The following is an 88647-nucleotide window of genomic DNA, read 5'->3' as shown; positions in this document are numbered from 1 at the left end:
AAGTCGAACGTGGCAGCAGCCATCCGCTATGCGCTTGGCCGTATACCAAAGGCACGGGCATATCTCGACGACGGCAAGCTGGAGCTGGACAACAATATATGTGAGCGCTCAATCAGACCGGTGACCCTCGGGCGCAAGAATTATCTGTTCATGGGGTCAAAGGGCGGTGGTGACGCTGCCGCCATTGCATATACGCTTATCGAAACCTGTCGCATGAATAAGGTCGATCCTGAAGCGTGGCTTCGTTGGGTTCTGGCCCGCATCGCTGATCACAAAATGAACCGCCTTGATGACCTCATGCCATGGAACTGGCCGGCTCAATAAGTCAACGCCAGTCACACCGGACGGATACGGAATTAGCAATGCTCAGAACAATCACCATAGGAAGCTGCGTTTCGGTGCAGGGCTTGCACGTCGGGCAAACACCGGACGGGATGTTGATCGTCCACGTCGATGAAAAAAACTATGTCGGTCGGCCCGTCATCGCCACCCGCAAGTCTTAATCACACACGTAGCCTTCCAATGAAAAGGGCCGGGCAATTTGCCCGGCCCTTATTCAATTCTCGCCCCGCACCATCACAAACCGTGCGGGGCAAATCCCTTTATGCCAAACGGCGCTCGATCTCTTCACGCTCAAAGATTTCGATGACATCGCCTTGGCGAATATCCTCATACCGTTCAAACGCCATGCCACATTCTTGGCCAGACTGAACTTCTTTGACCTCGTCCTTATACCGCTTCAGCGTTTTCAGCGTGCCTTCATGGATCACCACGTTGTCACGCAGCAAACGCACACCCGCCGAACGGCGCGCAATGCCTTCGGTGACAATACAACCCGCCACTTGGCCAATGCCCGTAACTTTGAACACCTCTTTGATCTGCGCATAACCGATAAAGGTTTCGCGCACTTCGGCCTTCAACAGCCCCGATGCCGCCGCTTTGATGTCATCCACCAGATCATAAATGATCGAATAATAGCGGATTTCGACACCTTTTTGGTTCGCAGACTGGCGCGCAGACGCATTGGCCCGCACGTTAAACCCTATGATCGGCACGTTCGACGCTTCCGCCAAACCAACATCCGAATCGGTGATCGCGCCAACGCCGTAATGCAGCACGCGCACGCGCACCTCGTCGTTGCCGATTTTTTCCATCGCTTGCACGATGGCTTCGGCAGACCCCTGAACATCCGCTTTCACGATGATCGGCAGTTCCGACACGTTCTTGTCAGCCTTGGCCTTGGCCATCAACTGTTCCAACGTCGTCGCGGCACCCACCGCCGCGCGCTTGTCCTTGGCGGCTTTTTCGCGGTAATCCGCAATTTCGCGCGCCTGCGCTTCGGTTTCGACCACGTTCAAAACGTCACCCGCTTGCGGCGTGCCAGACAGACCCAATACCTCCACAGGGCTGGATGGCCCCGCCTCATCGACACGGTCGCCCTTGTCGTTGATCAGCGCGCGCACTTTGCCCCACTGCTCGCCCACGACGAAAATATCGCCCCGGCGCAGCGTGCCATTTTGCACCAAAACCGTCGCAACAGGCCCACGGCCCACGTCCAGCTTTGCTTCAATCACAGCCGCGGCCGCATTGCGGTTCGGGTTGGCCTTCAGTTCCAAAATTTCTGCCTGCAGCGCAATCGCTTCCAGCAAATTGTCCAGCCCAAGCCCGGTTTTCGCCGAAACCTCAACGTCCTGCACATCACCCGACATGGCTTCCACCACAATCTCGTGCTGCAACAAGTCCGTGCGCACCTTGGTCGGGTTTGCGCCATGCTTGTCCATCTTGTTGATCGCGACAATCATCGGCACGCCCGCCGCTTTGGCGTGCTTAATCGCCTCCACGGTTTGCGGCATCACGGCGTCATCGGCGGCAACCACCAACACAACAATATCCGTCACATTCGCGCCGCGCGCCCGCATCGATGTAAACGCCGCGTGGCCGGGGGTATCGAGGAACGTCAGCAACGCACCCTTATCTGTCGTCACCTGATACGCACCGATATGCTGCGTAATCCCACCCGCTTCGCCACTGGCAACGCTGCCTTTGCGAATCGCATCGAGCAGACTGGTTTTACCGTGGTCAACGTGGCCCATGATCGTGACAATCGGGGGGCGCGATACCAAATTCTCAGCCGCATCATCGACCGAGAAAATCACCTGCTCCACGTCCGAATCAGACACGCGCACAATGCGGTGGCCAAATTCTTCGATCACCAACTCGGCGGTATCAACGTCAATCGCCTCGTTCATCGTGACCATCATGCCCATTTTCATCAGGCTTTTCACAACGTCCGCGGCACGTTCGGCCATGCGGTTTGCCAGTTCCGACACCACAATGGTTTCCGGCACTTTGACATCGCGCACTTGCTTTTCAGGGCGGGCTTGCTGGCCCAGCGCCTTTTGGCGTGCCTTTTCCTGCTTACGCTTCATCGCGGCCATCGACCGCGTGCGCCCACCTTCACCCGCCAACGCATCGTTCAGCGTCAGCTTGCCCGTGCGGCGGCTGTCATCGGTTTTCGCCTTGCCACGGCCACCATCATCGGCGCGGCTGTCGCGGTCACGGTCGGTTTTGCTGCGCGCAGGGGCCAACGCTGGCTTGGCACCCATCGGGCCACGCTCATCGACGGCAGGGGCCGCCGCAGCAGCGGGTTTCACCGCTTTGGGCGCATTTTTCGCCGCTTCCGCGCGCTTTGCATCGGCTTCCGCCTCGGCTTTCACGCGGGCTTCTTCATCGGCGCGGGCCTTCAACGCGCTTTCGCGCTCGCGGTCCTCACGCTCTTTGGCGTCAATCTCTTCACGCTTGCGCGCACGATCTTCCTCGCGCGAGATTTCTTCGGCAGCGCGGCGGGCGTTGTCCTCAACCTCACGTGCTTTTGCAGCACGCAACGCGGTCAAACGGCGCTCCATCTCCACATCGGAAATGCCAGCCGGGCGCTTGGACGGATCGCCCAAATGCGATTTATTGCCCGCAACGGGGGCCACACCGGGCGCACCCGGTTTTGCTGGCACGACAACGCGCTTGCGTTTCGTTTCCACAACTACACTTTTCGTCCGGCCATGGCTAAAGCTTTGCTTCACCTGCCCAGATCGAGGGGTGCCACCAAGGCCGAGGGGTTTTTTACCGTCTGTATCGCTCATGCGTCTTGTCTATCCTCATCGGCGGGGGTCCCGCCTGCTTGCTCACGGAAACCCGCAAGCCTTACCGCTTCATCTACAACACGTTTGCCCAATCCACCAGCCGCAAGCGCGCCGTGTATTGCATGTTCCCGGCCAAATGCCAAACCCATTTCCTGGGATGTCAAACAGCCAATAAATCCGTTCTTTCGGTCCGGTGGGCGCAATTTCGATTTGCCGCGCTCCGACCCGTCGCTGGCTTGGATCAAGGCAATCGCTTGCCCCTTCACCAACCATTCCTTCACCTTCTCATATCCCGTCACCGCTTGCCCCGCTTTGCGCGCAAGGCTTAACGATTCCAAAACCCGGCGCATCAACAAAACCTCAACCAGCTCTGCCAACCCATCGGGCGCCTTTACGGGCGTCCGGGCTGCGCGGGTAAACAACCCTTTTTGCGCCGCCTTTGCAATCATCGCCGGATCAGAGGACACGTAAATCCCCCGCCCCGGCAAACGCCCCATCACATCGGGCACCACCACCGCGTCCGGCCCCACCACAAAACGGATCAACCCCGCCTTTGGTTGGCTGTCGCCCGAAACGATGCACCGTCGCTCTGGTCCATCATCAAGGTCTTTGTCCCGGCCCCCGCGTGTCATGGTCTGCGCAGGCCCTCTCAGGCCTCCTCCTCGTCAAGGTCTTCTTCTTCTTCAACGGCGTCCATCTCGGTCGGGTCCACCCAGCCCAGCATCACACGCGCGGTCATAACCAAAGTTTGCGCCTCTTCCAGCGATACGTCAAATTTCTCCAACACGCCTTCATCCTTGTGGCGAACCCCTTTCACAGTGGTCCAACCGCCCGCAAGTTCCCAATCCGCACAGGTTGCGAAATCTTCCAACGTCTTGATGCCGTCATTGGCCAGCGCTTCCAACATCTGCGGGGTCAGCCCCTCAAAGTTGACCAAGCTGTCCTCAACGCCCAGCGCGCGGGCCGCTTCCATCGCCTTGGTGTTGGCCGCTTCCAGATGTTCGCGCGCCCGTGTCTGCAATTCGCCCGCCGTGCCCTCATCAAACCCATCGATCGACAGCAATTCGTCGGTATCAACATACGCCACTTCTTCCAGCGTGACAAAGCCTTCGGCAACCAGCAACTGCGCCATCATCTCGTCAATATCAAGCGCTGCCATAAACAGGCCCGTACGCTCCGCAAACTCGGCTTGGCGGCGCGCGGATTCGTCGGTTTCTGTCACAATATCAATATCAAGGCCCGTCAACTGGCTGGCCAACCGCACGTTCTGGCCCCGGCGACCAATCGCCAGCGACAGCTGCTCATCGGGCACCACAACTTCGATCTTGCCAATCTCTTCGTCGATCACAACCTTGGACACTTCGGCAGGCTGCAACGCGTTCACCAAGAATGTCGCTTGGTCCTCATTCCACGGAATGATGTCAATCTTTTCGCCCTGCAATTCGTTCACAACGGCCTGCACACGGCTGCCGCGCATACCCACGCACGCGCCCACCGGGTCGATGGAGTTGTCATAGGAAATCACAGCAATCTTGGCACGGCTGCCGGGGTCACGCGCCACGGCCTTAATCTCGATAATGCCATCATAAATCTCTGGCACTTCCATCTTGAACAACTCGGCCATGAACTGCGGGTCGGTCCGGGACAGGAACACCTGCGGCCCGCGCGCCTCACGCCGCACATCCTTGATGTAGCAACGGATACGGTCGTTCGGGCGATACGATTCGCGGCCAATCTTTTCGTTGCGGCGCAAAATCGCTTCGCCCCGGCCAATATCCACGATGATATTGCCGTATTCTTCGCGCTTGACCTGCCCATTGATGATCGTGCCCTTGCGGTCCTTGAACTCTTCAAACTGGCGGTCACGTTCGGCTTCGCGCACCTTTTGCAAGATAACCTGCTTGGCCGATTGCGCCGCGATGCGCCCCAAATCAACGGGCGGCACTTCTTCAACAATCAAATCGCCCACTTTGGGGTCCGCCAAATGCACTTTCGCATCTTTAACGTTCATCTGGCTTTGGTAATTGTCCACCTCATCATCGCCCACAACCGTGCGCACGCGGGTAAATGTCGCGCGCCCGGTGCGCCGATCAATCGCCACCCGAATGTCCAGCTCTGCGCCGTACCGCGACTTCGCCGCCCGGGCGAGGGATTCTTCCATCGCCTGAATGACCAATTCGGGGTCAATCATCTTCTCCCGCGCGACGGCTTCGGCCGTTTGCAACAATTCAAGCTGGTTCGCTGAGGTAATGGCCATTCGTATCTACTCCCAAAGGGCGGCGCGCGCGCCGTTAGTGCTTGGTTACTGGGGTATCAGCCGCTTCAGGCTCTTCCCCTTCGGACTCTTCAATCTCGTCAAACGCACTGGCATCAAACGCCGGGTCTGCCTTTTTCTGCCGCAACATTTCGGCAATCAAATCATCAGTCAAAATCAACTTGGCATCCGACAACCAGTCAAACTGCAACCCAATGGTCACAGGCTCTTTGCCATCCTCCAATTCAATCAACACCTCATCGCCCTCAGTGCCGCGCAAAAATCCCTTAAAGCGGCGGCGCCCGTCGATCAACTCGGTCGTCTCAATGCGCGCCTCATAATCGGCCCACATATCAAAATCCTTCAACCGCGTCAGGGGGCGGTCAATGCCGGGGCTCGATACCTCCAGCGTGTAATTGTCCTCAATCGGGTCCTCAACATCCAACACCGCCGAAACAGCCGTGGAAATCTTGGCGCAATCATCCACGATTATTCCCCCCTCCGGGCGGTCCGCCATGATCTGCAAAATCTTGTACTTGCCACTCATCAGGCGGACGCGCACCAATTCATACCCCAACGCTTCAATCGTTGGCGTGATAATCTCCGCAAGGCGGCGGTCAATGGCGGTTTTGGCGATCAGATCAGACATGGCATCCCTGCGGGCAAAAGGTATCCCAAAACAAAAAACGGGCCAACAGGCCCGCATCAGGTTCCGGTAGCTTCGGGTGTGGACCCCAAAACATCTGTTAGCGATCATATAGGCCCCCCCGCACGCAATGGCAAGCAGAGTCTCTTGCCTTTCCCCCCACGACCCCCTCAAATCCTCCACATGGACCTTACCCTTATCCGCACCTTCATCGCTGTCGCCAACACCGGCTCGTTTGCCGCCGCGTCCGACCGGCTGTTCGTCACCCAATCCGCCGTCTCCCTGCGCGTGGCACGACTAGAAGATCAGCTGGGCCGCCCCCTTTTCACCCGCTCCAAGGCCGGCGCCGAAATGACCCCCGCAGGCCGCGAATTCGAACCCTTCGCCCAGCTTTTAATCCGCAATTGGGAACAGGCCCGCCAACACGTCGCCATTCCCGAAGGGTTCACCCGCTCCCTCACCATCGGCGCGCAAACCGCCCTGTGGCCCCGGCTTGGGTTTCGCTGGATCGACGCACTGCGCATGGCCTTCCCCGATCTCAGCATCCGTGGCGAACTCGGCATGCCCGCCAACCTCACCCATTCCATGACCGAAGGGGTGATGCAGATCGCACTGTCCTACCAACCCACCCTGCGCCAAGGGCTGCGCGTCGAAAAGGTCACCGACGAAGAGCTGGTTCTCGTCGCCTCTTGGCCCGATGCCACCCTCGCCGACCTGCCCGGCCACTACGCCTATGTCGATTGGTCGCCCGAATTCCAAACCTTCCACCACCTGCACCTGCCGCATCTCACCAATCCCGGCCTCACACTGGACATGGGCGTGCTGTCCGCGCTTTATATCGTCAACCGCCGCTGCGCCGCCTACTTGCCCGCCCGCTACGCAAAGCGGTTCTTGGATGATGGCACGCTACATTTGGTGCATGACGCCCCGGTTTACGGCTATCCCATCTGGTCCGTCTGGCGCGATGATCTGGATGATGACATCGCCGATGTTGCCCACAAGACACTCAAAATCCTGATAGATCAGTTCGATACAGACGTGGCCGGGGTCATCCACAAAATCTAACCCACCACACCACCACCCCATTAATTCTTTAAAATCAATGCCCAATCCCAGCCCTGCGCCGGGAATGGGCCTGCACGCGCCCATTGCAAGGCCGCGATACACCAGTAATTATCATGATAAAGTCAATTATTGCGATAATTTCATATACATCCCCCACCCGCTAAACCCTTTTCAGACGAAACACCCCGGCTCATCCGATCCGGGTCATCACCACCGAAAGGGTAATGACATGAAAAACGAATTCAAATTCGGCACGGTCGCAGCACTGGCCTTGGCATTGACCACATCCGGTGCTTTCGCACAGGATCTGAACGGCACCAGCGGGTTGAACGACACGCTGGACGATATCGACCGCGCTGTTGCCAAAGATATGGCACGCGCCGAAGATGCCTCGCGCTTTGGCAACCCAGATTTCCGCCCCGGCCTGTCCGGCTCGGCGTCGCTGTCTTATTCCGGCAAAACCGGCAACAGCTCCTCCCAGGACCTGACCATCGGCACCCGCCTGCGCTACGCCGTGGGCCAAACCGTGCAAACCATCGGTATTGCCATCGACTTCCAAGAGGCGGCGAACACATCGACCAAAGAAGACATCTTCATGGTCTATGATGCGAACTACTACTTTAACGACAAATTCTATGCCTTCGCCTTGGCCCGCGTCGAAACAGACGGCTTGGCATCCGCCGCGACCGACGTGAAAAAAGACGCCTTCCTTGGCTTTGGTCCGGGTTACCGCATCTTGAACTCGGAAAACGTCACATGGCGCGTGCAGGCCGGTGTGGGTCAAAGCTACTTGAACTACGGCAATGATACCTCCGTGACCGAGGCGGCAGGCATCGTCTCCTCGCGCTTTTTCTACGGCTTCAGCGACAACCTGTTCATGACAATGGACACCGATGTGTTGAAATCCAAAGGCGCGCTGCGCATCAACAACGACTTCGGCGTAAACGTCAAAATGACTGACGCATTTTCCACCCGCGTCAGCTATTTGACCGAATACAACGACAGCCGCGCCATCCGCTCGGACAACAAGGTCGGCGTCTCGCTCGTCTACGGCTTCTAATCACGGCTTCTAATCAAAACCCGCCCCTGCCCCGCCGTCTTTAGGGAAATATAAAGGCGATTATCGGGGCCGGGGCGGGACCTAGATTGAACCAACCATCTCGTGTGAAAAAAACGGCGCAGGGGCAACCTTGCGCCGTTTTTGCATGTCACCAACCGCCCCCCGCACCCGTAGGTCGGGGTTCCACCCCGACTCCACACAGCCCGATCACAAACACGCATCAAAAAACCTTCAATACCCCCAAGGTTTTGAACGGGGGTTTTGGCGGTGGAAAACAGGGAATTTTCCGGCTCCTCCAAAAGGAGGGTTTGTTGAAAACGGCTGGGCTGAAATTTCTCCGGCCACTTCCATCTACATCATTCGCTTGAAACTTTATCTTAGCGACCTTGGCCGGGCATCATCCGTTTCAACACGTTGTTTTTAAAATGGAAATGGTTCACAAGCGCGCCACCTACATGAAGTGCGAGAAGTACAAGCAACAAATCCGAGGCTTGTGCATGCATATCACCAAGCCATTCATTGCTGGTGAGCCAAGTTATTAAGCCCGCGATTGGCATTGAAATTACGACCGCATAGATACCAAAATGCGTAACTTTTGCGAGGATCGTGGCCCAGTTTGGATCGGTAGCTGCGTGCTCAGGTCGACCGTGCGCATACCGATCCCAAAGGCGCAGCAAAACTGCCGCGAGAACCGTTAAGCCGAGCGCCATATGTAAGTAGCCCAGACCAACTGTCGTCATCGGCACAACCGTATTTTCAATTCCGCTATCAAAAAATTCGATCATCCAACCACCATCGACATATTGAGCAACAAGGAGTGCTACCACGAGCCAATGAAGGTTAATGTTAAGTTTTGTCCAACTGTTGGCTGGCGATGCAGAAGTCGTCGACATTTTGATTCCCTAAGGTTGAGCAGCGTTGAGCCTCAAAACTACCTTACGCTGATAACGTAGTATAGCAGGATAAGCACCAGTCCATGTCAGGGCGCATTCGCCGACATTTTGGGCTTACTACCCTCCCAAAAACGGTCCAGACTGTGTGGAAACGCGCTTTCTGATGGCTCTTATTATGACCTTAGAGGTGCCTGTCGGACTTTAACGCAGTTTCACCGACTGGGCGTCCTAGGAACCTGTAAAATGACGTTTGTGCGGGTTTGTGGGTCCGTTTTAGCCGGAATTGGCGGGCGAGATCCCCCCTCAGGCGCTGATGGCGCTCATCAGGCCCGCCACGCCCACAAGCGTCAAGGCGCGGCGGATGTTGTAGGCGAGTGCTGTCAGACTGAACTCGCCCCTGACATTCTCGATACGGCGCGTGAGGAAGTTCCGCTGCCCCATCCACTGCTTGCCAATCCTTTGTTTAATTTGGCCAAACGGGTGTTCGACGCTCTCGCGGCGCAGGTCCATGACCTCAGGCCGTGCGGCAAGCCGTGCCGCCATCCGGTCCAGAATGGCCTCATTCGCGTATCGCATGACCGCTCAACAGGCGGCATTTGTGCATCGCGCCCGCAGGTCGCAGGCCTTGCACGCTTTGGTATTTACAAAAATGACCGCGTCATTGTCGCGGATCTTGCTCTTGTGTTTTGGCGCAAGCTGTCGCCCGCCCGGACAGATCAGGACGTCCACATCAGGGTCATAATGAAACTGCTCTTTTGTGAAGAACCCGTTTTTTACGGCAGAGCCGCGTAGCGGCTTTGGGACATAGGGCGTCACACCCACCGCCTCACAATCCTCAATGTCTTCGATCTTGTAGTAGCCCCGGTCCGCAACAACAGCGATCCGATCCACGCCCAGATTTTCCCGCGCGGCACTGGCTGTCTCGGCAAGCAATCCCAGGTCGCTGACATTGTTATGAACCTGTTGCTCGGCGATCAGTTTGTGCTTGGTATCAACGGCAATCTGGATGTCGTAACCTACTCCAATGCGGCTTGAGGAATGCATCGCACGCGCATCCGGGTCCGTCAGGGATATCTGATCCTCGCCGCTGGCGTCCAGTTCAGCGCGGCGCTGCACAAGCTGGGCACGGCGTTCCTTGATCGCGGCGATCTTCTCTTCCAGATTATCCACCCGCCCCAAAGGCGTCGTGTCGTCTTTGTCCGCGTCATCCAGCTGCTTGAGATATCGGCCAAGGCGCTCGTCACTCTCGGCCATGGCGCGGGCCAGCTTAGCCTTGGTGAAATTGCGCTGGCCGCTCTTGACGGCTTTCAGTCGCGTGCCATCCACCGCAATCAGCTCGCGGCCAAACAAATCAAGGCTGCGGCACAGGACCACAAACTCACGAAAGACTTGCCAAAAGGATTTTTTGTTCTCGCGCCGGAAATCAGCGATGGTTTTGAAGTCAGGCCGCAACTGACGCATCAGCCAGATCACGCGCCACGATTGCGGTGTGTCTCTGCTTCCAGACGCCGACTGGAGCGCACCCGGTTCAGATAGCCGTAAATGTAAAGCTTCAGCAGATCACTTGGATCATACCCCGGCCTGCCGGTCGCTTTGGGGAGGGTTCGGTCAAAACCCGCAGCCGCCAGATCAAGGCTTTCGACAAAGGCCTCAATAAACCGAACGACGTTGTCAGGCCCAACATAATCATCCACGCAGGCAGGCAACAAAAGCGTCTGGGCGCGGGAACTTCCTTGGATGTGTTTCCATGCACGAGGATACCATTTCTGCGCCCCGCAAGGAATCCCTGATGAGGTGGAAAAGGCAGTGATCAGGGCCATTTCCAGGGGCGATGGGTTTTCACACAGTCTGCACCGTTTTTGGCATGTCCAACCCCACCCCAAACGTAGGTCGGGGTTTCACCCCGACTCTTCATCCCTAACCGCGATCCAAATCTTAAAATTTAATGAACAAAAAACACGAATCATAGCAATAACAATAACTTAACTGCCGCATCGCGCGAGAACCTGGGCCCGCATCGCATCCATAATCGCAACCAATTCCGCCGAAATCGCAGGCTCCGACAGGGCATGCCCCGCCATCGGTACCATTTTCAGCCGCGCTTTTTCCCACCCATTCGCCAGCCGAAACGCAGAAATCGGGGGGCAAACCATATCGAACCGGCCCTGCACAATATCGGCTTCAATCCCCTCAATTTTATGCCGGTTTTTCAAAATCCAATCATCTTCCGAAAGGAACCCCTTGTTGAAAAAATAGTGGTTTTCCAGCCGCGAAAAAGCCCGCGCATAATCGGATGGCCCGTCACCACCCACAAAATTCGAATCAATCGTGGCCAGCGCATTTTCCCAATTCGCCCACAGCCGCGCGAATTTCATTTCCTCGATCATGGCCCCAGAAAACAGCCGCCGATGATAGGCCGCGATCAAATCGCCGCGCTCCTCCTCAGGAATGGCCCCTTCAAACTGCGCCCAAAGCTCGGGGAAAAACCGCCCCGCCCCGCCACCATAAAACCAGTCCAGCTCTGCCTGCGTCATCGAAAAAACACCACGCAAAACCAGATGGGCCACGTTTTGCGGGTAAGAAATCGCATAGATCAAGGCAAGCGTCGCCCCCCAACTTCCCCCAAATAAAACGACCGGCCCAAGGTCCAGTTGGCCCCGGATCGCCTCCATATCCGCGACCAAATCCCAGGTCGTATTTTCCTCCACACTCGCATGGGGCCGCGACCGCCCGCAGCCGCGCTGATCGAACAAAATAATCCGGTACACCGCCGGATCAAAATACCGCCGCATCGCCGGGCTGCACCCACCACCCGGCCCGCCATGCACGACCAGAACCGGCACCCCATCGGGGTGGCCACATTGTTCAAAATAAACCCGGTGCCCGCCCCCAACCTCCAGCATTTGCTGATCAAACGGGTCAAGGGGCGGGTATAAATACTGGGCTGCGCTCTTTTGGCCTGATCTATGGTCCATGATTGTCCTATATACTTCCCCAAGCCTGCCCGTCCCGGCGCGAAACCGCAAGGAGAGAGAGATGAATTTGAACACGATTGACCCCAAAGAGATCGCGAAATTTGAAGCGATGGCAGCGGAATGGTGGGACCCGCAGGGGAAATTCAAGCCACTTCACATGCTGAACCCGTGCCGGCTGGATTATATCACGACCCAGATTGCCGCCGAATTTGGCCGGGATTTGACTGGCCCCGCGCCGTTCAAAGGGCTGCGCCTGCTGGATATCGGCTGCGGCGGTGGCTTGCTGTCGGAACCAATGGCCCGGCTGGGCGCGACTGTGATCGGGGCGGACGCGGCGGCGCGGAATATTCCGGTGGCCCGGCTGCATGCCGAACAAATGGGTTTGGAAATTGATTACCGGCACTGCGCGGCGGAAGATTTGGCCCGGGAAGGTGAGGTTTTTGACGTGGTTTTGAATATGGAAGTGGTCGAGCATGTGGCCGACCCGCAGGAGTATTTGACCGCTTGCCAGACCCTTTTGAAATCGGGGGGATTGATGATTTGTTCGACCCTGAACCGGAACCCGAAAAGTTTTGTGATGGGAATTATCGGGGCGGAATGGGTGATGCGGTGGCTGCCGAAAGGGACGCATGACTGGTCGAAATTTATCACGCCAGATGAGCTGTTTTTGATGCTGGAAAAAGCGGGTTTGAAACCGGTGGACCGCAAGGGGATGGTTTTCAATCCGATCAAATGGAGCTGGTCGCTGTCGGACCGCGATTTATCGGTGAATTATGTGACGGCGAGTGTGAAACCCGCATAAAATCGCGCGCGATACTTTGATTAAGATACTGATATAAAACGATTTCATGTTTTTTGTTTACGAAATCTTAAGGTTTGGATCGCGCGAAATCGCAGGGGTATCGCGGCGGTATTACAGCAGTATTTCAGGCAGGGGTGCGCAGTTTTGCGCACCCTTTTTTGGTTCAGTTCGGGCGATGGGTGGCGGTGTGGTTGATGCCGTTGGCAACATCGACCAGCACCACCTGCCGCGGCGTGATTTTTAGGCGTAGGGTGGTTTGGCCCATATTTTCGCCCTCGGCGGATTGGAGTTGGGGATGGGGGTGGAGTCTGGGTGGAAACCCGACCTACGGCTGTGGGATGGATTTTTCTCAGTTCACTTTGCGCGGGGGCAGGAACGGCAGGGGCATGACGGGGATACCATCTTCGACCAGTTTTTTGGCATCTTCCAGCCGCGCCTCGCCGTGGATGGCGCGGTGGGGGCTGGTGCCTTCGTGCATTTCACGCGCTTGGGTGGCGAAATCTTTGCCGACATAGGCGCTGTTTGCCGTGACTTCGGCGCGCAGGGCGGCCAAGGCCGCCTCAGCCTTGGTGGCGGGGGTGGAAAGGGGATTGGCGGGCACTGGCGCGGGCGCGCCGGATTTGCGGGCGGGCGATACGGCGGGGGCCATGAGGGTTTTGACAATATCGGCGCTGCCACAGGCAGGACAGGTGACGTGGCCGGATTTTGCGAGCGCATCAAAGGCATTGGCCGATTGAAACCAACTGTCGAAGCTGTGATCGGCCTGGCATTTCAGCGAATAGCGGATCATTGGGCGGCCCTGAGTGCAAAGGAAAATCTGCGGGAGGAGGACCCACCCCGCAGATTTTACCTAAGCTATTTGCGCAAGGATTCAAGCCCGCGCGTCATCGCCTTTGGGGGCGGCGTGTGGGGGTTTGAAGGCGGCGAGCAGGGATTTTAACCCAGCCTCTGCCACTTTGCGGGCGGCGTGTTCGGGGGCGAACCATTTGCGGCGGCGCTGGCGCTGTTCGGGAAATTCACCTGCAAATTTGGTGACTTGCAGCGGGAACACGTCGACGACGCAAGGGTGTGCCGATTCGAATTTCGTGTCGCGTTTGCGGATTTTATCATAGGTGAATGCGCCGAGTTTGGCGGGGGCGATGGTGCCCTTTACGCCTGCCTCCTCCCACGCTTCAATCGCGGCAGCCTCGGGCCCCGACCGCCCTTGCATGGCCCAGCCTTTGGGGATGACCCAGCGCCCGGTGTCGCGGCTGGAGATGAGGAGGATTTCGGCGCCGTTTTTGCCCAAGCGCCAGCAGAGTGCGCCGATTTGGGTTTTGAAGGTGGGATCGGTCATGGGTATTTTGCCTGTGTCGAGGGTGCCGGGCCTGCCGGTGTGGCGGCCAATTTGCGGCTTATGGGTTAACATATGGCAAAAATGCACTAATTTTTCAAGGGAGGGGTCGGTTGCGCATTGGGGCATCGGCGGAAATATGGGGTATTATGGGGCCGCTGTTCATTGGGTCAGAGATTTATCGCGGGTCCAGTTATGGCGCGGGGCATCCGTTGCGGGTGCCGCGTGTATCGACGGTGATGGACCTGTGCCGGGCGATGGGGTGGCTGGAGGGGCGGTATATGACCAGCCCGCGCGCCAAGCCTGCCGCGCTGCAATTGTGGCATGACCCGGCGTATATCGCGGCGCTGGTGGCGGCCGAAGCGCGCGGAGAGGCGACCGCGCAGGACCGTGCGCAGTTTGATTTGGGCACGCATGCGAACCCGGTGTACCCGGAGGTGTACAGGCGGCCCGCAACGGGCGCCGGAGGCGTGATATTGGCGGCGGAATTGTTGGCGGGCGGGGGCGTGGTGTATGTGCCCGGCGGCGGCACGCACCACGGGTTGCAGGCGCGTGCCAACGGGTTTTGTTACCTGAACGACATTGTTTTGGGGATGAAGGTGTTGCGGCGCAATGGTGTGCGGCGCATCGCCTATGTCGATATTGACGCGCATCATTGTGACGGGGTGGAGGCGGGGTTTGCCGGAGATGCGGATGTGTTAATGATTTCGGTGCATGAGGAGCGGCGGTGGCCGTTTACGGGTTTGTTGGGCGATGATGGGGGCGGGAATTGTTTTAACCTGCCGGTGCCGCGTGGGTTTAACGACAGTGAGATGCGGTTGGTGTTGGAGCGGTTGATTGTGCCGCGTGTGGCGGCGTTCGCGCCCGATGTGGTGATCTTGCAATGCGGCGCGGATGCGTTGGAGGAGGACCCGTTGGCGCGGTTATCGCTGTCGAACAACGCGCATATCGGCGTGGTGCGGGCGTTGCGGGGGTTGGCGGATCGATTTTTGGTGTTGGGGGGCGGTGGGTATAATCCATGGTCCGTGGGGCGCTGTTGGACCCGCGTTTGGGCGGAGCTGGCGGGGGTAGAGGTGCCTGAGGTGTTGCCCGTGGCGGCGGAGGCGGTGTTGCGCGGGTTGTCGTGGCGGGGGGCGGGGCGGGTGCCCGCCGAGGCGATGTTTACGACATTGATAGACGAGGCGCGGGAGGGGGCGGTGCGCGACGAGGTTGTGGCGCGGCTGGACGCGTTGGTGGCGCGTTAGGTATTTGAGCCAAGGCGAAGGGATTTAAGCCAGTCCAAGGTTTCATCGGTCGGTTTGGTGGGTTTGTATTCCGCGCCGATGGGGGCGGTGTAGCCCAAGGATTTTAGGGTTTGAAAGAGGTGGGCGTGGTCGAGTTCGCCGTGATCCGGCGTGCCGCGATCGGGGACGGAGGCGATTTGGATATGGCCGATGATGGGGAGGAGTTCGCGGAGGCGGTGGGTCACGTCGCCTTCGGTGCGGGCGGTGTGATAGCAGTCGAACATCAGTTTTAGGTTGGGGATGGCGAGGGTTTGGATGATCTGGGCCGCTTGGGTGGTGGTGGTGAGGAAATAGCCGGGGGCATCGTGGCGGTTGAGGGGCTCAACGAGGATGGTGATGCCGTGGGAGGATGCGTTGGTACAAGCGTAGTGGAGGTTATTGAGGTATGTGGCGTGGGCCTGCGGGCCAGTGGCGAAGCCTGCCATGACGTGGATGTTTGGGGTGTTTATGGCGCGGGCGTAAGCGATGGCTTGGTCAATCGCGGCGCGGGCATCGGGTTCACGGTTTGGCAGGGCGGCGAGGCCGTTTTCGCCGGGGTTGCCGCGTGAGGTGTTGAGGCCGAGCATTTTGAGGCCGGTTTGGTGCAGGGCGGCGGCGGTGTCGGCGGCGGGGGTGGCGTAGGGCCAGTGACATTCCACCGCGTCAAACCCTGCGGCGTGGGCGGCGTGGATGGCCTGTGGCAACGGGAGGTCGGACCAGAGGAAGCCGAGGTTGGCGGAAAATTTCATGTATCCCATTCCACGTTGAATTTGGTGACGATGTTTTGGACTTGCTCCGGCGTCAGCATGTTGGCGTCATAGCCGCGCATGAGGATGGCGAGGCGGGCGGTGTCCTCCAGCTCCTCAATCGCGTTGCAGGCTGAGTCGACGTCTTTGCCAGCGACCACGGGGCCGTGGTTGGCGAGCATGACGGCGGCGCGTTTGCCCAAGAGGCCGCGCAGGGCGGTGCCGATGGCGGGGTCGCCGGGCAGAAAGAAGGGGAGGAGTTTGACCTTACCCAGCTTCATAATGGCGTAGGGGGTGAGGGGGGGGAGGAAATTGTCGGGGTCCACGCCCGGCATAAGGGACCATGCGACCGAGTGGCAGGCGTGGAGGTGGACGACAGCGCCGGTATTTGCGCGGGTGTCGTAGAAGGCGGCGTGCAGGGGCATTTCCTTGGTGGGGGGGGCACCGCCGATCAAGCGGCCTGTGGCGTCGAAATGCGACAGGCGCGCGGGGTCGAGGCGGCCAAAGCTGCTGCCGGTGGGGGAGACGAGGAGGCCACCGTTTTCCGTGCGCGCAGATATGTTGCCGGTGGAGCCGCCGGTGAGGCCACGGTCGAACATGGATTTAGCAAGGATACAGATTTCCTCGCGCAAGCGGGAGTCGGGGGTCATTTTAGCGCCTGTATTGCGTCAGAGAAGAAGGTTTCTGCGCCGAAATTGCCAGATTTCAGGGTGATCGCGATGGGGTGGCCTGCGGATGTGGCAAAGCACCACGGGACGCCGGGGGCGATTTCATGCCCGATGGTGAGGCGGGTGATGCCGAGGGATTGGGTCACAGCGCCCGAAGTTTCGCCACCTGCGACGATGAAGCGGCGTGCGCCGAAGTCGCGGGCGGTGGTGGCGATTTTTGACAGAGCGTGTTCGACGATTTCACCTGCTTGCGCGGTGCCAAGCTGGGATTGGGCGGCGCGGACGGCATCGGGTTCGGCGGTGGCGTAGAATAGGGGTTTTTGCGTGAGGTCGATGGATTTGAGCCAATCGAGGGCGGCTGTGGGGCCGTTTTGGGCCAGATCGAGGGGGTCGAGGCGGTGTTTGGGGCCGGGATAGGCGGTGACTTGGGCGCGGGTCATGGCGGAGCAACTGCCGGACAGCAGCACGGTTTGCGGGGCCAGATCGGGGGTGGTGGCGCGCGGCGCGTCAGCAGACAGCGTACCATCGGCGAGGTAGAGGGCGGGCAGCGGCATGACGACAGCACTGCCGCCTGTCATTAAGGGCATGTCGCGGCAAGCATCGGCGATGATGTAAAGGTCATCATTAGCCACGGCGTCGATGACGACATGGGCGATGCCTTGGGTCGCCAATTCCGCCAGACGGGCGCGCAGGGCATCGGCACCCCGCGCCACGGTCAGGCGGTTGGCGAGGCCCACGGGTTTGGTGACTTGCGGGGCCAAAAGACGCATCAGGTTGCTGTCGCGCATGGGGGTTAGGGGGTGGTCGCGCATCGGGGATTCGGACAGTGGGGTTTCGCCCACGAACAGATTGCCCATGAAAATGCTGCGGCCGTTTTCGGGGAAAGCGGGGCAGTAGATGGTTTGGGCGGTGCCCAGATCGTGCATCAACGCCTCGGCCACCGGGCCGATATTGCCTGTGGGCGTGCTGTCGAAGGTGGAGCAGTATTTCCAGAAAAACCGCGTGGCCCCGGCGGATTGAAGCCATTTTAGGGCGGACCGGGTTTGGGCGACCGCATCATCCACCGGGGCGGTGCGGGATTTTAGCGCAATCACCTCAAACGCTGCCGTATCGGTGGGGGGCGTGTCGGGGATGCCGATGCGCAGGTTCACCTTGACGCCGGAGCGTGCGAGCAGCCCCGCGAGGTCGGTGGCCCCCGTGAAATCATCAGCGATGCAGCCTAAAATTGTGGTCATTTTTCCCCCGGCAAGGTGAGGTTGGAACGCGCGGCGTAGACTTTGGCCACGGCGGCGTCATCCTCTGCCCCCAGCCCTTGGTCGGCGGCAAGGCGGAATTGGTGCACGGCGGCGGTGGTGAGGGGGGCGTCGAAATTGGCGGTATTCGCGATATCGAGGACGATGCCGAGGTCTTTGGGCCAGATGTTGACCGACGAATGGGGGGTATAGTCGCCCGCGACGATATGGGGCGCGCGATTTTCCAGCATCCATGAGGTGCCTGCGCATTTTGGGATGACGCGAAGGAAGTTTTCGGGCGTGACACCTTGGGAGATGCCAAAGGTCATCGCCTCGGCCATGGCGGCGATATGGACGCCGGCGAGTAGCTGGTTGACCGCCTTCATCGCGGAGCCTGCGCCTGCGTGATCGCCCAGTTCAAACACGGTTTCGGCGGTGGCCTGCAACACCGGAGCGGCGGCGGCAAAGGCGGCGGGCGTGCCGGAGGCCATGACGGAAAGTTTGCCGGATGCCGCCTTGGCGGAGCCGCCCGAGATGGGCGCATCGAGGTAGTGGACGCCGTGGGTTTCACATCGGGCGGCCATTTGGCGGGCAAAGTCGGGGGGCACGGTGGCGCAGGCGATGACGACCGCGCCCGGCTGCATGTGGGGCACGATGCCGTTGGGGCCGAACAGCACGGTTTCGGTTTGTGCGGCGTTCAGCACCACGATCACGGCGGCGGTAAGGGCGGGGGTGATTTCGGCCAGCGTGCCGGGTTGGCCGCCCTGCGCTGCGAACCGTGCGGTTTGGTCGGGGTTTACGTCAAACCCGTGGGCGTGGTGGCCTGCGCGCAGGATGGACGCGGCGATGCCATAGCCCATAGAGCCGAGGCCGATGATGGCGGTTCTGGGGATCATGGGGTGCCTTTGATAAAGGTGAATTGGGTGGATTGGCGGTAGGTTTGGCCGGGGCGCAGGATGGGTTGCGCCCAATCTGGGTGGTTGATCGCATCGGGCCAGAATTGGGGTTCCATCGCGAGGCCCGCATAGGGACCGTAGGGGTGGCCTGCAAGACCCGGCGCGGTGGTGTGCATGCGGGCGGCATCATAGATTTGCAGGCCCGGCTGATCGGTGTGCAGGTCCATTTGCAGGCCGTTGTATCGCAGGGTCGCGTTTGGTGCGTGGCCGGGTGTGAGGCAGAAATTATGGTCGATCGCGGGGTTGGCATCCCGCAGGCGGCGGGGGGTTTGGAAGTCGAAATCGCGCGGCATTGTGAGGGTGCCTGTGGGGATTTGATTTTGCGTGGGCAGGTGGTGGGGGGCATTGATGGTGAGCGTGTGGTCGCGGATATCGGGTGCGCCAAGGTTGAAATAGCTGTGGTGCGCGATGTTGCACAGGGTGGGTTGGTCGGTGGTGGCGGTGATGGTGATGTCTAGGGTGGCGTTGGTGAGGCGGAAGGTTTGGGTGATGTTTAGGGTGCCCGGATAGGGGTTTGGGGCATCGGTGAGGGTGAGGGTGAGGGTGTTTTCCGTGTGGTCCGCGATGGTCCAGATTTGGGTGGAAATGCCGTTTGCGCCGCCGTGCAGGTGGTTGGGGGCGTTGTTGATGTCGAGTTGGTGTGGCTGGCCGTCGAGCATAAAGCGGCCTTGGGCGATGCGGTTGGCGCAGCGGCCCACGGTGGCCCCGAAGTAACCGGGTTGGGTGAGGTAGGGGTCTAGGATTTCAAAACCGAGGACCAAGGGCGGGGCGTGGCCGTGCAGGCGCAGGTCGCGCAGGGTGGCGCCGAGCGTGAGGATATGCGCGGTGAGGTGATCGTTTTGCAGGGTTATTTGGTGGACGGGGCCGTGGGGGGCGTGCCCGAAAGGGGTGATTTGTGTCAAGATGCGCGCCCCTGTTGCAGTTTGGGGTATCTTTGCGCGGTCGGGCTGGAATGACAAGTGGTTTGGTATACCAAATGGCGGTGCTTTTTCTATCGGCTTTGTGGTGGGGGTTCGGTATGGGTTGGGAAACGGAGGGTCGTTATGCAGCGGATTGTTTGGTTGGATGTGGCGCGGGCGGTGGCGGTGCTGGGGATGGTGGTTTACCATTTCACATTCGATCTGGCGATGTTTGGCTATATCGATCCGCAGACCCCAGTGACCGGGTTTTGGGCGCTGTTTGCGCGGGCAGTGGCGGGCAGTTTCATTGCGCTGGCGGGGTTTGGGTTGGTGCTGTCGCATGGGCAAGGCATTGGCTGGGCGCGGTTTTGGCGGCGGTTTGGGATAGTGGCGGGGGCGGCGGGGTTGGTGACGCTGGCCACGTATTTTGTGATGCCGGGGCAATTTATTTACTATGGCGTGCTGCATTCCATCGCGGTGTCGTCGCTGTTGGGGTTGGCATTTTTGCGGCTGCCTGCGGGGGTGTTGATCGTGGCGGCGGCGGGGGTGATTGCGCTGCCGATGGTTTGGCGCAGTGAGGCGTTTGATGCGCCGATGCTGTGGTGGGTTGGGTTGTCGCCCTATGTGCGCCCGTCGATGGATTTTGAGCCGCTGTTCCCGTGGTTTGGGCCGTTTCTGATTGGGATGGCTGTGGCGAAGCTCGTTTTGGCGCGGGGGAATTTGGCGCGCGGGGATGCGGGGGGGATTGGGTTTATTGGGCGGCACAGCTTGATGATTTATCTGGTGCATCAGCCGATTTTGATTGGGCTGTTTAGCGGCTGGGTTTGGTTAAACGGGTAGGTCGCGGGCGTCTGCAATCGCCTCCATCGTTATATACGACGTGACGGTTTCCAGTTCGACGCGGGCGGTAAGGCGTTGATAGATTTGATCAAAGGCGTTCATATCCTCGGCCACGATTTTCAGCATGTAATCGTAATCGCCCGCTATGCGGTAAAAGTCGATGACATGGGGGATGTTCAGCACCTCTCGTCGGAAAATGGCCAGCCAATCGGCGCTGTGGTGGCGGGTGCGGACCATGACAAACACCGTGAGGCCAAGACCCACGCGGGGGGCATTCAGGCGCAGGGTGTGGTTGCGGATGAGGCCGGAATCTTGGAGGGTTTTGAGGCGTCGCCAGCAGGCGTTTTGCGACAGGCCAACGGTTTCCGCCAGATCGCGCTGCGATTGCGAGGCGTCGCGTTGCAAGGCGCGCAGCAGCGCACGGTCAATCTGATCTAGCTTTATGGTTTTCATGTGGTCAATTGACCCAATATTAGCGCGCTTGGCAAGGTAAAAAGGGGAAGTTTACCCATTGGCGTGCAGGGTATGATCGCATGACCCCAGCACAGGAGAGCCCCATGACTGCCCTGACCGATTTTGCCGAGAGCCTTGCCACGGATGATGTGATCGCGCGGCTGCAAGCGGGGGTGATTGGCGAAGGGGCGGCGTTTGAAACGCCGTTTGGCACGCAAAAGTTGACCTATGCCGATTATGTGGCGTCGGGGCGGGCGTTGCGCCAAGTGGAGGGGTTTGTGATGGAACGCGTGCTGCCGTTTTACGCCAACAGCCATACCGAAGCATCCCATTGCGGGGGGGAAATGACGCGGATGCGGCGCGAGGCGCGGGCGATTATCGCGGCTGCGTGCGGGGCGGATGATCGGTTTGCGACCGTGTTTGCGGGGGCGGGGGCCACGGCGGGGTTGAACCGTTTGGTGCATTTGCTGGGCGTGGCAGAGGCGGTGGCGGCGGGCGCGCGGCCCTTGGTGATTATTGGGCCGTATGAACATCATTCCAACATCCTGCCATGGCGCGAAAGTGGAGCGGAGGTGGTGGAGGTGCCGGAGGCGGCGATGGGCGGGCCAGATTTGGGCGCGCTGGAGGCGTTATTGATGGCGGCCAAGGGGCGGCCCATTGTGGGGGCGTTTTCGGCGGCATCGAATGTGACGGGGATTGTGACGGACGCAGATGCGGTGACGCGATTATTGAAGGCCCACGGGGCGCGGGCGGTTTGGGATTATGCGGGGGCTGCGCCGTACCTGCCGATTGATATGCGGGCGGGCACGGACGCGGAAAAAGATGCGGTGGTGGTATCGGCGCATAAGTTTCCGGGCGGGCCGGGCGCATCGGGCGTGATGATTGTGCGCAAGGCGGCTGTTTGCAGCGCGCGCATGTTCCAGCCCGGCGGCGGCACGGTGCGGTTTGTGTCGCCCACAGCGCATGATTACAGCAGCGATATTACGGTGCGCGAGGAGGCGGGGACGCCGAATGTGGTGGGCGATATTCGCGCAGCGCTGTGTTTCATGGTGAAGGCGGCGATGGGCCAAGCGTTTATGGACGCGCGCCATGGCGCATTGCGGGCGCGGGCGCTGGCGGTTTGGGGGCAAAACCCGAATTTGCAGATTATGGGGAATGTTCAGGCCCCTGCCCTGCCGATTTTCTCATTTCGGGTGCGCGACAGCGCGCGGGGCGGGGTGTTGCACCACCAATTGTTCACGCGGCTGTTGTCGGATGTGCATGGGATACAGGCGCGGGGTGGCTGTGCCTGTGCGGGGCCATATGCGCACCGTTTGCTGGGGATTGAGGTGGGGCAATCAGACGCCATTCGCGCGGCGATACTCAGCGGGGAGGAGATGGAAAAACCCGGCTGGACGCGGTTGAACCTGTCGGCGTTGATGGATGATGCAAAGGCCGACCGGGTGATCGCGGCGGTGGACAGCTTGGCGCGCAACCCTTATCCCATGGCGGATGTGTATTGCTGTGACGCAGCGACAGCGCGGTTTCGGCCCGCCGCCTGAGGGGGAATTTATGGCGAATTTGGGCGATTTGCCCGCGTTCAAAGCGCTGATCTTTGATTGCGACGGCACGCTGGTGATCAGCGCCGATTTGCATTTCGCGGCGTTTAATGTGGCGCTGGCGCGGCAGGGGTTTGTGATGGATCCGGCATGGTACGGCGCACGCACGGGGCTGGCGCGGCGCGATTTGCTGGGCGCGTTGGCCGAGGCGCAGCCGGGGTTGGACGTGGCGCGCGCGGTGCAAGGCAGCATTGAGGCGACATTGGGGGCGGCGGCGGTCTGTGCGCCCAACGCGCCCGTGGTGGATTTGGCGCGGGCATGGTTTGGCCGGGTGCCCATGGCCGTGGCATCCAACGCCGAAGGGGCGGTTTTGCGCGCGATGCTGGGAGCGTGCGATTTGGGCGCGCTGTTTGACCCCATTGTCAGTCTGGATGATGCGGGCGTGGCGAAACCCGACCCGGCGATGTTTTTGCTGGCCGCAGCGCGGATGGGTGTGGCCCCTGCCGATTGTTTGGTGCTGGAGGACAGCGACCAAGGGATGCAGGCTGCGCGCGCGGCGGGGATGCTGGCCGTGGATGTGCGGTGACACGATTTTCGGCAATCTTTGCCTTTGTCATGCGGGCGGGGTGGTCATTTTCCGGTTGAAGGTTACAATTACACCACATGCGTGTGATCTGACCGAAGGGAATTGCTGTGACCGCCGCGCCACCGATTATTGAATTGTGCCATGTGGACAAGTACTTTGGCCCATTCCAAGCGCTGACCGACATCAACTTTGCCGTCCGGCAGGGAGAGCGAGTTGTGGTGTGCGGGCCGTCGGGGTCGGGCAAATCCACGATGATTAGGTGTATCAATAGGCTGGAGGAGCATGACGCGGGCACGATCACTGTGGATGGGATTTTGCTGGGCGATGATACCAAGGATATTCGGGCGGTGCGCCAAGATGTTGGGATGGTGTTTCAGCAGTTCAACCTGTTTCCGCATTTGACGGTTTTGGAGAACTTGACCATTGGCCCCATTCGCGTGCGCAAGATGGACAAGGCCGCGGCAGAGGCGTTGGGGCGCAAGTATTTGGACCGGGTGCATATCCCTGAACAAGCGGACAAGTTCCCCAGCCAGTTGTCGGGCGGCCAGCAGCAGCGCGTGGCGATTGCGCGCAGCCTGTGTATGGAACCCAAGATTATGCTGTTTGACGAGCCGACGAGTGCCTTGGACCCCGAGATGATCAGCGAGGTTTTGGAGGCGATGGTGGAGCTGGCCAATTCCGGCATGACCATGGTTTGTGTGACGCATGAAATGGGGTTTGCGCGGCGGGTGGCCGATAAGATGGTGTTTATGGAGGCCGGGCGCATTGTGGAAACCGCACCACCCGGTGAGTTTTTCACCGCGCCGAAAAGTGACCGTGCGCGCATGTTCCTTGACCAAATCTTGGAGCATTAGGGTGGCGCGGGCGGGCAAGCGGGGGTTGCGGCGGGTTATGGCGTCAACGCCCGTGTCGGTTGTGATCTATTTGATTGTGATGTTTTTGATCGTTGAAACGGCACTGAAGGGTGCCGAGGCGATGGGGTATAATTGGCAATGGTATCGCATCCCGCAGTATTTCTTTGAGGACGGCGACGCAGGCATTGTGCTTGGCGAAATCCCGTGGGGGTTGGTGGGGACGATCACGCTGTCGACCATGGCGTTTGCGCTGGCGGTTGGGATTGGGCTGTTGGTGGCGCTGTTGCGACTGTCAGATTTGATTGTGGGCCGGGCCGTGGCGCGGGTGTTTTTGGAAATTGTGCGCAACATTCCGTTGTTGGTGCTGCTGTATGTTTTCTACTACGTTTTTGGACCGATTTTCGGGATGGACCGCTATGTGGCAAGCGTTTTGTGCCTTGCGGTGTTCCATGGTGCCCTGATGTCCGAGATTTTTCGGGGGGGCATTGCGGCGGTCGCACTGGGGCAGTGGGAGGCGGCGAAATCGGTTGGGATGAGCACGGCACAGATTTACCGATACATCATTCTGCCGCAGTCGGTGCGGTTTATGCTGCCGCCGATGACCAGCGAAGTTGTGAATATGATTAAATCTTCGGCAATTGTGAGTGTGATTGCGGTGGTGGAGCTGACAACCGTGGGGCGCAACATCATTTCCGACACATATCTGAGCTTTGAGATTTGGTTTACCATTGCGGCGGTCTATATGGCCCTTACGCTTATCATTTCCAGTTTTGCAAGCTACCTTGAGCGGCGCTATGCCGTGACGGATTAAGACGTTTTTCAACCAACGGGAGTACCCCAGATGACACTGACACGACGCATGATGACCGCCACCCTTGGGATGGCATTGGCCACCGGGTTGGCCCTGCCCGCCGTGGCACAAGATGCCCGCGCGGACCTGTCGAAAACCAGCGTGATTGAGCAGATCAAAGAAGCTGGCGTGATCAAGATTGGCCTGTCGGTGTTTGTGCCGTGGTCGATGCGCGACAAAACCGGCGAGCTGATTGGGTTTGAATTGGACGTGGGCCGCAAGCTGGCCGCCGATATGGGCGTTGAGGTGGAGTTTATCCCAACCGCATGGGACGGCATTATTCCGGCGCTGGTGTCGGGCACGTTTGACGTGATCATTTCGGGCATGTCGGTGACGCCTGTGCGCAACTTGACGGTCAACTTCTCGGACCCTTATGCCTATTCGGGTGTGACCATTTTGGCCAATACCGCAATGACCACGGGCATGGCGCTGGAAGATTACAATAAGCCCGAGATCACCTTTGCCGCTCGCCGTGGAGCGACCCCTGCGACCGTGATCGGGCAGTTGTTCCCTGAGGCGACGTTGCTGCTGTTTGATGAAGATGGGGCCGCGACCCAAGAAGTGTTGAACGGCAACGCGCACGCGACCATGATGTCGGAGCCAAGCCCGTCGATGGAAGCACGCAACAACCCCGAAACCGTGTCTGTGCCGTTTGACCAGACATTTTTGGCCACGGGTGAGGCTTTTGCGTATCGCAAGGGCGACCCGGATGCGACCAACTTTTTCAACAACTGGATTGGTGTGAACTGGGCCAATGGCTGGTTGAAAGAGCGTAATGATTATTGGTTCAAAGGCACCGAATGGGCTGACCAAGTCGATCAGTAAAACCACTGGCCCGGTGTTGTGCCGGGCCATTTTAACCGCCTAGGTTTCGGGGGCCCATGCGCCGCACAAAACGCCGTTCCTTGCATTGGCTGGATTATTTGATTGCAGCCGTGGTTGTCGCGTTCATCGCGGTGATCTGGCTGCGCATATCCGGCACGCTGAACTATAAATGGCAGTGGGAACGCATCCCCAATTATATTTTGCGCTGGGATGAGGCGGACGGGCGCTGGGTGGCCAACCTGCTCTTGCAAGGGTTGATCACCACCATTCGCATCGCGATTTATTCCGGCATTCTGGCGCTGATCTTGGGGACGCTGCTGGGGATTGCGCGCACGTCCACAAACCTTGTCATTCGGATGCTGGCGCGGACCTACCTAGAGGTGCTGCGCAACATTCCACCCGTTGTGGTGGTGTTCATCTTTTTCTTTTTCCTGTCGCAACAATTGATTGCGGTGTTGAATATGGAAACCTGGGCGCGCGGCATTGCGCGGCAAGATGACATTGCGGTTTGGGAATTTTTCTTTGGCGATATGCGGCGGTTTCCATCGCTGATTTCGGGCGTGATTGTGCTGGCACTGTTTGAGTCTGCGTTTGTGGGGGAAATTGTGCGGGCGGGGATACAATCCATCCCGCGCGGACAACGTGAGGCGGCACGGTCCATCGGGATGAGTTGGACCGATGAGATGCGGTTTATCGTGATGCCGCAAGCGTTGCGCAAAGTGCTGCCGCCGCTGTCGAACCAGTTTATTTCCTTGGTCAAGGACAGCTCTATCATCTCGCTGATTTCGGTGCAGGAATTGACGTATAAGACGGTGGAATTGGTCGCATCGACGCGGATGATATTTGAGGCGTGGATCGCCACGGCCTGCCTGTATTTTATCCTGTGTTTTGGGTTGTCACTGCTGTTTCGACGGTTGGAAACAGGCGGCAAACATAAGCCCCGCTAATGGGTGACATTATGTATTTGGAATTGCGTGAATTTTTGCAGCGGCTAGGGTGAAATGATGCGGGGTCAAGACCCTGCCCCCTTTTATTTCTGGTTCCCATATGTCCGCCCCCACAGACCTGTCGTTTGACCTTGCTGTGACGAACCTTTTGACCCATTGCGCCGCGTTGCGCGCGGGGGACAGGCTGCTGATTGTGGCCGAAAGCGCTGAATTTGGCTATTATGACGGGATTACCGCGCAAAGGGTGGCGGATGCGGCGCGGGCCCGCGGGATCGAGGTGGCATCAGTGATGGTGCCGTTCCAAGAGATGGTCCGGGGCATCAATGACGCCGAGGTGGCGATGATGGAAGCCGCCACCTGCACCATATTCTTTGCGCGCTTGGGCGATCAAATGCGGTTTCGTGCCCTGCCCCGCGGGGTGCGGGCCGTGGTGTGTTATGCGCTTGATATGGCGGCGTTTTGTTCCACCTATGGCACCGCGCATTACGCGGCATTTGTGGCGTTAAAGCGGGCGGTGGATGCGATGGTGTCGGGCGCGCGAGAGGTGCGGGTGACCTGCCCGCTTGGGACCGATTTTCGGGGCAACGGTTCGGCGGTGGCCCATTCTTCTGCACCGTGTGATGTAACCGTGGCGCGGTTCCCGATGTCGGTGTTTGCGCCCGTACCTGCAGTGGGGTTTTCGGGGCGCGCGGCGTTGGCGGGGTTTTTGATGGGCACGGGGTCGCGGTACTACGCGCCTTATGGCTGCGCGTTGCAAGCGCCCCTGCTTGCGGTGTTTGAGGGTGGGCGGTTGCAGCGGTTTGAAGGGCGGCCCGACGATGTGGCACGCGCCACAGCGCATGTGTTGGACGTGGCCGCCCGGTTTGATCTCGATGCAGGCGCAGTTCATTCGTGGCACGCGGGCATCCATCCGGGCTGTGCGCATCCGCAGCCCGTGGAGGAGGATTATTTGCGGTGGGGCGGTGCGGCCTTTGGCAACCCGCGCATTTTGCATTTCCACACCTGCGGGGTAGAGGCACCGGGCGAAATTTCGTGGAACATTATCGATCCGACCATTTGGATTGATGGCGTGGCCGTGTGGGAAAACGGGCAACTGCAGCCCGACCGCGTGCCCGGCGGCGCAGCAATTTTGGCACGCTATCCTTGTGCGGCGGCGTGTTTTGCTGCGCCTGCGCGGGACATTGGGGTTGATATGGCGCGGTTTTTGCCTGCCTATGCGTGAGTGATTTAAGCAGCGAGGCACAGCGATGTTTTCAGGCGAGTATCCGTTGAATTGTTGGTATGTGGCCGGGCGGGCGGAGGATTTTGACCATTCCTTGCGCGCGCTGCGGCTGTTTGGGCGGGCGATTGTGTTTTACCGCAGCGCGGCCGGCCCGGTTGTTGCGTTGGAGGATGCCTGCCCGCACCGCAAACTGCCGTTGTCTATGGGGACGCTGGTGGATGACCGTGTGGTTTGCGGATATCACGGGTTGACGTTTGATGGGTCGGGCACGTGTGTGGCCGCCCCCACGCAACCAGATGCGATACCCAAACGCGCGCGGGTGCACAGCTTTCCGATTGTGGAACGGTACGGGTTTGTGTGGATTTGGCCGGGGGATGCGGCGCGGGCGGATGTGGACCTGATGCTGGACATTCCGAATTTCGATAACCCGAACTGGGGAAAAACCGCGCGGGGTTCGCTGTCGATTGGCTGCAATTACCTGTGGGTGGTGGATAATTTGCTGGACCCCAGCCATGTGGCATGGGTGCATTTGACATCTTTTGCCGGGGCGGGGACCGACAACGCGCCGTTGGATATGTTTGAAGGCGCGGACCGGGTGATTGTGTCGCGCTGGATTTATGATGCGCCCGCGTCGCCTTATTACCAGCCATTTTTGGCTTTTGCGGGGAATTGCGACCGCAAGCAGCATTATGAATGTCGCCTGCCTGCCGTGGCGATTAACGGGTCGATTTATACGCCAGTGGGGACGGGTGGGCGCGATGACGGGCTGCCGGATGCGGCGTTGCGGAATTTTTCGTATAATTTCATGACGCCTGTGGACGCGGAGAATACGCTCTATTTCTGGTTTCAGCATTGCAACGCCATTCCGGGGCGGCCGGATATGGCGGAGCGGATGTTTGCCGGGGCCACCATGGCGTTTAATGAGGATAAGGCGATTTTGGAGGCGGTGCAGCGGGGCATGGCCATTGAGGGCGTGCCGCTGAACTTGGGGTTGGATGCAGGCGCGATGCGGTTTCGCAAGCTGGTGGAGCGGATGATCGCGGCGGAGCGGGCGTGAGCGATTGGGACGTGGAAGTGGACGCGCTGGGGCTGTTGTGCCCCCTGCCCGTTTTGCGCGCGCGCAAAGCGTTGATGGGGATGAAACCCGGCGCAGTGCTGCGGGTTTTGGCGAGTGACCCGATGGCGGTGGTGGATTTGCCGCATTTTTGCACACAGGGCGGGCATGGGTTTTTGGGCATGGCTGAGGTTGCGGGCGGGCAGGCGTATTTGATTTGTCGCGGCTGAGGATTTCTAGGTATTTTTGCCAAGATGAATTGGGCAGGGCAGGCCCAGAATCCAGCCTTCGGTTTTTTGCGCGATGGCGGGGGGGGCGGCGAGGTGGGTTGCCAGCGTGCCGCCTGATTGCGCGGCGGCGATGATTTGGGCGGTGATGCGGGTTTGGGCGGCGTCTTTGATTTCATCGAGGTGTTGGGCGGCGCGGATTTCTGGGGCGTAAAGGGAGGGCCACACCTCGACCAGCGTGATCGGTTTGGTGAGGGGGGCGAACGGCCAGACCGCGATTTGGGTGGGGAAAGCTGCGCGCAGGCGGGAGAGGCTGGCCATGCCCGTTATGGCTTGGGAGCCGACGGCCCCTGCCCCGCCGAGTTGCCAGCAGGTGAAAGCACCTTTTGCCATGGTTTCAGATAAGCGCTTTTCGGGCAGGCCATGGTTGGTGCGGGCGGTGCCTTTGTGCGGCAGGTGCGGCAGGGTTTGTTTTGTTGCGTTGAACCAGAATGGACCAATGCCGGGGAAAAGTTGGTTGAGTTGGTTGGCGAGGGCGAAGCGGTTGTTTTGAGTTGGTGTGTCGGTGAGGTGGGCGGCGTAATGGTCCCACAAGGCCAAGGGATTTTCGCTGCCTGTGATTTGTGCGGCGAACGTGCCGGGGTAGCCGAAGGGGAAATCGAAGCCTGCGAGGAGGGTTTGGTTTTTTGCGAGGATTTCTGTGCAGAGGGCGTGGAGGTAGGCTTCCACCACTTGGCGGTTGCGGTGGTAGATGGGTTTGACGGGGGTGCTGCCATCGATGAGGGTGGACCAGATTGCGTCTTTTTTCGGGGATTTGCCACGGTCATTGCCGCCGGACCAATCGACGATCAGGATGTTGTCAAACTGCATGGTTTTGCGCGGTGATAAGGTCGTTGGGCGTGTTAATGTTGAAGAACGGGTCAAACGCGGCGTCGAACGTGGCGGTGGTGGCGCTGTGACGGGTGGTGAAATCGCGGACTTTGCGCTGGCCATGGGTGAGGGCGCTGCGCAGATCGTCGCGCAAATGCGTGGGCCAGAGAGCGAACGTGGGGTGCAGGCCGTCGGCCGTGGCGGCGATGCACAGACCGCTGGGGCCTGCGTTGGCGTGCAGCATTTCAGCGAGGTTTTGCGGGAAAAACGGCGTGTCGGCGGCGGCGGTGATGAGGGCGGGGTGGCCGAAGCTGGCCGCCCAATCCATGCCTGCGAGGATGCCTGCCAGCGGGCCTGCGTGATCTGGGATGGTGTCGGGCAGGATGGGCAGGTTGAACTGTGCGAAGCGCGCGGCATCGCCATTGGCGTTGATCGCAAGGGGCGCGCATTGGGGGTGCAGCCGCGCGATAACATGGGCGAGCAGGGTTTGGCCGTTGAGCATCAAGAGCCCTTTGTCACCACCGCCCATGCGGGTTGCGCGGCCACCTGCGAGGATGATTGCGGGGAAGATTTGGGGGGTCATGTACCGCGCCAAGCGGTGAGTTGGGCGAAGGTGGCATCGGGGTTTTCCAGCGCGCGCAGAGGCAGGGGGTAAACCGCGCCACTGACGTTGAGAAAGATCGCTGTTTTACCTTTGATGATGCCTTGGGTCGCGGGCCATTCAAGATGACGTGTCTCGGCAGGTGCGCGGAGTGCAACACCGCTTTCGGAGGCTGTCAACTCGGTCTCAACAGGGGCGCTTGTTGCATTGGCGGCCATCCAAGCCACCAAAACCCGGTAATATTGCATATTGGCAAAGGTAGCTGTGACACCGATCGCAATAAGCCAAGGGGCGAGGGTGGTTTGACCCGTGGCGATGATGCTGATTGCCCAGAATAGCAGCAACGGGGCCATACCTGACAGAAAGTCGCGCCAGATCGACCAGCCTTTTATGATGCCGCGCTGGGTGGGGGTCAAAAGCAAGTGTCTGGAAACGCCAAGCCCTTCGGCCAGTTCATCTTTGGTCACTGTGAAACGTGCGGTGATCATAGGGGGGATGGGTGCTTTCATCAGGTTTGGGTATCTTGTATGCCAGTGGTTGAGTTTGCAAGAGGGCCGCGATGCTGGGCTATATCACCGGGTTTGCCGAGGGGCAGGCGAATGATTTATTGGGTTGCGTGGCGGCGGCGTTGCAGGCTGAGGGCGTGCGCGTGGCGGGTGTGGTGCAGGTGAATACAGGCGCGCGCGGGGCGATGGATTTGCAGGTTTTGGGCGGGGATTTGGTGCGGATTAGCCAGTCGCTGGGGACGTTGTCGCGCGGGTGCCGGTTGGATGCGGCGGGGTTGGAGCGCGCGGTGGGATTGGTTGAAGCGCAGCTGACCGCAGGGGCAGATGTGGTGATTGTGAACAAGTTTGGCAAGCAAGAGGCGGCGGGGCGCGGGTTTCGACCTTTGATTGGGGCGGCGTTGGGCGCGGGGGTGCCCGTGCTGTTGTCCGTGGGGGACGGGTATTTGGCGGCGTTTGAGGAATTTGCGGATGGGATGGGCCGAGCGTTGGCCCCGGTTGACGCGGACGTTTTGGGATTTTGTCGGGAGGAGATGGGGCGATGATGCGGCCAAAGATGCAGCGGATGGTGGCGATTGGTGAAGCGATGGTGGAGATGGCACCATTGGCGGGCGGCGCGTACCAGATGGGGTTTGCGGGGGATACGCTGAACACCGCGTGGTATGCGCGCCGGGTTTTGCCCGAGGGCTGGTCGGTGGAGTATTTCACGGCGCTGGGGCAGGATGGGGTGTCGGATCGGATGGTCGGGTTTTTGGGTGCGGCGGGGATTGGCGTGGGCCATATCGCGCGGCTGCCGGGGCGGACCGTGGGGCTTTATATGATCGAATTGCGGGACGGTGAGCGCAGCTTTGCCTATTGGCGCGGGCAGTCGGCGGCGCGGTTGCTGGCAGATGCGGGGCGGTTGGCGCGGGGGTTGGACGGCGCGGGGGTGGTGTATTTGTCGGGGATCACCTTGGCGATCTTGGAAGGGGATGGGCGGGACGTGCTGTTTGCGGCGTTGCGCGTGGCGCGTGCGGCAGGGGCCGTAGTGGTGTTTGACCCGAACTTGCGGCCCCGGCTGTGGGATGACACGGCGACGATGTGTGATGTGGTGATGCAGGCGGCGGCGCTGTCGGACATCGTGTTGCCATCGCATGAGGATGAGGCAGCGTTTTTTGGTGATGTGGATGTGGCGGCGACGGCGGCACGCTATGCCAAGGCTGGAGCCGGGTTGGTTGTGGTGAAGAATGGCGGCGGGGAGATGATGACGCTGGAGGATGGGGTCGTTGGGTTGCACGCGCCGGAGGTTGGGGTTGCCGTGGTGGACAGCACGGCGGCGGGCGACAGTTTTAACGCGGGTTTTTTGAGCGCGTGGTTGGTGGGCGGCGATGCGGCGGCGTCAGTGCGGGCGGGCGCGCAGTTGGCGGCGCGGGTGATTGGGCAGCGCGGGGCGCTGTGTGAGGTTTTTGAGTAAGGGGGCATTCTGCCCCCTTAACCCCCTGAGGATATTTAGAAAGAGATGATTTAGCCGCGCCCGATGAAGGGCATGGCGCTGGCCATCACGGTCATAAACTGCACGTTGGTATCGAGTGGCAGGCCGGCCATGTGCAGGATGGACGTGGCGATGTGTTTCACGTCCATCACGGGTTCCACCGCGTTGGTGCCGTTCGCTTGGGGGACCCCTTTGGTCATCGCCACGGCCATATCGGTTAGCGCGTTGCCGATGTCAATTTGACCGCAGGCGATGTTAAAGGGGCGACCATCCAGCGACAGGGTGCGGGTGAGGCCCGTGACCGCGTGTTTTGACATGGTGTAAGGCGCAGAGCCGGGGCGCGGGACATGGGCGGAAATGGACCCGTTGTTGATGATGCGCCCGCCCATCGGGGTTTGGGTGCGCATGTGGCGAAAGGCGGCGCGGGCGCACAGGAACATGCCCGTGATGTTGACGTTGGAGAGGTGGAGCCAATCGTCGACATTAATCTCATCAATCAGGGTGGAGGGGAGCGATGCGCCGGCGTTGTTAAAGAGCGCGTCGATGTGGCCCCATTGGGTGGCGGCTGTGGCAAAGGCGGCGTCGACTTGGGTTGGGTTGGTCACATCGGCGGGCAGGATGAGAGCGTTAGGGTTGGCGTTCGCGGTTTCCTGCAAGGGTGCCTCGCGGCGACCCAGCAGGCCCACGCGCCAGCCTGCGTCAAGGAAAGCCGTGGCCGTGGCGCGGCCGATGCCGGAGCCTGCGCCCGTGATGATGATGGATTGCATAGATCGGCCCCTAGTGGTTGTCGCGCGGCAAATCCTTGACCACGCGGTGATAGGTTGTGGCGAGTTCCAGACAGCCGCCGTCGGAAAGCTGGCCGACATGTTGGCGGTAAATCTCTTGCCACGGTGTTTGGTGATGCAGTTCTGGCGGGACCCAAGCGGCGCGGCGTTGGGTCCATTCGGCGTCATCGACCAAAGCGTTCAGAGTGCTGGCGTTCAGATCGAGCCGCACGCGGTCGCCCGTTTTCAACAGGGCAAGGCCGCCGCCCACCACGGCCTCGGGGGAGGCGTTGAGGATGGAGGGGCTTTCGGAGGTGCCCGATTGGCGACCATCGCCCACGGTGGGCATGTGGTTGATGCCCGCTTTGATCATCGCATCTGGCGGCTGCATGTTGACTACCTCGGCGGAGCCGGGATAGCCGACGCAGCCAACATTGCGGATGAACAGGATGCAGTGTTCATCGATTCCCAAAGCGGGGTCGTTGATGCGGTCGTGGTAATCCTCGGGGCCTTCAAACACGATGGCGCGGGCTTCATGGATGTTTTCCGCGCCGGGTTGCGACAGGAAACGGCTGCGGAAATCGGCACTGATCACGCTGGTTTTCATCAAGGCACTGTCAAACAGGTTGCCGGACAGCACCAGAAAGCCAGCGTTTTTGCGCATGGGGGCATCGTAGGGCAGGATGACTTCCGTATCGCGGCTGCGCCAATGGCCGATGGTTTCCGACACGGGTTTGCCAGCGGCAGTCATCGCATCGCCGTGCAAACGGCCTGCTGCGTAAAGTTCGCCCATGATGGCGGGAACGCCGCCTGCGCGGTAAAAACTCTCGCTTAGGTATTTGCCAGCGGGTTGGATGTTGGCGAGAAGCGGCACGTCAAACCCGATTTTCTGCCAATCAGTCACGTGCAATTCCACGCCTGCGTGCCGAGCAATCGCTTGCAAATGCGGCGGTGCGTTGGTGGAGCCGCCGATCGCAGAGTTGACCACGATTGCGTTTTCAAACGCTTTGCGGGTCAGGATGTCAGAGGGTTTCAAATCCTCCTCCACCATTTCAACGATCCGTTTTCCGGTGGCATAGGCCATGGCCATACGTTCGCGGAACGGGGCCGGAATCGCAGAGTTGCCGGGCAGCGACATGCCCAGCGCCTCGGCCATCGCGTTCATCGTGCTGGCGGTGCCCATGGTGTTGCAATGGCCAAGGGAGGGGGCGGAAGAGCAGACCCGCGACATGAATTCTTCCAAATCAATCTTGCCATCGGCCAGCAAACGGCGGCTTTCCCAAACGATGGTGCCGGACCCCGTACGTTCGCCGTTCCACCAACCGTCCAGCATCGGGCCGCCGTTCAGCGCAATCGCGGGCAGGTCCACGGTGGCTGCCCCCATCAGCATCGCGGGCGTGGTTTTGTCGCAGCCCGTGGTCAGCACAACCCCGTCCAGCGGATAGCCGTGCAGCACCTCCACCAGCGACAAATACGCCAAATTGCGGTCCAATGCAGCCGTGGGGCGTTTGCCGGTTTCCTGGATGGGATGCACAGGAAATTCCATCGGCACGCCGCCCGCATCGCGGATGCCTGCCTTGATGCGGTCCATCAAAAACACATGGATTTTGTTGCACGGCGTCAGGTCCGACCCGGTTTGCGCGATGCCAATCACGGGGCGGTTGCCCTGCAATTCCTCGCGCGTGTATTCTTGGTTCAAATAGCGTTCCAGATACAGCGCGGTCATGCCCGGATTATTGGGATTGTCGAACCATTCCTGAGAGCGGTATTTCTTGCGCGCGCGGGTATCGGACATGGTATGTGCTTTCTGCTACGGGTGCATTTGCGGCTATACTGCATTTTGGTATACCATATCGCAACCGCTATTGATGAAAGTTGCAGGCAAAATGGCAAGTGTCGAAACCAAAGCGGCCTTTTGGCGGGGGTTGAAGGATTGCAGCCCGTTTATTGTGGTAGTGATCCCGTTTTCTACGCTGTTTGGCGTGGTGGCGCGCGATGCGGGGTTGGATATTTTGCAAGTCGTAGCGATGTCGGCGATTGTGATTGCGGGGTCGGCGCAGTTCACGGCACTGTCGCTGTTGCAAGAAGGCGCACCGGTGTTCGTGGTGTTACTGGCGTCCCTCGCGGTGAACATGCGCATGGCGATGTATTCGGCGGCACTGGTGCCGCATATCGGTGCGGCGCCTTTGCGGCTGCGGGCGTTGATGGCCTATGTGATGGTCGATCAAACATTCGCCGTATCCGTGCAGACGTTTGAGGCGGAGCCAGAGATGCCGCTGGACCAAAAGATCGCCTATTATTTTGGTTGCATCGTGGTGGTGTGCATCCCTTGGTACATTTGCACCTTTTTGGGTGCGCTGTTGGGCCAAGCGATTCCCACGTCTCTGTCGCCCGATTTTGCGGTGCCGATTTGCTTTATCGCGCTGGTCGCCCCCATGCTGCGCACTCTGCCCCATGTCGTGACGGCGGGGGTATCGGTGCTGGCGGCGGTGGCGTTTGCCTGGGTGCCATGGAATTTTGGCCTGATCATCGCGGCCGTGCTGGCGATGATCGCAGGCGCGCAGGTAGAGTTTTGGCAGCGGCGCAAAGCAAGGGGGGCAGAGCTATGATCCCCGACAGCACCTTTTGGTTTGTAACGGCGGTGCTGGGCGTTGGCACCTATCTGATCCGCTTTTCCTTCCTTGGCCTGCTAGGCGGGCGGCAATTGCCCGATTGGCTGCTGGTGCATCTGCGCTATGTCGGCGTGGCGGTGCTGCCCGCGCTTGTTACCCCGATGATCCTTTGGCCCGCTGCCAACGGCGGCCAGCTGGACCCTTTGCGCATGATCGCCGCTGCCGCCGCCATGTGGGCTGGCTGGCGGCTGGGCGTGGTCTGGGCGATTGTGGTGGGCATGGGCACGCTGTGGGGCCTGCAATACCTGACCTCGCAATTTCATCTTGGCTAAAATACCTGCGCCGCAGGCATGCTGGCCACACGGCAAACCCTAGCCCTTTTTCACCGCCGCAGCCAAGTCCAACCCATTCAACGCGGCGACGTGATCAGACAGCGACGGTACATAATCGCCACCCTTGCCCGCCGCCTCTGCCTGCGCAAATGCGTTGCGTATGGCGGCCCCCATCGGGTTCGCCATACCCGCAGCCATTGCCATGCCGGCGATATAACGGGTGTCTTTGGCCGCGTTTTGGATGGTGAATTTATGCGCATTCACATCGCGACCCACGGCATATTTCATAAAGCTGTCGAACATCCCATTGGTCAGTCGCGAGGAGCCTATCACCCGCTGCACATCTTGTGGCGACAGGCCAGATTTCACCGCCATCACCAACGCCTCGGAATACAGCGCTGCATAGCCCATGCCGATAAAGTTCATCACCAGTTTCATGCGGTGCGCAGACCCCACTGGCCCCATGTGGTTGATATTGCCCGCCCATGTGGAAATGACGGGGTGGATTTGCGCTAACACCGCATCATCGCAGCCAACCATGGCGTCCAGCGTGCCTGCCTCAGCCTCGGCTGGCGTGCGGCCAAGGGGGGCATCGACCAGCACCATACCCAACGCCCCCATTTCCGCCGCCAATGCCACGGTGGAATTTGGGTCGGCGGTGGTGGCGTCGATCACGATCAAGCCCGCCTTGCCACTGGCCATGATGCCGTCAGGGCCGCGCAGAACAGCCTCCACCGCCGGGCTGTCGGGCAGGCACAAATGGATGATGTCGCACGCCTCGGCCATGGCGCGGGGGGATGAAGCCTCCACCGCGCCCAGGGCCAGCAGGCGGTCAATGGGGGCGCGGTTGCGGTTGCCGCGCACCATCAGGGGGTATCCTTTGGCCACAAGGTTCGCGGCCATGCCGACCCCCATAAAGCCAAGGCCGATAAAGCCGATCTTTGGTTTGGTCATGGTGTCCCTCTTTCAGGTCAGTGCGGCGGCTTCGACCCGCCGCCGTTGCAGCATCAGCGCGCGTTCGCGCCGCCAGATATAGACGCCCGATGCGATGATGATCGTGGTGCCGAACGCGGTGACCCATGTCGGCAGATTGCCAAAGATGAAAAAGCCGGACGCGGTGGCATAGATCACTTGGATATAGGTCATGGGGGCCAAGCTGGACGCATCGGCAAAGCGGTGGGCGGCTACCGCGATGCCGTGGCCCGCAGCCCCAAACACCCCGATCATGCACAGCACGGCCCATTCGGTGCCGGTTTGTGGCCAGACCCAGACCATCACGCCGAACGGGGCCAGCACCAGTGTGGCAAGGCCAGAGGCCCAAAGTTGGCTGGTGGAATTGCTTTCCACCCCTGCCAAACGCCGCGTGATGACAAAATAGGTCGCGGCGCATAAAAGACCGCAGAGCGATAGGGCCATGGCCGGGTGAAAGGCAGCGCCCCACGGTTGGACCACCACCATGACCCCGGCGAAACCGACCAGAATGGCCGCGACCCGGCGCGCACCGATGCGTTCGCCCAAGAACAGCACGGACAGGATGGTAATGATGATGGGGGACGCGAAATAGATCGCGGTGGTGATGGTGATGGGCAGATATTTTAGCGCCGCAAAATTGAACACGGTGCTGGCAAGCAGCACAACCGCGCGCAGCAGTTGCAGGCGGGGCGCGTTGGACTGAAACGCCTCTATCCCTTCGCGTGGGATGAAGGCAAGGCTGGAGGCGATGAAATGCCCGGCGTAGCGCACGAAAACCACCTGCAAGATGGGCAGGCCCGACAGAATAAGCCATTTGGCGGACGTATCGATGGAGGTGAACATCGCCAGCGCCGCACACATTAGGCCTAGGCCCAGCATCGGGTTATCTTCGCGGGCTTTGGGCTGCATCAGGGGGCCTTTGCGATGTCATCGGCCAGAAACCAGCGCACGGTATCGGCGAATGACGCGTCTTGGGCGAACCCCAGTGCCAGCGCCTTGGTGGGGGTGCAATGGCCGCGCCAGCCTTTAACGATTGTTTGCACCGCTGCATCGGGGTGCCATGTGATGCGGTTTTCGGCATCGGGGCCTGTCACATCAGTCATGGCGGCGATCATTTGCGCCACAGTGTCACTGCGGCCCGGCAGGTTGATGCAGCGGTTGGTGCCGAAATCCGCGCAATTTAGGTTGGCGGCGTGGATAAGGTTGGCGACCACGGTGCGGGGGGCGGTGTGATAGATCGGGTAATCGGGGGCGACCGGGCAGTTGGAGGTTTCGCCTTGCAGCGTGTCGCGGAAAATGGACGACATAAAGCTGGATGCGGCGGCGTTGGCGCGACCGGGGCGGATGGTGACGGTGGGCAGGCGCAACCCGCGCCCATCGACCATGCCACGCCGGGTCATGTCGTTCAGCAGCAATTCCCCCATCACCTTTTGCGTGCCGTAGGAGGTTTGTGGGTTCAACTCCACCCCGTCGACGATATGCGCAGGCTCCTCTCCGCCATGGGCGGCGATAGAGGAGGCGTAGACGACCACGGGGGCGTTTGCGTGGGTGCGGGCGGCTTGCAGCAGGTTCAAGGTGCCGAAAAGGTTGACGTTGAGGCCTAGGTCAAAATCAGCCTCGGCTTGGCCGGACACGATGGCGGCGAGGTGGAAGATGACGTCGAAGGGCTGCGCCATAAGGGTTTGCACATCGGCGGGGTCGGTGATGTTGCAAGCGGTGTTTGTGGCGGGGAACGGCAGGGTTAGCGGCGCGGGGGCGGCAAGGTCGGCCAGCGTAAGCTGCGTGATGGGTTGGCCGCGCAACTGGCCTGTGGTGCCCAGCGCGCGGGCCAGTTTTTGGCCCAAAAATCCGCCGCCGCCTGTGATCAATACCCGCATTATTTGTCCTTTTTCACATCACCGCACCAATTTGCCACGGCACAAATTCGTAATCGCCCAGCCCTTCGGCCTCGGATTTCGTTTGTTGGCCCGATGCCACGGCCAGCAGCATGTCATAGATCTCGCGGCCGACCTGTTCCACCGTTTTGCCGTGCGACAGGATGGTGCCTGCGTTGATGTCCATGTCCGCCTCCATCCGGGTGAACATTTCGGTGTTGGTGGCAACCTTCAGCGAGGGCGACGGTTTTGCCCCGAAGGCCGAGCCACGCCCGGTGGTAAACACCACAAGGTTGCAGCCAGAGGCGATTTGCCCGGTGACGGATGCGGGGTCGTAGCCGGGGCTGTCCATGAAAGTGAACCCGCGCGCGGTGACGGGTTCGGCGTATTTATAGACGCCGTTCAGGGGCGTGGTGCCGCCTTTGGACGCCGCCCCCAGCGATTTTTCGAGGATGGTGGTAAGGCCGCCGGTTTTATTGCCGGGGCTGGGGTTGTTGTCCATGCTGCCTTTGTTGCGCAGCGTATAATCCTCCCACCACTTTATCAGGCCCAATAGTTTTTCGCCGATGGCGGGGGTGGCGGCGCGTTGGGTCAGCAGATGTTCGGCGCCGTAAATCTCGGGCGTTTCGGCCAGCACACCTGTGCCGCCTTGGGCCACCAAGAGATCGCAGGCATAGCCCAGCGCGGGGTTGGCAGTGATGCCCGACATGGCATCAGACCCGCCGCATTGCAGGGCGACCATCAGCTCGGACGCGGGGCAATCCTCCCGCTCAAAGGCGTTGACCACGGGCAGCATGGCGGCGACTTTTTCAATGCCCAGATCAATGGTGCGGCGCAGGCCCGCGACATCTTGGATGTTCATGGATTGGAACAAGGGGCCGGGTTTGAGGCCATAGCTTTCGATCAGCCAGTCGATTTGCATCATTTCGCAGCCAAGGCCCACCAGCACCACGCCGCCGATATTGGGGTTGCGGGCATAGCCCCACAGGACGCGTTGCAGCGCCTCAAACCCTTCGCCATTGCCGCCCATCGCACAGCCTGTACCGTGGGCGAACGCCACCACCCCATCCACATTGGGATAGGCGGCAAGACGTTCGGGGGTGAAGTGATCGGCGATGCGATGCGCGGCGGTGGCAGAACAGTTCACGGAAGTGAGGACAGCGATATAATTGCGGGTGCCCACGCGGCCCGTGGCGCGGCGGTAGCCCCGGAAATGATCGGGTTTGGCGGGGGCAACGGGGCGCAGGTTGGTGCCAAACGCATAATCTTGATCAACGGCACGAAAGTCGAGGTTGTGGGTGTGGATGTGGTCGCCCGCCGCGATATCCGCTGCCGCATAGCCGATGATTTGCGCGTATTTGCGCACGGCATCCCCCTTGGCAATCGCCACGCGCGCCAGTTTGTGGCCGCGGGGGATGGGCTGGGTTGCGCCATCTTCGCCAGGTTTCAGGCTGCGGGTGGCGGTGGCAACGTTGTCAGTGGCATCAAGGATTATCGGGGTCATGGGGTATTCCAGTTAGGCGCAGGCGGGGCTGTTGGCGTGCCAGCGGTGGATGGGGGTTTGGGGGGCGGTGGCAAGGCGGGTGCGGGCAGCGTGCCACATCTGCGCCCATGCTTGCCAGTCATGAAGTTCGGCGCTTGGGCTCGTGCGGCTGCGGGCGATAAAGTCGGGGAAATGGCTGCGCCCGGTGTTTTGGCCCGTCACGTTATAGCGCAGATCGAACGACCAGCGAAATCCGTCGGTTTGGTTGGCAAGCGAGGCGTGGGGCGTGAGGGGATGAAAGATCACCGCACCCCCGGCCTTGACCGGCAGCGGTTGCGCACGGGCGGGGTCGATGAAACCGTCCGCGATGGCGGTTTGAGTTTTGGGGCAATGGGGCAGCATGCCCACCTTGCCCGGCAGCACCTGCAAACAGCCGTTTTCCAGCGTGGCATCGGTGATCGCCAACCAGACAGTGACCATTTGGGTTTGATCCGCCACCTCCAGTGCCACGGCGCGGTCTTGGTGCCAGTCGGTGGTGGTGATGTGGGCGCGGATTTCGGTGTCGCGCAGGGTGGTGCTGGGCGGTTTGATGCGGACGTGCTGGATGGGGTTGGAGGTGATTTCGGGGCCGATAAGCTGTTCCACCATGTCCAAAAGGCGCGGGTTGGTGACCATATCGAACACGGCGGGGCCAAAATGGAACGGCGTATCGAGTTGGATTTGTTCGCCGGGCAGCGAGATATCCATTGGTTGGAACCAATCGCAGCCCGCGCTGTAGGCGGCCAGCAGTTTGCCCCAAAAATCAAGGTTTGCGCCATCCGGCACGCGGCCCACCCCGTGCCAATTGGCATAAAGGTGGTCCATCAAAACGCTGTATTCGGCCTTGATCGCCGCCAGCCTGTCCGCATCCAGCACGTTATCGACGACCAGATATCCGGTGGTTTCAAACTGCTGGATTTGGGTAGGGGAAAGCATGGGTGACCCTTTTGGTTAAAGGAAGACAGAGACGATGGGTGGCCAGATCAGTAGGACCGAGAGCGCCAAAAGCTGGATGCCGATGAAGGGCAAGAAGCCTTTGAAAATATCCGTGAGCGAGATATGCGCCGGGGCCACGGATTTCAGGTAAAATGCGGCGGGGCCGAAGGGCGGCGACAAGAACGACACCTGCATGTTCATGCAAAACACCACCCCAAACCAGATTGCGACATGGCGGGGGTTGAGTTCGCCAAAGAGGCCAATTTCTTCAATCGGGAGTTTTAGGACGATGGGTAGGAACACCGGCATGACCAGCAAAACAATGCCCACCCAATCCATCAATGCGCCAAGGATAAGGAAGATCAGCATCATCACAAGGATGATCCCCATGGCGGGCACGTCGAGCCCGATGATCGCGCTGGCGATGTAATCGGGGCCGCCCGCGATGGTATAAGCACCCGCAAGGGCGGTGGCCCCGATGGTGACCCAAATGATGGTGCCCGTGGATTTCAGCGTGCGTTTCAGGCTGTCCCACAGCAAGCTGCCGGTCATTTCACGGCGCAGCACGGCGATGACGAACACGGCGATAACGCCCATGCCAGCCGCCTCAGTAATCCCGGTAATCCCGCCATAGATGGAGCCGAGAACGACACCGATCACCAGCGTGGGCGCGACAAGACCTTTGCCCATGCCCCAAGCAACCTTCATGCGGTTAATGCCAAAAACAAAGACGATCAGCGCCACGTTGGCCAGTACGAACGCGCCCAGTTTCCAGACATATTCGGGCGTACCAAGGGCGATGGGATCCACCCCTTGGATAAAGCGGTTTTGGCCTGTGACGGTGAAAAACGCCACGCGCACCCACAGCGCCGCCCCGATACCCGCCGCAAGTGTGGCAAGGAAGGTGAGGAACAGCATGGTTTTTTCGCGGCCTTTGGGGTCGTTCGGATCATCGGGCGGCAAAGGCGCATCTTCGGGGTGCAGCTGCGTGCGGATGATGATGTAGATGATGAAAAACGAGGCCAGCATGAAGCCGGGCAAAAAGGACGCGGTGAACAGCGCCTTGATCGAGGTTTCGGTGATCAGGCCATACATGATCAGCACGATGGACGGCGGGATCATGGTGCCAAGCGAGCCGGAGGCGCAGATAACCCCGATGGCGAGGTTTTGGTTGTAGCCGAGTTTCAGCATCTGGGGCAGCGCGATAAGGCCCAGCAGCACAACTTCGCCGCCGATGATGCCTGACATGGCGGCCATGATCACGGCCATGATCGAGGTGACAATCGCAATGCCACCACGGGTGCGAGACAGCCAGATGTTGAGGCTGTCATACATTTGGCCCGCGATGCCAGAACGCTCTAGCAAGTTGGCCATAAAGATGAACAGCGGAATTGATATGAGCACATAATCCGTCATCAACCCGTAGATGCGTTGCGACAAGATGCCGAGGGGGCCGGTGCCAAAGCTGCTGAACAAAAAGTCCGGCCCGAACTTCATGAACATCACCAGCCCCGCAAGGGCTGCGGAGGCAAAGCCAAGCGGCATGCCGATGGCGAGAAGGAACAGCATGGCGAGGAGGAGGACCAGCGAAATGGTGGAAATATCAAACATCTGATCAGCCCTTTTTCTTGAGCTTTTCGCCCATTTCCTGCACGTATTCTTCAATCTCGGCTTCATCCACCACCGAATGAACCTCTTTGTCTTTGTTCCAATCGCAGATCAGGTTCACGACCGCCTGCAGCGCCACAAGGCAGATGAACACGATCAACAAAGGTTTGATGGTGGCGGGGATGGGCGGGTCAAACGCGGTGCCAAAGGTTTCCCAGCGCAGGAATTTATCGCGCGCCTCATTATAGCTGCCCCATAGCATGATGAAGGCAAAGCCAACAATCAATGAGACCGAAAACGTATCGCAGAGGCGCTGCACATTGCGGGGCATCATGTCATACAAAAGGTAAATGCGGATGTGCGATCGTTGCTGCATGGCGTAAAGGCCCGAAAACAGAAAGATCGCGCCGGCCATCCACAAAGAAAGTTCATTCGCCCAAAGGGTTGGCGCCTCAAACACATAGCGCGCGATCACTTCATAGAACATGACCAGCACGAGGGACACGATCAACAACATCGTCACGCGGCCCATGAACAGGGACAGGCGGTCAAAGACGGTTTGATTTGTCCCCTCTTGCACCGTGGGGCGGATGGTTAGGGGGCCCATAATCAGGGACAAAACGAACGCGGCAAGGGCCAGAAATTCGGGCGCGCCTGCGACAGGAAAACGGTTGATCATCGCGTCAGACGCGTTGCCCCACCAAATGATCAGGCGCGGCGTGTACCAAGCCAGATACCCGGCAGAGGCCATAAAGACCAAAGGCCAAAGCAATTCGCGTGTGGCACTGGATGCGCGCATGGTGTTTCCCCGTTCTGATGGTAATTCGCGGCTGGTGGTGCCTCGCCCCGCTTGGGGCGCAAAAAGCGGCAGGCCGGTTGCCCCGCCTGCCGCCATATATCAGGGCGAACCCCTTATTTTTTGACCAGACCAAGCTGGGTCAAGAAGGCCATATGGCTGTCGACCAGCGCGCGGGCTTCTGGTGTTTTTTCCGCCCAACCCTGCCATGCGGCCTGTGCTGCGGCACGGAATGCGGCGCGGTCCTCTTCGGACCAGTCGGAAATGGTAACGCCTTGGGCCTCCAGCGTTGCTTTGGCTTCGAGGTTTTTCACCTCAAATGTCAAAGCGATTTGGAAGGACAGCTTTTGCATCGCCGCTTCCAGGATGCGCTTGTGCTGTTCGGACAGGCTGTCGTATTTCGCTTTGTTGCACGCAAGGTGGTCCGACGGCATGGAGTGGAAGCCGGGGAAGTTCGCGTTTTTGGCGATATCATACAGGCCCATGCCCATGTTGTTGGCAAGGCCCGACGCATCGGCGCCGTCAATGATACCGGTTTCCAGCGCGGTAAAGATTTCGGTGAAATCCATCACGACAGGCTTTGCACCCAAGGACGCAAAGATTTCGGTTTCAAGACCGGGGGGGGAACGGAATTTCCAACCCTTCAGATCGGCCATGCCTGCAATCGGCTTGGTCGAGGCAAAAGATTCAAGGCCATAGATCGACCAGCCAATCAGTTTCATCCCGTATTGGCCGTACAGGTTGTCGGCCGCTTCAAACCCGCCGTTGTACAGCCACGCATATTGCTGCCATGGGGTATCATAGCCGCCCATGATGTCGCCCACGAACTGGAACGCAGGGTTTTTGCCGGTCTGGTACGCGCCGCCGGTCATGTCGCAATCGAGGATGCCTGTGGCGGCCGCATCAAAGGTTTCCACCGTTTTGACAACGGAGGAGGAGTAGAACATTTCAATATCCAGCGTGCCGCCAGACATCACTTCGACATCGTCAACGAACTGCTGGATCATTTTGCCAGAGACTGTTTCTGGCGCGTAATGGTTTTGAATGCGCAGGATTTCAGCGTTTGCGGGCACAGCAAAGCTGGCTGCAACGACTGCTGGCACAAGGTAGGTGCTAAATTTCATGGTTCCTCCCAGAACGGTTGTGAATGGCCGTGGCGCATTTCGGCGACCGGGCGGGGTTTTCCCCGCACCTGACCCAACGCTAAAGCAGTCGTACCAAAATGCAACCGTTTTGGTATACCAAATTTTTTGTTTTTCATTTTAATCTGGTTTGGCGATATGTGTTGGGAAGTGTGCAGGGCCCATGGGACCGCGACAGGGCCTAGAATGGGCTGCAAGAAATTGGACGGTATATGTCAGAACGACCCTTGGCCGAGGAAATTGCAGACAGCCTGCGCCGCGATATTTTGTTGGGTGTGTTGCCCCCCGGCGCGCTGATCAAGGAGCGGGATAATTCGGTGGGGCGCGGGGTCAGCCGCACACCGCTGCGCGAGGCCATTCGGATTTTGGCCAGCGAGGGGTTGGTGACGCTGCGCCCGTCGCGCAGCCCGGTGGTGGCGGACCCCACGTTGAAAGAGATCACTGATGATCTGATCGTGATGAACACGCTGGAATCACTGGGCGCGCGGTTGGCCTGCGCTTGCGTGACTGAAGGCGAGCTGGCGGACATTCGGGCGTTGCACCAAAAAATGCTGGATATTTCGGACACCGCCGACGCTGTGGATTATTTTGAGGTCGATATGCGGTTTCACCGACTGATCACCGCCGCGTCGCACAACAATGCGCTGATTGATACGCATGCCGCCTATATGGCGCGGCTGTGGCGGCCCCGGTTTTTGGCCGCCAGCCTGCGCAGCGACCGTGCCCGTGTGTTGCAACAGCACGCGGCGATTGTGAAAGGGTTGATGACGCGCGATGTGACCTTGGTCAGTGCCGAGGTGGAGAGCCACATGCGCCATCTGGTGTTGAACATCACCGATATTTTCGCCCAAAAGGAACAGGCGGTCAGTTGACAGGTGTTAGCAACGGCTGACCCGACAAATGCGCGCGGATGTTTGCGCGTTGCAATGCGCCCATGCCCTTGCGCGTCTCAATCGTCGCGGACCCTTGGTGCGGTTGCAAATACACGTTGGACAGCGCCAAAAAGCGCGGATCCAGCGCAGGTTCTACGCGGAACACATCCAATGCGGCCCCCCGGATGCGGCGATTTTCCAGCGCGTCCAGCAAAGCGGTTTCATCAATCGTGGAGCCGCGAGAGATGTTGGCGATCACGGCATCCGCGCCCATTGCCGCGATGACCGAGGCGGAAACATACCCTTCGGTCGCTTTGCCGCCAACCAGCGCCACGACCATATAATCGCAACTGGCCGCCAGTGATTCCGGCGTGGCGTGCCAGACCCAGCCTGCGGGCGTATCCTTGGCCGTGCGACTGTGATAGTGGATTTCCATCTTGAACGCGGCCAGACGGTCGGCAATTTCGCGGCCAATGCGGCCCAGCCCCATGATGCCCACGCGCGTGCCGCTAAGTTTACGCGCCAGCGGTGGATCGCCCTTTTCCGCCCAATCGCCGCGCGCCAGCCATGCCGAATTGGCCGCCATGTTGCGGGTAAAGGACAACAGCATCCCGACCGCCAAATCCGCCACATCATCATTCAAAACATCCGGCGTATTGGTGACGCGCACCTTGCGGGCGGTTGCCGCCACCACATCAATCGCGTCATAGCCGACACCGTAATTGGCAATGATTTCCAGCGCTGGCAGCAGGTCCATCTGCGCACCGTCAAAGGGTTTATGACCTTTGTAGGCCACGGCTCGCACTTGCCCGCGCAAACCCGCATCCAACCCCGCCAGATCGGTGATGGACGCAATTGTGACCAAATCGAACCCGTTGCGCATATCTGGCACATCCCAGTCGTTGAACGTTCCGACGGCAAGCAGGGTGGGAAGGGTCATTGCAGCGTCCTTTCGGCAGAAATGATGGGGCTCCGCCACAGGTTGTGGCGGGGTGCGAAACTCCAGTACATCAAATGCGTAACCAATTCCGCCTGCCCCCGCCAGCACCGTTTGTGTTACCGCTCACATTCTTTCGCTCCCCCCAAAAAAGACAACTAAAGCGTAGAAACTCAGAGCCGGGAGCCAGCACATCTTGGCCGTGCAATAAATGCTAGTAAACACAACCTCATATGATTGCATAACAACCTTAGGTTTATTAATCTTTCATTAACTGTTTTTGAATAGTTGTTCTCCTCACCAGAACGGGGAAAACAATGCAGCTTATCCAGCTCCCACTTTTTAAATTTGTTGATAAATTGTCTCGCTGGCAAAAAAAAGTGGTTTTGGCGTCAATCGACGTTGTTTTGGCCCCACTCGCCTTCATTCTATCCTTGGTTGTGCTGTATGAACGGCTTCCGACCGGCCCATTCATCACCCACAATCTGGGCGTGTTGGTTACGTTGGCAGCGCTGGCGGGGGTTGCGTCCATCGCGCTGAAGATGCCGAACATCAAATTGAACGCCTACGAATCACGTGAAATTTTACGTACGGGATTGATGGCCGCTTTGGTAACGGCGGCGCTGTCGGTGGTGGCGCATTGGTCCAGCCTGGCCCCTTCGCGCATGGCGGTTATCCTGTTTGGGCTGCTGTTTTTCCTGCTGGCGGTTGGCACGCGATTTGCGATGCTGCATGTGTTGCTATGGGTGCTGCGGGCGGGGCAAACCCGGCAGCGCGTGCTGATTTATGGCGCGGGGACCACGGGGATGCAGCTGTTGGCAGCGCTGCGCGCGCATGACCGGATTTTGCCTGTGGCCTATGTCGATGATAACCCAGCGCTTCACTCGATGTCCGCGGGCGGGTTGCGGATTTTCGGGTCTGACAAGATCGCCGATCTGGCCGCACAGCGCAACGTGAACCGGGTGTTGTTGGCGATGCCATCGGTGCCCGGCCCAAAGCTGGCACAGATTGCGCGGCGGTTGCAAATGCTGGGGCTGACGGTAATGACCGTGCCATCCTTTGCGCAATTGGTGGGCATTGAAAGTTTAGTGGACACGCTGACCCCGGTGGAGCCGAACATGTTTCTGGGCCGCGATCCCGTTGAAAAAACCATGCCGCAAGGGGCGGACCCGTATCACGGCCGCGTGGTTTTGGTGTCGGGTGCGGGGGGGTCGGTTGGGTCGGCGCTGTGTCGCCAATTGTTGAAAAGCAAACCCGCCTGCATCGTGTTGTTTGAGGTGAGCGAGATCGCGCTTTATACCATTGACCGGAATTTGTCCGCGCTGGTTACAGATGGGCAGACGCAGATCGTGGCGGTGCTGGGATCCGTGACAGACAGCCGGATGGCCCGCATGGTGATGGCCGAACACAAGGTCGACATCGTGTTTCACACGGCGGCCTATAAACATGTGCCCTTGGTGGAGGCGAACCCGATTGCGGGGCTGGCCAACAACGTTTTGGGCACCCGCACGCTGGCCGATGCCGCGAATGAGGCGGGGGTGAAAAAGTTTGTGCTGATTTCGACCGACAAGGCCGTGCGCCCCACCAACATCATGGGCGGGTCAAAGCGGTTGGCGGAATTGGTGGTGCAAGACCTTGCCAAACGATCGCAAGGCACCGTGTTTTCGATGGTGCGCTTTGGCAATGTATTGGGGTCATCGGGTTCGGTCATTCCGTTGTTCAAGGAACAGATCGCGCAGGGCGGCCCTGTGACGCTGACGCATGAAGATGTGACGCGGTATTTCATGACACTCGCCGAGGCGGCGCGGTTGGTTTTGCTGGCCGGATCCTATTCCGACGCGACCACCGTGGGGCATGGCGGCGGTGATGTGTTCGTGCTGGACATGGGCGACCCGGTGAAAATCCGTGACCTGGCACAGCAAATGATAGAGGCGGCGGGCCTAACCGTGCGCGATGCGCGTGCGCCGGACGGGGATATCGAAATTGTGGTGACCGGGCTGCGCCCCGGCGAAAAAGTTCATGAGGAGTTGTTGATTGGCGAGGGTTTGTTAACCACGCCGCACCCTAAAATTCTGCGTGCCCAAGAGCAAAGCCTGACGGAATTGCAAATGGCCACCGCCTTGCGCGCCCTGCGGGCCGCTGTGGCGACCGGGGCCGCAGATGAGGCGCGCGGTGTCGTTTTGACCTATGTGGAGGGTTACCAACCCCCAGATCCACAGATCGTTCACCGATTTGATGCCTTGGATGCGCCCATCGCGGTGGCAATGGCGCAATAGATGCGCAGAAAATAAGTCCATTTGCCTTGTATCGGTGTTGTGTTGCGCCAAACCGATTATGGTTCCCCCAAACAAGAATGAGGCAGTGATGCAGGTTAGTTTGCGCAAATCCCCCCGTTTGACGGTGATGGTCCTTTTGACCAGCACCCTTGGCTTTGCGCCCTTTGCCCATGCCGAAATGCGGCCATCGTTGAACATGTATGGGGCGACCGGGTTGATCGACATGCCCTCGGGTGAGGCGCAGCCGGATGGGCAACTGTCGATCAGCGCCAGCCAATTCGGGCCAATCCGTCGCAACACCCTGTCGTTTCAGATCACGCCACGCCTGTCTGCCAGCTTTCGCTTTTTGGGCATCCGCGACTGGAACCAAGTGGCGCGGGCAAAAGGCCGCCCCCTGACCGGGGTGGAGCAGTTTGACACTTATTATGACCGCAGTTTTGACTTGCGATTCAAGGCATTGGACGAAACACGCTTTTTGCCCAGCGTAACAATTGGCCTGCAAGATTTTGCGGGAACGGGTGTTTTGTCGGGCGAATATGTGGCGGCGACCAAAACGCTGACCCCCAACCTGAAGGTCACGGCGGGTCTGGGCTGGGGGCGTTTGGGCAGCGAAGGCAACATCGGCTCCCCCCTGGGGATACGGCCGCCGATCGTTGTGGGGTTTGGTGGCAATTTCAATGCAAAGCAGTGGTTTCGCGGCCCGGCGGCCCCGTTTGGCGGCGTGGAATGGCAAATCAACGATCAATGGACGGTAAAGGCAGAATATTCATCCGACAAATATGTTGAAGAGGCGGGCACCCGCGGCACCTTTGCGCAGAAAGGCCCGGTGAACCTTGGGGTTGAATACCAGCCGAATGATTATTTCCGGCTGGGTGCCTATTATATGTACGGCAATACGGTGGGGATTGGCGGGCACCTGTTCATCAACCCCAAAAAGCGGCCGATGGGCGGGGTGACCGACAGCGCGCCTGCCTTGGTCAATATCCGCCCCAATCGGGCCGGGAATGAGACGGCTTATTCGCCCGTTTGGGTGGCGCAGACCGATGCAGCGCCCATTTTGCGCAACAATTTGGCGTTACGGTTGCAACCCGACGGGATTGTGGTGGACTCCATCGGCTACACCACCGGCGACAGCGTGCAGGTGCGCATCCGCAACACCCGCTATTTGAACAATGCCCAAGCGATTGGCCGCACCGCCCGCGCGTTAAGCCATGTGATGCCAGCATCCGTCGAACAGTTTGAAATTGTGCCAATGGCCAATGGCATTGCGGCGTCCAAAATCACCCTGCGCCGCGCGGATCTGGAGAATTTGGAATTTGACGCCGATGCCAGCACAAAAATGGCGCAGCGCATCACGGTTAGCGGCGATACCGGATCTGCGCAGGGATTCAACCAAGACCCTGATTTATACCCCAGATTCACTTGGTCGCTGGCCCCCACCACGCGCTTGCGGTTTTTTGACCAAACAGCCCCCTTCAAAGGCGATGTGGGCGTGCGCGCGACCGGGCGGTTTGAACTGCGCCCCGGTTTGGTGATCGCGAGCGAGGTGACGCAACGCCTTGCCGGAAACTTGTCCGATCGCCCGCCTTTGCCGGATCGGGGCAAATTGCAGGCCGTGCGATCCGCCGTTTATTTCTATGACCGCGATGGTGGCACCGCGATTGAAAAGCTGGCGTTGGATTGGAACGTAAAGCTGGCGCAAGACGTGTATGCGCGCGCGTCTGCCGGGTATTTGGAGCGGATGTTTGGCGGCATTTCCACCGAAGTGTTGTGGAAACCAGCCGGCAGCCGTTGGGCGCTGGGGGCGGAACTGAATTATGTAAAACAGCGCGCGCCAGACCAAAAATTTGGGTTTGCGCTGCCCGCCGAGATTTATGCGACCGACAGCGGGCCAAAGGCTGGCCCTGCCAGCTACACCACGCTGGGCGGGCATGTGTCGGCCTATTACGAAATTGGGCAGGGGTTCCACGCGCAGCTTGATGTGGGGAAATATCTGGCGGGGGATATTGGCGCGACATTTTCATTAGACCGCGAATTTGCCAATGGGTGGCGTGTTGGGGCCTTTGCGACCAAAACCAATGTATCGGCGGCAGATTTTGGCAGCGGGTCGTTTGACAAGGGCATCCGGGTTGTAATTCCGCTGAACTGGGGTTTGGGGACGCCGACGCGCAGCACAACGCCGTTCGTTCTGCGCCCGTTCCGCCGCGATGGCGGGGCAAAGCTGGAAATCGACAATCGGTTGTATGAAACTGTGCGCGGCTATCATGCCCGCGAGCTGGACAATCAATTTGGAAGGTTCTGGAAATGATGCGCCACCCCTTTCCGCTTTTGGCAGGTGTCATGGCCCTGTTCGCGGTCACGGCCTGCGGGACGGATCGCGATGCAACCGCGACGATAAGGTCGATGCAAACCTCGGCCTCCGCCCTTGTGGGTGGTTTGAAAACCCCCACGTCACCTGCGCCCCCCGCGCGCGTCACACGCGATGTGCTGAACACCATCACCAGCCCGGTTGATCTGGTGCTGGTGGAAAAAGCGGGGGTGCAAGGCGTGATCGGAAAGCTGGGGACCAGTGGGGACGTGGAAACCTGGGCATCAATCGACAACCTGACCTTGTCGATGCGCGATGGGATGATTTTGGCAACACGCGGTTTTGCGGGGGATTTGATGTCGGCGCAGGTGCCACGCCTGTCGCAAGTTATGAAGCCGGGGCAGCCCTATACCCGCCGTTACGGCGTGTTAAGCGGGGATGACCAGATTATGATGCAGCAGTTTGACTGCCAGACAGCCCGTGTTGGTGCCGAAACCATCACGATTGTCGATTTGCGCTTTGCCACGCAGCGCATCACGGAAACCTGTGTTGGCCCAACGGGTGCCCATAAAAACGACTTTTGGGTAGAGACCGGCGGAAAATTGCGCCGATCGCGCCAATGGATTGGTGAAAGCATTGGATTTGTTGTAGTTGAGCATCTACGAAAAAATGTATTAAAAACTTTCTTGGCAAGAACCGCTGTGTTAGCCGAAATACTATATTGACCCCATCTGGAGATTATTGAGATGAAAACCGTCGCCGCCCTTGCCGTTTCCGCAGTTATTGCGTCGTCCTCCTTTGCTATGGCGCAGGCCGTTGCGCCCGCACCAGCACCTGCAGCAGCAGGCAGCGCTGTGACAACAACAGCAGCAACCGGCACAATTGCAGGTATCGGCGTTACGACAGCCGTCACCGTTGCAGTTGCAGTTGTCGCTGCTGTTGCAAGCGTCGCCGCAGCGGAATCCGATTCCGGCAGCCACTGATCTGCAGCTTGGTCAGAGTGTCAAAAAGCCCGTCTTTGACGGGCTTTTTGCATTTCGGGCAAGGCGCTGTTAAAATTATATTTTAACAACATTAGGCTTTGCATGACCCTCACCTTAAAGACGATCCACGGCGTCTGGCAGCGTGTCACACATTCAGAAATTGGGTTGATCGCGGCGGGCATTGGCTTTTTCGGCTTTCTGGCGATTTTCCCAGCCTTGGCGGCAGTGATTACGATTTGGGGGTTTGCCGCAGATCCGGCAGTGGTGGAAACCCAATTGGCACTGGCGCAAAACTATTTGCCAAAGGATGCGTTTGATTTGCTGAACGGGCAAGTGCAGCGCATTTTAGCGACCAATACCAGCAGCTTGGGGGTAACCACCTTGCTGTCCACGCTGTTTGCGCTGTGGTCGGCGCGCGCGGGAGTAAGTGCGCTGATTTCAGGGTTGAATGCAATCCACGGGTTGCCGCATCGCAGCGGGTTGCGCCATGTGCTGCGCGCCTTTGTGCTGACGTTGGTTTTGATTGGCTTGGTGCTGTCGGGGATGGTGTTGGCGGTTATCGTGCCCTTGGTGCTGGGGTTTTTGCCTTTGGGCAAGTCGGCTGTGATCGCCTTGGGGGCAGCCAATTTTTTGCTGGGAATGATGTTGGTGATGGCCAGTATTACGCTGGCATACCGCCTTGGGCCCAACCGCACGAAACAAGATCACGACCAGCGCAAGGTGATACCGGGTCTGTTGTTGTCGGTGGTTTTATGGGTCGCGGTGTCGCGGGGGTTGGTGTTTTATCTGTCGAATTTCGCCAATTACAATCAGGTTTACGGCTCCATCGGGGCGGTGGTGGCGCTGTTGATGTGGTTTTACCTATCGGCGTTTGTGGTGCTGTTGGGGGCCGCGTTGAACGCAGAATTGGAGGCGCAGCGCGCCGCCCCTAACCGCGCGCTTTAATAATCTTTTTCAATAAACACGCCGATGCCCGCTTGCCCATCAGCCCCCACCGACCCGCGCACCGTCACATCCTTTTTCAGATCAAGGTTCAGGTTGATCTGGCTGCGGCCCTTTTGGTCCACCTCCACCTCTGTATAAACCCGTTTGGAAATGTATTTCCCGGCCCTGACCGACACATTCCCATCGGCATCGGTGGTCACGTCGAAATCATCCAACCCAAAGTTTTTGCGCAGCTTTGACACAATCCCTTCGCCGCCCCGACCCGCAAGGGTGGCCACGGCGTTTGCCAATTGCGCCGCTTGCAAGGCTGAAATGGTCTGGATGCCTTTGCCAAACAGCAGGCGGGCCAATACCTCCTCTTGCGGCAATTCGGGGGTGGAACCGAAGGTGATTTCGGGGTCATCTGCCGGGCCTTTGATCATCACGCGGGTGGTCACGCCATCCGCATCATTGCTGGCGGTGATGTCGATGGTGGGGATCAGATCGCCTTGCAGCAGCAATTGCCCTTGGTCCAGTACCATCCGCTTGCCCAAAATGTCCAAGCGCCCCCGGATCAGATCGAAGCTGCCGCTGGGAACAACCGCATTGGTATCGCCACGCAGCGCGACACGCCCGCCCATTTCGGCATCAATGCCCCGCCCGCGAATGAACAGGCGCGATGGGGCGTCGATTGTTACGTTCAGCCCAAAAGGCCGGGATTGGGGGCTGGCGCCGCCCGCGCCAAGGTCGATCAATCCGGCTTTATAACGGGTCTGGCGCGTGGCGGCAGTTTCATTTTTATGCTTCAGCCCCGGCAGGGAGCCGATGGCCGAAAACCCGCTGGTAGGCACGCGAAACTCGGCCTCGCGCACCGAAATTTGGCCGCCAATCATAGCGCCCCCAGTCTGTCGGCCCCCTGCCAGCGGGCCTGTCACGGTCAGATCACCGCTAAGTTGGATTTGATAAAGATCGGGGTCTTTCAAAATCATATCGCGCAGCGCCACTTGCAGATTGGCGGTGTTGGGTGCCGACAGACCAACCCCGCCTGTGACGGACAAATTGCCGCCCATGTTGGGGTTTGCGGCCACATTCACTTGCACGGCATTGCCGCCCAACGTGGCGGTTGCGGTTAGGTTTTCAAGGTTGAAGGGCAGGTTTGGCGCGGAAAAACGCCCCCCCGACAGCCGCGCCGTGCCAGACAGCGACGACAGCGCCAAGGGGCCATTTAGCGCCAGATCAAACTGGGTTTGCCCCGACACCGACCGCGCCCCAAGGAAAGCGTTGGCAAGGGCGGCCTGCGCGCTGCCCGTGATCGTCAAATCCGCGTTGCGAAATCCTGGGGCAAGCCGCCCCGCAACCCGCGCATCAATGCCGCCCGGCCCGGTGCTTTGCAAATCCAGCGTCACGCCGTTGCCGTTTTCACTGGCGCGGCCCGACACCGTGACAGCGCCCGCAAAATCGGGAACCAGCAGTGCAAGATTGGCTAGCCGCGCCTCTAATTTCACCTCGCGCAGGGCGTCGGTGACACTGCCTGTGGCACTGGCTTGCAGTTGCAGGTTGGACAGGGTGGCGCGTTCAATCTGGATGCGGCGGTTTTGAAAAGTGGCACCAGCGGTCAGCGTGGTTTGGCCGCGCAGCAGGCTGTCGGCCTGCGCATTGCCAATCGCAAGGCTGCTGCCCGTGCCCGTCACATCGACCCGGCCCGCGTCCAGCGTGCCTTTGGCGGTGGCAACGGCTTTCAACCCGCCGCGGTAGCCGGGGCCAAGCGGCGCAAGGTTGGGCAAGCTGATCTGCGCTGTGATATCGCTGCCTGCCGCGTCATAAAACCCTTTGGCATCGGCGCTGATTTGCGGGTTGGACAAGGTAGCGGTTTCCAAATCCAACCGTCCATCGCGCAATCCGACAACCAGCGCCAAGCGGCTGTCGCCTGTGGTCAGCGCATCGGCCTGTGCTTGGCCAATTTTCAGATTGGTGCCGATCCCGTCCAGCGTGAGCCGCCCCAGCGCAGGCGTGCCCGAAAAGCTGGCATCCGCCGACAGCGCGCCACGGTACGGGCCACCCAAAACCGCCAGATCATCGAACCGCAGCTTGGCCGTAATGTCGCTGCCATCCGATGCCAATTTGCCCGATGCGCTGGCGGTCAATGCCTGCGCGGTCACATCCAATTGGCGCAAAAACGTGCCTTGTTTGGACCGGGCGGCGGCAAAGCTGATGGTTGAACCACCGCGCAGCAAATTGTCCACCTCGGCCACGTCCAAGGTGATATTTGTGCCCGCCACGCTGCCCGTCACATCAAATTGGCCGCCCAGCGGGATCACTTGCCCGCTAAGGCGAAAGGCGGCTTCACCACTTAGGGGGCGGCCAGCCAGCGCGGTCAACCGACCCAAATCGCGGTATTGCGCATCAACGCTGCCGCGCGTGCGAAACCTACTTTCAAAATCATCAAACCGGGCAGAGGCGGCGATGGTATAGCCATCCTCAACCAGCTCCAGCCGCCCAATGCGCAGGCCCAACCCGCCTTGCTGCCAGTCAAACACCAATCGCCCGGTCAGATCGCGCCCCAATGCTTGCGCCAATGCGGCATCGGTCAAATCCACATCCGTGGCGGCGAAATTCAGCGTGCCGCCCACAACCGTGCCGCCCGCACCCGCCCGGCGGTTGATGCGCCCGGACCCTTTTAGGGTGGCGCGGTCCAGCGTGACATCGGCGCGCGACAGACCGCGCAGGGACAGGGCGGTTTTCCAACCATCCCCTGTCGTGGCATCGAACCCCAACGAAATATCGGCCCCCACCACGCGGGTTTCCATATCACCGCCCAAAGGCAGCAACACCGGGCTGCCATCGGGCAGGCCCAGCGTTCCGGTCAAGGCCAAGCGCTGCGGCAGACCATCGGTGGCGATGATGGCCGACCCTTGCAGTTGCAGTGCGCGGGCTTGGATGGACAGCGCGGTCAGGTCCAACTGACCCGAAGGTTGGCGCAGCGCCGCTGCCGTTACCGCGATTTCGGGGCCGAAAAAGGCGGCATAATCGGGCAGGAACAAGGGGGCGACATCGCCCGAAATATCCACCGACAGGCGTTGCGCCCCATCGGTTTCGCCTTGCAGGGTCAACATCCCTTGCAAACGGTCCGCGCCGTCGGTGCGCAAATCAAGCGTGGCGGCAAAATCATCCAAGGGGCCGCTGCCTGCCACCGTCAGATCGACCGAGGGGCGGCCCGGCAGGTCCAAAAGGTTGGCGGCGATGCCATCCGCACCTTCCGCAGCGCTTAAATCCAGCGTCAGTTCGCGGTTGGCGTTGGCATAGGTGGCCTTGAGGGTGACGCGACCATCCGGCCCGGCATCATCGCGCAAAATATCCAGATCGACGCTGCCTTCGCCGCCATTCAGATTGGCAGACGCGGTCAGCGACCCTTGGATCGGCTGGCCAATGACGGTTTCGCCAAGGACAATCCGCTTGGCCTCCAGCTGTTTGATGCTGATGGACACGGGCAGTTCGGGCAGGGAAAAACCCTGCGCTTCGGGCGTTGGCACAGCGTTGGCGGGGGCAATGGGTTTGCGCGCCACGATAATTTCATCCGCGACCAGTTCGGTCACATCAACCACGCCGACCAGCAGGCTGGCCCTGCTCCAATCCAAGACAACTTTGTTCAGGGTCAGCCAAACGCCGGTTTCATCCGCGATGGTCAAGGTTTCGATTTCCGCGCGCGATGAAAACGCCCCGCTGAAGCCTGTGACAGTGACCTTTCGGCCCGCGCCGGACAGATTATCCTCGATAAACGCGGTCAGCACATCGCGGTCATCCGATTGCGCCAAAACGGTGAAAGGCAGCACCAAAAGGCACAACAGCGATATCCAAAACGCGCGCATCAAAACGACTGTCCAATGCCGATGTAGATTTGCACGCCGCCCTTACCGCCCGACACCGGGGCAGCAACATCCAGCCGAATTGGCCCCAATCCGGTCGCATAGCGCACGCCAAGCCCCGCCCCCGCATGGTCCAGCGTTTGACCGCCAAACAACCCTGATGAGGCGATGCGCCCATAATCGGCAAAACCGACGATGCCGATGGTGTCGGTCACTTTCGTGCGCACCTCTACCGATGCGCCGACAAACCCGGTGCCGCCCGTCAATCGCCCCGTGCGCGCGGACGCAAAACCAAGCGATCGGTATTCCTGCCCGCGCACGGTGCCGCCACCGCCCGAATAGGACAAATATTCCGGCGGCAGGGTGGTGATGTCGCCGCCTTCGACCCCGCGCAATTGCACGCGCCCGGCCAAGGTGATGCGGTCATTCACGCCAAAACCGCGATAGGCGCGCGCATCCAGTTCCAGCCGCAGCCCCGATGCAGTGCCGCCAAAGCCCAAAAACGGTGCCGCCTCGGCATCAATATAGAACCCTTTTGTCGCGTCAGTTTTGGAATTGCGTTTGTCCCAATTCACGCCAACGGGCAGGCCAAGGGTGCGAAAATCAACACTGCCTGTGGCAAATTTCACCTGATATTGCGAATATTCAAGCCCCACCCGCGCGGTCATTTCGCGCGAAACATACTGTGTGAAGCCAAGGCCGGTTTCTACAAAATCTTGGGTGTAATCCTCCTCCGCCTCATGGCCGATGCGGAAAAACGCGGTGCCTGTGGTATCGGCGCTAAGGGTGGCGGGGCGGTCCAAGGTGACGCCAAGACTGTAATCGACGCCGCTGTTTTGCGCACCGATCTGGGCGATTTCGCCGTCAACGCGCAGGCGTTCGCCCCCGCCCAGCAAGTTGCGGTGCAGCCAGAACCCGTTGACTTTGGCGCCTTCGCTGCTGGCCACTTCGACCCCGAAACCGAACCGGCGGGGCCGTTCCTCGACCAGCTTTGCGGTGATGCCCAAAGTGTCGGGGGCGGTGATGTCTGCATCTTCCTCCAGCGCCACGGAACGGAAAATACCGGTGCGGCGCAGACGTTCCGCCGCATCCTCCAACGCCTCGGGGCTGAATTGTTCGCCCGTGGGCAGGCCCGCGATTTTGACGATGCGGCGCAGTTCCATGCGGTCTTGCCCCTGCACCGCCAAGGGGCCAAAGCGCAGGCGAGGGCCAGCGGTGACGGTAAGTTTGGCGTCCAGCGTGGCCGCTGCGTGATCGGCGGTGATGTCTTGGTCCGTGACCGTGGCCTTGGCATGGCCCGCCGTACGCCACCCATCCACCGCCGCCCCTGCCGCAACCGAAATCACATCGCTTTGCGCAACTTGGCCTTTGGCAAAACCTTTGGGCAGGGCCGTGTCCGCCGCCAGCGGGCCAACGCGCGCCACATCAAAGGTAAAGGCAGGGCCGGGATTGACGGTGAGCGCGATGCGGCGGATGTTTTTGGGGGTGTCCAAGGGGGCGATATCCGCCGCCTCGCGCCCATCAATGCGAATTTCGATGACGCCAGAATAGCGGCCCATCGCATAAAGCGCACCCAAAAGGCGGCCATATTCGGCGCGGGCGGTGGCGAACAAATCTTGGTCATTGCTGCTGCCTTCGGCCTGTGCGGCCAGCAAAAAGGAGGCACCGCGCAAGCTGGTTTCAACCGCCGCGTCCCCGCCCAGCACCGTGAAATCCACCTGATCCAAGGCGTGGGCAGGCGTGACAAACAACCCTGCGCCAAGCACAAGTGCCGCGGCCCCCCATCCTTGGTCCTTGACCTTTACCATCCGCCGCATGCCTTTTGGTTTTTTATTTTTCCCAACATCGCATTTTATCCGTGAACATACAACGAAACGAATCGGTGATCGTGTACTCAAGTGAAACAATCCATGGCGTTTTTGGTTCCGCAGAATCAAAAATATCGCTTATGTTGCGGGCAGGAGGACCCATGACACATCACCTGCCCCTTGCTTTACTCTGCGCCAGCTTTGCCTTGCCCGCCGTTGCCCAGACCCGTCCCGCCCCTTTGACCGATGCCGATTTTCGCGCCCACAGCGCGGCAGAGGTGACTTTGGGCCAGCAGTTGTTTTGGGATGCCGAACTGTCGGGCAACCGCAATATTTCCTGCGGCACCTGCCATCATCCAAAGTTCGGCACAGGCGATGGGGTGTCTTTGTCGCTGGGCGAAGGCGGGCGTGGCCTTGGGCCTGCACGCGTGGGCGATGCGGATAATTTGCCCGAACAGCGCATCCCGCGCAACGCGCCCGCGTTGTTCAACCTTGGCATAATCGACCTGCGCACCATTTTCCACGATGGCCGGATTGAGGCGGACGCCACCCGCGCATCTGGTTTTCGCACCCCGCTGGAGGATGAAATGGTCAGCGGTTTCGCCTCGCTCTTGTCAGCGCAAAGCATGTTTCCGGTGCTGTCGCCGGATGAAATGGCCGGGCATTACGGCGAAAACGAAGTGTCCAAGGCGGTGCGCACCGGGCAATTGACCGGGCCAAATGGCGCGTGGGAGAAAATTGCGGCGCGGGTGGCGGCCATTCCCGCCTATGACGCGCAGTTCAAGGCGGTGTACCCGGCGATTGCGGGCGGCGAACCTGTGCATTTCACCGATATTTCCAACGCGATTGCGGCGTTTATCAGCGTGGAATGGCGGGCCACCGACGCGCCGTTTGATGGGTGGTTGGCGGGGGGCGAATTGCCACCACTGGCCGCCAAAGGGGCCGCGCTGTTTTACGGCGATGCGGGCTGTGCTGCGTGTCATTCGGGGCCGCTGTTGACCGATCAGGGTTTCCACGCGATGGGCGCGCCGCAGCTGGGCCCCGGCAAGGCGGAACGGTTTGAGTTGAGCCAGCAAGACAAAGGCCGGATGCGCGTAACCAACCGGGCGGAGGATGCCTATGCCTTTCGCACGCCGTCCTTGCGCAACGTAACCGCGACCGGGCCGTGGGGTCATGCGGGCGGCCATTCCGATTTGCGCGAGTTCGTGACCTATCACGCAGCCCCCAACGCGGGCTATGCGGGATATGTCGCGGCGGCAACCTTGCCTGTGTTTGAAGCGAAAAAGCCTGATTGGGCCGTGTTGGGCGATGTGGCGGAGGGCGCTGCGATTGTGGCCGCCGTAGCCACCCCGGACGTGGTGCTGACGGCGGATGACGCCGATGCGATCATGGCGTTTTTGAACAGTTTGACCGATCCCACAGCAATTGCCGGGCGGTTGGGGATACCCGACGCTGTGCCAAGTGGTTTGCCGATTGATCGCTAGTTCGGCGCGGTAAGGGTGATGGGTGTGTTGGCTTGCACCGCTTGCCAATCGCCCACCGTCCCATCGGGCCAGATCACCCTAATGTCGCCCGCATCCGCCGTGCCAAGGCCGAAATGCAGCGGCCCCGCTTGGCCCGACACATGGCCACCACCCACCGTCACCTCACGCGCTTGGACCCTTTCGCCCACGCGCAGTTCGACCCATGCGCCCACCGCCTGCGTGTTGCGCCCAGCCCCTTGCAAAAGGACGGACAGCCAGTTGCCCGCGTCACCCTGATTTTCCCAAATCTCCATGGGCGCGCGGCGGTTCACCACCACGATGTCAAGCCGCCCATCGGCGTTCAAATCAACCAGCCCGGCGCCGCGTGATCGGTCCAGCGTGGCGATGCCCGCCTGTGCGCCCGTCTCCACAAACACCCCATCCGCGCCTTGCATCAATAGGTTATTGGGGTCGCGCATCGCGTTGGATGGCATTTGATCAACGTTGCCCTTGGCGATAAACAGATCATCGCGCCCGTCATTGTCCATATCGCCAAATTCGGCGTGCCAGCCCGTGCTGGGCCGCCCATCATCGCCCAAATACGGCTGGTGCGCATAGGTGCCGATGCCAAAGGGCGCATTTTCCATCCGCCCGCCCCGGTTGATTTGCAGCAATTGGTCGCCCATCGAGGTCATCATCACCTCGGGCAACCCATCGCCCGTAATATCGCGGCTGGCGATGCCCATGCCCCACAGCGATATCCGCGGCCATTCGGCGGGATCATAGGGGGCAAGAGGGTTCAGGTGCCACATCTCCTCATACCCGCCGCGAACGTAGTAATGGCGGTCGTTGGAAATGCGCAGGTCGGGGGTACCGCTGCGGGTCCAATCGGAAATCAGCATCGACAAGGCGCAATAGCCGGGGGAGATGGTGGTTTCCTCGCCATATCCCTGCGGCGTAGGGCGGTACAGGCTGTTGTCATCGCACGCCTCAAACGGGCCATCGGGGCGGTTGCGGTCGACGTAATGGCCGATCACCAACGTGGGCCAATCTTGGCCCGCCTCCCACGTCGCGGTAAAGGCGGTGGACCAACGATCACCATTGGTCAGGCCCCAATCGGCGGTCGCATCGCGGAATTTGCAATCGCCCAAGCCTTGCCAAAATTGGTCGGGGCCGACACGCAAAACAGCAAGGTCAAGGATGCCATCGCCGTTGATGTCGATGGGGTAAGCACCTGTAACGCCCAGCGTTTCCGCAATATCCACCGGGCCATAGGCCACTTCGCCACCGGGCGCACTGGTGTTGCGCAACAGGTGTGCGGGGTTGGTGCCGCCTGCGACAAACAGATCGGGGCGGGCATCCGCATCGCAGTCAAAGATCGCCACGCCGCCGCCAACGAAATGCTCCCACTCCCCCCCATAAATCGGCGGGTTGGCAAGGGTTGCGGCGCGGTTGGTAAAACGCGGGTCGGCCTGGGCGGGGGCGGCAAGCAGGGCCAGCAGGGCAAAACACAGGCGCATCATTCGGCGGCCACCTCTCGGGTCGCGACATCGCGCGCGCCCGACAACAGGCTATCGGTCACGGCAGATAAGGCCAATGCGGCGGCCCCTTGCGCCCACAGCATATCCCCCCACGCATGGATTTGGATAGGCGGGCGGGGACGGCCCGTCACAATCGCCAAATTGTCCATATCGGCCAGCGTTTCGGCGGCATAAAGATAATCGTATCGCATTCTCTCGCCGCTCAGGATAATCAGCGACGGGTCAAAGATGTTGACAACATTCGACAGCCCCACAGCCAAATACCGCCCCGCCCGGTGAAAAATGGACCGCGCGGCGGCATTGCCCGCCTTGGCGTGGTCATGCAGGCTTTCCAGCAAAACGTTTATGGATTGACCGTCTTTGGCGGTCCAGTTCAGTGCGGTGGTCGCCTCGCGTGCAAGGGCGTAATCGGCGACATAGGCCTCTAGGCAGCCGCGCTGGCCGCAGCGGCACAGGGCACCATCCAACTGCACCTTGGTGTGGCCCAATTCCATCCCCAACCCTTGCGCGCCGCGGTAAATGCGGTGGTTGATAACGATGCCCATGCCCACGCCATGTTCGATGGTCACCACGGCAAAATCCGAAAGGCCCCGCCCCGCGCCGAACCACAATTCTGCCAGCGTCACCACATTGGCGTCGTTATCGATATGCACGGGCAGGCCCAAATAACGCGTGGCGATCGCTGCCAGATCAACGCCCCGGTCCGCCATCACCGACGACCACATCACCTGCCCCTTTTGCGCATCCACAAACCCCGGCAGGCCAAGGCCCAGCGCGGACAGATCACCGCGCGACAGGCCCGCATTGGCGCAAACGCGGTCCAACAGATCGGTCATTGCGGCCAAAAGCTGGGATTGGGGCATCGGGCCGGGGGTGCGGGGGGCAGATTCCGTTGCGATTAAGTTTCCGGCAAAATCAAGGATAACGGCAGTGTGTTCGCGGTCCGACAGCTTCATCCCCGCGACCCGGTGCGCATCTGCCCGCACGCCCAGCGCCACCGCAGGCCGACCGCGCCCTGCGTCCCCCTCTCGCGGGGAAACACCTTCCTCTACCAAGCCCGCGTCGATCAGTTCCGACACGCCCAAAGTGACCGAGGCGGGGCTGACAGACAGCTCTTTGGCGACCTGCACCCGCGCGATTGTGCCTGCCGCGCGCACCCGTTCAAAGATTTGCTGACGCAAGGGACGCAAAGAATCAGACAGCGCCGGAATAAGCGGGCCACAGCCCGGCACGGCGTTTATCGCGAGGTCATTTCGCACTTGCGGCATGTTATTTTCACTTCTCGAATTAAAAACACCATATTTTCAACATTTTCCCAAAATGTCCCGCCGCGCTGCAGCAAAATTTGGGCTGATCGATGTTTTCGCCATTGTGGCAAATATTTTTATTTTGACAACTGAATTTATTATCGCCTATTTTGTTGCTTGTACCGACGAATCCGTCGGACCGGCCCGCAAAGGGTCGTTTCCACAGGGAGGAAAAACATGCGTAACGCAATTTTGCTGGCCGTTATGGCCACAGTTGGATTTTCATCGGCAGCACTGGCCGAAGGTAAAAAGATCGGCGTATCTTGGGCCAGCTTTCAAGAAGAGCGCTGGAAGATTGACGAAGCCGCGATGAAAACCGCGATTGAAGCGGCGGGCGACACTTATATTTCGTCCGATGCGCAATCATCATCCGCCAAGCAGTTGACCGACATCGAGGCGCTGCTGGCGCAAGGCGTTGACGCGCTGATCATCAACGCCTGGGACAAAGACGCCATTGGGCCAGCGATTGACAAAGCCGCATCCGAAGGCGTGCCGATGGTCGGCTATGACCGCCTGATCGAAGATGATCGCACGTTTTATCTGACCTTTGACAACAAAGGTGTCGGTTCGATCATCGCGCAAGAGGTGCAAAAGCTGGTGCCAGAAGGCAATTACGCGATCATCAAGGGCGACCCCGGTGATCCGAACGCAGCTTTCCTGTTGTCGGGCATGATGGAAGTGATTGGCGCGGATGTGGCATCCGGCAAGATCAAAATCGTGGGCGAGGCGTTTTCTGACGGCTGGAAGCCTGAAAATGCGCAAAAGAACATGGAGCAAATCCTGACCGCCAACAACAACGGCGTGGATGCGGTTCTGTCGCAAAACGACGGCATGGCGGGTGGTGCGATTGCAGCGCTGGCAGCACAGGGCTTGGTTATTCCCGTGGGCGGCCAGGACGGCGATTTGGCCGCGATCAACCGTGTGGCGCGTGGCAGCCAGACCGTTTCGGTGTGGAAAGACAGCCGTCAGTTGGGCAAAGCAGCGGGTGAAATTGCATCCGCACTGGCCAATGGCACGGCGCTGGACGCGATTGCAGGTGCTGGCAAGTTCAATGGCGGCGAAAAAGGGATTGAGATGAACGCCATTCTGTTGTCGCCAACCCCGATCACCAAAGACACGCTGGGTGAGGCGATTGACGCAGGTCACATCACCAAGGAAATGGCCTGTGAAGGTGCGGCTGCGGGCGTTGCTGCCTGCATGTAAGCGACCCTTTCTGTCCGGCACCGCACACATGTTGCGGTGCCGATTTTTTCCTTCATCCACAGACTGACACCGCTTGGGCCCATCCGGCCCCTGCCCGTTGTCATGCCTGCAAGCGCGCGGACCTGGACATGAGTGATACATCCCCACAAGGCCAGAATGGATCGCCCCTGACGCGGTTTTTGCGCGCCACGGAAATTGACACCCGCCTGCTGGGGATGATCGGCGCGCTGATGCTGATCTGGTTCGGCTTTCATTTTTACGGCGCGATATTTGGCAATGGCGGCTATTTCCTAACGCCGCGCAACTTGTGGAACCTGTCGGTGCAAACATCATCGATCGGAATTATGGCCACGGGCATGGTGTTGGTGATTGTGACCCGCAACATTGACCTTTCTGTGGGGGCCGTGTTGGGCCTGACCGCGATGATCATGGGGATTTTGCAGGTCAACATCTTGCCGCAGTACCTTGGACTGGGGCACCCGATGATCTGGGTGATCACGGTGGTTGTTGGCATGATTGCGGGCACGATTATTGGCACATTCCAAGGCTGGTTGATTGCCTATCGCGGCATCCCAGCGTTCATCGTGACGCTGGGCGGCCTGTTGGTGTGGCGCGGATGCGCGTTCCTGTCTGCGGGCGGTCGCACGATTTCGCCAGTGGACCCAAGCTTTGCATTGCTGGGCGGTGGCCCTTATGGCGCGGTGGGCGAAACGGGCAGTTGGATTGCGGGTATTTTAGCCTGCGTGGGCGTGGTGTGGATGCTGCATTCGGGCCGCAAACTGCGCCAAGAGCATGATTTCAAACTGCGCCCAATGTGGGCCGAGGTGTTTTTGGCCGTGGTCGGCTGCGGCACGATCATTGGCGCGGTGCTGCTGGTCAACGCCTATCCATGGCCGCGCGGCATCGTCAACGCCTATGCCACCGCCAACAACATCACTGTGCCACCTGAGGGGCTGTTTATCAGCCACGGCTTTGCCATTCCCGTGCTGATTTTGGTCGCGGTGGGTATCTTTATGACCATTTTGATGACCCGCACCCGCTTTGGCCGCTATGTGTTTGCGATCGGTGGCAACCCCGAAGCGGCGGCACTGGCGGGCATCAACACCAAGTGGATGACGCTGAAAATCTTTGCTTTGATGGGGATGCTGGCAGGCTTGGCGGGGGTCGTTGCATCGGCGCGCCTCAATTCCGCGACCAACGCGCTGGGGGTGTTTGATGAGCTGTACGTTATCGCCGCCGCCGTGATTGGGGGCACCTCACTGGCAGGGGGCGTGGGCACGATTTATGGCGCAATCCTGGGTGCGCTGGTGATGCAAAGCCTGCAAACCGGGATGGTGTTGATCGGATTTGACACGTCTGTGCAGCAAATCGTCGTCGGCTCGGTGCTGGTTTTGGCAGTGTATCTCGACAACCTTTACCGCAAAACCGTGAAGTGAAAGGGCCCACCATGACCAATTCAAACCAGCCTTTGGTGGAACTGCGCGACATCTCCATCTCCTTTGGCGGCATCAAGGCGGTTGACCGCGTGACGGTGGATTTGTACCCCGGCGAGGTGGTCGGGTTGCTGGGCCACAACGGCGCGGGCAAATCGACGTTGATCAAATGCCTGTCAGGCGCGTACCAAGCCGATTCAGGGCAAATTTTGATTGATGGCAAACCTGTCAGCATCGAAAACCCCCGCGATGCGCGGGCGCAAAATATTGAGACGATTTATCAGACTTTGGCGCTGGCCGACAATCTGGACGCCGCATCGAACCTGTTTTTGGGGCGCGAATTGGTCAGCAAATTCGGTTTTGTGAACGACAGCTTGATGGAGGCGGAAACCCGCAAGATCATGCACCGTTTGAACCCGAATTTCAAAAAGTTCAACGTACCGGTGTCGGCGCTTTCGGGTGGGCAGCGCCAATCGGTGGCCATCGCGCGCGCGGTGTATTTCAACGCCCGCATCTTGATTATGGATGAACCCACCGCCGCCCTTGGCCCGCAAGAAACCCAAATGGTATCGGAGTTGATTGAGGAGCTGAAAAAGCAGGGCCTTGGGATTTTCCTGATCGAACATGACATTCACAACGTGATGAAGCTGTGCGACCGCGCGTCGGTGATGAAAAATGGGCAGTTGGTGGGTACGGTCAAGGTGGATGAGGTGACGGACGAAGATTTGTTAAGCATGATCATTTTGGGCAAAAAACCCGAAAAGGCCACGTGATGTATATTGGCCTCGATCTGGGCACATCGGGCCTGAAGGGTGTTTTGATTGACGATGCACAGGTTGTGTTGGCCGAGGCGACAGCGCCCCTGACCGTGCAACGCCCGTATGATGGGTGGGCCGAACAAAGCCCCGCCGATTGGATTGCGGCGGCGGAAACCGTGATGGACGCGCTGGCGGAGCATGGACTTGGTGCGGTGCGTGGTATCGGCCTATCAGGGCAAATGCACGGCGCGACCCTGCTGGACGCGGCGGATGAGGTGATACGCCCTTGCATGCTGTGGAACGACACCCGCAGCGCAATGCAAGCGGCCAAACTGGACGGCGACCCAATGTTTCGTCGCATCACAGGCAACATCGTGTTCCCCGGTTTCACCGCGCCAAAACTGGCATGGGTGCGCGCGCATGAGCCCCGCAATTGGGACCGCGTGGCAACGGTGCTGCTGCCCAAGGATTACTTGCGCCTTTGGTTGACGGGTGAAAAAGTCGCCGAAATGTCGGACGCGGCGGGCACCAGTTGGTTTGACACCGGCACCCGCGATTGGTCGGATGACCTGTTGGCAGCCACCGGATTGTCACGCGCGCAGATGCCCCGGCTGGTCGAAGGGTCGGCGGTGTCGGGCACCCTGCGCAGCGCGTTGGGCGCGCGTTGGGGCCTGCCTGCGGGTGTGGTCGTGGCGGGTGGCGGCGGTGATAACGCCGCATCCGGCGTGGGCATGGGCGTGGTGCGTGCGGGTGAGGCGTTTGTGTCGCTTGGCACCTCGGGCGTGCTGTTTGCTGCCAATGCAGGCTATCAACCCAAGCCCGATTTGGGCGTGCATGCGTTTTGCCACGCGCTGCCCGGAACGTGGCACCAAATGGGGGTAATCCTGTCCGCCACTGATGCGCTGAACTGGTACGCGGGGCTAGTGGGCGACACGGCGGCGAACCTGACGGGCGGCCTTGGCGCGCTGCACGCCCCCGGCAAGCCGTTGTTTTTGCCATATTTGGGCGGTGAGCGCACGCCTTTGAACGATGCCGCCATTCGCGGGGCGTTCATCGGGCTGGAACATGCCACCGACCGCGCGGCCGCAACCCGCGCCGTGCTGGAAGGGGTGACATATGCGTTCCGCGATTGCCGCGATGCGCTGGCTGCCACGGGCACGCGGGTGGAAAAACTGATCGCGGTTGGCGGTGGTGCGCGGTCCGATTATTGGCTGGCCGCGATTGCCACCGCGTTGAATGTGCCCGTGTTGGTGCCGCGCGCAGGCGATTTTGGTGGCGCGTTTGGGGCTGCCCGCCTTGCCATTATGGCCGCCACGGGGGCGGGTGCCGAAATCGCCACCCTGCCCCCGATTGCCCGCCAAGTTGACCCAGACCCATCCTTAATTCAGGCGTTTGACGCGGGCCATGCCCGATTCCGCGCCGCCCAAACCGCAATAAAGGCCCTGACATGACCGATTTTTTCAAATCCATCCCCACCATCACATATGAAGGGCCAGACAGCGACAACGAATTTGCGTTCCGTCATTACAACCCCGATGAGGTGTTGATGGGCAAGCGGATGGAGGATCATCTGCGCTTTGCTGTCGCCTATTGGCACAGTTTTGCCTGGCCCGGCGGCGACCCCTTTGGTGGCCAAACGCTGGACCGCCCATGGTTTGGCGACACCATGGATTTGGCGCGGATGAAGGCCGATGTCGCGTTTGAAATGTTCGATATCCTTGGCGCGCCGTACTTTTGTTTCCACGATGCCGATGCGCGGCCCGAAGGGGCGACGTTCAAGGAAAGCCAGCGCAACCTTGAAGAAATCACCGATTATTTCGCCGCCAAGATGGAGGGGTCGAAAACCAAGCTGCTGTGGGGCACCGCCAATATGTTCAGCCACAAACGCTGGATGTCGGGCGCGTCCACCAACCCCGACCCCGAGGTGTTCGCCTATGCCGCCGCCACGGTGAAAGGCTGCATGGACGCCACGCAACGCCTTGGCGGTGAAAACTATGTGCTGTGGGGCGGGCGCGAAGGGTATGAGACGCTGTTGAACACCAATTTGCGGGTGGAAGCCGACAATATGGGCCGCTTTTTGCAGATGGTGGTCGAATATAAGCACAAAATCGGCTTCAAAGGCGCGATCTTGATTGAGCCGAAACCGCAAGAACCCTCCAAACACCAGTATGATTATGACGTGGCCACGGTGTACGGGTTCCTGTGCCGCTATGGTTTGGAAAAAGAGGTGAAGGTGAACATCGAGCAGGGCCACGCCATTTTGGCAGGCCACAGCTTTGAGCATGAGATTGCCACGGCGGCGAGTTTGGGGATTTTCGGCTCCATCGATATGAACCGCAATGATTACCAATCGGGCTGGGATACCGACCAATTTCCCAACAACCACGCCGAAAAAGCCTTGGCGTTTTATGAGATTTTGCGCGCGGGCGGCTACACCACCGGGGGCACCAATTTTGACGCGAAAATCCGGCGGCAATCGCTGGACGCTGAGGATTTGATTTTGGCCCATGTCGGCGGCATGGACACCTGCGCGCGGGCGCTGAAATCGGCGGCGGCGCTGCTGGCCGATGGCAGTTTGGAAACCCTGCGCCGGGACCGCTATGCGGGTTGGGAGTCTGAGGGTGCGCGCGCGATGTTGCAGTCCGATTTAACCAGCATCACCGCCGATGTGTTGGCCCGCAATGTTAATCCGCAGCCAAAATCGGGGCGGCAGGAACGGTTGGAAAACCTGTGGAATAAATTCGTCTAACGCTGTTGTGGTCAGCGGCGGAGAGGTATTTGGACCAAGATGAATGGGCAAGGCTTGCGCTTTGATCCGCTGGCTGCAAAACTGCCATACCAGATTTAGGAGTGATTGATGCCATATACCCCCGCCGAGGACCGTTATTCCCGCATGAGCTATCGCCGTTGCGGCAAGTCGGGCCTGCAACTGCCCGCCGTGTCGCTGGGGCTGTGGCACAATTTTGGCCATGACACGCCGCACGCGACCAAGCGCGCGATATGTCAAACCGCGTTCGACCACGGCATCACGCATTTCGACCTTGCCAACAATTACGGCCCGCCCCCCGGTTCCGCGGAAAGCGCGTTTGGCGAGATTTTGGCGACCGATTTTCGGGGGTATAGGGATGAGCTAATCATCTCCTCCAAGGCGGGGTATAACATGTGGCAGGGCCCGTATGGCGAATGGGGCAGCCGCAAGTATTTGATTGCGTCTTGTGACGCATCGCTAAAGCGGATGGGGCTCGATTACGTCGATATTTTTTATTCCCACCGTTTTGACCCTGATACGCCGTTGGAAGAAACCATGGGCGCGCTGGACCATATCGTGCGGTCGGGGCGGGCGCTTTATGTGGGGATTTCCAGCTATAATTCGGCCCGCACGCGGCAAGCGGCGGCGATTTTGAAGGATTTGGGCACGCCCTGCGTGATCCACCAGCCCAGCTATAATTTGCTGAACCGTTGGGTGGAAAAGGACGGGTTGAAAGACACGCTGGCGGATTTGGGGATTGGGTCCATCGCCTTTACCCCCTTGGCACAAGGCATTTTGACCAAGAAATATCTGGGCGGCATCCCGGAGGGCAGCCGGGCCACGCAGGGCAAATCCTTGAGGCCGGAAACGATTACGGATCGCGCGTTAGACTCGGTGCGGGCGCTGGATGCGATGGCAACCGCGCGGGGCCAAACGCTGGCGCAAATGGCGATTGCCTGGGTGCTGCGGGGTGGCGGGATTACCACGGCGTTGATCGGTGCCTCAAAACCCGAACAGGTGGTGGATTGCGCAGGCGCCATTGGCAATCTGGAGTTTACAGCCACTGAATTGGCCGAGATTGACCGCATTTCCGCCGAGGAAGATATTAACCTTTGGGCGCGATCATCCGCTGAATAACAGATCGCCAAGGGGGCGGGGAACCGCCCCTTACGGCAGTTTTTGCAGAATTTCCGTGCTGGGATAACCATCGGGGATGATGCCCTTGGACCGCTGAAACGCTTTGACAGCTGCGATGGTGTTTGGCCCCATGCGGCCGTCAACGCCCTTTGTGTCAAACCCTGCCGCCGTTAGCCGGGTCTGCAAATCCAGCCGTTCGTCCATGGTCAACGCGCGCAGGTCGCGGGGCCAGCTGGCTGCAATGCGCGGCCCGCCTTTCAGCATATCGGCCAGATGCCCAATTGCGATGACATAAGCATCGGCGGTGTTATAGCGTTCGATCACTTGGAAGTTGGAAAAAATCAAAAACGCCGCCCCCCGCGCCCCACCGGGCAGCAACACAGACGCCGCGCCATGATCGGGCAAATCGCCGCCGCCCACGGGTCGCACGCCCAGCGCTTGCCAATCGGCCACAGGTTTTTTCACCCGCTCGCTGGTTTGGTCATAATCAAACCCCGCTGGCAGGGTGATTTCCAGCCCCCAAGGCGCGCCTTTGGTCCAGCCAAAGCCTGCGAGGTATGCAGCGGCTGAGGCCAGCGCATCGGTGGGGTCATCGCCCCAGATGTTGCGCTTGCCATCCCCATCAAAATCCACCGCATAGGCGAGGAAGGACGAGGGCATAAACTGCGTGTGCCCCATAGCACCCGCCCAACTGCCTTGCATATTCGCCGCCACCGTGTCGCCCGCTTGCAAGATCTTTAACGCCGCCAGCAATTCGCCTTCAAAAAACGCGGCGCGCCTGCCGTCATAGGCCAAGGTTGCCAGCGATTGCAGGGTGCGGACAGAACCGCGAAAGGTGCCATAAGCACTTTCGAGGCCCCAGATTGCCACCACAACCTCTTTATCGACGCCGTATTTCGCCGCGATCTGGTCCAGCACGGCCCCATGTTTTTGCAACGCCGCGCGGCCGTTGGCGACACGATCATCGGAGGCGGCGGTGTCGAGGTAATCCCAAATCGTCTTGGTAAATTCCGACTGATTGCGGTCGCGGCGGATGACATCGGGATCATAGTCCAAGCCCACCAGGCTCGCGTCCATCGTGGCCGCCGTAATCCCCACTGCAGCGGCGCGGGTGCGAAACGCGGCCAGCCACGTTTGCAGGCCCGCCGTATCGCCGCCCGCCGCTTGGACCGTGGCGCTGACATTCACCGGGGTTGGATTTGCAAAACCAGTTGATGCCATGCACGCCACCGCCAAAGTAAGAAGAATACGCATACCGCTGCCTCGCTTTTTATATTTCGAAACAGTGTAAGGCACAGGCCGCGATTGGCAACGCCGAGGCAAAGGAATGGGCGGTTATTTGCGCCGCCGCACCACTTTACGCTTGATCGCCCGGCTTTTCGCCGCCGCCGCCCCCGGTTTGCGCGGGCCACCCCGGCCACGCGGCGTGGGGCCACGGGGCAAGGCGCGATCTTCAATCTCCAGCAGCTCCAAGATTAAGCCACCCGTCACAGGCACCGCCTCGGTCAACCGCACCGTCACGCGCTGGCCTATGCCGATGGTCAGGCCCGTGTCCGCGCCCATTAAGGTCTGCGCATCGGCATCAAAATGGAAAAATTCGCGCCCCACGGACCGGATGGGAACCAGCCCGTCCGCACCTGAATCGTTCAACTTCACGAACAGCCCAAAGCGTTGGACGCCCGACACCCGCCCTTCAAACGACGCACCCACCCGGTCGGCCAGATAGGCGGCCAAATAGCGGTCGGTGGTGTCGCGTTCGGCGATCATGGAACGGCGCTCGGTATCGGAAATTTGCTTGGCCGTATCGCCCAACTCCGCAATATCGTCAGCGGTCAGCCCATCATCGCCCCAACGATGTGCGGCGATCAAGGCGCGGTGCACGATCAAGTCCGAATAGCGGCGGATGGGCGAGGTGAAATGCGCATAATTGCGCAGCGCCAGCCCGAAATGGCCAAAGTTTTGCGGGTTGTAATAGGCTTGGGTCATCGACCGCAGGGTGGTGATGTTCATCAATTCGTTGAATTCAGTATCCGCCGCCTGCGCCAAAAGTTTGTTCAGGTGCGAGGTTTTCAGCACCTGCCCCTTGGCCAGCACAAACCCAGACGCCTCCGCCACTTCGCGCAGCGCTTGCAGTTTTTCGGGGCTGGGTTCTTCGTGCACGCGGAACAACAGGGGCGTTTTCATGCGCACCAATTCCTCGGCGGTGGCGACATTGGCGAGGATCATAAACTCCTCAATCACCTTATGCGCGTCGAAGCGTTGGTAATAATCGACCGACAACACCGTGCCTTCGTCGGACAGAATAATCTTACGTTCGGGCAGGTCCAAATCCAGCGGTTGGCGTTCGGCGCGGGCCAGTTTCAACGCAGCGTAGGCCGCATAAAGCGGGCGCAGCACGTCCAGCAAAGGTTCGGTCACAGCATCGGGGTTGCCATCAATCGCGGACTGAACCTGCGCATAGGACAGCGACGCGACCGACCGCATCATCCCGCGGGTAAAGCGGTGGCTGATTTTGCGCCCATGGGCGTCCAGCACCATCCGCACGGCCATGCAGGCGCGGTCGACGTTTTCGTGCAGGCTGCACAGATCGCCCGACAGCGTGTCAGGCAGCATCGGCACCACACGGTCAGGGAAATAGCTGGAATTGCCGCGCTTTTTCGCCTCGCGGTCCAATTGCGAACCGGGGCGAACGTAATGGGCCACATCGGCAATCGCGACCCAAATCACATGGCCGCCGGGGTTGGCGGGGTCGGTGTCTAGCATCGCCAAAACCGCATCATCGCGGTCACGCGCGTCCACGGGGTCGATGGTGACCAAGGGCATGTCGCGCAGATCTTCGCGTTTGGCCATGGGGGCGGGTTGGGCCGCGTCCGCCTCGGCCACCACCTTGTCGGGGAACTGGTCGGGGATGCCGTGTTGGTGAATGGCGATCAGAGAAATCGCGCGCGGGCCGCTTGGGTCGCCCAAACGGGCCGTGATGCGCGCGGTGGGCAGGCCCATGCGCTTGGGGCCAGCCTGTTCCGCCTCTACCAATTCACCATCGCGGGCGTCCATGGTGCCGTCACGCATCACACGCCATTCTTTGTCGGCTTTCTTGTCGACAGGCACAATCCGCCCGCCTTCGCTTTCCGCGCGGAAAATCCCCAGCAGTTTCAGTGGGTTTGACCCCAGCTTGCGGATAAGGCGCGCTTCATAAGCGTAATCTTTGCCGCCCACAGGTTCCAATCGTACCAAAATCCGGTCGCCTGCCCCCATCGCCGGGTCACCCGATTTGGTAACAATCAGGATGCGCGGCGCATCACCGTCCCCGGTCCATTCCAAAGGGCTGGCAAACAAATCCCCATCCGCATCAGGCGCCAAAACCGCCAGCAAGGACACGGGCGGCAGGGCATCGGGGTCGCGGAAATTGCGGTGCTGTTTGACCAGCGTGCCTTCCCCCTCCAGCTCGCGCAGCATCCGCTTCAGCTCAATGCGCAGGGCGCTGCCTTTGATGCCGAACGCCTTGGCGATATCGCGTTTGGAGGTAAGGCCGGGGTTATCCGCCAACCATTGAACGATCTGGGGTTTTGAAGGCATTTGTTCCATAAGCGCAGCCCTAACACGCGGCGCTTGCGGGGGAAAGATGTCAGAGGGGAAAGGTCATGTCGCGGTGGGGGATGCCTGCATCCTCATATTCGCCACCAAACTCGGTGAATCCCAGCTTTTCATAAAACCCGGTCGCATGGCTTTGCGCGCTTAACTTGACAGTTGTGATGCCCGGCATCGCGCGAAACTGATCGACCGCAGCCCGGATAAGCGCGGCCCCAAGGCCCGTGCCCCGCTGGCTGCGCAGCACGCACACGCGCCCCACCTTGCCCATATCGCCCAACAACAACAGGCGCGCAGACCCCACGGGCACACCGCCCACGATGGCCAGCAAATGCACCGCGCTGTCATCCAAATCATCGCGTTCGTCAATTTCGGACACGCCTTGTTCGTCGATAAACACCACGCGGCGCAGGGCCAGACATGTGTCAATATCGCGTGTCACGGAGATCTGTGGGGTCATGCAAAATAATCCGTCAAAATACGAGTGTAGATGGATTTAAGCTGGTGGATCTGCGCCACCTCCACCCGTTCGTCAACTTGGTGCATGGTTTTGCCAACCAGACCAAATTCCACCACCGGGCAGTGATCTTTGACAAAGCGCGCATCGGATGTGCCGCCTGTGGTCGACAGCGTGGGGGTGATGCCTGTTTCGGCCTGCACCGCCGCCGCCACCAAATCCGACAGCGCGCCGGGCGGGGTCACGAAACTCTCGCCAGAAACTTTGATGGTCACATCAAATGCCACATCGGTTGCAGCGCTGGTTTTGCCCGCCTGCGCGCGCAGCCAATCCGAAATGCTGGCCCCCGAATGGGCATCATTGAACCGAATGTTCACCGTGGCGCGGCATTGCGCGGGGATGACGTTGGTGGCCGTGTTGCCCGTATCAATCGTGGTGATCGCAAGGGTGGAGGCGTCGAAATGGTCGGTGCCTGTGTCCAATTCATACCGGGCCAAACGGTCTATCAGCGCGACCATCGCGGTCAGCGGATTGTTGGCGCGGTGTGGATAGGCGGAATGGCCCTGCACGCCGCGGGCCACAAAATGCGCGGTCAGCGACCCGCGCCGCCCCACCTTCATCATTTCACCCATCACATTCGGGCAAGTGGGTTCGCCCACCAAACACACGCTCATCGCTTCATTATTGGCGTCCATCCAATCCAGCAGGGCAACGGTGCCATCCAGCGCCACGTCCTCCTCATCGCCCGTGATCGCCAGCACCACAGCACCATCGGGCGGGGTGTTGCGCACGAAATCAATGGCAGCGGCGGCAAAGGCGGCAACGCCCGATTTCATATCCGTGGCGCCGCGCCCGTACATGAACCCGTCCACCACCGCCGCGCCAAACGGGTCTTGCGTCCACGCCGCCACATCACCCAAAGGCACCACATCGGTGTGCCCATTGAACCCAAAGGTCCGGTTCGCCCCGGCCCGCCCCCAGCGCGCAAACAGGTTGCAAATCCCGCCCCGATCAATCCGCGTGCAGGCAAAACCCGCCTCTGTCAGCAGCGCCTCCAGCAAGACCAGCGCGCCGCCCTCGGCCGGGGTGACCGACGGGCAACGGATCAATGCGGCGGTCAGTGCTACGGGGTCTACGGGGGGATGGATTTGGGTCATGAATATGGTCCGGTTTGGATGCGGCGCGGGGATATCATCACGCAACCGTTACCCGCACATCCCCCAACGCGCAACCAGTGTTAAGATGAACCCCAAGGCCCAAAAGGCAAACCCATTGTTGCAAAGGTGTCACGATTATGCAGCGTCAACCGTTAACGAAAGGCAAACAAAATTATAAAACCGTGACAAAGCCCTGCACGAAAGGTTAATAAACCTTAATAATAAGTCCTGAGGCAGGGCGAACGCTGGGCCAACGTGCCCGAACGAGTAGGTTAGCAAGTGACTTAAGCCGGGATAACCGGCAGTGAAGGCGTTTGGCCTGTCCTCTCATAAAATTGGGGACAGCAGTGGCGACAGGTGCAGAACTCGGCTATCAAACCAACGCTTCGGCTTTGGCGATGGCGAATACTATTTTCGGGCCGGGCGTCACTGTGAACAGTGCCAGCTATTCCGGGCCGGCCAATTCCTCGGCGATTTACACCAACGGTGGGCTGTCGGCAGGTGTGACGCCGTCGCAAACAGGGGTGATCATGTCGACCGGCAACGTCCGCGACTTTACCCAAAGCAGTGGCGACCCAAACCGATCCACAGGAACATCGACCAACACCTCGGGGTTCGACAACCGATCAGATTTCAACACCATCGCCGGCACCAACACCTATGATGCGGTGTGGATGGACGTGGATTTTACGCCCACCGGCAACACCATGACGATGAGCTTTGTATTCTCCTCTGAAGAATACCCCGAATTTATCAACAGCCAGTTCAATGATGTAGTCGGCGTTTGGGTGAACGGCACACATGTGCCCATCACGGTTGGCAATGGGGCCACGTCGGTCAACAATATCAACGGCAACACCCAGCAAAACCTGTTCGTCAGCAACACAAATGATGCGTTCAACACCGAAATGGATGGGTTCACCATCACGCTGTCGCTGACCATGCCGGTCAACGCAGGCGTGACAAATTCCATCCGTATCGGCATTGCCGACGCTGCTGATGCGAATTATGACAGCAACCTGTTGATCGCTGCCAACTCTGTCCAAACGGTGTTGATTGCCACCGATGACAACGTAAACATCAACCCTTACGGGTCCAAAACCGTCAACGTGCTGGACAATGATCTGATGCTGCCGGGCGGCACGCTGGTGATCACCCATATCAATGGGGTGGCGGTCACGGTGGGGTCCACCGTCACGCTGCCATCGGGGCAAACCGTGCAGTTGAACGCGGATGGAACCTTTACCGTCATCGGCGACGGGCAGATCGAATCCAAGACCTTCACCTATACGATTTCTGACGGGTTGGGGAACACGGATGTCGGTTTTGTCACAGTCAACTCTATCCCCTGTTTTGTGGCGGGCACCGCGATTTTGACCCCGGATGGGGAGGTGGCGGTGGAAAGCTTGCTGCCCGGCGATTTGGTGATGACCCATGATGATGGCGCGCAGCCGTTGCGTTGGATTGGGCGGCGTGTGGTGGCGGCCACGGGCAGCTTTGCCCCGGTCCATATTCGGGCAGGCACCTTTGGCCCGCATGCGGATTTGATGGTGTCACCCCTGCACCGCATCCTGATCCGCGACAGTTTGGCAGAACTGCTGTTCGGCGAAACCGACGTGTTGGTGGCCGCCAAAGATTTGGTCAATGGCAGCTCCGTCCGCTATATGGAGGGGGGGGAGGTTGAATATGTTCACTTGCTGTTTGACCGCCATCAAGTGATTTTCTCAGAAGGGCTGGCCACCGAAAGCTTTTTGCCCGGCCCGCAAACCACCAAGAGTTTTGAGGCCGATATCATGGCCGAGATTTGCGCCTTGTTCCCAGAAATCGACCCCGAAACGGGCAATGGATACAGCCCCGCCGCCCGCCGCACCCTGCGCCCGTTTGAGGCGCATTTGCTGTTCCCAGACAGCCGCGCGGCATAGGGATGGCCGGGATGACCCAATGGGTGGCTTTGTCCGATCGCGCGACCCCGCTGGATGGGGCGGCGGGCCTTAGCTTGCTGTCCAAGGCAAGTTTGGTCTTGGAATTTGAACTGCCGCTGCAAGGGTCCACCATTTTGCTGGATTTCAAAAGCGATGACGCCTGGCCCCGAACCTTGTCGATTTTTGTCGATGAGGCGGCGGGGGTTGTGGTGTTGCACCGCCAAGCCGAGCGGTTGCTGCGCCACAGCCTGCCCGGCCCGTTGGGTTTGCCCAGCGTGGGGGTGGCGCGGATTTCTTTTAGCTGGGATGCCCCGAACAAAAGCTGGACGCTGGCGCTGGATTTGCCCGGACAAGGTGAGGGGCGCAGCACGCGCGGCCGCAATCCGATGCCGTTGATGATGGATGATATCCTGCAAATTTGCGCCGGGTCGGACCGCGCGCGGCGCCACAAATCGGTGCTGTGGTTTGGCGTGACCGAAGGTAGCACCTTGCCGGAACGCGCGCCATGGATTGGCCTGACCACCCCGATTGAAACGGCGGGCGGCCCCTGTGCGGCGGGCAACCTGCGGCCCGGTGATTTGCTGCTGACGGAAAGCGGCGATTATGCCTGCCTGCGGTCGTTGCGGCGTATGGATTTGCCCAGCCGCGGGTCGTTCAGCCCGGTCATGCTGCGCGCGCCATATTTTGGGGTGGAAACGGATATTTTGGTATCATCAGACCAGTTGATCGCGCTGTCGGGCGATGAGGTGGAGTATTTGTTTTGGGATGAAACCGTGCTGACCGAGGCGCGGCACGTCACCGATGGGCGCGCGGCGATGATGGATTTGCGGCGCGCGGTCACGGCCTGCATTTCGCTGGATATTGGGCCGCCGCAATTGATCCGGGCGGATGATTGCCGGCTGTTGACCCACAATCATCTGCGGGGATTTGGGCAGGCCACAGGGCAGGGCACAGGACAGGCCACCGGATGGGATGCGGCCACCCTGCCCCATAAGGTGATCATGGGGTATGAGACGATTCCGCTGTTGGATATGCTGGGCCGGACGGGGCGGCGCACGGCTGCGTGAGGGGTGCGATACGGGGTGCGCATCGCGCGCGATGCGCCCGCTAATCGTTTGATCTTCCACAGATTTGCAAAAAACGTTTACCAAATTTTAACCTGAGATTGCCCTTAAATCGCAGCCGTATTGCAGGGTTTGCCGCGCAATTTAGCGCGGGGTCTGTCAGTCGAAAAACGGGGTCATGGAGGCGACGATGACCGAGTTTTCGGCCAGCGCGCGATCCATAAGCGCGCGCTCCTCAGCGTCGATTTCGTCGCCTGATTCCAGACGTTCCTGGAGGGTGCCATAGCCGGACACGTCGAGGGGGGCCATGTCGGCCTGTTTCAGGATGGCCACGGTTTCGCGCACCGCCTCGCCTTCGTCCACGCCGCTGGCATAGATCATCAACGCGGCCCCGGTGGCCTTGGCGGGCAGGCCGTCGCCGGGATTGCGCCCCACCTCTATCACCAAAGTATAGACTTGTTGGCGCGAGGGTTTTTTGACCTTTGGGATGGGGGTGTCCGTTTCATCGTCGCGGTGATCGTGGTCGTCGGTCATGGCGGCCCCCTGCTGGCTTTTGGGGTGGGTGCCCGTGCGGGGGCCGATTGTCAAGGTGAGGGGGCGTTAGCGTTGGTAGATCACAGGGAACCAATCGGTCCGCAGGGTTTGGCCCGGTTGCATATCATGGCCCGGAAATGGCGGCGAGGTGGGGCCGGGGCGCTGCACATAGCGGGCATCATCGCCGACAAGCCGCAACGAAAACGCACGGCGGCGGGTGCCTGCCGCATTGCCGCGCGCACCGTGCAACGTCCCATAGTTAAAGGCCACGGCGTCGCCCGGTTCCATCTGCCATTCGCGAATGTCCATCCCTTCGGCGTCGGGGTCTGGCACGGGCATATAATCATCGGGGTTGGGATAGAAATTGGTTTGCGACATCCAGCGCGTTGGCAACACAGGTTTTTCCCACGCGTGCGAGCCTGCAACGCAGCGCAAGGATGCGGTGGTGACCGGGTCCAGCGGCGACCAAAAGCTGACGTTTTGGATGCCATCGACGAAATAATATGGCCCGTCTTGGTGCCACGGCGTGGGTTTGGAGGTGCCGGGTTCCTTGACCAGCACATGGTCGTGAAACAATTGTACGCGGGCGGACCCCATCAGATCTGCGGCCACGGCGGCGGCGGGGGAATTGCGGATGACGGTTTCAAATTCGGGGATGCGCTGCCAGTTGCAATAATCATCAAAAAACCGCCCCCCTTCGCCCGGTTTCAGGTTTTCGGCGGCATAGGGGCCGGGGGCGGCCATATTGCGTTCAACGCCTGCGCGCAGGGTTTCAACGTGGTCGGCGAACAGCCCCTTTATCATCACCACGCCATCGCGTTGGTAGGTGTCGATGTGGTCTTGGGTGATCAGGGAGTGCATGGCGGATCCTTTCAGCTTTGTGGCAGCGTGGCGCAAGTTGTGGCGAAGTTCAAACGCTGATTGTGCGGGCGCTGGGGGGCGCGATTGTGGCTGTTTGGGGTTGGCAGGCGGGCCAGCAGCGGCCATGCTACGCGACATCATAGTTTCAGGGGGAGAAATGGGATGACAAAACGGATAGTTGCAGCGGGTTTGTTGGCGATGATGGCCAGTGGCGCGGTGGCGGAGCCTTTGAAAATTGGGGTGGTCACAACGCTGTCCGGGCCAGCCGGATACCTCGGGGCCGATGCGCGCGATGGGATGTTGTTGGCGCTGGAAATGGGCGGCGGCAAACTGGGCGGGGTTGAAGTGGAATTTGTGGTGGAAGATGACGGGTTAAAGCCCGCCAATGGCCGCCAGATTGCCGAAAAATTTATGGGCGATGACGGGATTAAGCTGCTGACGGGGATTATATTTTCCAACGTGGCAGGGGCGGTTGTGCCCGACATTTTGGACAATGGCGGAATTTACATTAGCCCGAACGCAGGCCCATCGACATTCGCCGGCGAGGCGTGCCACCCGAATTATTTCGTTGTAAGCTGGCAAAATGATGCGCTGCATGAGGCGGCGGGCGCTGCGGCCAAGGAATTGGGGTATAAGACCGCCGTGGCGCTGGCCCCGAATTACCAAGCGGGCAAAGACGCGATTGCAGGGTTCAAGCGGATGTTTGGCGGCGAGGTGACGGAGATTTTCACCCAGCTGGACCAGACCGATTTCGCATCGGAAATGGCGCAAATTCGTGCGGCGGCCCCTGAGGTGGTGTTTCAATTTCACCCCGGCGGCCTTGGGATTGCGTTTTTGAAGCAGTACCAGCAGGCGGGTTTTCTGGGCCAAATTCCGATGGTGTTGCCAGAGCCATCGTCGGATGCCGTGGTGCTGGGCGCAGTCAAGGAAGCCGCGATTGGCGTGACCGCAACTGCGCATTGGAACCGTGATTTTGACAACGCGGCCAACGCGGAATTTGTGGCGGCGTGGGATGCGAAATATGCACGGCCCATCACCTATTACGCGTCGCAGGGGTACGATACTGCGCGGCTGATTGGCAGCGCGCTGGCGAAAACCGGGGGGCTTGAGGATATGGAGGCGTTTCGGTTGGCGGTGAAAGCCGCCGATTTCGAATCCGTGCGCGGGGATTTTGCCTTTGGCAACAACCAGCACCCGATCCATGATTGGTATGTGTTGAACATCGTCGATGATGGTGCGGGCGGTGCAAAAGCCGTGACCGACCGGGTGATTTTGGCCGATCATGGCGACAGTTATTCCGCGCAGTGCAATATGTGATTTTGGGGGCCGGGTTTGCGCCCGGCCCTGCACGCGGGAAGGCTGACGGATGATCTTGATCGTTGAACAACTGCTGAATGGCCTGCAATACGGGGTCATGCTGTTTCTGCTTGCCGCCGGATTGACCCTGATTTTCGGAATTATGGGGGTGATCAATCTGGCGCATGGGTCGCTGTTTATGGTGGGCGCTTATGCGGGGACCTATGTGGCGGGGGTGACGGGCAGTTTTTGGTTGGGCCTGCCTGCGGCGTTGTTGGCGGCGGGGATGACAGGGTTTGTGGTAGAGGCGGTGGTGATACGCCGCCTGTATGCGCGCGACCATCTGGACCAAGTGCTGGCGACATTCGCGCTGATTTTGATTGCCAATCAGGGGATTGTTTTGGTGTTCGGGCGGCAGCCTGTGTTTACGCCGTTGCCCGAGATTTTCAGCGGGTCGGTGGAGGTGTTGCCGGGGTTGCCGTACCCGATTTACCGGCTTTTTATTATCGCCGTGGGGCTGTTGGTGGCGGTGGGGTTGTACCTGCTGATCAACCGGACGCGCGTGGGGATGTTGGTGCGCGCGGGGGCCACCAACCGCGATATGGTGCGGGCGTTGGGGGTGGATATTCGCGGGCTTTATACGCTGGTGTTTGGGCTTGGCGCGCTGTTGGCGGGGCTGGCGGGGTATATGATTGGGCCAATATCGTCGGTGCAGGTCGGCATGGGTGAGCAGATTTTGCTGGCGACCTTTGTGGTGGTGGTTGTGGGCGGTGTGGGGTCGATCAAGGGGGCGTTTGTGGCCGGGATTGGCCTTGGGGTGGTGGATACCTTGTTGCGGGCGTTTTTGCCGGGGGTGTTGCGCGGTGTGATGCCGCCATCGGACGCGGATGCGATTGGCCTTGGTGTGGCGTCGATGGGGATTTATCTGCTGATGGCGCTGGTGCTGTTGGTGCGGCCGCGCGGCCTGTTTGCGGCGGGAGCGTAGATGCGGGTTCTGATTGGTTTGCTGGCGCTGGTTGCGGTGCCGTTTTTGGCCGATGCCATGGGCCAGCCTGCGCTGTTGTCGCTGGCCACGCGGATTTTGATCTATGCAATTGCGGCGGCGAGTTTGAATTTTATCCTTGGGTATGGCGGGATGGTCAGTTTTGGGCACGCGGCGTTTTTTGGCGTTGGGGCGTATAGCGTGGGGATTTTGTTTGCCCATGCGGGGGGCGATGCGCTGTGGGGGGTTGTGCCCGGCAGCACGAATTTGCTGGTGACGCTGCCTGTGGCGGTGGTTTTATCCGGCACGGTGGCGGGGGTGATTGGGGCGCTGTCGCTGCGCACAAATGGCGTGCAATTTATCATGATCACGCTGGCGTTTGCGCAGATGTTGTTCTTTTTCTTTGTGTCGCTGACGCCGTATGGGGGTGAGGATGGAATTATCATTCGGCGGTCGAATGAGTTTTTGGGCCTGAATATGCGGGATAAGGCGGTTTTGTATTTCGTTATCCTCGGCATCGCGGTGGTGTTTTTTGCAGGGCTGTGGCGGGTGGTGAATTCATCCTTTGGCGCGGTGTTGCAGGGGATACGGCAGAATGAGCGGCGGATGGCGGCGCTGGGGTTTGCGCCCTATCGGTATAAACTTTACGCCTTTGTTTTGGCGGGCATGGGGGTGGGGTTGGCGGGGGCGTTGATGGCCAATTTCCTGCGCTTTGCCAGCCCGGATATGATGCATTGGACCAAATCGGGCGAGTTTATGATTATGGTCATTCTGGGCGGGGTGGGCAGCTTTTTTGGCCCCGTATTCGGCGCGGCGGCGTTTTTGGTTCTGGAGACGTATTTGGCGGGCTGGACGGAGCATTGGCAACTGGCGCTGGGGGTGATTTTGTTGGTGGTGGTGTTGGGCACCAAAGGCGGGATTGCGGGACTGTTGGCGCGGTTGGGGGGACGGGGATGAGCGTGCTGCGGGTGACCCATCTGGTCAAACGGTTTGGCGGGTTGGTGGCGACGGATGATGTGTCGTTGACGGTGGAGGCGGGCGAGATTCACGCGTTGATCGGGCCGAATGGGGCGGGAAAATCGACGTTGATCAACCAGTTGTGCGGGGAATTGGCACCGGACGGCGGCCGGGTGGAATTGGGTGGGCGCGATGTGACGCGGGCATCAGTGCCGGCGCGGGTGGCGCTGGGGCTGGGACGGACGTTTCAGGTGACAAGCTTGCTGGAGGAGGCCACCTGCCGTGAGAATATTGCGATGGCGGTGCAAGCGCGCGCGGGCCTGAACTTTCGCATTTGGGACCGGATTGCGGGGCGGCAGGGGATTTGGGACCAAGCGGATGCCACGCTGGCGGGCACGGGGTTGGTGGCGCGGGTGGATGTGCGCGCGCAGGATTTAAGCCATGGCGAGCGCAAGCAGTTGGAGCTGTTGGTGGCGCTGGCGCGCAAGCCGCGGGTGTTGTTGCTGGACGAACCCATGGCGGGTTTGGGGCATGTGGAGAGTGCCCAGATGATTGCGCAGTTGCGCGACATTCCGCTGCCAATGCTGTTGGTGGAACATGATATGGCGGCGGTTTTTGCGCTGGCCACGCGGATTTCTGTGCTGGTGTACGGGCGCATCATCGCCTCTGGGTCGGTCGAGGACATCCGCGAAAACCCAGAGGTGCGTGCGGCGTATTTGGGCGCGGAGGATGCGCTGTGTTGAAGGTGGAGGGCCTGCAATCGGGGTATGGCGCGTCGCAGGTGTTGTTTGACGTGACGCTGGAGGTGGCGGACGGCGAGGTGGTGACGCTGCTGGGCCGCAACGGGATGGGCAAAACGACCACCGTAAAAACCCTGATGGGGTTGATTGCCACGCGCGGCGGGGCGGCGCGGTTTGCGGGCGTGGCGATTTCGGGCTTGGCGCCGGAGCGGGTGGCGCGGCTGGGTGTGGGGTTGGTGCCCGAGGGGCGGCAGGTGTTTGCGACCCTGACCGTGCGGGAAAATTTGGTGGCCACGGCGGGGAATAGGTTGGGGCGGGCGGGGCCTTGGGATTTGGCGCGGGTTTATGCGCTGTTTCCCCGGCTGGGCGAACGCGCGGGGCAGATGGCCGCGACTCTTTCGGGGGGTGAACAGCAGATGCTGGCCGTGGGGCGCGCGTTGATGACAAACCCGCGTCTGTTGATTTTGGACGAGGCGACCGAGGGGTTGGCCCCCACGATACGCACCGAGATTTGGCAGGTGATCGCGGGGTTGAAGGCGCAGGGGCAGTCGATTTTGTTGATTGATAAAAATTTGGGCGTGCTGAAACGGTTGGCCGATCGGCATTATATTGTCGAAAAAGGGCGGACGGTTTGGGTGGGCACGGGGGCCGATATGGACCGGGATGCAGAGGCGGTGGCGGGTTATGTCGGGGTATAAGTTTCGGGTGGTGCTGGTCGGGTGGGGCGCGATTGGGCGGCGGGTGGCAGACCTGCTGTTGCAGCGGGGCGCGCCTGTGGCGATTGTGGCGGTTGCAGTGCGCGACTTGGCGGCGGTGCGCGAGGGGTTGGGCGATGTGCGCGTAATTTCGGACCCGAACGATTTGGCGGGGATTGAGGCGGATTTGCTGGTGGAGGCTGCGGGGCGGGGGTCGGTTGGCCCGTGGTGCCGGGCTGGGTTGGCGCGGGGGTGGGATGTGGCGGTATCGTCGACTTCGGCGCTGACGGATGCGGATTTGTTGGCGGAACTGACTGGGCTGGCGCAGGCAAATGGGGCGCAGATTATTATTCCGCCCGGCGCGCTGGGGGGGATTGATGCGCTGGCGGCGGCGTCCCGGTTGGGGTTATCGAGTGTTAGGCATGAAGTGGTGAAACCTGCGTTGGCGTGGGCAGGCACACCTGCAGAGGCGGTTTGTGATTTAGGTTCGCTGACGGAGCCGCGCGTGTTTTTTGAAGGGACGGCTCGGCAGGCAGCCGATGCCTATCCGCAAAACGCCAATGTGGCGGTGATTTCGGCGATAGCGGGGCTGGGGTTGGATCGCACGGTGGTGACGCTGGTGGCCGATCCGGGGGCGGTTTTGAACAGTCACCGCATTGTGGCAGAGGGGGATTTTGGCAAGCTGTCGGTGGTGTTGGAGAACCGCCCGCTGGCGGCCAACCCGAAATCATCGGAGATGACGGGGCTGTCGCTGGTGCGGATGATTGAAAACCGGGCGGGGGTGATTGTGATATGACGCAAGGGTGTGTTTGACAGTTGGCCCCTTGCGCCCCATTTAAGAGGGTAAGCAAGGGAGGCGCGCATAGCCTATACACTGACAATTAACGGAATTTCGCGGCAGGTGGATATGCCCGGTGACACGCCCCTGCTGTGGGCGCTGCGCGATGGGTTGAACCTGACGGGCACGAAATACGGCTGCGGGGTTGCGGCCTGCGGGGCGTGTACGGTGCATGTGGACGGGGTTGCGGTGCGGTCGTGTCAGCTGGCCTTGGGCGATGTTGCGGGGGCGGTGACCACGATTGAGGGGTTGGGCACGCCGGACGCCATGCACGCGGTGCAAGCGGCGTGGGTGCAGCACCAAGTGGCGCAATGCGGGTATTGCCAGTCGGGGCAGGTGATGCAGGCGGCGGCGTTGTTGGCGGAGACGCCTGCGCCAAGTGATGTGCAGATTGATGATGCGATGGGGGGCAATTTGTGCCGCTGCGGGACGTATCCGCGCATTAAGGCGGCTGTTTTGACCGCTGCAACTGCGTTGAGGGGTTGAGCATGGGCAAAGTTAAAACGATTGCGCGGCGGACGTTTTTGGTGGGGTCGGTGGCGATTTTGGGTGGCGTGGCGTTTGGCACCTATGCCTATAAAAAACCCATTGCGAACCCGATTGCGGGCAAAGCTGCGGCGATCACGCCTTATGTGCTGATTGATGCCAGTGGGGTGACGTTAATCACCCCGCGTGCGGAGATGGGGCAAGGGGTGCAAACGACTTTGGCCGCGCTGCTGGCCGAGGAGATGGATTTGGATTGGGACCAAGTGCGGGTGATGCACGGCCCGGCGTCCCGCGCCTATTTCAACGCGGCGATATTGGAGGAGGGGGTGCCGTTTGCCCCCACCAATGACAGTTGGCTGGCCGAAACCGCGCGCGGTGCGATGCACATTCCGGCGAAGTTTTTGGGGATGCAGATTACCGGGGGGTCATCGTCGACGCCGGATGCCTATGAGAAAATGCGTGCGGCGGGAGCGGTGGCGCGGGTGGCGTTGGTGTCGGCTGCGGCGCGCAGGACGGGTTTGGCGGAGGACGATTTGCGCACCGAACGGGGGGCGGTGGTGCTGCCCGATGGGGTGCGGATTGACTATGTGGATTTGGCGGTGGACGCGGCGGCGAGTGATTTGCCGGACGTGCCGCCGTTGCGGGCGCGGGCCGCTTGGCGGCTGTTGGGACGCAGCCTGCCACGGGTGGATATGGTCGCCAAGGTGACGGGCACGGCGCAGTTTACCGCCGATATTCGGCATCCGGGCATGCTGTTTGCCACGGCGCGCAGCAATCCGGGGTTGTGGGCGGGGGTGGCCAGTTATGACGCAACAGCGGCGTTGACGATGCCGGGGGTTGTGGCGGTGGTGCCGGTGCCGAACGGCGTGGCGGTGGTGGCCGCGTCCACTTGGGCCGCGTTCAAGGCGATGGAGGCGGTGGAGATTGAGTGGGAAGCGGCGCCTTATGCCGCGACGGACGGCGAGATGAGGGCAGAGGTTGCGGCGTCTTTTGTGGCGGAGCGGCAGGACAGCCGAAAACGTGATGATGGCGATGTGGACAGCGTTTTGACTGCGGATGCGTTTGCGGCGGAATATGCGGTGCCGTATTTGGCCCATGCGACGATGGAGCCGATGACGGCGGGCGCGTGGCTGGAGGCTGGCCGTTTGCGCGTTTGGGCGGGCAACCAATTGCCAACCCAAGTGCTGAAAGAGGCGGCCGCGATTACTGGGCTGGACGAGGCCGCGATTGACGTGGAAACGCCTGTGATGGGTGGCGGTTTTGGGCGGCGCGCAGAGATGGATTTCATCAAGCAGGCGATCACCGTGGCGAAAGCGATGGAGGGCCGCCCCGTGCTGCTGACCTGGACGCGCGAGGAGGATATGACGCATGACGCGTACCGCCCCATGGCGATGGCGCGGGTGCGCGGCGCTGTGGCGGATGGGAAGGTGGCGTTTGATTTGCACCTTGCCGCGCCTGCGGTGATGGAAAGCCAGATGGGGCGGTTGGGGATGAATATTCCCGGCCCGGATGCCACGATTGTGCAAGGCGCGTGGGAACAGCCTTACGGCTTTGCCGATTACCGCGTGACGGGATACCGGGTGCCTGCGGGCGTGCCCGTGGGGTCTTGGCGGTCGGTCGGCGCATCGCAAAACGCATTTTTCCACGAGTCGGCGGTGGATGAATTGGCGCATTTGGCGGGCGTGGACCCGTTGGAATTTCGGCTGTCGCAGATTGCGCATGATCCGTCCCGCAAGGTGCTGGAGGCGGTGGCGGCGGCCTGCGATTGGGGCAACACCCCTGCCGGGCGCGCGCGGGGGCTGGCGTTTTGTTTGTCGTTTGGCGTGCCGACCGCGCAGGTGATTGAGGTTGCGCAGACGCCAGCGGGCCTGCGCATGACGAACGCGTGGGCGGCGGTGGATGTGGGCGTGGCGTTGGACCCCGCGAATATTGAGGCGCAGGTGCAAGGCGGCATGATTTACGGACTTTCCGCCGCGATCAGTGGGGAAATTACCTTTGCGAATGGGTATGTACAGCAAACCAATTTCCCCGATTATGACGGGCTGCGCATGTGGCAATGCCCGTCGATTGCGGTGCAGATTTTGGAAAACGGCACCAAAATTCGCGGGATTGGCGAGCCGGGCACACCGCCCGCCGCCCCCGCCCTTGCCAATGCGATTTTTGCGCTGACAGGGCAACGTA

The 88647-nt window shown here is 60.1% G+C and carries 84 protein-coding genes (1 of these 84 only partly in view); 43 read left to right on the top strand and 41 right to left on the bottom strand.

What is annotated here, in order from left to right:
* Positions 1-324 (top strand): transposase domain-containing protein (locus BMY36_RS06160; RefSeq protein ID WP_139193950.1); only part of this gene is annotated, 324 nt, incomplete at its 5' end.
* Between the two features lie 38 nt (positions 325-362).
* A complete protein-coding gene (locus BMY36_RS19860) occupies positions 363-503 on the top strand; it encodes a hypothetical protein (protein ID WP_175469261.1) in 141 nt (46 codons plus the stop codon).
* A 99-nt stretch (positions 504-602) separates the two neighbouring features.
* Here the strand turns inward: BMY36_RS19860 and infB are convergent, their stop codons facing one another.
* From infB to rimP, 4 genes are read right to left on the bottom strand one after another with little or no spacing between them, the layout of a single operon-like run.
* Entirely contained in the window at positions 603-3137 is a 2535-nt protein-coding gene (gene infB, locus BMY36_RS06155) for a translation initiation factor IF-2 (protein WP_050520146.1), read from the bottom strand.
* Entirely contained in the window at positions 3134-3769 is a 636-nt protein-coding gene (locus BMY36_RS06150; RefSeq protein WP_050520145.1) for an RNA-binding protein, read from the bottom strand. Before BMY36_RS06150 ends, infB begins: the two co-directional genes overlap by 4 nt.
* 17 nt (positions 3770-3786) lie before the next feature.
* Positions 3787-5394, bottom strand: coding sequence for a transcription termination factor NusA (gene nusA / locus BMY36_RS06145; protein ID WP_050520144.1), 1608 nt, complete (start codon positions 5392-5394; stop codon positions 3787-3789).
* Positions 5395-5428: 34 nt separating this feature from the next.
* Positions 5429-6040 (bottom strand): ribosome maturation factor RimP, encoded by a 612-nt coding sequence (gene rimP / locus BMY36_RS06140; protein WP_050520166.1) that lies wholly within the window; start codon positions 6038-6040, stop codon positions 5429-5431.
* Between the two features lie 180 nt (positions 6041-6220).
* On the opposite strand from rimP, the gene BMY36_RS06135 reads away from it, so the two are divergent.
* A complete protein-coding gene (locus tag BMY36_RS06135; RefSeq protein WP_050520143.1) occupies positions 6221-7102 on the top strand; it encodes a LysR family transcriptional regulator in 882 nt (293 codons plus the stop codon).
* Positions 7103-7331: 229 nt separating this feature from the next.
* The gene (locus BMY36_RS06130) at positions 7332-8162 is read left to right on the top strand and encodes a DUF481 domain-containing protein (protein ID WP_050520142.1); all 831 of its coding nucleotides are present in this window, start codon (positions 7332-7334) and stop codon (positions 8160-8162) included.
* Between the two features lie 377 nt (positions 8163-8539).
* On the opposite strand, the gene BMY36_RS06125 is transcribed toward BMY36_RS06130, so the two are convergent.
* The 5 genes from BMY36_RS06125 to pip all read right to left on the bottom strand — a co-directional run bounded on the left by BMY36_RS06125 (position 8540) and on the right by pip (position 12030).
* Positions 8540-9055 carry a cytochrome b gene (locus BMY36_RS06125; protein ID WP_074818484.1) on the bottom strand — a complete coding sequence of 172 codons (516 nt, stop codon included), beginning with the start codon at positions 9053-9055 and terminating at the stop codon, positions 8540-8542.
* Between the two features lie 303 nt (positions 9056-9358).
* Positions 9359-9631 carry a transposase gene (locus tag BMY36_RS20215; RefSeq protein ID WP_197086067.1) on the bottom strand — a complete coding sequence of 91 codons (273 nt, stop codon included), beginning with the start codon at positions 9629-9631 and terminating at the stop codon, positions 9359-9361.
* A gap of 6 nt (positions 9632-9637) precedes the next feature.
* Entirely contained in the window at positions 9638-10528 is an 891-nt protein-coding gene (locus tag BMY36_RS20210) for a transposase (RefSeq protein WP_197086066.1), read from the bottom strand.
* On the bottom strand, positions 10525-10749 hold the full coding sequence (locus BMY36_RS20205; RefSeq protein WP_197086065.1) for a transposase: 225 nt from the start codon (positions 10747-10749) through the stop codon (positions 10525-10527). The genes BMY36_RS20210 and BMY36_RS20205 overlap by 4 nt, the downstream gene beginning before the upstream one ends.
* 288 nt (positions 10750-11037) lie before the next feature.
* Positions 11038-12030, bottom strand: coding sequence for a prolyl aminopeptidase (gene pip, locus BMY36_RS06115; protein ID WP_050520140.1), 993 nt, complete (start codon positions 12028-12030; stop codon positions 11038-11040).
* Positions 12031-12091: 61 nt separating this feature from the next.
* On the opposite strand from pip, the gene ubiG reads away from it, so the two are divergent.
* Entirely contained in the window at positions 12092-12832 is a 741-nt protein-coding gene (gene ubiG / locus BMY36_RS06110) for a bifunctional 2-polyprenyl-6-hydroxyphenol methylase/3-demethylubiquinol 3-O-methyltransferase UbiG (RefSeq protein ID WP_050520139.1), read from the top strand.
* A 349-nt stretch (positions 12833-13181) separates the two neighbouring features.
* Here ubiG and BMY36_RS06100 read toward each other — a convergent pair whose 3' ends face one another.
* Positions 13182-13622, bottom strand: coding sequence for a DUF1178 family protein (locus tag BMY36_RS06100; protein WP_050520137.1), 441 nt, complete (start codon positions 13620-13622; stop codon positions 13182-13184).
* An 81-nt stretch (positions 13623-13703) separates the two neighbouring features.
* Positions 13704-14240 carry an NUDIX hydrolase gene (locus BMY36_RS06095; RefSeq protein ID WP_244888657.1) on the bottom strand — a complete coding sequence of 179 codons (537 nt, stop codon included), beginning with the start codon at positions 14238-14240 and terminating at the stop codon, positions 13704-13706.
* Between the two features lie 74 nt (positions 14241-14314).
* Between BMY36_RS06095 and BMY36_RS06090 the strand changes: the two genes are divergently transcribed.
* Positions 14315-15409: an arginase family protein gene (locus tag BMY36_RS06090; RefSeq protein ID WP_050520136.1), complete on the top strand. Its 1095-nt coding sequence runs from the start codon at positions 14315-14317 to the stop codon at positions 15407-15409.
* On the opposite strand, the gene BMY36_RS06085 is transcribed toward BMY36_RS06090, so the two are convergent.
* The 5 genes from BMY36_RS06085 to BMY36_RS06065 are packed head-to-tail and all read right to left on the bottom strand — an operon-like array spanning position 15406 to position 19931.
* The gene (locus BMY36_RS06085) at positions 15406-16176 is read right to left on the bottom strand and encodes a hydroxypyruvate isomerase family protein (protein WP_050520135.1); all 771 of its coding nucleotides are present in this window, start codon (positions 16174-16176) and stop codon (positions 15406-15408) included. The genes BMY36_RS06090 and BMY36_RS06085 overlap by 4 nt on opposite strands.
* Positions 16173-16823 carry a 3-oxo-tetronate 4-phosphate decarboxylase gene (gene otnC, locus BMY36_RS06080; RefSeq protein ID WP_050520134.1) on the bottom strand — a complete coding sequence of 217 codons (651 nt, stop codon included), beginning with the start codon at positions 16821-16823 and terminating at the stop codon, positions 16173-16175. The genes BMY36_RS06085 and otnC overlap by 4 nt, the downstream gene beginning before the upstream one ends.
* Complete coding sequence (gene otnK, locus BMY36_RS06075) at positions 16820-18076, bottom strand: 3-oxo-tetronate kinase (protein ID WP_050520133.1); 1257 nt, start codon at positions 18074-18076, stop codon at positions 16820-16822. The genes otnC and otnK overlap by 4 nt, the downstream gene beginning before the upstream one ends.
* Positions 18073-18969 (bottom strand): L-threonate dehydrogenase, encoded by an 897-nt coding sequence (gene ltnD, locus BMY36_RS06070; protein WP_050520132.1) that lies wholly within the window; start codon positions 18967-18969, stop codon positions 18073-18075. The genes otnK and ltnD overlap by 4 nt, the downstream gene beginning before the upstream one ends.
* Entirely contained in the window at positions 18966-19931 is a 966-nt protein-coding gene (locus tag BMY36_RS06065; RefSeq protein WP_175469259.1) for an aldose epimerase family protein, read from the bottom strand. The genes ltnD and BMY36_RS06065 overlap by 4 nt, the downstream gene beginning before the upstream one ends.
* Positions 19932-20072: 141 nt before the next feature.
* On the opposite strand from BMY36_RS06065, the gene BMY36_RS06060 reads away from it, so the two are divergent.
* A complete protein-coding gene (locus tag BMY36_RS06060) occupies positions 20073-20768 on the top strand; it encodes a heparan-alpha-glucosaminide N-acetyltransferase (protein WP_050520130.1) in 696 nt (231 codons plus the stop codon).
* Here BMY36_RS06060 and BMY36_RS06055 read toward each other — a convergent pair.
* The gene (locus BMY36_RS06055) at positions 20757-21221 is read right to left on the bottom strand and encodes an Lrp/AsnC family transcriptional regulator (RefSeq protein ID WP_050520129.1); all 465 of its coding nucleotides are present in this window, start codon (positions 21219-21221) and stop codon (positions 20757-20759) included. The two genes, BMY36_RS06060 and BMY36_RS06055, sit on opposite strands and share 12 nt — an antisense overlap.
* 104 nt (positions 21222-21325) lie before the next feature.
* Here BMY36_RS06055 and BMY36_RS06050 point away from each other — a divergent pair, with 104 nt between their 5' ends.
* From BMY36_RS06050 to BMY36_RS06010, 9 genes are all read left to right on the top strand, one after another.
* Positions 21326-22762 (top strand): aminotransferase class V-fold PLP-dependent enzyme, encoded by a 1437-nt coding sequence (locus tag BMY36_RS06050; protein ID WP_197086064.1) that lies wholly within the window; start codon positions 21326-21328, stop codon positions 22760-22762.
* Positions 22763-22772: 10 nt separating this feature from the next.
* Positions 22773-23345: an HAD family hydrolase gene (locus tag BMY36_RS06045; RefSeq protein ID WP_050520164.1), complete on the top strand. Its 573-nt coding sequence runs from the start codon at positions 22773-22775 to the stop codon at positions 23343-23345.
* A 107-nt stretch (positions 23346-23452) separates the two neighbouring features.
* Complete coding sequence (locus BMY36_RS06040; RefSeq protein WP_050520127.1) at positions 23453-24199, top strand: amino acid ABC transporter ATP-binding protein; 747 nt, start codon at positions 23453-23455, stop codon at positions 24197-24199.
* A complete protein-coding gene (locus BMY36_RS06035; RefSeq protein ID WP_231579729.1) occupies positions 24177-25010 on the top strand; it encodes an amino acid ABC transporter permease in 834 nt (277 codons plus the stop codon). Before BMY36_RS06040 ends, BMY36_RS06035 begins: the two co-directional genes overlap by 23 nt.
* Positions 25011-25040: 30 nt before the next feature.
* Positions 25041-25874 carry a transporter substrate-binding domain-containing protein gene (locus BMY36_RS06030; RefSeq protein ID WP_050520126.1) on the top strand — a complete coding sequence of 278 codons (834 nt, stop codon included), beginning with the start codon at positions 25041-25043 and terminating at the stop codon, positions 25872-25874.
* Between the two features lie 56 nt (positions 25875-25930).
* Positions 25931-26821 (top strand): amino acid ABC transporter permease, encoded by an 891-nt coding sequence (locus BMY36_RS06025; RefSeq protein ID WP_050520125.1) that lies wholly within the window; start codon positions 25931-25933, stop codon positions 26819-26821.
* A 100-nt stretch (positions 26822-26921) separates the two neighbouring features.
* A complete protein-coding gene (locus BMY36_RS06020) occupies positions 26922-28043 on the top strand; it encodes a hypothetical protein (protein ID WP_050520124.1) in 1122 nt (373 codons plus the stop codon).
* A gap of 25 nt (positions 28044-28068) precedes the next feature.
* Positions 28069-29100, top strand: a complete 1032-nt coding sequence (locus BMY36_RS06015; RefSeq protein WP_050520123.1) for an aromatic ring-hydroxylating dioxygenase subunit alpha — start codon at positions 28069-28071, stop codon at positions 29098-29100.
* Positions 29097-29327, top strand: a complete 231-nt coding sequence (locus tag BMY36_RS06010) for a sulfurtransferase TusA family protein (RefSeq protein ID WP_050520122.1) — start codon at positions 29097-29099, stop codon at positions 29325-29327. The genes BMY36_RS06015 and BMY36_RS06010 overlap by 4 nt, the downstream gene beginning before the upstream one ends.
* A 6-nt stretch (positions 29328-29333) precedes the next feature.
* Here the strand turns inward: BMY36_RS06010 and BMY36_RS06005 are convergent, their stop codons facing one another.
* The 3 genes from BMY36_RS06005 to BMY36_RS05995 are packed head-to-tail and all read right to left on the bottom strand — an operon-like array spanning position 29334 to position 31304.
* Positions 29334-30194: a hypothetical protein gene (locus tag BMY36_RS06005; RefSeq protein ID WP_050520121.1), complete on the bottom strand. Its 861-nt coding sequence runs from the start codon at positions 30192-30194 to the stop codon at positions 29334-29336.
* Positions 30184-30777 carry a molybdenum cofactor guanylyltransferase MobA gene (gene mobA / locus BMY36_RS06000; RefSeq protein WP_050520120.1) on the bottom strand — a complete coding sequence of 198 codons (594 nt, stop codon included), beginning with the start codon at positions 30775-30777 and terminating at the stop codon, positions 30184-30186. Before mobA ends, BMY36_RS06005 begins: the two co-directional genes overlap by 11 nt.
* Positions 30774-31304, bottom strand: coding sequence for a hypothetical protein (locus BMY36_RS05995; RefSeq protein WP_050520119.1), 531 nt, complete (start codon positions 31302-31304; stop codon positions 30774-30776). The genes mobA and BMY36_RS05995 overlap by 4 nt, the downstream gene beginning before the upstream one ends.
* Before the next feature lie 50 nt (positions 31305-31354).
* Here BMY36_RS05995 and BMY36_RS05990 point away from each other — a divergent pair, with 50 nt between their 5' ends.
* Both BMY36_RS05990 and BMY36_RS05985 read left to right on the top strand, forming a co-directional pair.
* Positions 31355-31843 carry a DUF2478 domain-containing protein gene (locus BMY36_RS05990; RefSeq protein ID WP_050520118.1) on the top strand — a complete coding sequence of 163 codons (489 nt, stop codon included), beginning with the start codon at positions 31355-31357 and terminating at the stop codon, positions 31841-31843.
* Entirely contained in the window at positions 31840-32751 is a 912-nt protein-coding gene (locus tag BMY36_RS05985; RefSeq protein WP_331458137.1) for a sugar kinase, read from the top strand. The genes BMY36_RS05990 and BMY36_RS05985 overlap by 4 nt, the downstream gene beginning before the upstream one ends.
* A gap of 50 nt (positions 32752-32801) precedes the next feature.
* On the opposite strand, the gene BMY36_RS05980 is transcribed toward BMY36_RS05985, so the two are convergent.
* Both BMY36_RS05980 and BMY36_RS05975 read right to left on the bottom strand, forming a co-directional pair.
* Complete coding sequence (locus tag BMY36_RS05980; protein ID WP_050520116.1) at positions 32802-33536, bottom strand: SDR family oxidoreductase; 735 nt, start codon at positions 33534-33536, stop codon at positions 32802-32804.
* Positions 33537-33546: 10 nt separating this feature from the next.
* Positions 33547-35328 (bottom strand): IlvD/Edd family dehydratase, encoded by a 1782-nt coding sequence (locus BMY36_RS05975; RefSeq protein WP_050520115.1) that lies wholly within the window; start codon positions 35326-35328, stop codon positions 33547-33549.
* Between the two features lie 91 nt (positions 35329-35419).
* On the opposite strand from BMY36_RS05975, the gene BMY36_RS05970 reads away from it, so the two are divergent.
* Positions 35420-36142 (top strand): AzlC family ABC transporter permease, encoded by a 723-nt coding sequence (locus BMY36_RS05970; protein WP_050520162.1) that lies wholly within the window; start codon positions 35420-35422, stop codon positions 36140-36142.
* Entirely contained in the window at positions 36139-36477 is a 339-nt protein-coding gene (locus tag BMY36_RS05965; protein ID WP_050520114.1) for a branched-chain amino acid transport AzlD family protein, read from the top strand. The genes BMY36_RS05970 and BMY36_RS05965 overlap by 4 nt, the downstream gene beginning before the upstream one ends.
* Before the next feature lie 39 nt (positions 36478-36516).
* Here the strand turns inward: BMY36_RS05965 and BMY36_RS05960 are convergent, their stop codons facing one another.
* The 8 genes from BMY36_RS05960 to BMY36_RS05925 form a co-directional block, all read right to left on the bottom strand.
* The gene (locus BMY36_RS05960) at positions 36517-37431 is read right to left on the bottom strand and encodes an NAD(P)-dependent oxidoreductase (RefSeq protein WP_050520113.1); all 915 of its coding nucleotides are present in this window, start codon (positions 37429-37431) and stop codon (positions 36517-36519) included.
* Between the two features lie 12 nt (positions 37432-37443).
* Positions 37444-38358, bottom strand: a complete 915-nt coding sequence (locus BMY36_RS05955; protein ID WP_050520112.1) for a DMT family transporter — start codon at positions 38356-38358, stop codon at positions 37444-37446.
* Positions 38358-39326 (bottom strand): D-erythronate dehydrogenase, encoded by a 969-nt coding sequence (gene denD / locus BMY36_RS05950; protein ID WP_050520111.1) that lies wholly within the window; start codon positions 39324-39326, stop codon positions 38358-38360. Before denD ends, BMY36_RS05955 begins: the two co-directional genes overlap by 1 nt.
* 13 nt (positions 39327-39339) lie before the next feature.
* Positions 39340-40827 carry a D-arabinonate dehydratase gene (locus BMY36_RS05945; RefSeq protein WP_050520110.1) on the bottom strand — a complete coding sequence of 496 codons (1488 nt, stop codon included), beginning with the start codon at positions 40825-40827 and terminating at the stop codon, positions 39340-39342.
* A 12-nt stretch (positions 40828-40839) separates the two neighbouring features.
* Positions 40840-41781, bottom strand: a complete 942-nt coding sequence (locus BMY36_RS05940) for a phytanoyl-CoA dioxygenase family protein (RefSeq protein ID WP_050520109.1) — start codon at positions 41779-41781, stop codon at positions 40840-40842.
* 15 nt (positions 41782-41796) lie between these two features.
* Positions 41797-43392 (bottom strand): TRAP transporter large permease, encoded by a 1596-nt coding sequence (locus tag BMY36_RS05935; RefSeq protein WP_050520108.1) that lies wholly within the window; start codon positions 43390-43392, stop codon positions 41797-41799.
* A 4-nt stretch (positions 43393-43396) separates the two neighbouring features.
* Positions 43397-44188, bottom strand: a complete 792-nt coding sequence (locus tag BMY36_RS05930) for a TRAP transporter small permease subunit (protein ID WP_074818494.1) — start codon at positions 44186-44188, stop codon at positions 43397-43399.
* A gap of 113 nt (positions 44189-44301) precedes the next feature.
* Positions 44302-45309, bottom strand: coding sequence for a TRAP transporter substrate-binding protein (locus BMY36_RS05925; RefSeq protein ID WP_050520107.1), 1008 nt, complete (start codon positions 45307-45309; stop codon positions 44302-44304).
* Positions 45310-45539: 230 nt separating this feature from the next.
* On the opposite strand from BMY36_RS05925, the gene BMY36_RS05920 reads away from it, so the two are divergent.
* Complete coding sequence (locus tag BMY36_RS05920) at positions 45540-46199, top strand: GntR family transcriptional regulator (RefSeq protein ID WP_050520106.1); 660 nt, start codon at positions 45540-45542, stop codon at positions 46197-46199.
* On the opposite strand, the gene BMY36_RS05915 is transcribed toward BMY36_RS05920, so the two are convergent.
* Positions 46192-47139, bottom strand: coding sequence for a 2-hydroxyacid dehydrogenase (locus tag BMY36_RS05915; protein WP_050520105.1), 948 nt, complete (start codon positions 47137-47139; stop codon positions 46192-46194). The two genes, BMY36_RS05920 and BMY36_RS05915, sit on opposite strands and share 8 nt — an antisense overlap.
* A gap of 314 nt (positions 47140-47453) precedes the next feature.
* Here BMY36_RS05915 and BMY36_RS05910 point away from each other — a divergent pair, with 314 nt between their 5' ends.
* The 5 genes from BMY36_RS05910 to BMY36_RS05890 all read left to right on the top strand — a co-directional run bounded on the left by BMY36_RS05910 (position 47454) and on the right by BMY36_RS05890 (position 53648).
* A complete protein-coding gene (locus tag BMY36_RS05910; RefSeq protein ID WP_050520104.1) occupies positions 47454-49412 on the top strand; it encodes a polysaccharide biosynthesis protein in 1959 nt (652 codons plus the stop codon).
* 88 nt (positions 49413-49500) lie between these two features.
* Positions 49501-51720, top strand: coding sequence for a YjbH domain-containing protein (locus BMY36_RS05905; RefSeq protein WP_050520160.1), 2220 nt, complete (start codon positions 49501-49503; stop codon positions 51718-51720).
* Complete coding sequence (locus tag BMY36_RS05900; RefSeq protein WP_082224868.1) at positions 51717-52445, top strand: YjbF family lipoprotein; 729 nt, start codon at positions 51717-51719, stop codon at positions 52443-52445. The genes BMY36_RS05905 and BMY36_RS05900 overlap by 4 nt, the downstream gene beginning before the upstream one ends.
* A 21-nt stretch (positions 52446-52466) precedes the next feature.
* Complete coding sequence (locus tag BMY36_RS05895; protein WP_050520102.1) at positions 52467-52703, top strand: hypothetical protein; 237 nt, start codon at positions 52467-52469, stop codon at positions 52701-52703.
* Between the two features lie 102 nt (positions 52704-52805).
* Positions 52806-53648, top strand: coding sequence for a YihY/virulence factor BrkB family protein (locus BMY36_RS05890; RefSeq protein WP_050520101.1), 843 nt, complete (start codon positions 52806-52808; stop codon positions 53646-53648).
* On the opposite strand, the gene BMY36_RS05885 is transcribed toward BMY36_RS05890, so the two are convergent.
* Both BMY36_RS05885 and BMY36_RS05880 read right to left on the bottom strand, forming a co-directional pair.
* Positions 53645-57493 (bottom strand): translocation/assembly module TamB domain-containing protein, encoded by a 3849-nt coding sequence (locus BMY36_RS05885; protein WP_050520100.1) that lies wholly within the window; start codon positions 57491-57493, stop codon positions 53645-53647. The genes BMY36_RS05890 and BMY36_RS05885 overlap by 4 nt on opposite strands.
* The gene (locus BMY36_RS05880) at positions 57493-59307 is read right to left on the bottom strand and encodes an autotransporter assembly complex protein TamA (protein ID WP_050520099.1); all 1815 of its coding nucleotides are present in this window, start codon (positions 59305-59307) and stop codon (positions 57493-57495) included. Before BMY36_RS05880 ends, BMY36_RS05885 begins: the two co-directional genes overlap by 1 nt.
* A gap of 152 nt (positions 59308-59459) precedes the next feature.
* Here BMY36_RS05880 and BMY36_RS05875 point away from each other — a divergent pair, with 152 nt between their 5' ends.
* Positions 59460-60782 carry a cytochrome-c peroxidase gene (locus tag BMY36_RS05875; RefSeq protein WP_050520098.1) on the top strand — a complete coding sequence of 441 codons (1323 nt, stop codon included), beginning with the start codon at positions 59460-59462 and terminating at the stop codon, positions 60780-60782.
* On the opposite strand, the gene BMY36_RS05870 is transcribed toward BMY36_RS05875, so the two are convergent.
* Positions 60779-62281, bottom strand: coding sequence for a CRTAC1 family protein (locus BMY36_RS05870; RefSeq protein WP_082224873.1), 1503 nt, complete (start codon positions 62279-62281; stop codon positions 60779-60781). The two genes, BMY36_RS05875 and BMY36_RS05870, sit on opposite strands and share 4 nt — an antisense overlap.
* Positions 62281-63570 carry an ROK family transcriptional regulator gene (locus BMY36_RS05865; protein ID WP_050520096.1) on the bottom strand — a complete coding sequence of 430 codons (1290 nt, stop codon included), beginning with the start codon at positions 63568-63570 and terminating at the stop codon, positions 62281-62283. The genes BMY36_RS05870 and BMY36_RS05865 overlap by 1 nt, the downstream gene beginning before the upstream one ends.
* Before the next feature lie 216 nt (positions 63571-63786).
* Here BMY36_RS05865 and BMY36_RS05860 point away from each other — a divergent pair, with 216 nt between their 5' ends.
* The 6 genes from BMY36_RS05860 (at position 63787) to mgrA (ending at position 70889) form a co-directional block, all read left to right on the top strand.
* Positions 63787-64812 (top strand): substrate-binding domain-containing protein, encoded by a 1026-nt coding sequence (locus BMY36_RS05860; RefSeq protein ID WP_050520095.1) that lies wholly within the window; start codon positions 63787-63789, stop codon positions 64810-64812.
* Between the two features lie 128 nt (positions 64813-64940).
* Positions 64941-66248: a sugar ABC transporter permease gene (locus BMY36_RS05855; RefSeq protein WP_050520094.1), complete on the top strand. Its 1308-nt coding sequence runs from the start codon at positions 64941-64943 to the stop codon at positions 66246-66248.
* Between the two features lie 11 nt (positions 66249-66259).
* Complete coding sequence (locus tag BMY36_RS05850; protein ID WP_050520159.1) at positions 66260-67018, top strand: ATP-binding cassette domain-containing protein; 759 nt, start codon at positions 66260-66262, stop codon at positions 67016-67018.
* A complete protein-coding gene (xylB, locus tag BMY36_RS05845; RefSeq protein WP_050520093.1) occupies positions 67018-68454 on the top strand; it encodes a xylulokinase in 1437 nt (478 codons plus the stop codon). Before BMY36_RS05850 ends, xylB begins: the two co-directional genes overlap by 1 nt.
* Positions 68451-69752: a xylose isomerase gene (gene xylA, locus BMY36_RS05840; protein ID WP_050520092.1), complete on the top strand. Its 1302-nt coding sequence runs from the start codon at positions 68451-68453 to the stop codon at positions 69750-69752. Before xylB ends, xylA begins: the two co-directional genes overlap by 4 nt.
* Before the next feature lie 108 nt (positions 69753-69860).
* Complete coding sequence (mgrA, locus tag BMY36_RS05835) at positions 69861-70889, top strand: L-glyceraldehyde 3-phosphate reductase (RefSeq protein ID WP_050520091.1); 1029 nt, start codon at positions 69861-69863, stop codon at positions 70887-70889.
* Between the two features lie 30 nt (positions 70890-70919).
* On the opposite strand, the gene BMY36_RS05830 is transcribed toward mgrA, so the two are convergent.
* The 4 genes from BMY36_RS05830 to dapE all read right to left on the bottom strand — a co-directional run bounded on the left by BMY36_RS05830 (position 70920) and on the right by dapE (position 76091).
* Positions 70920-72143, bottom strand: coding sequence for a lytic murein transglycosylase (locus BMY36_RS05830; protein WP_082224867.1), 1224 nt, complete (start codon positions 72141-72143; stop codon positions 70920-70922).
* An 81-nt stretch (positions 72144-72224) separates the two neighbouring features.
* Positions 72225-74474 carry a ribonuclease R gene (gene rnr, locus BMY36_RS05825; protein ID WP_050520090.1) on the bottom strand — a complete coding sequence of 750 codons (2250 nt, stop codon included), beginning with the start codon at positions 74472-74474 and terminating at the stop codon, positions 72225-72227.
* 40 nt (positions 74475-74514) lie between these two features.
* Positions 74515-74937: a GNAT family N-acetyltransferase gene (locus BMY36_RS05820; protein ID WP_050520089.1), complete on the bottom strand. Its 423-nt coding sequence runs from the start codon at positions 74935-74937 to the stop codon at positions 74515-74517.
* Positions 74934-76091, bottom strand: coding sequence for a succinyl-diaminopimelate desuccinylase (gene dapE, locus BMY36_RS05815; protein ID WP_050520088.1), 1158 nt, complete (start codon positions 76089-76091; stop codon positions 74934-74936). Before dapE ends, BMY36_RS05820 begins: the two co-directional genes overlap by 4 nt.
* Positions 76092-76438: 347 nt before the next feature.
* On the opposite strand from dapE, the gene BMY36_RS05810 reads away from it, so the two are divergent.
* Positions 76439-78013, top strand: a complete 1575-nt coding sequence (locus tag BMY36_RS05810; protein ID WP_414811685.1) for a Hint domain-containing protein — start codon at positions 76439-76441, stop codon at positions 78011-78013.
* An 11-nt stretch (positions 78014-78024) separates the two neighbouring features.
* Positions 78025-79080, top strand: a complete 1056-nt coding sequence (locus tag BMY36_RS05805; protein WP_175469257.1) for a Hint domain-containing protein — start codon at positions 78025-78027, stop codon at positions 79078-79080.
* Between the two features lie 156 nt (positions 79081-79236).
* Here BMY36_RS05805 and BMY36_RS05800 read toward each other — a convergent pair whose 3' ends face one another.
* Together BMY36_RS05800 and BMY36_RS05795 are read right to left on the bottom strand one after the other, a co-directional pair.
* Positions 79237-79611 carry a DUF8846 family protein gene (locus tag BMY36_RS05800; protein WP_050520086.1) on the bottom strand — a complete coding sequence of 125 codons (375 nt, stop codon included), beginning with the start codon at positions 79609-79611 and terminating at the stop codon, positions 79237-79239.
* A gap of 66 nt (positions 79612-79677) precedes the next feature.
* Complete coding sequence (locus BMY36_RS05795) at positions 79678-80472, bottom strand: phytanoyl-CoA dioxygenase family protein (RefSeq protein ID WP_050520156.1); 795 nt, start codon at positions 80470-80472, stop codon at positions 79678-79680.
* Between the two features lie 162 nt (positions 80473-80634).
* Here BMY36_RS05795 and BMY36_RS05790 point away from each other — a divergent pair, with 162 nt between their 5' ends.
* The 8 genes from BMY36_RS05790 to BMY36_RS05755 form a co-directional block, all read left to right on the top strand.
* Positions 80635-81789: an ABC transporter substrate-binding protein gene (locus BMY36_RS05790; protein ID WP_050520085.1), complete on the top strand. Its 1155-nt coding sequence runs from the start codon at positions 80635-80637 to the stop codon at positions 81787-81789.
* A gap of 49 nt (positions 81790-81838) precedes the next feature.
* A complete protein-coding gene (locus BMY36_RS05785) occupies positions 81839-82753 on the top strand; it encodes a branched-chain amino acid ABC transporter permease (RefSeq protein WP_050520084.1) in 915 nt (304 codons plus the stop codon).
* A complete protein-coding gene (locus BMY36_RS05780) occupies positions 82754-83707 on the top strand; it encodes a branched-chain amino acid ABC transporter permease (RefSeq protein ID WP_050520083.1) in 954 nt (317 codons plus the stop codon).
* Positions 83704-84450, top strand: coding sequence for an ABC transporter ATP-binding protein (locus BMY36_RS05775; protein WP_050520082.1), 747 nt, complete (start codon positions 83704-83706; stop codon positions 84448-84450). The genes BMY36_RS05780 and BMY36_RS05775 overlap by 4 nt, the downstream gene beginning before the upstream one ends.
* Positions 84444-85145 (top strand): ABC transporter ATP-binding protein, encoded by a 702-nt coding sequence (locus BMY36_RS05770; protein ID WP_050520081.1) that lies wholly within the window; start codon positions 84444-84446, stop codon positions 85143-85145. Before BMY36_RS05775 ends, BMY36_RS05770 begins: the two co-directional genes overlap by 7 nt.
* Complete coding sequence (locus BMY36_RS05765) at positions 85132-85938, top strand: aspartate dehydrogenase (RefSeq protein ID WP_050520080.1); 807 nt, start codon at positions 85132-85134, stop codon at positions 85936-85938. The genes BMY36_RS05770 and BMY36_RS05765 overlap by 14 nt, the downstream gene beginning before the upstream one ends.
* Positions 85939-86004: 66 nt before the next feature.
* Entirely contained in the window at positions 86005-86466 is a 462-nt protein-coding gene (locus BMY36_RS05760) for a (2Fe-2S)-binding protein (protein ID WP_074818481.1), read from the top strand.
* A gap of 2 nt (positions 86467-86468) precedes the next feature.
* Positions 86469-88647: the 5' portion of a xanthine dehydrogenase family protein molybdopterin-binding subunit gene (locus BMY36_RS05755; protein WP_050520078.1), read on the top strand. 41 nt of this gene lie beyond the right edge of the window; 2179 of the gene's 2220 nt are visible here — the first part of the coding sequence; it begins with the start codon at positions 86469-86471; its stop codon lies beyond the right edge, outside the window.

The sequence above is a fragment of the Pseudorhodobacter antarcticus genome (assembly GCF_900110135.1).
Classification (GTDB): domain Bacteria; phylum Pseudomonadota; class Alphaproteobacteria; order Rhodobacterales; family Rhodobacteraceae; genus Pseudorhodobacter; species Pseudorhodobacter antarcticus.
This window is presented reverse-complemented; position numbering and strand designations above follow the sequence as displayed.

Coding starts and splice junctions, on each gene's coding strand:
- rnr (WP_050520090.1), bottom strand. CDS start 74,474: ATGGAACAAATGCCTTCAAAACCCCAGATCGTTCAATGGTTGGCGGAT.
- xylB (WP_050520093.1), top strand. CDS start 67,018: ATGTATATTGGCCTCGATCTGGGCACATCGGGCCTGAAGGGTGTTTTG.
- BMY36_RS05780 (WP_050520083.1), top strand. CDS start 82,754: ATGCGGGTTCTGATTGGTTTGCTGGCGCTGGTTGCGGTGCCGTTTTTG.
- BMY36_RS06005 (WP_050520121.1), bottom strand. CDS start 30,194: ATGCAGTTTGACAACATCCTGATCGTCGATTGGTCCGGCGGCAATGAC.
- ubiG (WP_050520139.1), top strand. CDS start 12,092: ATGAATTTGAACACGATTGACCCCAAAGAGATCGCGAAATTTGAAGCG.
- BMY36_RS05895 (WP_050520102.1), top strand. CDS start 52,467: ATGAAAACCGTCGCCGCCCTTGCCGTTTCCGCAGTTATTGCGTCGTCC.
- mobA (WP_050520120.1), bottom strand. CDS start 30,777: ATGACCCCCCAAATCTTCCCCGCAATCATCCTCGCAGGTGGCCGCGCA.
- BMY36_RS06150 (WP_050520145.1), bottom strand. CDS start 3,769: ATGACACGCGGGGGCCGGGACAAAGACCTTGATGATGGACCAGAGCGA.
- BMY36_RS06055 (WP_050520129.1), bottom strand. CDS start 21,221: ATGAAAACCATAAAGCTAGATCAGATTGACCGTGCGCTGCTGCGCGCC.
- ltnD (WP_050520132.1), bottom strand. CDS start 18,969: ATGATCCCCAGAACCGCCATCATCGGCCTCGGCTCTATGGGCTATGGC.
- BMY36_RS05885 (WP_050520100.1), bottom strand. CDS start 57,493: ATGCGCGCGTTTTGGATATCGCTGTTGTGCCTTTTGGTGCTGCCTTTC.
- otnK (WP_050520133.1), bottom strand. CDS start 18,076: ATGACCACAATTTTAGGCTGCATCGCTGATGATTTCACGGGGGCCACC.
- BMY36_RS05970 (WP_050520162.1), top strand. CDS start 35,420: ATGGCAAGTGTCGAAACCAAAGCGGCCTTTTGGCGGGGGTTGAAGGAT.
- BMY36_RS05990 (WP_050520118.1), top strand. CDS start 31,355: ATGCTGGGCTATATCACCGGGTTTGCCGAGGGGCAGGCGAATGATTTA.
- BMY36_RS05945 (WP_050520110.1), bottom strand. CDS start 40,827: ATGACCCCGATAATCCTTGATGCCACTGACAACGTTGCCACCGCCACC.
- pip (WP_050520140.1), bottom strand. CDS start 12,030: ATGGACCATAGATCAGGCCAAAAGAGCGCAGCCCAGTATTTATACCCG.
- BMY36_RS05920 (WP_050520106.1), top strand. CDS start 45,540: ATGTCAGAACGACCCTTGGCCGAGGAAATTGCAGACAGCCTGCGCCGC.
- BMY36_RS06045 (WP_050520164.1), top strand. CDS start 22,773: ATGGCGAATTTGGGCGATTTGCCCGCGTTCAAAGCGCTGATCTTTGAT.
- BMY36_RS06125 (WP_074818484.1), bottom strand. CDS start 9,055: ATGTCGACGACTTCTGCATCGCCAGCCAACAGTTGGACAAAACTTAAC.
- BMY36_RS05960 (WP_050520113.1), bottom strand. CDS start 37,431: ATGACCAAACCAAAGATCGGCTTTATCGGCCTTGGCTTTATGGGGGTC.
- BMY36_RS20215 (WP_197086067.1), bottom strand. CDS start 9,631: ATGCGATACGCGAATGAGGCCATTCTGGACCGGATGGCGGCACGGCTT.
- mgrA (WP_050520091.1), top strand. CDS start 69,861: ATGCCATATACCCCCGCCGAGGACCGTTATTCCCGCATGAGCTATCGC.
- BMY36_RS05930 (WP_074818494.1), bottom strand. CDS start 44,188: ATGCGCGCATCCAGTGCCACACGCGAATTGCTTTGGCCTTTGGTCTTT.
- BMY36_RS05790 (WP_050520085.1), top strand. CDS start 80,635: ATGACAAAACGGATAGTTGCAGCGGGTTTGTTGGCGATGATGGCCAGT.
- BMY36_RS06015 (WP_050520123.1), top strand. CDS start 28,069: ATGTTTTCAGGCGAGTATCCGTTGAATTGTTGGTATGTGGCCGGGCGG.
- BMY36_RS05925 (WP_050520107.1), bottom strand. CDS start 45,309: ATGAAATTTAGCACCTACCTTGTGCCAGCAGTCGTTGCAGCCAGCTTT.
- BMY36_RS06020 (WP_050520124.1), top strand. CDS start 26,922: ATGTCCGCCCCCACAGACCTGTCGTTTGACCTTGCTGTGACGAACCTT.
- BMY36_RS05870 (WP_082224873.1), bottom strand. CDS start 62,281: ATGCGCCTGTGTTTTGCCCTGCTGGCCCTGCTTGCCGCCCCCGCCCAG.
- BMY36_RS05890 (WP_050520101.1), top strand. CDS start 52,806: ATGACCCTCACCTTAAAGACGATCCACGGCGTCTGGCAGCGTGTCACA.
- BMY36_RS06090 (WP_050520136.1), top strand. CDS start 14,315: ATGGGGCCGCTGTTCATTGGGTCAGAGATTTATCGCGGGTCCAGTTAT.
- BMY36_RS05955 (WP_050520112.1), bottom strand. CDS start 38,358: ATGCAGCCCAAAGCCCGCGAAGATAACCCGATGCTGGGCCTAGGCCTA.
- BMY36_RS06135 (WP_050520143.1), top strand. CDS start 6,221: ATGGACCTTACCCTTATCCGCACCTTCATCGCTGTCGCCAACACCGGC.
- BMY36_RS05805 (WP_175469257.1), top strand. CDS start 78,025: ATGACCCAATGGGTGGCTTTGTCCGATCGCGCGACCCCGCTGGATGGG.
- BMY36_RS05855 (WP_050520094.1), top strand. CDS start 64,941: ATGAGTGATACATCCCCACAAGGCCAGAATGGATCGCCCCTGACGCGG.
- BMY36_RS05980 (WP_050520116.1), bottom strand. CDS start 33,536: ATGCAATCCATCATCATCACGGGCGCAGGCTCCGGCATCGGCCGCGCC.
- BMY36_RS06085 (WP_050520135.1), bottom strand. CDS start 16,176: ATGAAATTTTCCGCCAACCTCGGCTTCCTCTGGTCCGACCTCCCGTTG.
- BMY36_RS05880 (WP_050520099.1), bottom strand. CDS start 59,307: ATGCGGCGGATGGTAAAGGTCAAGGACCAAGGATGGGGGGCCGCGGCA.
- denD (WP_050520111.1), bottom strand. CDS start 39,326: ATGCGGGTATTGATCACAGGCGGCGGCGGATTTTTGGGCCAAAAACTG.
- BMY36_RS05860 (WP_050520095.1), top strand. CDS start 63,787: ATGCGTAACGCAATTTTGCTGGCCGTTATGGCCACAGTTGGATTTTCA.
- BMY36_RS05985 (WP_331458137.1), top strand. CDS start 31,840: ATGATGCGGCCAAAGATGCAGCGGATGGTGGCGATTGGTGAAGCGATG.
- BMY36_RS06030 (WP_050520126.1), top strand. CDS start 25,041: ATGACACTGACACGACGCATGATGACCGCCACCCTTGGGATGGCATTG.
- BMY36_RS06050 (WP_197086064.1), top strand. CDS start 21,326: ATGACTGCCCTGACCGATTTTGCCGAGAGCCTTGCCACGGATGATGTG.
- BMY36_RS05775 (WP_050520082.1), top strand. CDS start 83,704: ATGAGCGTGCTGCGGGTGACCCATCTGGTCAAACGGTTTGGCGGGTTG.
- BMY36_RS05820 (WP_050520089.1), bottom strand. CDS start 74,937: ATGACCCCACAGATCTCCGTGACACGCGATATTGACACATGTCTGGCC.
- BMY36_RS05915 (WP_050520105.1), bottom strand. CDS start 47,139: ATGACCCTTCCCACCCTGCTTGCCGTCGGAACGTTCAACGACTGGGAT.
- BMY36_RS19860 (WP_175469261.1), top strand. CDS start 363: ATGCTCAGAACAATCACCATAGGAAGCTGCGTTTCGGTGCAGGGCTTG.
- BMY36_RS05900 (WP_082224868.1), top strand. CDS start 51,717: ATGATGCGCCACCCCTTTCCGCTTTTGGCAGGTGTCATGGCCCTGTTC.
- BMY36_RS05935 (WP_050520108.1), bottom strand. CDS start 43,392: ATGTTTGATATTTCCACCATTTCGCTGGTCCTCCTCCTCGCCATGCTG.
- BMY36_RS05905 (WP_050520160.1), top strand. CDS start 49,501: ATGCAGGTTAGTTTGCGCAAATCCCCCCGTTTGACGGTGATGGTCCTT.
- nusA (WP_050520144.1), bottom strand. CDS start 5,394: ATGGCCATTACCTCAGCGAACCAGCTTGAATTGTTGCAAACGGCCGAA.
- BMY36_RS05910 (WP_050520104.1), top strand. CDS start 47,454: ATGCAGCTTATCCAGCTCCCACTTTTTAAATTTGTTGATAAATTGTCT.
- rimP (WP_050520166.1), bottom strand. CDS start 6,040: ATGTCTGATCTGATCGCCAAAACCGCCATTGACCGCCGCCTTGCGGAG.
- BMY36_RS06095 (WP_244888657.1), bottom strand. CDS start 14,240: ATGTTAACCCATAAGCCGCAAATTGGCCGCCACACCGGCAGGCCCGGC.
- BMY36_RS05940 (WP_050520109.1), bottom strand. CDS start 41,781: ATGCTTTCCCCTACCCAAATCCAGCAGTTTGAAACCACCGGATATCTG.
- dapE (WP_050520088.1), bottom strand. CDS start 76,091: ATGACCCAAATCCATCCCCCCGTAGACCCCGTAGCACTGACCGCCGCA.
- BMY36_RS05875 (WP_050520098.1), top strand. CDS start 59,460: ATGACACATCACCTGCCCCTTGCTTTACTCTGCGCCAGCTTTGCCTTG.
- BMY36_RS05995 (WP_050520119.1), bottom strand. CDS start 31,304: ATGAAAGCACCCATCCCCCCTATGATCACCGCACGTTTCACAGTGACC.
- infB (WP_050520146.1), bottom strand. CDS start 3,137: ATGAGCGATACAGACGGTAAAAAACCCCTCGGCCTTGGTGGCACCCCT.
- otnC (WP_050520134.1), bottom strand. CDS start 16,823: ATGACCCCCGACTCCCGCTTGCGCGAGGAAATCTGTATCCTTGCTAAA.
- BMY36_RS05865 (WP_050520096.1), bottom strand. CDS start 63,570: ATGCCGCAAGTGCGAAATGACCTCGCGATAAACGCCGTGCCGGGCTGT.
- BMY36_RS05765 (WP_050520080.1), top strand. CDS start 85,132: ATGTCGGGGTATAAGTTTCGGGTGGTGCTGGTCGGGTGGGGCGCGATT.
- BMY36_RS05795 (WP_050520156.1), bottom strand. CDS start 80,472: ATGCACTCCCTGATCACCCAAGACCACATCGACACCTACCAACGCGAT.
- BMY36_RS05830 (WP_082224867.1), bottom strand. CDS start 72,143: ATGCGTATTCTTCTTACTTTGGCGGTGGCGTGCATGGCATCAACTGGT.
- BMY36_RS06060 (WP_050520130.1), top strand. CDS start 20,073: ATGCAGCGGATTGTTTGGTTGGATGTGGCGCGGGCGGTGGCGGTGCTG.
- xylA (WP_050520092.1), top strand. CDS start 68,451: ATGACCGATTTTTTCAAATCCATCCCCACCATCACATATGAAGGGCCA.
- BMY36_RS05785 (WP_050520084.1), top strand. CDS start 81,839: ATGATCTTGATCGTTGAACAACTGCTGAATGGCCTGCAATACGGGGTC.
- BMY36_RS05965 (WP_050520114.1), top strand. CDS start 36,139: ATGATCCCCGACAGCACCTTTTGGTTTGTAACGGCGGTGCTGGGCGTT.
- BMY36_RS05975 (WP_050520115.1), bottom strand. CDS start 35,328: ATGTCCGATACCCGCGCGCGCAAGAAATACCGCTCTCAGGAATGGTTC.
- BMY36_RS05800 (WP_050520086.1), bottom strand. CDS start 79,611: ATGACCGACGACCACGATCACCGCGACGATGAAACGGACACCCCCATC.
- BMY36_RS06025 (WP_050520125.1), top strand. CDS start 25,931: ATGCGCCGCACAAAACGCCGTTCCTTGCATTGGCTGGATTATTTGATT.
- BMY36_RS06130 (WP_050520142.1), top strand. CDS start 7,332: ATGAAAAACGAATTCAAATTCGGCACGGTCGCAGCACTGGCCTTGGCA.
- BMY36_RS05850 (WP_050520159.1), top strand. CDS start 66,260: ATGACCAATTCAAACCAGCCTTTGGTGGAACTGCGCGACATCTCCATC.
- BMY36_RS06100 (WP_050520137.1), bottom strand. CDS start 13,622: ATGATCCGCTATTCGCTGAAATGCCAGGCCGATCACAGCTTCGACAGT.